Below are 109766 nucleotides of genomic sequence, written 5' to 3' on the forward strand. Positions count from 1 at the left end.
GACTAAGAGTACTAGAAATATGGTAAGATATGCATTATTGGCTGTTCTAACGGCCTTTTCTCTATTCTGCAATGCGCAGATTAATTTGCAACAAGGAAAATGGAAAGCAGTATTGCATCGGGCAGATGGAAACGAAATACCTTTTGAACTAGGAATTCAAAAGCAAGGTAATACTACAATTTGCTATGTGGTAAATGATACTGAACGACTTAAAACAGAAATGACATGGATCTCTAAAGATTCGCTTTTAATAAAAATGCCCGTATTCGAGTCGTCGTTTAGGGTTAAAATTATCAATAAGGACAGTTTAAATGGTGTATGGATAAAGGGCGGATCTGTTAAAGATCTGGTTATGCCGTTCTCTGCCACCTCAAAAGCCAGCCGTTTTCCAAAAGGAAGTGCCGGTAAGGTATCTGTTAAAGGGAAATGGAAGATTGAGTTTACCAGGGCTGATCAGTCTGAGCGACTGGCAATTGGAGAGTTCACGCAAAATGGTCAGAAAGTAGGTGGTTCAGTGCTAACTCCTTCTGGCGATTACCGTTATCTTGATGGCACCATAATCGGTGATTCCCTAATGATCTCAACTTTTGATGGTATACACGCGCTTGTTTTCTCTGCTAAAATTAAGGGAGATAGCATTAAGGGTACACTGTATAGCGGTGCTACGTCATTAGAAAAATGGACTGCCGTAAAAGACTCCAATGTTAAATTGGAAGCTCCGGTAACTGCGCTTAAGGAAGGAGAAAGTGGCCGACTGGATTTTAGTTTTAAAGACCTTGAAGGTAATGTGGTATCTATAAATGATAAAAGATTTAAAGATAAAGTGGTTGTTTTACAGCTAATGGGCTCCTGGTGCCCTAACTGTATGGACGAAATGGCTTTTTTAAGCGACTATTACCGCAAGAATAAAAACCGCGGTGTAGAGGTGATTGCACTAGCTTATGAATTAAGTACAGATGAGGCAAGGTCGAGAAAAAGCCTGCAAAAGTTTCAGCAACAGTTTAAGGTTGAATATCCAATGCTAATTACTGGCGTTACTGCCGGAGATCCTGAAAAAACAGAAAAGACTTTACCTCAGTTAACCGCCATTAAAGTTTTCCCTACAAGTATCATATTAGATAAAAAAGGCTTGGTGAATCATATTAACACTTCATTTTATGGCCCTGGTACCGGCGAGTATTTTGTGCAGTATAAAAAGGAATTTGAAGAGGTTATGAATACTTTGCTAAGTAAATAGACTAAGCTGTTTTTTGACAAAATCACTTAATGTTTTGACAAAAAATTACACTATTGATAATGAAAATCAAGCTTTCTTTGAAGTTGATCATTATTCAATTTAATCAGATTATGAAGAAGAGGTATTATTTTAACAGGCTAAACTGGATCCTATTAATAGGGCTTCAGTTGGTTGTTTGCGCGGGCTTACCAAACAGTAGTTCTGCTCAGATCTTTACCAATAAAAACTATGTTGAAATTAATCCTGGAGATACTGAAAAGGATATTGTAAAAAAAGCTGCTAATGTAGTCCCTGCCGCCCGGCAATTAAGGTGGCAGCAGTTAGAATTAACCGCTTTTATACACTTCGGGATAAATACCTTTACCAATAAAGAATGGGGGGATGGATCTGAAGACCCTAAAATATTTAATCCGAAAGATCTGGACGCGAGGCAGTGGGTTAAGGTTTGTAAGGAAGCCGGTTTTAAGCAAATTATTTTAACAGCAAAACACCACGATGGTTTTTGTTTGTGGCCAAGTAAATACACAGAACATTCTGTAAAAAATAGTCCCTGGAAAGAAGGGAAAGGAGATGTTGTAAAGGAAACCGCTGATGCATGTAAGGAATTCGGTATCGGATTTGGAATTTATCTGTCCCCATGGGATCGCAATTCGAAATATTTTGGTAGCATGGAATACAATAACTATTTCATTAACCAGCTTACGGAATTGTTAACTCAATATGGACAGATAGATGAAGTTTGGTTTGATGGTGCAAACGGCGAGGGCCCTTCCGGTAAAAAACAGGTTTATGAGTATAACAGATGGTATGAGTTGATTCGTAAACTGCAACCTAAGGCTACTATTGCGGTTTCAGGACCAGATGTAAGATGGGTAGGAACGGAAAGCGGCTATGGCAGGGAGACTGAATGGAGTGTTGTGCCTGGTGATGAACTAAAGACCGAAAAAATAGCTGAAAACTCGCAGCAGAAAGTTGAATTCGCACCGAGAGATATGATGGCAAATGACTTGGGCAGCAGATCAAAAATTGCAAAAGCAAAAAGTCTGGTATGGTACCCTGCAGAGATCGATGTTTCAATCCGTCCAGGATGGTTCTATCATACTACCGAAGACAAGGATGTTAAATCTCCGGAGAAATTAATGGATATCTATTACAGCTCGGTTGGAAGGAATGGCGTTTTGCTATTGAACATACCTCCAGATACCAGAGGCTTGATTAGTGATAGCGATATTAAGTCGTTGCAGGGTTTTAAGAAACAAAAGGACAATACATTTGCAGTAAACTTGCTGGCAGGTGCAGTAGTTAAAGGCAGCAATGCAAAAAAATCAAGTGTATTGTTTGATGGCAAAGATAATACAGTTTGGGCTACCAAACCTGGTGACAGTACGGTTGTTATTGATCTTAAATTATCAAAATCAAAGAAGTTTGATTTGTTGCTATTGCAGGAGAATTTGAGGATAGGACAGCGAGTAGAAAACTTTGTTTTAGAATATAAAGCAGGGGATGAGTGGAAGGAAGCTGCAAAAGGCACTACCATAGGTTATAAGCGCCTGTTGCGTTTTGCTCCTGTTACAGCTTCTGAAATAAGATTAAGGATTGTTTCATCGAGGTTAAATCCTGCTATTGCGGAAATAGGCCTTTATAAGCAGGCACCTAAAGAAGCAAGTAATTAAGATAATCTTAGAAAATGGTTTTCAAGATGATTGCGCATCGCATTTCTGAATAATTCAGGAGAACCGTTTTCCAGGATATCAACCAGCCCTTTGTGCGAAACAAACTTTCCATAAGTAGTTGGTTTCTTGAGCATGCCACTGTTGTTTACGTAGTCAAATATTGGGAGTAGCATTTTCTGAAATTTCTTCATGGTTTTGTTCCCCGTTATTTCATAAAGTTTGGAATGAAAGGCTATTTCATGATCAATTTCAAAAAGATAATCTTTGGCCATTGCCGGCTCATTTTCGACAATGGCTTTTAATTCTTTGATGTCCTTAGGTGTGATGTTTCGAAATAAGAAGTCGGCCATTCCAATTTCAAGTGTTAATCTTATCTCAAAGATTTCTTTTAAAGTTTCCTCGTCCAGAATATATGGGTTCATACTTTTGCTGAGTATGCCAAAAATATCAGGGCTTGTAATTACGGTGCCTTTTTTCTTTTTAGTGTCGATTAGGCCCATCATTCTTAATCGTAATAGCGCTTCTCTTACAACAGTTCTGCTTACACCCAAAGAAGAGCAAAGCTCGAGCTCGGTAGGAATACTATCTCCAATTTTAAGTTGTTTCGCCTGAAGAAGCTCAACAAGTTTTGTCTCCACGCGATCTACCAGGGAGCTTGTATCAATTTTCCGGATGGAGTTAAGTAAGTCCATTATTTTTCTAAATAGTTAAGTTCAAAGGACGAGAATTGGGCATTTGCTGTAGAGGCTCCTTTGAAATTTAGGCCAGGTCGCGGACTTCTATCCCATTGGGGAAGAAAATCTATTGAATATGCTTTATCATCTACGGATAATTCTTTCCAGTCTTTCGATTTTTGTCTCCAGTATACACGACAGGTGAAGTCAGGTTTTACCAGCATTTTTAATTGAATAGGGGTTTCAGGATTGTCAATTGTAGCTATATTTAAAACAGTTTCTTTATTATCCTTTACCATCCAGAACTGAACTTTATTGCCTACTACTCCAATGCCTGTTGCGGCATTTGCATCTCCATAAACTACCAGGCCTTTTAAAGCGTTGTTGCGATTCACAACGGTCGTGGTCATTTCGTAGTTCAAATGAGCGGGACGGATAGTTAGCGCAATACCAGCATTGTTTTCTTTTTTAATATTGCCTGATAAATAAAGGTTCCCTTTTTGTTGTGCTAATTTAGGTGTGGAGTTTCTGAAATCCCATTGCCACTCTACAGATGGATTTTGTGTAGAGAAATTAGCCTTGAAATTATTGGCTGACGGGTTACCTGGCGCAGGTGATAATTCTTTGAACTCTGGCCACTCATTTTTGCCTGACCAAGTTAGCTCTGCAAGCATACCTTGGCGTCCGGTGAAAACACTGCTGGCTTTATTATAAGCATGGTAAATGTAGTAGTATTTCCCATCAGGACTGTTTACAAAAGTGCCATGTCCGGAGCATTTCCACCATTCATTTTCATATAATAGTGGGTTTTTTGGATGGTTTTCATATGGTCCCCGAAAGGTTTTAGATCTGGCGACTCTAACATTATAATCGCATTTACTGCCACAGCAATTTCCAACAGAGTAGAACATGTAATAATAATCGTCTTTTTTAAGGAAGCTTTGTCCTTCAAGACCGATGCCCTTCTCGTCTTTCATCATTGTAAATGCATCGCCAATTAAGGATAGTCCATCGTTAGCCAGCTTACTGCCAAGTATTTCTATTGGCCTACCGTCTAAACCATAGGCTTTCCAGGTTATGTATAGCTGGCCTTTGTCGTTAAATACGAACGCATCTATAGCTTCTTTACCATACTCAATAATGATTCCGTGATCTTTGAAATCTTTATCAGGATATTTGGAAGTGGCCACTCCGATGCAAGAAACACCGTCTTTTTTACGTCGTGCCGTGTAATATATAAAATAGGTTTTATTGTGGTAATAATATTCTGGAGCCCAGAAAGAAGCATTTGCCCAATCAGGAGCTTGTTTGAAAACATAGCCTGTTTGTTTCCAGGTTTTTAAATTGGTGGATTTAAATATTGGAAAGTGTGGGCCCCACTCTGAGGAAGTACCGATGGAATAGTATTCATTGCCTTTTCGGATAATTGAGGGGTCGGCAAAATCTCCTGGGATAACTGCTGTTATTTCCTGGGCAAATAAAGGCTGTACAACTGCTGTAAATTGGATTACAGCTAAAAAAAGCAGGTATTTAAAAAGTAATCTCATAATGCAAGATAGAATTTTACCTTAATTTTTTAACGGTTTATTATGCGTACATTGTGAGTTAATTGAAAAATCATGGAAATTAAGGAGTTAACCGAGTCATTAGGGGCGGCAAAGACGAGTTTGGCAGATCAACAACGTAACTTGAAACAAGTTCAAAATCTCGTTAATGACCTGGGAAAGGAAACTCAGACATTTGAAATAAAACTCGAAATATCTGATCTGAAGAAAGATGTTAATAACCAAACAACTTTAATTGAAGAGAGAGAAAAAGAAATATCTGAACTTGAAGCAAGCATTGCGCTTCTAAAGTAAAACGATGGAGAAATTCATATTATCAGCCTATATCCATATCTGATATATAAATTTTTTGTCCTAAATTGTATAAAATATGTCCTTTGAGACAAATATATTACCCTGTATATTTGTTATATGAATGACGATGAATCTGCTCTCATTAGGAATCAGTTAAAGAAAAAAGTGGTAATCGTACCGATGTCTGGTCGTACCTTACTCCATTTTTCGGGTCCTGTAGATGTTTTTACCAATGCAGACAAGTGTTTATACTTATCTGGTTCTAAACATGGTTATGATGTTGTAATCGCATCTCCAACCTTAAAGAAGCACATACCGACTTTAGCTGGGGCGGAACTGGTTTGCCAGCAGAGTGCCCTGGAAATTACAACACCTATCGACATTGTTATCGTAGCTGGAAATGACTTTCAAACTTTAGGAAAATCAGAATACGCTACTTTTTGTAATTGGCTATCGACCATCAATGAAAAAAGTAACAGCAGGATTGGGTCAGTTTGCGGTGGTGCTTTTGTTTTAGCTGAAGCAGGATTGTTAAATGGAAAAAAAGCAACCACACATTGGCAGTTGAGTGATCGGTTAAAGAAAGAGTACCCACTTGTTGAGGTCAATACTAATCCATTTTATATGGGGGATGGGAGGATATATACTTCAGGAGGGGTCTCTTCAGGCATAGATCTCGCTCTTGCTTTAGTAGAGGAAGATCACGGCAAGGATATCGCTATTCAAGTAGCACGCAAATTGGTGTTTTACTTGTCGAGACCTGGTTTTCAGGCCCAGTTTGGCAACCTATTGCCAGCTTACGAAAGCACCAATATTGCACAGAAATTATACGGATGGCTTAATGAGAACCTGGCTCAGCCTTTGGATGTAACGCGGATGGCCGAACATTTAAATATGAGCCCAAGGAACTTTACGAGGGTTTTTCATAAGCAAACAGGTTTGCCACCTGCCAAGTTCATAGAAAAGCTAAGGGTGGAAATGGCCAGGAAATATTTGGAAGATACCGATGTTTCTATTGAAAGTATAGCTGAAAAATGCGGGCTTAATAATCTTGTCTCCATGAGGCGTACATTTCTGAGGCATTTAATGACTACACCATCCGATTATCGCCGCGCATTCAGGACATCACTTCAATCGCCTGGCATTAATGATAGTTCTCAATCGAATTTATATAGAACAAATTAATCACAACAACATGAAAATAGCAATTAACGGATTCGGCCGCATCGGCAGAATGACCCTTAGGGCATTACAAAATAGACCAGAAATAGAAGTTGTCGCAGTAAATGACCTTACAGACATCAAAACACTTACCCACTTACTTAAATATGATACGGCACATGGTCGGTTCCCCGGAGAGGTAACCAGTGATGGGGATATGATCATTGCAAATGGAAAACGCATACAGTTATTGAGTGAAAAAGATCCTGAAAAGCTTCCATGGAAAGACCTGGCGATAGATGTGGTAATAGAATCAACAGGCAGGTTTACCGATAAGGGTTCTGCACAATCACATATCCATGCAGGTGCAAAAAAAGTATTGATTACAGCACCTGCCACAGGAGGGGTGAAAACGATTGTACACGGGGTGAATAATGAGCTGATAGGGGACGACCTGATCTATTCTACAGCATCGTGTACCACAGGCAGCATTGCCCCAATATTAGCAATTCTTGATAAGGAATTTGGTGTCGAATCTGGGTATATGGTAACTGTTCATGCATTTACTGCTGATCAAAACTTGCAAGATGCACCTCATAAAGACCTAAGAAGAGCACGCGCAGCATCATATTCTATTATCCCTACCACTACGGGTGCCGCCAAAGCTATTGGTGATGTGCTTCCTAACTTAAAAGGTAAAATGGATGGATATTCTTATCGTGTTCCGGTAATTGATGCATCTATCGTGGATTTATCGGTAAATTTAAATAAGGAGGTGTCTGCCGATGAATTGAATAACTTATTTAAATCCTATGCAGGAAGCACTTTTAAAGGTATACTGGAATATACAGAAGAACCGATGGTATCTTCAGATATTTTAGGAAACACACATTCTTCGATTGTAGATGGTAGTTTGACCAAAACTAACGGTAAATTGGTTAAAGTGGTCGCCTGGTATGATAATGAAGTTGGAATTTCCAACAGGATTGCAGAGCTGGTTAGTTTGCTGTAAAAACACCAGAAAAAGGAAAGGCCAGCAAATGAGCGTACACTTGCTGGCTTTTTCTCTATTTTACTACAGTAGCTTCTAGTTCGACTGTTAGGGTTGCAAAAAGACCTTTGACTTCCAGTAAGGTTGTAGCTTGCCTTATGCCATACTTCTGCAAAAAATCCTTGTATACGTCTGTGCATGTACTAAAAAATTCTTGTACAGAAGTGGTGTAAAGATTCAAACGGACGATGCCGGCACAATCATATCCGGCGCTGTGAATAAGTTCTTCCAGGTTTTTAACAGTAAGGGCAGGTATGACAAGAATGGAGTTATGCTAGACTTCGAAGCAATTTATTAATTTACAATTGTCATCTCCTTTGGTTACCAAAGGAGATGACAATTGTAAATTGCCCAAAAAAGGGCCAATGAGTCTAAAAGTAACTTAAAATTTGAAAGAGAAGTTAGCTACAAAGTTTCTGGTAAATTGGGGGTTTCCTACCAAATCCCAGTATTCTACATTAGAGATGTTGTTTAATTTAAAACCAAATTTCCATTTCTCCTTTTGGTAAGAAACAGCGGCATTAATAATATGATACGCCGGAATGGTATAAGTATTGCTTGAATTAAGATACGAATCGCCAATATAATTTCCTCCAAAACCCACTCCAATACCTTTAATACTTTCAAAAGGCAGACGATAGTTCAGCCAATAGTTAACGATATGTTTGGGTGCTTGAGTCGCAAGCTTACCTTCGTATGCATCAGCCTTAGTATATTTATTTTCATTATATCCGTATCCGGCTACAATACTCAGGCCGGTTAGAGGGTTAGCAGTAAGCTCTACTTCTACTCCCTTGCTCACTTGCTTGCCATCCTGAAAACTATATAGTGCATCATCTGTACGCAAAGCATTGTCGATACCAATATGATAGTAGCTAATACTCCCACCAAGCACGCCGCCCGGTAATTCGGCTTTTACACCGCCTTCCATTTGGTTGGCAAAAACGGGTTTAGGTTTAAACAGACTGCCATCAGGCTGTTCAAGTGGACCCTGGTTTTGAAAACCATTCATAAAGTTCCCAAATAAAGATACTTTGTCTTTCACCAGCTGATACACAACTCCTAGCTTGGGAGAAAGTGATGGCTGAACAAAGCCCCCTTCGTAGGTTTGTTTAAAACGATCAAAACGCAAGCTTAACATGGTAGACAAACGGCCGGTCCAGTTGATCACGTCAGAAACGTATGCACCAAAAGAGTTTCCTCCGTATGCATCAGTAGATGAGGCTATTGAATTATCTGCCAAAAGACCGGTTACCCTGCTCAGGCCCGATTTTTCGAAAGGCTGGGTAATGTCTATTTCGTCGAGTTCAAGGGCTTTGTAAGTAAGTGTTTCATCGTTGAATTCATAACTGGCACCAATCAATATGTTATGATGAATTTTACCGGTATTAAAGCTTCCGTTAAAATTCTGTTGGATATTTGCGTAAGTTCTTTCTCTTGGACCAAAATGCCTGATACTGGTTTTGGCCGTGGTTGCATTAGTCCATTCTACATAAGGTTGATAGCTGTGGTTTAAAAATTCATTTACATGAGATACGCCTGTAGTTGATGTCCAGTTTTTACTAATCTGATACTTGGCCTGTCCAAAATATTTTGTGGCCTCTGCGTCGCTAAGCAGATCATTCTGGAAAAAAGATTTTTTAAAGCCAAGCGGAATATCTTTTGCAGATTTAAAAGGCACTTGATCTCCAAAAAGTAATGTATATGCCAGGCGGTTTGCATCACTGTTAAAATATTCAAAATCGAACAGGAATGAAAGGCGGTCGCTGGCCTGGTAAGATAGACTGGGGCTAATAACGTATCTTTTATTTTTGCCATATTCGTTTGAACTGTTTTGCTGATGCTTTACGGCATTGAATCTCAGTAATACTGTTTTTTCATTATTTAGTGGTGTATTCAGATCAATAGTAGCCCTGCTTAGATCAAAGCTTCCCATGCTATAATCTATCTCGCCTCCAAAGGCTGCATAAGGTTTTTTGGTGACCAGATTTATTGCACCACCAAATGTGGATATTTGCGAGCCAAACAGCGTACCTGATGGACCTTTAATTAATTCTACGCGTTCCAGATTTGCTATTTCTGTTCCAGATCTGTAAACTGATGTTGCCATTCCATTCCTTGCGTAATCGAAGTTGGTGAAGCCTCTGAATAAGACAGCAAAGCTTCCGGTAACATATTCAGTTGGCGCAACGCCGGGGGCAGCCCTGAAAACCTCCTTAACGTCGGTCATCAGCTGTTCTTTCATTAACTCCTTGCCGACAACGTTATATACTTGCGGATTCTCGAGATTTTTTAATGGCATCCGGGCAACATAATCGGTTTCCTTATTTGTTTGCCGGCTGTTGCTGTTTACAACAACCTCCTGTAATTGCCGGTTGTCTTCTGTCAAAGTAAAATTGACTACGCTGGTTTCTCCGGCTGTTACTGTTACTGTGCTTTTTTGTGTGAGAAGCCCGGTAAAACTTGCAGTTAACGTATAAGTTCCTGCAGGAACTTTGTTTATGGTATAATTGCCAGCTTCGTTTACTACGCTGGCCTTATTTGTTCCGGCCAGAACAACATTTACAAATTCAGCAGGTTTACCATCAGAAGTGGTTACTGTGCCTTTAATGGTACCAGTTTGGGCAAATGCCTGCACTGTAAGGATAGATAAAAATAGAGTTAGAGATTTAAGCATACATATTAAATTTTATTTAGACTTATTATAAATAGTTGCAAATATATAAACATTTGGATTTCTAACATTGTAATTCTAATTTTTAAATTTCTTTATCCTAAAGGATCCCTTCACTCGTTTAGTTATTGATGAACACTAAAATTGAATGGATAGGCAACAAGCAAAAGAATTAGTTGAAAGATATTTTGTGAATAAGAGCAAATTCAGGTTAGTACAAGCGCTTATTGAGTTAGGCATGGTTTAACCTACTTTGCAGATAAAGAAAAGCAGAAAAAAGATCCCGGTTATGGCTATAAAAATGCAAACACGACTTGTTAGATAAGTTTTCATGATGTTTGTAATTTAGGTTTTACTTAAGCTTTATATTCACAGATACGTTAGCGGCTTTTAAATAGTTGCCTGCTTTTGGAAGTTCCGTGGATTTAAAGTCATATAGTGATTAGAAAATGAAGTTTCGCTTAAATAGGGTGTAGTTTTGCAGCCTACTTTTAAGCAATATGAAAAAATTACTGAACACCATTCCTTTTTCTGTATTAGATCTTGCAACTGTTGTTGAGGGCAAGACCCCAGCCGATACCTTTAAGAAAAGTTTAGACCTTGCCCGCCATGCTGAAGATTGGGGGTATAACCGGTATTGGTTGGCCGAACATCATAATATGATTAGTGTTGCCAGTTCAGCAACATCGGTAGTAATAGGCCACATAGCCGGTGGAACAAAAAAAATAAGAGTAGGTGCTGGTGGTATAATGTTGCCGAATCACTCGCCTTTAATTATAGCTGAACAATTTGGTACTCTTGCTTCACTATATCCTGATAGAATAGATTTAGGATTGGGAAGAGCACCAGGCACAGATCAGGCAACGGCCGCGGCAATTAGAGGTGAGCGTATGCATGCTGCTCAGGATTTCCCGGGAGATGTACTGAGGTTACAAGCCTATTTATCGCCAGATAATCACAGAAGTAATGTAAGGGCAATTCCTGGTGAAGGACTTGATATTCCGATATGGATATTGGGATCGAGTACTGATAGTGCACATTTGGCTGCCGCATTGGGTTTGCCGTATGCCTTTGCAAGTCATTTTGCCCCGGCTCAGTTCCTTACGGCAATAAATATATACAGAAAGAACTTTAAACCTTCTGAGCATTTGGCTGCACCATATGTATTGGCTTGTGTAAACGTTGTTGCTGCAGATACTGATGCGGAGGCTAATAAACTTGCCACTTCGTTGTATCAATTGTTTAGAGGAATTGTAACCGGAAAGCGCAGACTTTTGCAACCTCCTGTTGATAGCATGGAGGGAATATGGACAGATTATGAGGAAGAGCAGGCAGGACAAATGCTGGCTTGTACTTTTACAGGAAGCAAGGAAACGATAAAAGCGGATTTGCAGCAATTTCTGGATCAGACAGAAGTTGATGAGATTATGGCTACGTCACATATTTTTGATCATAATGCCAGATTACGCTCTTATGAATTGTTGGCTGAAGCTTTTAGCCGATAAAAAGGAGCATTTCACCGCTTCCCGTTTGCAGATAATCTAATTTCTATTGATAAAAAGTGTAACAAAACCGATTTTGCGCAGACTAATTGAAGAAATAAAATTTTTATGAAACGAATTATACTACTATTTGCGGGATTGGGGTTAATGCTGAATGCTAATGCGCAGTTTTCTTTGGGTGGGGCACCACAAAAACCTAAAGTGACTGGACGTATTACAGCATTGATTTTAGACTCGCTTACCAAAAAACCTATTGACTATGCAACAGTATCATTAATAAAAACAGCTGATAATAAATCTGTAAATGGAGGAGTAACTGATGAGAAAGGTAAAATAGTTTTGCAAAATGTTGCGCCCGACCAATATAAGCTTTCTATTGGGTTTATGGGCTATAAAACAAAATCTATATCGGTTAAGACGAGCCCGGAAAAACCTGATTTAAACGCAGGAACTATTTATGTAAGCCCTACAGAAAGTAACCTGAAAGAGGTTGCAATTGTGGGAGAAAAATCTTTGATTGAGAATAAGGTTGATAAATTGGTTTACAATGCTGAGGCCGACATTACCAATGCCGGTGGAGATGCAACTGATGTAATGCGTAAAGTACCTATGCTTTCTGTTGACATAAACGGAAATGTGCAGTTGCGCGGAAGTGCAGTTCGTGTTTTGATAAATGGAAAACCCTCAGGAACAATGGCAAACAGTGTGGCTGATGCTTTGAAAATGATTCCTGCTGAGCAGATCAAAAGTGTGGAAGTAATTACAAGCCCTTCTGCAAAATACGATGCTGAAGGCTCGGGTGGTATCATCAATATCATCACAAAAAAGAAAACTGCTGAAGGTGTCAGTGGAAGTATAAATACATCGGCCGGTACACGTTCAAATAATGGCGCGTTTAATTTAAATGCTAAAACAGGCCGTTTATCGTTAACAGGTAATCTAGGTGTAAATCATGCTTATCCACAGAATTCGAAGGTTGTTGTGTTTAATAGTTCTGTTGTAGATGGGGTTACAAATACCGTTTCGCAGAATGGTTTTTCTAAATGGTCCAGAGTTGGATACAACGGGAGTGCTGGTTTGGATTATGATTTTAACAGTTACCACAACATTAGTTCTACGGTTAAATTTAACAGATTCTCTAATGGAGGGCCAGGCAGCTCTGATATATTGACCAATAATGTTTTTTCTCAGAATATTAGAGATATGGATATGGGGTTCAATAACATGGACTGGAACGTAGATTACAGGAAAACAAGTAAAAAGGAAGGTGAAGAATTGAGTGTTTCTGCACAGCTTTCGCGAGGAAGAAATACCAGTGATTTTACCAATAGATTTGTAAGCGAGGGTGTGCCAGATTTTACTTTAATTGGAGGCAATACGGGTAAAAATAATGAGTACACTTTGCAAACTGATTATACTTATCCTTTTAGTAAAACAACCACACTTGAAACCGGGTTGAAAGGTATTTTTAGGAACATTATAAGTGACTATGATCAGAATGCCCAGGATTTTGACTACGATCAGAATGTAGGTTCTGCTTATGGTGTGCTTGGTTTTAAACTAACTAAAAAAATTACTGCCAAAGCCGGTTTAAGAGCTGAGTATACTAAAATTGATGGATTGGCTGGTAACATTTTGCCCTTTAAAAATGACTATTTTAACCTGTTCCCGAGCTTAGTTTTATCGCAGACTTTAAAGGGGATGACCACTGTTAAGGTGAGTTATAACCGCAGGATACAGAGACCTAGTTTGTTTTATTTGAATCCTTTTAGAAATGAAAGTGATATTTATAATCCGATGCAGGGTAACCCTGAATTGTCGCCAGAGTTGAGTGATAACATTGAAGTGGGATACTCAACCTTTATTAAAGGTTCTGTAATTAATGCCTCAGTATTTTACCGCAATACAAAGAATGTGATTGAAAGTTTTATCAGTCCGATTGTAGAAGATGGGGTAAACAAAAACTTAACATCTTATACCAACGTAGGTACCAGTCAATCGTATGGTTTTAACGTTTTCGGTTCATACAACCCTAAACCGAAATGGACCTTAATGGCCAATTTTGGAATGAATACCTACGATGTAAGCAATGCAAATAATAATATAAATACCGGAACTTTTGTTAATTATACTGCTTTTGCCAGATCAGCATATGCTTTGACTGGAGGGTGGAGTACTGAACTTTGGGGGGTAATTAACTCGCCAAGAAGGACTTTTCAGGGAAAAACTGATGCAATGTATTTTTATGGTGGTGCCGTGAAAAAAGAGATTCTTAATAAAAAAGCAACTATTGGCTTAAATGTATTGAATCCGTTTAGCAGAGATTTGAATATTAAGACTGTAAATAATACTGCAACATCAACACAGAATACTGATATCCATTATCCGTTGCGCTCTTTTGGTTTAAACTTTAGCTATAACTTTGGTAAGCTTAAGTTTACTCAAAAGAAATCTATTAAAAATGACGACTTGAAGAAAGAAGAGCAAGGCGGAATGGGAGGTGGTGTGCAATAATTGATATTGCGAATTGCAAATTGTGTAAAGTTGCCGTCATCTCGACGATAGGAGAGATGACGGACTAACGAGGTAGCGAGATGATGGGGATCTTAATTCTTTTTTACCGTTTTAAGAATCATTAGGTTTTGCGGATTCATATTGTACCCACTAATGTTATTTTGCGTCATAATTACTGATTGATCATAATAAATGGGAACTATGTTTGCATAATCAATTACCATTTGATCCATTTTTTGATAAAGAAGATAGCGTTTTGCATTATCGCTAACATAGTAACTTTGTTCAAATAACCTGTCAAAATCGTTATTGTAGTAGGCTGTGTAATTTGGACCATTAGGGACTTTGTTTTTAGAATAAAACATGGCAAGATAATTCTCGCCATCCGGATAGTCTGCTATCCAGGAACCTCTGAAAAAATTCACTTCGTTTTTTGACATGAGGTCCCTTAAGCTTGCATTGGGGCTTACATCTACTTTTACCTTAATACCGATTGCGGCCAATTCACCTTGTATGAATTCTATAAGATCTTTATAAGTAGTAGAAGTGCTGAGGGTAACCTGTGGCATCCCTTTGCCATTTGGAAAGCCGGCTTCTGCTAACAGCACTGCAGCTTTTTCTGGTTCATAGTGATACCCCTTTACTGCTGTGCTGTCAAACCCGGGCATGCCTTGAGGAATGAAGCCAGAAGTTGCCGGTATGCCTATGCTGTTACGTAAATATTTGATTAGTTTAGGCTTATCAATGGCGTAATTTATGGCCTGCCTTACTTTTTTGTATTTTAATGGAGAGCGTTTGGCAATGGCTATATTGGTGTCGACAAGTATTCCTACATACTCTGTGCAAAGGTAAGGGCTCTTTCTGAGGTTGAATTTGCCTTTATATTTTGCAGTCATCTTTCCGCTTTTTGTTAAGATGTCATCGCGATAGCTGCCGTCTACCTTGTCAAAGAAGTCGAGATCCTTTTTAAGGAAGTTCATGAATGCGCTTTGCTTATCTGTGATAAAGGAGACCTTTACTGCGTCGAGATAAGGTAGTTTGGTATTGCCTGCTTTTTCCCAGTAATTTTCATTTTTGAGCAATACCAGTATTTCATCTTCTTTCCAATATTTAAACTTAAAAGGCCCTGTTCCAATTGGATGGCTTCGAAAATCTTTGCCATAATGATCTACAACTTCTTTTGGCACTACCGAACAATATTGAGTGGTAAGTAATTTCATAAAAGCAGGGAATGGCTTTATGAGTTTAACCTGAAAAGTGCTGTCATTTATTGCTACAAAATTATTGATGTCTTTTACTTTGTCGCTAAATATCCAGCCACCTGAAGACGCAACTTTAGGATCGATGAGACGGTAAAAGCTATAAACAAAATCAGCAGCTATGGCTTTTCTGCCTTTTCCGTTGGGGAAAATGGGGTCGTTGTGAAAATACACATCGTTGCGGAGGTTAAAAGTATATGTTAGTCCATCTGTAGATATTTGCCATGTTTTTGCGATACAAGGCATTATGTTAAGGTTACTGTCAACCTGTACCAATCCATTAAATACCTGATTAATCATCCATAAAGCATTTTGGTTGCGTGCAAAAGCGGGATCCAGAGAGGTTAAATTCTGGTCCAGGTTCATGCTGAATACCTTTTTTCCTTTATTGGAGGAAGAACTATTGCACGAAAAGACAATAGGTAGAAGCAGTATGCAAAAAATATTTATTATAATACGATGCATCAGTTTAGGAATACTAATTTTGCACAAAGTAATAAATAAATCGATATGTCTTTTTTAAATGCGGTTATAAATAGGGTTGGGGACGAACAATTACGTGAAAATTTTCAGGAACGAGTAGACATAATTCAGCATAAAATTAAGTTTATGGACAAAGTTGCCGTAGCTTGTCTTGATACCAGGAATAATCTTAAAAAAGATTTGGAAGCACTTATTGCCGAAGCTGGTGGGGTCTTACAAGATGATGTTCATACAGCCAGAGTAGTTATTTATTATGAAAAAAGCACCAGTATGTTGCAGTTGATGGGAGTTGTGCCCTCGTTGTTGGATAAGGGTTGGCCTGCTGTTGAGTACGACAGAATATATCTTTGGGATGATGAAGCTGCAATGGCAGATGAGGCAGACGTGGCTGTAAACGCATTAGAAGATTTAGCGGAAATGCTATATCCGGGATACTTTGTTTTTGGAAATGAAGGTAAAACCTGGATGAGTTTTAAAACGCAATAAACTTATTTATCTGCTGGTCGGTAAATTTAAGGGTATCCTCTTTAAAGAAATCGCCCTGTTCATTTAACTCGGCTTTAATGGTTGCAATGTGGAGCCTCAGGGGTAGCACATTTAAATGCAGGTAACTGCATACACCACCAAAATGATCAACACCACGTATGTTTCCGTATTTACCGGATGATATACCTACAAGGGCCGCTTTTTTATCGTAAAAGCTTTCTGGAAAGTTGCAGGCATCAATAAAGACTTTTAATACTCCGGGGAAACTTCCATTGTATTCTGGTATGATAAAAAGAAACTTGGTAGTTTGGGTTACCATTTCCTGAATAATCTGGAAATCAGGGCTTCGTTTTCCATACAAATCAGACGCGATAAGGTTATCGGGTAAATCTTCCAGATTGAAAATGGTAGATTCTAAGCCTTTTAATGCCAGAGTTTTCTGATAATATTTAGCGACTTTTAGCGTATTACTTTCAGGTCTGTTGGTTCCGGATATGATGGTTACCATGTATAAATTGTTAATAAGATGTTTAAAACACTTAAGGCTTTAATACTAATTTTGCCATTTAGTTTGTATCTTAGCTATTCGTTAAAATATGCCTAAATAAACACAAAAATAGCATTTTTTATAGATTTACGTCGAGTAAATACAAGCCGTTAGAGAATAATTGTAATTATTAATTAGATAGATGAGTAAAATTATTGCATTGGCAAATCAGAAGGGTGGCGTAGGGAAAACTACTTCATCAATTAACTTAGCCGCAAGTTTAGCCGTACTAGAATATAGAACATTATTAGTTGATGCTGATCCTCAGGCCAATTCTACCTCTGGTATTGGTTTTGACCCAAGAAGCATCAAAAATAGCATTTACGAGTGTATCATTAATGATATCGATGCGGTAGACGCCATTCAGAAAACTGAAACTCCTAATCTTGATCTGCTTCCGGCACATATCGATTTGGTAGGTGCAGAGATCGAAATGATAAACCTGAACAACAGGGAATATAAGATGAAGGCTGTTCTTGAAAAAGTTAAAGATCAGTATGATTTTATTATTGTTGACTGCTCACCATCTTTAGGTTTAATTACCATTAATGCACTTACAGCTGCTGATTCAGTAATTATCCCTGTACAATGTGAATATTTTGCACTTGAAGGACTAGGGAAACTTTTGAACACAATTAAAATTGTTCAAAACCGTTTAAATCCTGAATTGGAAATTGAGGGAATTCTACTTACGATGTATGATGTGCGTTTAAGACTGTCAAATCAGGTTGTAGAAGAGGTTAAGACCCATTTCCAGGAGTTGGTTTTTGACACAATTATTCAGCGTAATACGCGCTTAAGTGAGGCCCCAAGTTACGGTATTTCAGTAATTATGCATGATGCCACTTGTAAAGGCGCAATTAACTACCTGAACCTTGCCCGTGAAATTGTTCATAAAAACGGAATGGTTAAGGAAGTACAGAATACAACTACAGCAATTATTTAAAAATATTTTTAATGACATCTTTTCAGCGAAAAACAGGTTTAGGTAAAGGGTTAAGTGCGCTTTTGGATGACTCAGATGCTGTAAACCCGCCAAAGAACGGGGTGAACCCGGTAAGCGAAACAAAGCAAGAGGGCGGTAACAACAATAATATTGGGCATATTAATATTAATGATGTTGAAACTAACCCGTATCAACCTCGTACTGAATTTGATCAGGTTGCTTTAAATGAGCTTTCTGAATCTATCAGGGTTCAAGGTTTAATACAGCCAATTACGGTAAGAAAACAGCCTGGAGGTAAATATCAGTTGATCTCTGGAGAGAGAAGATTGCGCGCTTCTAAGTTAGCAGGCCTAACCGAAATTCCTGCATATATCCGCAGTGCCAATGATCAGCAAATGCTGGAGATGGCTCTTATTGAGAATATTCAGCGTGAAAATCTTAATGCAATTGAGATTGCACTGAGCTTTCAGCAGATGATAGATGAATGTAATTTGAAACAAGAGCAATTAGGTGAAAGAGTTGGTAAAAATCGTACTACGGTAACCAATTATCTTCGCCTACTGAAATTGCCACCAGCAATACAGGTTTCTATAAGAGATCAAAAGATTTCTATGGGACATGCACGTGCACTGATAAATGTAGAACAGGCAGAAAAACAGCTCTTTATTCATGATGAGATCATTGATAAGGGACTGTCGGTGCGCAAGGTTGAAGAGTTAGTAAGAAGCATAAATAGTGTTCAGGTAAAAGCAAAACCAAGCAGACAGCCTGTTAGTGTTTCATTTGAATATCAAAAACTACAGAGAGATCTAGCATCTAAATTTGCCACTAAAGTTAAGCTGAAAGTCGGTGAAAATGGGAAAGGGGCTATAGAGATCCCATTTATGTCTGAGGATGACCTAAGCCGTATTCTGGAATTATTAGATTGGTAATGTACAAAAGTCTGCTGCTATCGGTTTTGTTTCTTTTTGTGACAGCGTTAGCTCGTGCCCAGGAAACTCCTGTTGTTAAAAAGGATACCCTGGTGATTAAAGCAAAACCAGTAGTAGAACCTGTAAGGGCTCAAAAAGTAGATACAATTAAAAAACCAGCCTACGTAAATCTTGGTAAAATTGCAGGCAGAAGAGCTGCGCTAAGTTCACTTATGCTTCCCGGACTCGGACAAATCAGAAATGGGGTTACCGTTTATAGGCTGGCAAAAGTTGCCGGTCTTTATACAGGGATAACGCTTCTTACTATTTCGTTTATAGACAATAGTAAGAATTACAAGCTTTTTTATGATGAAATCATTTATCGTAGAGCGAATAATAATGAGAAAAGTGCCGATTTCCCATATAACAACATGGATGAGGCTGGATTAATTACTGCAAAGGATCTTTTCAGAAGAAATAAAGAGGTAATTATTTTCTCATACGTTGGGTTGTATCTACTTAATGTAGTCGAGGCCTATATAGATGCCCGCCTGAAATATTTTAATGTAGACGATATAGGGATGAAAATTTCTCCTGGTCTAATCAACACTGATACCATGTATGGTTTTAATAATGTAACGCCTGGGATAAAACTTACTATCAGATTATAGTATATTTTTACGCAAGTTTGAACTCGTATATGAGGGCTTTTAATACCTTTAGCAAAAAAATAAAAAATTAGATGATTCAGTCTTATGTTTAAGTCTGGTTTGTAACAATAAAAGAATAAAACCAATGAAAATAGCATTACTAGGCTATGGTAAAATGGGTCAGATTATTGAACGTTTTGCCTTAGAAAGAGGACATGAGGTAGTTTTGAAAATCAGCATTGATAATCTTGATGACTTAACGGTTGCTAATCTGCGAAAGGCCGATGTAGCTATCGATTTTAGTGCTCCTGATGCGGCAATAAATAATATTTATACCTGTTTTGATGCAAATGTTCCTGTTGTTGTAGGTACTACGGGATGGTATGGCCAATTGCAGGAAGTAAAAAATGAGTGCCTTACACGTAACAATGCACTTCTTTATGGGTCAAACTTTAGCATTGGGGTTAATATCTTCTTTCACATGAACAAGGTATTGGCGAAGTTAATGAACGACTTCCCTGCATACGAGGTCCAGGTAGAGGAAATACATCATACGCAGAAACTAGATTCACCAAGTGGTACAGCTATGACTATTGCCGAAGGCATTATCGAGAATGTTGACAGAAAACGTGAATGGGTAAATGAACTTGTAGGTACAGAGTTCGATGATGTATTAAAGAAAGAACAATTACTGATTGAATCGCATAGAATAGAAAATATACCAGGTACACATACAGTGGTTTATAGTTCTGAGGTAGATGAGATCGAATTTAAACACACTGCTCATAATCGTTCAGGGTTTGCATTAGGTGCAGTAGTAGCTGCCGAATGGCTTGAAAAAAAGCAGGGCTTTTATAATATTGCTGATATATTTAATTTTAAATAATAAAAAAATATGAATTGGAAATTCTGGCAAAAGGAGAATAAGGACACTAAGCCAAAAAAGAAAAAATCCAGAAGCCGAGAATGGGTTGATGCTATTTTGTTTGCAGTAATTGCTGCTACGATAATCAGGGTATTTTTTATAGAAGCATATACTATCCCAACAGGATCTATGGAAAGATCATTATTAATAGGTGATTTCTTATTTGTTAGTAAGGTTAATTATGGCCCTCGTGTGCCAATGACACCAGTTGCATTCCCTTTTGCTCATCATACAATGCCTTTAACCGGTACTAAAGCATATTGGGATGGCGTGCAATGGAAGTACCGCAGATTGCCAGGCTTATCTGAGATCAAAAGAAATGACGTAGTGGTATTTAACTACCCTCAGGGTGATACTGTAGCCCTGGAGATTCAGGACGTTGACTACTATAAAATGGTGAGATCAGAAGGCTGGGATGCAATTAATAAACACTACACTGTTGTAAGCAGACCTGTTGATAAAAGAGAGAATTATATTAAAAGGTGCATCGGTATTGCCGGTGACATAATTAGTATGAAAGATGGTCTTGTTTCTGTAAATGGTAAACCAGAGAAACTTAAAAGTACTGGGCAGATGACTTATGCAGTTACATTTAAAACAGCCGATATCAATTTCTCTGTTTTTGAGGATCTTGGATTTAATATATCAGAGGATATTAATCAATCATCTCCTAATACTTATAGTTTTACAGGCACAGAACCAATGATGGATAAGGTTAGTAAACTGGATTTTGTGCAATCTGTAAAAGAAGTGACTCAACCAGAAGGCTATCAGGAGAAAGATGTTTTTCCTTTTGATCCAAAAAGAAATTGGAATGCTGATAATTTTGGCCCCATTCTTATACCTAAAAAGGGGATGACAGTTCAATTGGATAGTGTATCAATGCCTCTTTACGAGAGAAGTATCAGGATTTATGAGGGTAACAAGTTAGAGAAAGCTGGCACTGGCTGGTTGATTAATGGTAAACCTGCAACCAGTTATACTTTTAAAATGGACTACTACTGGATGATGGGAGATAACAGACATAACTCATTAGATTCTCGCTATTGGGGATTTGTACCTGAAGATCATATTGTAGGAAAAGCATTATTTATTTGGATGAGCTATAATACCAATGGATCATTCTTTAATAAAATAAGATGGAATAGGCTACTGAGAGGAATAAACTAGAACCAAAGATTTATTTAAATAGTAAAAAGAGGGTGTCATTTAGGGAGGGCACTGAAAAAGTCCTTTACAAAAATGGGGCAGTTCATAAATCATGAATTGCCCCATTTTCATTAAGTTGTAAGAAGTTTTTCTAGTTAAAATTTTCTGTAGCCGACCCTGAGAGGGTCAAATTCAATTATTTCATAATTTTATTTCTCTCGGTTATTTTCGAGCCACTTTTTCAGTGCCCATCCATTTAGGGGCCCTCTTTTTTTATATAATTAATATTAAATCAAGGTTGGCAATCGATGGGGATTTCTTTACTTTTAGGGTGCATGAAAAAAAGTATTATAATAATAGGTTTAGTCGCACTTTTTGGCACATCCAAAGCCCAGGATAACGGTGTACATCAACAGTCAACTGTATACGAATGGCCTAAAGATCCTCTGGTTAGCCAAAAACTAGACAAATGGCAGGATCAAAAATTCGGAATGATTATTCATTGGGGGCTATATGCCGTTCCAGGCATTATTGAATCATGGTCTATTTGTTCAGAAGATTGGATCTCAAGAGATAGCACGAGTAACTACGAAGATTATAAAAAATGGTACTGGGGTTTAAGTAAGGATTTTAACCCTGTTAAATTTAATCCAGAACAATGGGCAAAGGCAGGTAAAGATGCAGGCATGCGTTACCTGGTATTTACAACCAAGCACCATGATGGCTTCAATATGTTTGATACTAAAGAGTCAGATTTTAAGATCTCTGCCGGACCATTTAAGGATAATCCTAAAGCTGATGTTGCAAAATATGTATTCGATGCTTTTCGCAAACAAGGCTTTATGATTGGGGCTTACTTTTCAAAACCCGATTGGCATTCTGAATACTATTGGTGGCCAAAATATGCAACCGCGGATAGAAACAATAACTACGATATCAGAAAAAATCCATGGAGATGGAGCATGTTTAAAAAACAGACATTTAACCAGATCAGTGAGTTGATGCATAATTATGGTTCAGTTGATATTCTATGGTTAGATGGTGGATGGGTTAGACCATTAGAAACCGTTAATGAAGAAGTACTTGCATGGGGAATGAAAATTCCTGAATGGAGTCAGGACATTGATATGCCTAAAATTGCCACTATGGCACGTAAAGCACAGCCAGGTTTATTAATGGTAGATAGAACCGTTCATGGGCCTTATGAGAACTATCAAACACCCGAACAAAGCGTGCCAAAAACACAGTTAGCAAACCCATGGGAAAGCTGTATGACCTTAGGCGGTGCATGGGGCTTTGTTCCTAACGATCAGTATAAGTCTGCCACCCAGGTAATTCATACTTTAATTGAGGTGGTGGCAAAAGGAGGCAGTCTGTTGCTGGGAATTGGTCCGAAAGCGGATGGAACTATTCCTCAGGATGCAATATCAAGACTTGAAAACATAGGTAAATGGCTAAATATAAATGGAAAGGCTATTTATGATACAAGAATCACTAAGGAATATCATGATGGTGACACCTGGTTTACCCAAAGTAAGGACGGAAAAACCAAGTATGCATTAACTTGCCTTAAAGATAAAACTCCTGAATATGTAGTTTGGAATGGAAACATACCTGCTAAAGGAACGGCAGTTCAACTAATTCAAACCGGTCAGAAACTTAAATGGGAAAACAAGGGAACTACTGTAAAAGTATGGTTGCCAAAAAATATCCAGAAAGATCTACCAGCATTAGCATTTTCTTTTAAAGGGGCTTTATAGCCCCTCTATTTCTAATTTTTTCGCGAGTTCGTTCAAATCATTAACAACCACGTCAATTAACGGGATACCATTAATTCTACGCTCTTGCTCATAAGCAAATTCCGGTTCTCCCGGAATAATTACCTTTTTATCCGGATCAACAGTTTTAGCACTTTTAAAGCGTTCAATCCAATTGTCAAGATGGTCTTTAAAATCCTGCGCCGGCCTAAAGCCATCAACTCTCATTGCACCAAGAAAATGTCCTATACCTTCTCCAACAGGGTCAGCAGGGGGCTCTAGAAAAGCAACAAATGGCGGTACCCAGGGGCCGTAATTTGCGCCAGACAATACTGCCGATAAAATATCCACAGTAGCACTTAAACCATAACCTTTGTGGCTTCCATGATCTTTGTCGCTACCAAGAGGCAGTAATGAACCACCTTCTTTTAATTGATGCGGGTTTGTTGAAGTATTGCCTGAGGCATCTTGTACCCATCCTTCGGGAATAGGTTGATTTGCTCTTTGAGCAATCTCCAGTTTTCCATTTGCAGCTGCGGCAGTTGCCATATCAACTATAACAGGAGGATATTTACCTGCCGGAAAAGCATAACACATAGGATTGGTGCCTAGCAACCGTTCATTGGCATAAGTAGGCGCAACAAGCGGACTCGCATTAGTCATGCTAATACCAATCATTTCCTCTTCAACTGCCATTAACGAATGATAACCGGCAATACCAAAATGATTTGAATTTTTGACAGCTACCCACCCGCTACCATAAATCCGCGCTTTTTCAATTGCAACTTTCATTGCAAAAGGAGCAACCACTAAACCTAAACCACCATCGCCATCAACCGTGGCGGTTGTAGGAGTTTCATGAACAATTTTTATTACCGGATTCGCATTTATCCGCTGCTTTTCCCACAAACGGACATAGCCGCTTAAACGTGCTACACCATGTGAATCAATACCTCTTAAATCAGATTTTAATAATACATCTGCCGCCAACTGAGCATCGGTTAACGGGCATCCCATTTTTAAAAATACATTCTCTGTAAACTGGCGTAATTTGGTTTCTGTAAAAGTGTAAAAGGTCATCTGATTTTTTAAGCAAAAAGAACTGTAAACTGATGGTCTAAGGGTTTGAAATGGGTGATCAATGAATCAATAAAATCATCACCGTAAAGCACAATCATTGGTGCAATATTAAGTACCCTCTCCTGTAGCACACCCGAAGGGAATAGTTTTTCTTTAAGATTATCTATTTGAGAGAATGAAGTAACATGCTTTCGCTTTTCGGCTCTTAACATCTTTTTCTCCAGTGTAGAGATTAGTTTTAAAGCCTTTGTTTTTGCTGCATCTGCAGATTGAGAAAGGCTTTTGTCTATTTTATAAGCATTAAGCTTTATTTGATCAAAAACAGCTCTTATAGATCGTTCTTCGTTATCAAGAGAGAACTGAAGGTTAACGTGAGATTTAACCCACTCGTTCTTTAGCGCTTCTGGTTCATTAAATAAATTCCTGTGACTAATCCCCAATACTTCCATTCTGGTTTCGCTTCTTTTGTCGATAAGCATAGCTGAATTACGCAATATCAATACAGGGAAATCTATTTTATAATGGTCAAAGTTTGCTTTTAATTGCAGCCAGTAAGTAACTTCCGCCCCACCGCCAATATAGGCTATATTAGGTAGAATCACTTCCTGGTAAACAGGTCTCATTATCACATTAGGGCTAAATCTTTCGGGGTATGAATTTATTTCTTCTTGCAATTCCTCTTTAGTAAAATCAATAGAAGAGTTCATCACTTTGTAACGACCTTTTTCTTCAATAATACGTTCCCTTAAACCATCAATCATATAAAAGAAATTGATCTCTCTTGGGTTAACCTGAGCTTTGTAACCGAGGGTTTCTAACTTAGCATTGGTTTTGCTGATATGCTTAAAGCTATTTTCTTCGGTAATATCTTTATAGATAATCTCAGCAAACTCGCTTTTAAGATTATGGTCATCGGCATCTACGCAAACCAGACCATACTTGCCAAAAAGAGCATCTACCAGTTCACGGGTAGCGTCACTTAACTTTTTGTTTTTAGTATAAGCATGATCAACTATCTTAGAAAACTTAATACCATTTTCGCTTATCCCAAGATATCCTTTATAAGCAGCAAGAGCTTCTGCGATGTCAGAGGTGTCTAGTCTTCCTGTAGCGCCGGCAGCTTTTTTATTCCAGGTAATCATTTTGTCCTCAACCTTAACATGATTGATCTCTTCAAAATCATGATCTTCTGTGGCCATCCAATAAACGGGAACAAAATTGTAATCAGGAAATTGTTGTTTTAAATCACTGGCAAGGTTTATTGCCGTTACTATCTTGTAGATAAAATATAGAGGTCCGGTAAATATATTTAGCTGATGGCCTGTCGTAACAGTAAAAGTTTTCTTATCGGCTAACAGCTCAATGTTGGCTTTTACTAATGACGAAACATGAATTGATGAATATTGTTTTTGTAAAGTGCTAACCAGAATAGCTCTGTCGGCACTAAAATTTCGTTCAGCAATAGCCTTGGTAAAGCCAGTAAAATCCGGTTCATACTTGTAAAAAGGGCTCAGCTTCTCATTTTTTCCGATGTAGTCTAGTACGGTAGAAGAGAACGCATTAGTTTCCTGATAAGAGATGTATTTAGCTTGCATTGCCACGAATTTAAGCTAATAAACTATAAATCTAAATATGAAGCCTTTATTTTACAATCTGTCCATATAGATCGAAATCCTCAGCACGATCAATCTTAACATTTACAAAGGTTCCATTGGCTGCATAACCTGTTGCAGCATCAATTAAAACTTCGTTGTCAACCTCCGGAGAGTCAAATTCAGTACGGCCAATAAAGAAATCACCTTCTTTTCTGTCAACCAAAACTTTATAGGTTTTACCTACTTTATCCTGGTTTATGTCAAAAGAAATACCTTGTTGTAATTCCATAATCGCATCCACACGTGCTTGTTTTACTTCTTCAGGAACATCATCAACTAGATTATGTGCATGGGTTTTTTCCTCATGCGAATAAGTGAAACATCCTAATCTGTCGAAACGGGTTTCTTCTACCCAGCTAAGCATTTCTTCAAAATCCTGCTCAGTTTCTCCTGGGTATCCACAAATTAAAGTAGTACGCATAGCGATGTTCGGTACTTTATCTCTAATCTGATTCACAATGTCGATGGTTTTTTGCTTGGTAATACCACGGCGCATAGATTTTAGCATGTTATCTGTGATGTGCTGCAGAGGCATGTCTAAATATTTGCAAATATTCTCGCGCTCATTCATGGCATCAAGAATTTCCATAGGGAAGCCAGAAGGGTAGGCGTATTGCAACCTGATCCACTCAATTCCTTTCACGTCAGATAGTCTGCGCAATAACTCATCAAGGTTACGTTTTCCATAAATGTCAAGGCCATAATAGGTAAGGTCTTGTGCAATTAGAATAAGTTCCTTGGTTCCGTTGGCAGCTAATATCTTAGCTTCATTCACCAATTCTTCCATATCACGGGATACGTGTTTACCACGCATCAGCGGAATGGCACAGAAAGAGCAAGGTCTGTTACAGCCTTCTGCAATCTTAAAATAAGCGTAATGAGAAGGAGTAGTTAACAGGCGTTCGCCTATTAGCTCATGCTTATAATTTGCACCTAAGGAGTGCAGTAAGTTATTTAAATCGTTGGTGCCAAAGTAGGCATCAACGTTAGTAATTTCCGCCTCTAATTCAGGTTTGTAACGCTCAGATAAGCATCCGGTTACAATTACTTTACCAACTTTTCCTTCATCTTTTAGCTGGCTGTATTGTAATATGGTGTCTATGGATTCTTGCTTTGCATTATCTATAAAACCACAGGTATTGATTACCACAATATCATTTTTGCCAATCTGATTAGACTCATGAACAACATCTAAACTGTTTCCGCGCAATTGACCCATTAGAACCTCAGAATCGTAAGTATTTTTGGAGCAGCCCAGTGTAATTACGTTGATCTTTGGTTTTTTAACGGGGATTATTTTTGTGGAAGTTTTTGTATTCATGTTTTGTAAGTCAGTATATTTTTTTATTTTATTTTATGCTTGTTTGTACGTCAGCCATCCAAGAATAGTAACTAATGATGTTTTTAAACGCTTCGTCATCTCGACGATAGGAGAGATGACGGAGTGTGCTATTTAAACAAGCTATCAACAAATGCTTTTTTATCAAACAATTGCAGGTCGTTCATGCTTTCGCCAACGCCTATGTATTTTACGGGTATTTTAAATTGATCTGAGATTCCGATAACAACGCCACCTTTAGCAGTGCCGTCAAGTTTAGTAATAGCTAAGGCATTTACATCGGTTGCTTCAGTAAATTGCTTGCACTGTTCAAAAGCATTTTGTCCTGTAGATCCGTCAAGTACCAATAATATTTCGTGCGGTGCTCCAGGGACTACCTTTTGCATCACATTTTTAATTTTACCAAGTTCGTTCATTAAACCAACCTTGTTGTGCAAACGTCCGGCAGTATCAATAATTACAACATCTTCGCCATTAGCAACGGCCGACTGCAATGTGTCGAAAGCTACAGAAGCAGGATCAGATCCCATTGCCTGTGCTACCACACGAACGCCCACACGCTCACCCCAAAGTTTAATCTGCTCAACCGCTGCGGCTCTAAAAGTATCGGCAGCACCTAAAACAACTTTAAGATTTTCTGCTTTAAGTTTATGTGCCAGTTTCCCTATTGTTGTGGTTTTGCCCACGCCATTTACACCAACTACCATAATAACGTATGGCTTGTGGTTACCGTATTCAAAACTTCTGAAATCGTTGCTGTTATTTTCTGCAAGTAACAGTTGAATTTCATCACGCAGCAGATTGTTTAGTTCGGAGGTAGATAAGTATTTGTCCTTTGCTACACGTTTCTGTATGCGATCGATAATCTTTAATGTGGTGGTTACACCAACATCAGAGGTTACCAGAACTTCTTCGAGGTTATCCAGTACATCATCATCCACTGTAGATTTACCAGCTACAGCTTTAGTGATCTTACTTAAAAAGCCCTCTTTAGTTTTCTCTAATCCCTTGTCGAGAGCTTCCTGCGCTTCAGGCGCGGTCTCTTTTTTCTTAAAAAAATCAAATAAACCCATAAGAATGTATAGAAAAACAAAAAAAAGCCCTCCCAGAATAAAGGGACGGCTTTAATATTATAAAATATTAAAATTATTTTTTAGATGCAGAAATAGCATCTTGAACGTGATCGTTGTGAACAATAACTTCTTTGAAAGAATAAGCACCAGATTTTGGCGACTTAGTCATTGTAATAACTTTCGAATATTCCTTTCCTTTACCCGTTTTCAGGGTTGCAACTACCTTTTTTGCCATGATCTAAATAGATTGTATTTAGTTAAATACTAAATGTATTACTTAATTTCTTTGTGTACAGTTACTTTTCTCAACACTGGATTGAATTTTTTCAACTCTAATCTCTCAGTAGTGTTTTTACGGTTTTTAGTAGTGATATATCTAGAAGCACCAGGCATGCCGCTTGCTCTATGTTCTGTACACTCTAGAATAACTTGTACTCTGTTACCTTTTTTTGCCATTTTATTAATATTAAGGTTGATTTCACATCAACCAATGTTTCTACAAATATCCTTTTTTCATGAAGCGGTTAATCGCTTCTGTAATACCAATTTTATTGATGGTTTTGATAGCTGAAGTAGATACTTTCAGTGTTATCCAACGATCCTCATCAGGAATATAAAATTTCTGAAGTTGTAAGTTGGGATAAAACTTACGCTTGGTTTTAACGTTTGAGTGAGAAACATTAAAACCTGTCATTGCCATTTTTCCGGTTAAATCACAAACTCTAGACATGCCTTTAAATATATTGTTAATTGTTCTTCGCTTAATTTTTTTAAGAGTGTGCAAATATCAGTAAAATATTTGTAATCATCAAGTAAGAGTCAAAAATAATTTCAATTATTATTTATTCATCACAACTACATATATAAAGTAATAACATCGCCAACGCCTCTAACGTACATCGAGCCAACCACCTTCGTAGTATGTTCCACAAAAAGTGCATTTTTACGAATCTGTTCCGAAGATACCTCGAACAAGTGTGGAACAAGCTCAACGCCAAATCCCTTTCCGAACATGCTTTTTAGCCACTATAATATTGATCAATAAAATTGTTTTTATAAAGCACAATTTTATCTAAGTTTGGGTTTTAGTTGTTGAAATAAACCAAATATGCAAATTAATTCATTTGAAGAATATCAAAAAACTTATCAGTTAAGCGTAGATCAACCTGAGCAATTCTGGGCAGGTATAGCCGATAATTTTCTTTGGAAAAAAAAGTGGGATAAAGTACTTTCCTGGAACTTTTCAGAGCCTAATATCAAATGGTTCGAAGGTGCCAAACTGAACATTACCGAAAACTGTCTTGATCGCCACCTGGCTGATAATGGCGATAAACCTGCCATTATCTGGGAGCCAAATGATCCACAAAAAGACAGCATTACTTTAAGTTATAGAATATTACACGAACAGGTTTGCCGCTTTGCCAATGTTCTGAAAAAGAACGGTGTACAAAAAGGCGATAGGGTTTGTATTTATATGCCAATGGTTCCGGAGCTAGCCGTGGCGGTACTTGCATGTGCACGTATTGGCGCTGTGCATTCTGTTGTATTTGGTGGTTTTTCTGCTAAATCTATAGCCGATCGTATTAATGACGCCCAGTGCAGGGTAGTAATTACCGCTGATGGTGCATTTAGAGGTAATAAGCAAATTCAATTAAAAGAAGTAATTGACGATGCACTGATTGGTTGCCCAAGTGTTGCAAAAGTTATTGTTTTAACACATACCAGAACTCCTGTTTCTATGTTAAAAGGACGCGATATCTGGTGGGAAGATGAGATAAAATTAGTTGATACCAATTGTCCGGCCGAAGAAATGGATGCCGAGGATTTGCTGTTTATATTATATACATCCGGCTCTACAGGTAAACCAAAAGGTGTGGTACATACTGTTGGTGGATATATGGTTTATGCCGGATACACATTTTCTAATGTATTTAACTATCAACCTGATGAAGTGTTCTTCTGCACGGCAGATATTGGTTGGATAACCGGACACTCTTATATTGTTTACGGACCCCTTTCGCAAGGCGCAACAACGGTAATATTTGAAGGTATTCCAACTTATCCAGATGCGTCAAGAATGTGGCAGGTGGTTGAAAAACATAAAGTAAATATTTTATATACTGCCCCAACAGCAATCAGATCTTTAATGAGTTTTGGTCTGCAGCCTATTGAAGGGGTCGACTTAAGCTCTTTAAGGGTTTTAGGATCGGTAGGAGAGCCTATAAACGAGGAAGCCTGGCATTGGTTTGACGAAAATATAGGCAAGAGCAATTGCCCTATTGTTGACACCTGGTGGCAAACTGAAACTGGTGGTATCATGATTTCACCAATCGCCTTTGTAACGCCAACTAAACCTAGTTTTGCAACACTTCCCTTACCTGGTATACAGCCGGTGTTGGTTGATGAGCAGGGCAACGAGATTGAAGGTAACGGTGTGAGCGGTAATTTATGTATTAAATTCCCTTGGCCTGGTATGTTGCGTACGACTTACGGAGATCATGAACGTTGTAAACTGACTTATTTCTCTACTTACGAGAACATGTATTTTACAGGGGATGGTTGTTTAAGAGACGAAGATGGTTACTATAGAATTACTGGTAGGGTAGATGATGTAATTAATGTATCTGGCCATAGAATTGGTACTGCCGAAGTTGAAAACGCAATTAATATGCACGCAGGTGTGGTAGAAAGCGCTGTAGTAGGTTTTCCACATGAGGTAAAAGGGCAAGGTATTTATGCTTTTGTAATTTTCCCAAATGCACATGGTGATGAAGATCTTACCCGTAAGGATATTCTTCAAACGGTTACCCGTGTTATCGGGGCTATTGCTAAGCCCGATAAAATACTCTTCGTTTCGGGATTGCCTAAAACAAGATCCGGTAAAATTATGCGCCGTATTTTAAGAAAAATTGCAGAGGGTGATACTACCAATTTAGGAGACATTACTACGCTTCTGGATCCTGCGGTTGTTGATGAAATTATAGAAAAAGCAAAAAAGTAACAAACAATTATTCCTTAAGCTTGTTTATGTAGTGTCTATTTATTGTTAAACAAAATAAGAAACTATCATGGATAAGTTAGAATTAAAAGGAAAATGGAATGAAATTAAGGGTAAAGTGAAACAAGCGTATGCTGACTTAACCGAGGATGATTTGAAGCATGAAGAGGGGAAAGATGATGAGTTGTTGGGTAAATTGCAGCAAAAAACAGGTAAAACCAGAGATGAACTGGTAACCTGGATAAAATCATTATAAGAAACATAAATAAAAGGGCCTGATCAATTATGGTCAGGCCCTTTTATTTATGAGGATTTTGGATTTTAATACCCAAATATTTGTTCCAATGTTAACTTGGTAACGGTTCCAAACTTCTGCATGTCTTCTAATCTCACTTTTTTCTCTGAAGCAACAATGCAATAATTGTAAGGCTTGTTAGCAACATTGTTGGTGTGAAATTCTTTGATGTCAGCAAATGTTAAAGGCTTTAAACCATTGTACTCGTCAATTCTCGAATCATGGTCAATCCCAAGTTTCTGATCTGCAAAGTAACTCTGTATAATATCATCTTTAGTAACACGGCTGGTTTCCAACGCATTTAATGCATTGTATTTTGAGGCTTCGAACGATTTATCTGCTTGTGGTAAAACATTAAGCAATTCGTTCATCCCTGCCACGGCGTCGTTCATTTTATCAGCCTGACTACCTACATAAGCTATCATAGCATAATTCTTGTCTTTTCTGTCGGGCGATGAATAAACGGCAAATGTTGAATAAGCCAAAGCTTTAGATTCACGTATAGTTTGGAAAACTATAGATCCCATACCCCCACCAAAATAGCTATTGAATAAGTTTACTTTGGCTGTAAGGTCTGGATTAAAAACGCCTCCATTTCTTATCCAGCGAATTTCTGACTGAACCATGTCGTAATCTGCAAAATAGACCTGATTGGTCGCATTGTTGGTGTACGTGAATTTTTTAGCCGGTGGTTCAGGGCTAAACGCTGCAGGTAATTTATGAAGTTTACCTATGCTTTCTGTAAAAGCTTCCAGGGTGTGTGGTCCATAATAGGTAATGGTGTGTTTAAAGTTGTCGATATTATGTAGGATGCTGATCAACTGGTCTGAAGTAATATTTTTTATTTCTTCGTTGCTTGAGGTAGAATTAAATGGATTGCTAGCTCCATATTGAGCATAGTTCATTAAACCGCCTAGTATTGCACTCTTATTAAGTTTGTTGTTCTCTCTTGCTTTAAGGATACGGCTTTTAAGTTCTACCAATGCCTGTTCATTCGGTTTGCAGTTGGCCAAAATATGCTCAACCAGCATTACAGCTTTCTCAAAGTTTTCTTGTAAGCCACTAATATTTATAGTAGTAACCTCGTTACCCACATTGATGCTATAGGTGCAGGCAATATTATAAAATTCTTTACTTATTTGTTCGGCAGAGTATTTATCCGTCGCTAAAAAAGTTAAGTATTGCGAAGCATATGGTTGCAGCATGTTGTTTAATGCGCCCATTTCGAAACGGTAAGATAAGCGGAAAATGCTGTTCTCTTTATTTTGAACTGTTATTACATCGGCAATGCCCACTTTGCCATAGTTTAAGTCTTTTTTATAATCGAGGAACTTAGGTGCTATAGGATTTGTTGGAGCTGCAAGCAGATCTTTGGTGAAAACAGATGTTTCTGCAGCATTTGTGTTTACGGGAGTGATGGCAGGTTTTTCGACCTTCGCAATGTTTTTGTCCTCACCTTTGTGTTTAAATGCAATAACATAGTTGTTGATGAAAAACTGTTTTGCAAATTCAGTAACCTGGCTCTTGGTAATCTTAGCCATCTCATCAGGATTGCTTAAAGATTTGTCCCATTTGGTTCCACGATTTAAAATAAATTCATTAGTTGCGGCATCAACACGGTATGCATTATTGTCGAAGGCTTGCAGTAATCCTAGTTTACTATTGGCTACAGTTGCTTTGATAAGGCTTTCATCAAAATCTCCTTTCTTTAAGATCTCAATTTGATCAAGTAATAGCTTTTGAACTTCTTCTAATGTTTGGCCTTGTTTAGGTTGGGCCGACATATTGAAAACGCCATAATCCTTCATCTGCTGATAGCCAGCGCTTGAGCGTAAAACTTTTTGCTGTTTGTTTAAGTTGATGTCGAACAAACCTGCTTTTCCGTTCGCTAAAATGCTTGATATTAAATCTAATAGCATGCTCTGTTTGGTGTTCTCAGCATATCCTCTATAAGATATTTCTACACTCTCTGCACTGGGGCCATATATATCGACCTTTTGAATTTTAGTTAACGGTTTTTCAGGAGCCGGATTGTAAAGTGTAACAGGTTTTGATTGCATAAAGGCAAATGACTTGTCAACTTTTTTAATCATTTCATCAGGGTTAAAATCTCCAGCCAATACTACTGCCATATTATTAGGTACATAATATTTATTGTAATACTTTCTGATTTCGACAAGAGATGGGTTTTTAAGGTGCTCTATTGTACCAATAGTGGTTTGCTGACCATAATTATGAGTAGGAAATAATAGTGCCGACATTTTCTCATCCATTTTCCAGGCATCATTATCAAGTCCACGGTTTTTCTCTTCATAAACAGCCTCCAGTTCAGTGTGGAAGATGCGGAAAACAGGATTGCGGAATCTTTCCGCCTGCAGAGCTAAAAACTTATCAGTGGCATTGGCCGGAAAATCTTCATTGTATACGGTTTCTTCATACCATGTATGGGCATTGCTAGACTGGYCGCCAATTGCTTTAATCATTTTATCGTATTCATTGGCAATTGAATAATTAGATGCCAGACCAGATGTTTTATCTATCTGCGCGTAAATCTCTTTCCGTTTAGCAGGATCAGTGGTTTTGTTGTATTGCTCGTATAATCCATCTATCTTATCTAACAAAGGTTTCTCTTTTGTATAGTCCATTGTTCCGAATTTGTCGGTTCCTTTAAATAGCAAATGCTCCAGGTAATGTGCTAAGCCAGTTGCTGTACGCGGATCTGTATTACTTCCCGCTCTAACAGCCATTCTGAACTCAATAGTCGGTTCTTTTACGTTTTGTGATAAAATAACCGTTAGCCCATTTTTTAGTGTGTAAAACCGCGACTTGGTTGGGTCGTTTGTTACGTATTTGTAAGTGTATCCATCAGTGGTGGCTGTTTTCCATTGATAGCCAGATTGAGCCATAACCCCAGACCCTATCAAAAGGAAAAAGGATAGCGCTAATAGTTTGTTCTTCATATATTTTATTTTTTTATGTATAGTAAGGTTGTCTTGGATCCTTATTAAAATAAATTTAAATCCCATATGGCCTCACAGCTTTTAAGTTATACATCAAATATATGTGGATTGTGTATTAAGTCCTGAACTTTAGATCGAATTCTTGTACTTTTACGGCAACAAGGGCTGTAGGCATACCAGTTTTGCTTAAATAGGTGATTCTGACATATCAACAGGCTTTTATGATTATAATAAAACAGATATATCTTAAATGAAAAAGCAGCAATCCAGACCTAATATTTTAGTGGTAAACGACGACGGTATAACCGCTCCGGGAATTAAGAATTTGATTGAAGTTGTTGAGGAAATCGGAAATGTAGTTGTAGTAGCACCAGATGGACCTCAGTCGGGGATGGGCCACGCAATTACTATTGGTAAGCCATTGCGTTTTGATCGGGTAGATTTGTATCCTGGTGTGGAAATGTATAAATGTTCCGGTACACCTGTTGATTGCGTTAAGCTTGCTGTAAATAAAATATTTAAAGGTAAAAAGCCTGATCTGTGTGTTTCTGGTGTAAATCATGGGTTAAATAATTCCATCAATGTGATCTATTCAGGAACCATGTCGGCCGCGGTTGAAGGGGCAATAGAAGGTATCCCTTCGATTGGTTTCTCACTTGATGATTTTTCGCAAGAGGCAGATTTTAGTCATTGTAAAAAGTTTATTAAAGCCATTTCTTTACAGGTACTTGAACATGGTTTACCGCCTGCAACATTGCTTAATGTTAATTTTCCAAAAGGCGACGGTTTAAAAGGCATTAAGATTTGCCGACAAGCGAATGCTAAATGGGCAGAAGAATTTGATGAAAGAAAAGACCCATATGAACGCCCTTATTACTGGTTAACAGGTGTTTTTCAAAATAATGATAAAGGTGAAGATACTGATGTTTGGGCGCTGGAGAATGGTTTTGTTTCAGTAGTTCCTGTTCAGTTTGATTTAACAGCGCATCATGCAATTCCTGTTTTAAATACCTGGACATTTGATGTTTAGAAATGTAAAGAATTCTGTATTAATAGGTTTGGGTATCGGTGCTTTGGTGCCTGGTGTATTGGTTGCCGGGGTATGGTACCTGATGCATAGGTTCGCTTTTTTAGCTAAAGCAGATCTTTTGTTGATTGGCTGTATTGCTGTAAATGCCTTATTAATGCATTATTTTTTTAAACAGAATAAGGATAATGTGGGCAGGGGTATTATCAGTGCAACATTTCTATGGGCATTTGCCTTCTTTTATTATAAAGTTACCCAATCATGAGATACTATTTAGTAGCCGGAGAAGCATCCGGAGATTTACATGGAGCCAACTTAATGAAGGCATTAAAAGTTCAGGATCTAAATGCGGAATTCAGATTTTATGGTGGTGATAAAATGAAAGCTGAGGGGGGTATTCTTAAAAAGCACTATGCTGAAATGGCATTTATGGGCTTTACCGAGGTTTTGTTAAATCTACGTACCATCCTTAAAAATATGAAGGCATGTAAGGCTGATGTATTGGAATATCATCCTGATACGCTGATTCTTATTGATTTTCCTGGCTTCAATTTAAAAATAGCAGAGTTTGCTAAAGAGAATGGAATTCGTGTTTGCTATTATATTTCTCCAAAGGTTTGGGCATGGAATCAAAAGCGTGTATTAAAAATCAAAAGGATAGTTGATAAGCTGTTTTGCATTTTGCCTTTCGAAGTAGATTTTTATAAAGAATGGGGCATGGAGGTCGATTATGTTGGCAATCCTTTATTAGATGCAATTGCTCAATTTACTCCTGACCCTTCTTTCAAAAAAACTTATGGGTTGAATGATAAGATTATAGCACTGCTTCCTGGTAGCAGAAAACAAGAAATTGAGCGCTTGCTGCCAGATATGCTAAGTGTAACAGGTCGTTTTCCCGATTACAAGTTTGTTGTTGCAGCGGCTCCTGATTTTGATGAGAATTATTACAAACAATTCATCTCGTCTGAAAATGTAACGCTGGTTTTTGAACGAACTTATGACCTATTGAATGTTGCCGCGGCCGCAATTGTAGCATCTGGTACGGCAACGCTTGAAACTGCTTTGTTTCATATACCGCAAGTTGTGGTTTATCGCGGAGGGGCAATCTCTGTTGCTATTGCCAGGATGCTTGTTAAAATAAGGTTCATTTCTTTGGTGAACTTGATTATGGATAGAAAGGTGGTTACAGAATTAATTCAGGAAGATTGTAATACACAAAATATTTCTGATGAGCTTGGCCTCATCTTAAGTGGAGAAGGTAGACAAAAAATGCTGGGCGATTACGAAGAATTATCTTCAAAAATGGGAACTGCCGGTGCATCAGAACGTACTGCAAAACTCATAATTTCGTATCTAAAGGGGATTTAGGAAGTCCCTCTGTTTCAGTTTTTTAAGCTAGATTTATTTTTTAAAAAATATTCTTTTGTGAATTATTTTCCTTATTATTGGTATAGATAAAACGTTTTTATAAAATATAGCTCCCATATATTATGAGAAACAGAACCAACCAACCAGTAGTACATCTACACCAGGAATTTCTCCTTTTGATTGTAAGAGAAATTAGATTTTTTTTACACCCCACCTTGTATGATCCTGTTGCTTTAAAAGCATCTTAATTATACCCTTTTCAAACTTTTCTTAAGCATTCCTTTTTAAGGTCATGTGCGTTGTTGCGTGCTTGTGATTTTACATTGGAATGGGGGTTTTTAGTACGCTTACTCTAACTAAATATAAACTAAAATTAAGCTAATGAAAATCAAACAAATTATCCTCGCAGGGATTCCAATGCTCTGTTTAACAGGGTTACAATCCTATGCGCATCCCGCTGATTACACCAAAATCAGTTCCGGTATGGGCAGTGTCGCCTTCTTTCAGGCACAGAAAATTGTGATTACAGGCACTGTGGTTGATGAAAAATCTCAACCTATACCTGGTGTAGGGATCAAATCTCTCAAAACAAACAAGTCTACCGTTACCAATGCCAGTGGTAAATTCAGCATTGAGGTAGATAATGCAAGTGAGCAACTCTCGTTCTCGTATATCGGGTATGCTACTCAAACCCGGGCCGCGGGGTCTGGTGCTTCACCACTTACCATTAAAATGGTTCCTGCCGAAGGAGTTGAATTGGCAGATGTAGTGGTGATTGGTTATGGTACCTCTAAAAAATCTGATTTAACCGGTGCGGTAGGTACGGTAAAAGCAGAGCAATTGCAGGAACGTCCGGCATCTTCTCTAAATCAGGCCTTAACAGGAAGGATATCCGGAGTCCAGGTCAATACAAACTCAGGTCGGCCTGGCGGAAGAGCCAATGTCAGGATTCGTGGTTTTAGTTCCATCAACTCATCTAATAATCCTTTATATGTAGTAGATGGGGTTCAGTTGCCAATGGGAAATCAAGCCCAGGCCAGCCAGGCTATTGACTACATCAATCCTAATGACATCGTTTCTGTAGAGGTGTTGAAAGACGCATCCTCTACCGCTATTTATGGTTCCAGGGGAGCCAATGGTGTTATTCTGGTTACAACCAAGCGCGGAAAGACCGGTGAAAGCAGGATAGATTATAATGTAGATGTGAGTGTGCCGTCAGTTGGTCCTAATTTTCCGAAAGTATTAAATGCGAAAGAATTCCTGGCTGTGGAAGATCTGGCATATAAAAACATGGAAAAATATGACCCGGCAGGATGGGCAGCAGGTAAATATGTTACAAGAAACCCAGCCCTGGCCAGAAAGGATCCAAGGTTGTTTGATAGTAGCGGCAACCCTTATTTTGATACCGACTGGCTTAAAGAGGCTACTCAGAACAAGCTATCTCAAAATCATGAGCTTGGTTTTAGTGGAGGTAATGAGCGCACTACCTATGCCTTTTCAATCGGACACAGAAATGATCAGGGACTCATCAAGACCTCATTCCTCAAGCGATATTCTGGCAGGTTCAGTATTGATGACCAGGTAAAACCATGGTTAAAGGTAGGGGGTACGCTAAGCTACACCAATCAAAACGAAAATCTGGTAGATCAAAGTGATCAGGTGGCGCGCAGTATTGTAGAAGATTTTCCGTTTTTACCTGTAAAATACAGTAACGGTTTTTATGCTGATAACAGAGACTATCCAAATGCCGAGGGCCGTTTCAATGTAGTGCACAGGTTGTATGATACCAAGTTTTTACTGGGAACCCAAACAACCCTTGGCAGTCTGTATTCAAATATCAAGTTTGCCGAAGGTTTAGAAATGAAAACCATAATAGGTGCAAATGTGATTTCACAGGAAAATAATGAATACAGCGGGCGTACGCTAAATATCTCTGATCAGGGCTATGCTGCCGGACGTACCCGGAAGGAAGCCTTCTGGTCTATAGAAAATTTCCTGACCTACAACAAGCGCTTTAACGAGAATCACTCCATCACTGGTTTATTGGGGATATCCTGGCAGAAAAGCACTTTCAACAACATCAGCTCTGAGGTAAGGGGCTTTGCAACTGATTATTTTGAATTTAACAATTTAGGAGCAGGCAGTCTGAATCCGCAGGTCGGATCCAATAGATCGCTGCAACAACTTAACTCTTACTTTGGTAGACTAAATTATAGTTTTAAGGATAGATATTTGTTCACTGTTACTGGTCGTGCGGACGGCTCCTCGAAGTTTGGCGAAAGTAACAAATATTCGTTCTTTCCCTCTGCAGCAATTGCATGGAGAGTTTCTGAAGAGAATTTCTTAAAAGACAACCGCGTTATTTCTAATTTAAAGCTTCGCAGTAGCATCGGAGTTACAGGTAATTCGGAAATACCACCATACTCATCACTTCCCCTGCTGGGCACCAATTATCCAGCAGTTATTAATGATGTAAGAGTAGTTGGAACAGGTCTAAACAGACTTGCTAATCCGGATCTTCGCTGGGAAAAGACCACACAAAGCGATGTTGGTGTTGAACTGGGAATGTTTGGCGGCAAAATATCACTGGAGTTGGATCTTTATTATAGGAAAACCACAGACATGTTGCTGGATGCGCCGGTTCCACGTACAAGTGGTTTTGTAAATATCCGAAAAAATATCGGATCTATGGAGAATAAAGGGTTGGAAGCTCAATTGAATACCACAAACTTTGATTCAGAAGATTTTTCATGGAAAACGTCTTTTAATATATCCTTTAATAAAAACAAAATACTTTCTCTGGCAACACCTGCTGATATCTTTGGTATAGGTGGTCCTAACTTTACCAATCCAACTAATATTATCCGTGTTGGAGAGGCTGCTGGTTCATTCTGGGGACTTACCCGTTTGGGTGTTTGGTCTGAAGCAGAGCGTGCAGAAGCAGCTAAATTTGTGAGTTATCGAAATGGAAATACAATTCTACCAGGTGATATTAAATATCTTGATGTGAATGGAGATTATGCTATAAATGATGCCGACAGATCAATTATTGGTAATGGTAGTCCAGACGCCTGGGGTGCATTATCCAATACTTTCCGCTATAAGAGTGTTGACCTAACTGTTGAACTTCAATATTCAGTTGGGGCAGACGTGATGGACATGACTACTCACTCTAGTGAAGACAGGGTTTCTCTGGCCAACAGCTATGCTACGGTATTGAACGCGTGGACTCCTCAAAACCAGAATACGCAGATTGCCGAAATCCGTGATACTCGTGCCGGCTATGTAACCAATGTGGATACCCATTGGATCAAAGACGGTTCGTTCATCCGTGGCCGGAATGTGTTGCTTGGATATAACTTCGCCAATTCAATTGTACAAAAAATGAGGTTGAACAGATTAAGGGTCTATGTATCTGCACAAAACCTCTTTTTGATTACCAGTAAAGAGCTTCAGGGAGACCCTGAAACAACACCAACAGGTGGGTATGCAAATGATGGCAATAACGTATTCTCGCAGGGAATGAATTGGCACAGCTACCCAAGACCAACAATCTTCATGTTGGGTTTAAATATAGGTTTGTAATGTTTTTATTAAATCATTTTAATGATGCGATTAACACTTAAAAAAGATATACTGATGAAAATTAACATATTAAAACATATTAGCAGTGCGGCCCTTTTTGGACTATTACTGCTTGGATCAGGTTGTTCAAAGTTTCTTGAAGAGCGCGATCCTTCAAATCTGGCACCTGATAATTTCTATACCATACCGGAACATGCTGAAGCAGCGATAGCCTCAGTATATGCAGGGACACGATTTATTGGCGATGGGGCCGGAATCTTCTCTTCAAACTGGCAATTGCTGGAAGCAGTGACAGGAACTTCTACCACAGAGACAGCTCAAAACTCCGACCTAAATAACTTATACGGACTGATTTACGATCCGAATACGGGACATGTAATCAATTATTGGAATGGTATATATCGAGTTATTGCTCAGGCAAACCTGGTTCTTGAAAAAGTTCCAGGTATTACGCCTATGGATGATGCACAAAAGAAACGTATTTTAGGCGAAGCAAAATTCCTCCGTGCATGGGCATATTTCTATGCAGTAAGGTTGTGGGGAGATGTACCATTAATTACAAAACCACAAACACTACAGTCTGAGGATTTTTTCCCTAAGCGGGCTACAGCTGAGAGTGTATATACTTTAATTGTAGAAGATTTGATTGCTGCTGAAGAGGCGGGATTACCCTGGATGAATAAGAATGGCAGGGTTTCGCTGGCAGCAGTTAAGTCGGAACTGGCGTTGGTTTACCTGACAATGGCTGGCTTCCCATTGAGCAAAGGAGCAACCCATTACAAACTGGCAGCGGATAAAGCCAATGAGGTGATCACTTACGCAAAAGCGAATCCGGCAGCGATTGATCTTTTTGCAACTTATGCAGAGGTACACAGAGAAACATTGAAAAATGAAAAAGAACACATTTTCATGATCCAATACAATTCTGTAGTTGCAGGTAACCCAATGGACAATATGTATCCAAACTTCAAACCGGTTACATTTAATGGTGCATCGGGTACAGGAAGTACCGTTCCTACCMGTCAGTTTTATAATTCCTACGAAGCAGGAGATGAACGTGCCAAAGACCGGGAGGGGTATTTTTATACCAGCTACTTTACTAATGGTAACGGAGCTTTATTTCAACTGGGAGCACCTTATATATTCAAACACTTTAATACCATCGCCAATGGTTCTTCGGGCGTAGCGGGTACACGCAATAACAATTTGAATGTACCGGTGATTCGCTACGCGGAAATTCTGCTTGTCTATGCCGAAGCTCAAAACGAGTTAGGTGCTCCAACGCAGGATGCTTATGATGCTTTTAAGCGCATTCGCGATCGCGCCAAACTGGTAACTCCTGCATTTGGCACTTACAGTCAAACAACATTCCGGGAAGCTGTGTGGAGAGAGCGCTGGCATGAACTGTGTTATGAGCAGATCACCTGGTTTGACATGGTCAGGCTTAGAAAAGTATATAACGAAACTACACAGGGATTTGATAATTTTGTGGGACATGTGAACCTGAGTTCCAATCAACCTTTACAGAATAAACATCTGCTTTTCCCTATTCCAAGACCTGAGTTGCAAAACAATCCTAACCTTGCCCCTCAAAATCCCGGATATCAATAATATCAAATAATTAATCAGGATAGAGCCTGCAGTTATATTTTATACTGCAGGCTTTTTTGTGATTTTTTTGCTACAAAGCCTAGATTTTTATCCATTATATAGCCTCTTTTTTTGCCTTAAATTCCAGTAGTAATTGCTTTATTTTAAGGGGACTTAACTTCTATTTTTCTTTCATATCATTTCAAATTGTAACAATATTGTTTGTAAAAAAAGCAAAAAAAAAATTCTGGTTTGAACAATTTTCTTTAATATTGGCGTTGATAAAACGTTTTACTGAAATCTACGTATACCAAATATTCATGAAAAACCAACGATTATTCTTAGCCGCTGCTCTCTCACAAAACATTCAGGTTGTTCCGTTAAAAAAATATTTTCTTTTTATCAATAACCGCTTCAGGGTATAATCTTAGACCCTCTCTCAACTAATCTAATTTTCTCTCTTTTTAGGCTACTCCAAAGTAGAACCATAGACTTTTTATGCCTACGGTTTTGATATCTGGAAATAGCTGATAAAACGTTTTATCTGCTTTTGCAACAGTATGAACTTGAAACATTTAATAACACTAACTATAATTTAAACTAAAAACCCATGAACATTAAACTACTAATTGGTACGGGGGTATGTCTACTCTGTTCCATGAGTTTTCGAAGCTACTCTGCAACGGAGGGTTATCTGGAAACGAATAATTTAAGCCGGGCCTTATCTCAGCCAGATAGACAGGCTGTTGCGCGCAAAGTAATCATAACAGGGGTAGTCCTGGATGAAAAATCTCAACCTATACCCGGTGTTGGAGTTAAAACAGCATCAAATAAAGCTACAGTAACTGATGCTAACGGTAAATTCAGCATCGAAGCCGAAAGTGAGACGGAATTAATTACTTTCTCTTATTTAGGCTATGCAACGCAAAGTAAAGCTGCTGGAAATGGTACTGCGCCATTAACTATTAAAATGGCGCTTGATGAAGGTGTGAACCTTGATGATGTTGTTGTAGTAGGAGTAGGTTATGGAACATTAAAGCAAAAAGAGGTTACTTCATCTGTAGCTCACGTAGGTAGAGAAGATTTCAGACAAAGTGGTTCAAGAAACCCACTAGATCTTATCCAAGGTAAAGTAGCCGGTCTTCAAATTTCCAGACCGGGCGGATCTAATCCGAATTCTGGTGTAAGCGTTCAGCTCAGGGGAGCAGTAACCTCTACGGGTAGCGGAACACCTTTATATGTAATTGATGGTATTCCTGGTGGTAATCCCGATCTATTGCAACAAGATGATATTGCTTCGGTAGACATCTTAAAAGACGGATCTGGTGCTGCAATATACGGTACCAGTGCCAATGCGGGTGTAATTCTAATTACCACCAAAAAAGGTAAATCAGGACCTGCCACATTTGATTACTCTTCATACTTTAGAAAAGAGTATATCCAAAACAGACCAGATTTCTTAACAGCTGATGAGTACAGACAGAAAATTGCTTCTGGAGAACTTAAACAACAAGATTTCGGCCATAGCACTGATTTTTTTGATGACTTGATCAATCACAACAATTTTTCTCAGAATCATAACCTGGCATTAACCGGTGGTTCGGATAAAACCAGCTATCGTGCCAGTGTAAATTACAGGAATCTTGATGGGATTGCCCGTGAAAACGGTCGCGAGGAATATGGACTGCGTTTAAATGTAAATCAAAAGGGACTAAACGACAAGTTAAATGTGCAGCTTAATTTAGCTACCAACATCAACAAAGCAAACATGTTAGGTGGTGGCGGTTGGGAAAGCGAGTCTACAAAAAACCCGACATTATCTAATTTTAATGACGATGGTAGTTACCGTTTTGACTTGACCAGTACCAATGAGTATGCGCGTTTAGCCCAGCAAACCTCGTACAGGAAACAACAAACGAGCTCTGCCGATGCAAAGGCAGATCTGGAAATTGTTAAGGGTTTGAAAGCTTCAATTTTCGGATCGGTGCAGCGCAACAGTTATACGGATGGGCAATACCGTTTAAAAGCCAGTGAAGATTCAATGGAAAACACAGATTTTCCAGGCGGCGGATATGCTTATAAAGGTGACTTTTTAGAGCAGAAATATGCCTTGGAGCCAACAATTCAATATGAAAATACTTTCGCTGATAAGCATAAAATAACTGCAATCGGTGGTTACAGCTATAGATATGAGATTCAGGAGGCATCTAGCCTTGAAAACAGAGGCTTTATTAATGATGCATTTCGGGAAGATAATATAGGTGCTGGTGCAGCTCTGGGGGTTGGAAAGGCAGGTATGTCCAGCTCAAAATCTGACAACACATTGATTGCTTTTTTTGGAAGAGTGAATTATGTATTCAATGACAAGTATATGGCGCAATTTATTTTACGTCATGAGGGTTCTTCGAAATTTGGTAGAAATAACAGATGGGGTAATTTCCCAGCAGTATCTCTTGGATGGAATATGTCTCAGGAAAATTTCATGAAGGATGTTAAGTTTATCAATTATCTGAAATTGAGAGCTGGTTATGGTATGACTGGTAATGCTCCTACAGAAAACAATGTTTCTAGAGTTATGCTTGGCGAAGGTGGCAAATATCTGTTCCCAGATGGTAGCTATTATGAAACCTATGGGCCGACCACCAACTATAATCCTGACTTGAAATGGGAATCAAAAAGAGAGTTAAATGTTGGTATTGATTTCACCATGTTCGACAATAAATTGACAGGATCATTGGATGTATTTAATCGCAAAACAAAAGACCTCCTTGACGTTTACAGATCTCCTCAGCCTCCATACGTAGTCAGAGAAATTTGGACTAACGTAGGGACATTTTCATCGAAAGGAATTGAGTTAGCATTAGGCTATAAAGCGATAACTACGGAAGATTTTTCTTGGAATACAAATATAACAGCAAGTACAACCAACAACGTAATGGACAGTTACTCCAACTCTCAATATGTTGTTAAGTTTATCCAAAAAGGAGATATACAGGGAGCAGGCGACTTAGGACAAGCTTTTACAACTTTTGAAGGTAAAGAAATCGGTGTATTCTATGGAAAAAGGTTCGCCGGTTTTACAGAAGATGGCAAGTGGTTATTTTATAATAGAAATGGTGAAAAGGTTAGAAATGATCAAATCAACAATTCAAGAAATGATTTAAATGCAACAGATCTTGCACCAATTGGAAATGCGGTACCAAAGTACTATGCCTCATGGGCGAACAATTTCAAATACAAAAACTTTGATTTAAGTATCTTCCTTAGAGGGAAATTCGACTTTGATATATTAAATACAACAGCTTTAAGCTATGGTAATAAATCAGCCTGGAGTGGAAACATCTTAAAAGATGCCTTTACCAAATACAGCCAGATCAACGATACGTACATGTATTCTGATTACTATGTAGAGAGCGGAAGCTTTGTGAAAGTTGACGAGATCACTTTAGGATACAACTTTAAGTTGAAATCTAAAGGCTTAAGGAACCTGAGGGTATACGTTACAGGCCAGAACTTGGCTACAATCACCGGTTATTCTGGTAATGATCCTGACTATGTATTGGATACAGGAATTGGTAATGAGGACAACGGTAGATTTTTAGGAATTGACACTAGGGGGCCTTATCCAAGTACACGTTCTTTCTTAGTAGGTCTAAATGTTGGATTTTAATTAATAAAAAAATGAAAAGTAAATCACTTATATATACTGCATTGGTCGGCGCATTGTGCTTAACAAACGCTTGTACCAAACTTGATGAAAATGCATATAACGTAATTGCTGCGGATGATTTCTATAACAATAAAACTGAAGTCATATCCGCTGTTTTAAGACCTTATACTCATGCCAACGCATGGGCTACCCCTTCCGGACAAGACGGCTGGTGGAGACTTGCAGAGCTATCCGGAGATCAGCTGGCATGGCCAACTAAAGGTCGCCATGGTGAAGATGGAGGCAAATGGAAAAGATTGCATTACCATACCTGGACAGTTGATGAAGGTGGAATTGACAATGCATGGGTATTGATGTATTGGGGTATGGGTCTTTGCAATAGCGCTATTACAAATATCGAGAATCGTGATATTGCAAAAATGGGTATCACACAAGCAGAGAAAGATGCTTATATTGCTGAATTGAAATTGCTTCGCGCATTCCACTATTTAAAACTAATGGACTTATTTGGTAACATCCCGATCTCGACAGTTATTCCAGAGGGTGCATCTGCAGATCTTCCAAATACTACAAACAGAGCAGAAGTATTTGCATTTATTGAAGGTGAGATTAAAGCAAATATAGAGAAAGCACCTAAGGCATCAAGAGCTACCCTCGGTCGTATGAATCAGGCAGCTGGTTATGCAATGTTGGCGGAGCTTTATTTGAATGCAGAGGCATGGATAGGCACTCCTAGATGGGATGATTGTATCGCAGCAACTGATAAAATAATCTCAGGAGAAGCGGGAGGACAAAATGGAACTATGGCTTTAGATCCAAACATTTCAGACCAGTTTAAAAGCACTAATGATCTGTCTAAAGAAGTGATCTTCTCAATTGCTTACGATTATAAAATTGCCAATTTTGCTACGGGCTTTCCATCGGAATTCTATCACTTTAAACAACAGGAAATCTATGGCGGTGGCCGTAATGGTAACGATGGTATTGTTGTAATTCCTGGCGTATACACCACCTACAAAGACGCTGACAAACGTAAATCTGATTGGTTGTTAATTGGTAAAATGGTTAAGTTTTCGGATGGAAAAACACCTGTTTTGGCTTCTGAAGAATACAAAGATCTGCAATTAGAATTTGTGGATAATATCCAGAAAAACAAAACTGGCTCTAAAGTCTCTAATATGAGTGAAGGTGAAGAGAACAGCGGTGTTCGTTTTAATAAATATAAATTAGGCAATCAATTTCCTGGACCAGGCGGAAAACCTGAAATTGATCCTAACTATAATAATACCGACTGGAACATCTACCGCTTAACCTGGATTTATTTTGCAAAAGCAGAAGCGATTATGCGTAAAAACGGAGGCGTTGCAACAGGGGAAGCTGTACAATTAGTCAACGATTGTAAAAAACGTGCATTCACTGAGGCTGACTGGGCTGCTAATGCATACACGACTTCAACACTTACAATGGATGAGTTATTAGCTGAACGCGGACGTGAGTTCATTTTTGAAGGTTTCAGAAGAGATGACTTAATCCGCTTTGGTAAATTTGCTTCAGGTTCATGGTGGGATCATACACCTAGTAATGCAAACAAGGCTTTGTATCCAATTCCACAGCAGCAGCGTAATTTAAATACTAAGCTTACTCAAAACCCAGGTTATAATTAAATAATAATTCCTTAGGATTTTCCTAAGTATCAAGAACGGGTGATTGTTAACAACAATCACCCGTTCTGTTTTTAAAAGTTATTTTATTTTCATATTATTGGGATACTAAATCGTTTTAAACCAAATATAAAACCCCCTTAGATAGGTAATAAGGGAGAACCACACAAACATGAAACTAAAAACTATTTTAATCGCATTTGTATTGCTGCTCAATGTTGCATTTGCGCAACAGCCAGATCTGGTGCAATACGTAAACACCCTGCAGGGTACCAATTCTAAACATGAACTTACAAGGGGTAATACATACCCTACAACAGCACTACCTTTTGGCATGCATACATGGACCCCACAAACGGGTAACAATGGAGACGGCTGGAAATACCAATATTTTAAGAAAACCATTCGCGGTTTTCAACAAGCCCATCAATGCAGTTCATGGACAAATGATTATTGCGTATTTTCTTTAATGCCGGTTACAGGAAAGCTAGTTGTAAATGAAAATGATCGCCAGACTGGTTTTGACCACAAGAATGAAATTGCTAAACCTAATTACTACAAGGTAAAACTCGATAATGATGTTGTAACTGAAATTGCCCCAACAGAAAGGGGAGCGCACCTGCGTTTTACTTTTCCTAAGAATGGTAAAAGTTACCTTGTTTTGGACGGATACACCGGTTTAAGTGAGGTAAAGATCTATCCTAAAGAAAAAAAGATCACAGGGTATGTTCATAACGGCCGTATAAGAGACAGCCTGAATAGCTATTTCGAAATCATTTTTGATAAACCGTTTGTAAAGTATGGTACCTGGGATAACACTAATAATGCAATATCAGAAGGTACATTAACAGCACAGGGTAAAGGGAAGGGTGCTTACATCGAGTTTAAACCTGGCGAAATGGTACAAGCGAAAACGGCGTCATCCTACATCAGTGAAGATCAKGCAAGCTTAACTTTAAAAAGAGAGTTAGGGAAGTTTAAAACCCTGGATCAAACAAAAGCTGCGGGCGCAAAAATATGGAATGACCATTTGGGTAAAATCCTTGTAGAAGGCGGATCGGAAGAGGATAAAGCTACATTCTATTCTTGCTATTTCAGAGCAAGCTTGTTTTCAAGACAATTCTTTGAATATGATAAAGATGGTAAACCTTATTATTTTAGTCCGTATGACGGTAAAGTGCACCAGGGATACATGTTTACTGACACTGGTTTCTGGGATACCTTCCGTGCCCAGTTTCCACTAAATACTATTATGCAGCCTACAATGCATGGCCGTTATATGCAGGCAATGTTGGATGCGCAGGAGCAATGCGGATGGCTTCCATCCTGGTCATTCCCTGGAGAGGGGGGAAGTATGATTGGTAATCACGCCATTTCTTTATTGGCTGATGCCTGGGCAAAAGGGATCAGAACATTTAATCCGGAACAAGCGCTAAAAGCATATCTTCATGAGGCAACCAATAAAGGTCCATGGGGCCCCGCCAATGGCCGCCATGGTTGGAAGGAATATTACGAACTGGGTTACGTCCCATATCCCGAATACAGAGAGGCCACAGCAAAAACGCTGGAATATGCTTACGATGATTTTTGTGGCTATAATCTGGCAAAAATGACCAATAACGATTTCTATGCTGATGTATTTAGCAGACAGATGTATAACTATAAAAATGTTTACGATCCAGGTACCCGCTTTATGCGCGGTAAACAAAAGGATGGCAAATGGGTGCCTAATTTTGACCCCATCGAATGGGGTGGTCCGTTTACAGAAGGCAACGCATGGCACTATCAGTGGTCGGTATTTCAAGACGTTCAAGGGCTAATCAATCTGATGAAAGGCGAACAGAATTTCACTGCTAAATTGGATTCTGTATTTACTGAACCCAATAAAGTTAAGGTAGGTACTTATGGTGGCTTAATCCACGAAATGACAGAGATGGTGATGGCCAATCTGGGCCAGTATGCACATGGTAATCAGCCAATACAGCATATGATTTACCTATATAATTATGCAGGTGAACCATGGAAAGCACAATTCCATGCACGAGATGTAATGTATAAACTTTATAATTCTACAGAAAATGGATATCCTGGCGATGAAGATCAGGGCCAAACTTCTTCATGGTATGTATTAAGTGCAATCGGTTTTTATAGCGTTTGTCCGGGTACAGATCAATATGTTATTGGCAGTCCAATGTTCAAAAAAATTACAATTAGTCTGGAAAATGGCAAGAAATTTATCATAGAGGGAAACAACAATAACAAAGAAAACTTTTACATTAGTGCAGCCGCGCTGAATGGAAAAATATATACCAAAAACTATATCACACATAGTGACATTACCAATGGGGGTATATTGAAATTTGAAATGAGTAATAAACCAAATCTGCAAAGAGGCCTTTCTGGTGATGATAAGCCTTTTTCTTTATCAAAATAAAACATGAAACGAAGAATCTTTTTACAAAACACCGGGTTATTGGCAGCCGGACTTATGGTAGACAAAGTATCATTTGCTGCAGCACCAGATTTTCCTGTTGTCAGAGTACCTGAATCAAAAAGACACTTTCAAAGTAAAGCTGTAGAAAGTGCAATAGCTGAATTCAAAAAGAATGTCAAAAACAAGGAATTAGGATGGTTATTTGAAAACTGCTTTCCTAATACTTTAGATACTACGGTAACTTATACAGAACAAAATGGTAAGCCTGATACTTATGTTATCACTGGTGATATTGATGCTATGTGGCTGCGCGATAGTACAGCTCAGGTAACACCTTACTTATCGCTTGTAAAGGATGATAAAAAACTGCACGATATGATTGCGGGTGTAATTAACCATCAGGTAAAATGTATTCATAAAGATCCCTATGCAAATGCATTTTATGGCGATGAAACGAAAGAAGGGGAGTGGAAAACCGATATTACCGACATGAAACCGGGTATTCATGAGCGCAAATGGGAAATTGATTCATTATGTTACCCAATCCGTTTAAGTTATCAATATTGGACGTTAACTAAAGATACAGCACCGTTTGATACAGCCTGGAGAGATGCAATTGCTTTAATTGTGAAGACTTTTAAAGAACAGCAAAGAAAAGACGGTCTGGGACCATATCATTTTCAACGCAAAACATCCTGGGCTACTGACGGCGTACCATTAAGTGGTTACGGATATCCAGTAAAACCAGTTGGGTTAATCTGTTCTTCTTTCCGTCCTAGTGACGATGCAACTATATATAACTTCCTTGTTCCTTCTAATTTCTTTGCGGTTATCAGTTTAAAACAAGCAGCAGAAATATTGAAGGCAGTAAATAAAGATACTGCTCTGGCAAATGAATGTATTGCCTTGGCAACTGAAGTTGAAAATGCATTGCAGAAATATGCGATTGTAACACACCCTGAATTTGGTAAGGTATATGCATTTGAGGTAAATGGATATGGCAGTTTCAATATTATGGACGATGCTAACGTACCTAGTTTACTGGCACTTCCTTATTTAGGTGCGGTAAAACCTAATGATCCCGTATACATCAATACACGCAAACTAATTCTTTCATTAGAAAACCCTTTCTATTTTGAGGGTAAGGCCGGAAAAGGAATTGGAAGCCCACATACGGGATTAGATAAGATCTGGCCAATCAGTGTTGTAATGAGAGGATTAACGAGCAACAATGATGCAGAAATTAAGCAATGTTTGCAAACATTGCAAAGCGGTCATGGTGGTACGGGATTTATGCACGAATCTTTTAATAAAAACGATGCTAAAGATTTTACCAGATCTTGGTTTGCATGGTCGAACACAATTTTTGGCGAGCTGCTTTGGAAAATTTACAAAGAAAAACCTCACCTTTTGGTGTAAATAATGGTCTAAGTAAAAGGGAGTTGTTTTTTCTTAAACAACTCCCTTTTCAATTATACCTAAAGCAGTAGTTTTGATTAGGCGAAATCGCAATTTTCCACTACAAGAGTTGCGGCACCTAAAAGTTCAGATTGTGATGCAAGATTCGAAACTTTTATTTCTGTATGGTCAGCTAATCTGGGGATGCAGAATTCATTTATAGCTTGTTGTATTGGAGCCATTAAAAATTTACCAGCTGCCGCACCCCGACCACTTAAAACTATAAGTTCCGGATTCATAATGTGAATAAGTGTAGCAATCCCCTTTCCTATTAAAAAAGCAGCATCAGAAAGTATAGAGAGTGCTAAAGGATCACCCGCTCTTGCCGCATCCAGAAAATGATCTCCTTGTAACCTCGATTCATCTTTAAATAAATTTTCCATACTGGAACTTATACCATTTGCCATTTCAGATCGTGCCCTTTCAACCAGAACCAATAAAGAGGTATCTACCTCTAAACAGCCTCTTTTGCCGCATGAGCATAATTTGTTACTTTGAGATAAAGGTATGTGGCTAAATTCACCCGCATAACCATTGTGTCCTTTAAAAAGATTTCCATTAATGATCATTCCAAGGCCTATTCCCCAGCCAATATTTATAACCATAATGTCATCGTAGCCTTTCCCAATCCCAAATTTCAATTCCGCGAAGGCAATCAAGCTAGAGTCATTTTCAATAAATACCGGTAAACCAATTGATTTCTTTAGATAATCCTTTAAGCTTTTTTCGTCTGTGGATTTAAGAAAAGTATGATTAACTCCCTGTTCTGCATTCACAAACCCAGGCATTCCAATCCCAACTCCAAGGAGCTGTTCTGAAGGAATTCCAGAAAGTGCTATGTTTGATTTGATGAACTGGACTAATTTGGTTAATGCATCAGTATCTTCCACCAAGTTGAGTGGGAGTGTATAAGTTATATTTTGAGGTTTGTTTAGCAAATCATAAATAACCATGCGTGTTACCAGCTGATCCATAGCCACAGCGATGATATACATTTGTTTTTGCGGATTCAATGAAAAAGTCAAGGGCCTGCGACCACCACTTGAGGGGGCAAGGCCGTGTTCTAGAACATAACCATCTCTTACCAAATCATTCACTGCGCTGGTAATTAGAGGTAAGCTCTTATGACTAAGAGAGCTTAGTTCAGTTAAGGTGAGCATCTTGCTGTAATACAGCTGTTTGATCACTTCTTTTCTTAAGATGTGGTATTTTCTAATTGTTGCAGTCATGATACATGTTTTCCAGAGGCCGGTAGAGCCAAGAGTATGCCAGTTAAAATATTAATGCGCATAAGACTAAGGATAGCCGTTTAATTTATTATTGGGTTATTATTGTTCATAAGTGAACACGCATCGTGCAATTTGGGACAGCTCAATCGTTCCAGCACTTTGCGTTGTCTAAAATAATGAAAATTATTATCTCCAAGGATAATTGTTAGTATATTTATCGCATCCACCAATTAGGGGGCCTAACCAGTTCAATTTACTGTATGATCCACTTTACAAGACGAGCCTTTTTTAACGGAGCTGCGGGCTTACATCGGGCCTCCTACTCACCACCGATACTCTACTCGGGCGGGGTGATATGGTTATTCCATTAAAATAGGTATCTTTAGAATCTTATTAGCGCCTAATAGTGAACGATTTATCTATATTTAACTGGTCCCTCAAAAGAACGTTGCTGAACGTCTCGGATCCTATTGAAAGAGCCAAAATAACGGTATTATTCATTGTTTTTCTGTTAAATTTCCCAAAACTTGCACTATCAGTTACCGATCATTTAATTAGTCATAGCTACGATAAACTTATTGGCGATTCAATTTCATTTCTCGTCTCAATTGTGGTAATTAAACTATTACTCTCCAGACCAGATATTGTAAAAATATTAATACACGTTGCGTTAATAGCAATTACCAGCTATGTCATGAGGCATTTATTTTTTCATAAAATAAGCATTCCAATAATGCAGCATATTTTTATGGCAATGACCTTTAGCTTTTATGGACTTGGTCGCCGGTGGGGTATCCTTTACTGTTCAATATTTACCGTATCGATGTGTTTAGCACTTATTAATCGTGGAAGCGACTTTACGGTTCTTAATAGTCAATATGATAATCATACCATTGCCATACTCATAATAGGAATTAATTTCATTGCCATAGCAGCATCTCACTACTACTTTTATACCGTCCTCTATGGTACACTAAATGAGAAAAAGATACTTAATGAAGAACTACAGCTTACTGTTAAGTCTAAAACAGATTTTCTTTCAACGATGTCACATGAGCTAAGAACGCCCCTGAATTCTGTGATTGGAATGTCAAACGTTTTACTAAATGATAAACCAAATAAAGAGCAAAAAGAAAATCTGGATGTGCTTAAGTTCTCTGCCGAGAGTTTGCTGTCGTTGATAAACAATATTTTAGATTTTAATAAAATAGACTCAGGGAAAATAGAATTGGAATCGATTCCTTTTGATATCTCAACTCTGATTCGAAATGCCTGCGCAGGGTTCGGAGCAAAGGCTGGAGAAAAGAGATTAAATTATCATGTTCAAATAGATACCCAAATTGGAAAGCAACAAGTAATTGGGGACCCAACAAGGCTTGTCCAGATTATCTTTAATCTAGTAAGTAATGCCATTAAGTTTACCCAAAAGGGGATGGTGGAGGTACGTGCCATAATAAGAAGGAAAAATCAGGATGGTATTGTTATTAGGTTTTCAGTTAAAGATACAGGTATGGGCATCAGTCCTGAAAAGCAAAAAATAATTTTCGAACCTTTCTTACAGGCATCAAAAAGTATTACCAGAAATTTTGGAGGTACAGGATTAGGCCTTTCCATTGTAAAGCATTTGTTAGAGCAAATGGGTAGTAAAATAATGATAGATAGTGAGGTGGGTAAAGGAACCCGCTTTTATTTTGATATTAAATATGCAACAACGGAGCTAACTACTACTACAGTTAAAGAAATTAAGCAAAAAGAGGTAAATATTGATCAGCTAAAAATCCTTCTCGCCGAGGATAATGCAATGAATATCTTGTTCATGAAAAAGCTGTTGTCCACCTGGAATGCTCAAATTGTAATCGCTGAAAATGGTGAAGAGGCATTTAGATTAGCTAATGAAAACTATTTCGATGTAATCCTAATGGATTTAAATATGCCTGTGATGGATGGGTATAATGCAACTAAAATGATTAGAGAAATTGCTGATTCCACTAAATCAAATGTTCATATCATTGCACTTACAGCCTCAGCCTCCGATGAGGTAAGAGAGAAAATAGAAGAGTGCAAAATGGATGATTACTTAAGCAAGCCATTTCAGCCCGAGGAATTAAAAGTGAAGTTGCAAATTGTTCAGGAACGTATAGCAAACTTTAATTCCTTATAATAGTCTAATTTCTGCCCTTTTATCTTCATTTCACTTTTTCAACTGTTTTTATCAGTTTTTCCAGAAGCTTAAATATTCCATCTAAAGCATTCTCAGTTGAAGAGTTGGCCATAATGATATAAGCTACATTTTTATCCTTGTTAATCAAAGTATAACAGTAAAATGTACCCGCAGAACCCGCGTGTTCAGATGAATGCTTGTCGGGTTTATTTACATTAAGCCATCCTATAGCATAATCCTTTAATCCATAATGCAGGTAATTATAAGTCTCTGACTTTAAAAGATTATTCTTACCCCTTAATCCCGACAAGTTTAGCTGAACAAATTTAATATAATCGCTGATAGGCATACTGATGTCTCCAGCTGGTTCAATAAGATTTAAATTGTAATCTGTATGAGGAGATAGGGGAGTTAACTTGTTGTTCTCAATCCAATGCCCCCAAGGCTGATTTACATCAGTTCTGTTAGGCCATCCCAATTTATAGTTTAAATGAAGTTTTTTTGAAAGGACTTCATCTAGTAGCCGTTCCCATGTTTTTCCGCTAGCTTTTTCAAGCATGGCAGTGGCAACACTGTAGCCAGCATTAGAATAATTATAGGTTTCATTATTTTTTTCCAGCGCGTCATTATTGATCAGGTATTTTACAAACATTTTACGCTGCTCATCTTTGGTGCCGGTAAATTTGGGTAACGATTGAAACTCTGTCCCGCTGTTATAGGGTTTAATGAACGCTCTGTGCGATAATAAGTCGAGCAACGTGATTTCATAAAATGCAGGGTTAGCATCTTTTTTCCATTCCGGGAATAAAGTGAAAAACTTTGTGGCCCAGCTAATCTTTTTGTTTTCTACCAGATAACCCGCAATAAAACCTGTTATTGCTTTTGTATTTGACCCCAAATGAAAATAATCATCAGTGTTGGCTTTTGTTTCATTATTTTGAACATCAGATCTTCTAAAGCCCAATACGTTTTTCACTAGTACGCTGTCGGCCGTAAAAGCAGCGTAACTTAGCTCGGGTATTTCATTTTTAACCCTTATACTATCAGCAAAATGAGCTAAATCCTGCCCCCTTGACGGGGAAAATAGAAAAAGAAGAATAAAAACTGATAAGATTTGCTTCATTACAGTTCGCTTACTCCGCCAGATCCAATCACGGTTTTTTCTATTGTAGGATTTCCACTGTAATAAACATTACCAGAACCACTAATAAATGCTTTAATGGTGCCATCCGTTTTAATGCTAACAGTACCTGATCCACTAATCCTTGTTGATAGTCTATTGGTTACTAGGGTTTTCCCATTTAAATTTCCTGATCCACTGATGGTAATTTGTGCTGCATCTGTTTTACCGCTTATGTTTAGGTTGCCAGAACCGCTGATGACGCCCGTTAGCTTATCTACATCAATATTGGCTTTTATGCTGCCAGAACCACTTAACGTGGATGTAAATTCTCCACTGGTTAATGCGCCTGATACAATTATGCTTCCATTTCCGCTCATGGTTAAACTTGTGATGTCTTTTGCCGTTACATATGCAGTAATTGTTTTACCTTCATATTTTTTTGCCCAGCTTGTCCAGCTGTTCTTTGGGCGAATTACCAGGATGTTGCCCTTAACTTCACTTATTAATGTAGAAATTGCCTCTGCATCCCCCTCAAATTTTAAGCTTTCGGTACTGCCCATTTTAATCACCACATTAATAGGCCCACCTGCGGCAACACCGGTAAAGTTTTTTACATTTCTTTCGTCAAAAGAAGAGGCATCTATCTTAGCAAAAGGAGGGAAGACTGAATTATTATTTTTAGAAATTGCATTGGACCCAATGGTACAAAATAAGGCGGCAAATAGAAATGTCTTCTTCATCTTTATCTTTTTAAATTTTATATGTCTAATAAACGAATTAATGTCTAAAACCTTGTGTAAAGAGCTAGTTGAATTACGTTGTTCATTGTAGAGGAGTTTAGCCCCTTAGAAGTTTGATTAAGATAGCCAGCTTCAATATCCACCTTTTTACTTAATCTATATCCCGCTGCGGCGTAGGCACGATTTTGATCAAATACATGGCCGTTTAGTTCGTCTTTATTTTGAAGGTTTAGAAACACCTCATTTTGTAAGGCTACAAATGGTCCTTTTTCAAAATCCTGTTGACCTTTTTTTAGTGGCACAATAAATCTTAAAAAATACCTGAAGCGTTGTGAAAAAAGATCATCTGTTCCGTTTCTTTCTATAAAACGTTGCTCTGTTCTAAACCTGTGACTGGTAAGAATTTTGCTGATTTTATGTTTATAAATATATTGCTGCCATATCCTATGCTCAGTCAACTTGTTATCATTGGTGCCGATTAACTGGGTGTGAGTTTCATTTAACAAATAACCTAATGTCACTTCATTTTTATTATTAATATAGTAGGTTAAGCCGGGCCTGAACATGAAATTTCTTAGCTGGTCCCAGTTGTCAGCCGTTCTTAGTTGAACATCAAGATGGGCACCCCATTTATTATTTATTTTAGTAGTGTTCATTAAGAATAACCAACCGCTGTTTTGTTGTATGGTTTGGGCAATACCGGCGGTGCAAAATAGGCTTAATGCAGCGAGTAGAAATAAGGAAAGGCGCATAAAAATATTGTTCTATTTGTGTGTGTTGCTAAAATAGGAACAAAATTTAATATTTATAAAAGCTTATTCTATTAGAGGCTGTTCTTTTAGTTTTCAAAACTATATCCAGACTCTGCTTATCTGATTTTAATTCATCTATTTCGTTATTTAATTTGTAAGGTTTCTAAAATTAATTACTTTTGCCCCACTCTGGTAGTTTTCGAACTATTATTAGCCAAGGGGGATTAGCTCAGCTGGCTAGAGCGCTTGCCTGGCAGGCAAGAGGTCAGCGGTTCGACTCCGCTATTCTCCACCCTTAGAAAGCCTTTCAGTTAATTCTGAGAGGCTTTTTTAATTTAAAGCGAAACCCGTATCAGACCAACTGTAAAGTTATAGACGGATAAGACCTAATGACAAGCTATAGCAGGACGAACTATGTTAAGGATTTTTTATGTGAGTAAGTCCAACCATAAATCCAGTCAAGCTGTATCACCTACTTTTCTGGTACTTTTATTACTTTTTTTCTACTCAGGGCTGGCGCTCTGACTGAAAAGCCTGAAACGCGGTACTGTAGTCTTTATGTAGTTTGAACAAACCGGCAACTACAACCGTGTCTTCCAATGCTAACGATGCTCACTGCCCAATATGCTGAGAAATGCCATGTGCAGCATCTCCTAAAACCCTGCCTTTATACCAATGGGAAAGTCTGGGCACGTCATAAATAGGGAAGGCAATAATCTCGTGACTGAACTTTTTTTACAAAACAGATTTTTGAGGTTTATTACTTGTTGCAGTCCTTTGCTACAATCTTTTATGAAAAATGTCTAATTTGCTTGGAGTGGTGTCCCGTGATCAGGTGGGAGAAAAACATAAAGATTGAAGAAATGTCATAGCACAATGCAAACATTTATAGCCTTAAATTCAACAAATGAGGCCACGTTCTTTTTTTTATTGAGCTAGTTTTGGCTTATTAATTTATCATATATGCAAAAAAAATACATTATCCTCTCTTATTTAATCGTACTGATAACATTGTTTTCGGATGCCAGGGCACAAATGACTTTAGAAAATCCAATTCTTCCAGGATTTTATCCAGATCCGGCAATATGTAAAGTCGGAACGGATTATTATATGGTCACCTCGACTTTTGTTTATTTTCCAGGGATTCCGGTATTTCATAGTAAGGATCTTAAAAGCTGGAAGCAAATTACCAGCGCAATCGATCGGCCGTCACAAATGGATTTTATGGGTCAGCAGGTTTCCAGAGGTTTGTTTGCACCAGCAATAAATTATTATAAAGGGATCTTTTATATTACCTGTACCAATATTGATAAGGGAGGCAATTTTATAATCACAGCTAAAAACCCAGCGGGGCCCTGGAGTGACCCAATTTACCTTAAAGAGGTGAGGGGGATTGACCCTTCTTTATATTTTGAAGATGACAAGGTCTTTATCATATACAACAGCGATCCCCCTGAATATAAGTCATTGTACAGCGGGCACAGAACGGTGAAGATCTACGAACTGGATCTTGCTACTTTGAAACCCCTGGGAAGTGAAAGAATCTTGGTAAATGGTGGCGTTGACATCAGTAAAAAACCAGTTTGGATCGAAGCCCCCCACATCTACAAAAGAAACGGATACTATTATTTAATGGCTGCGGAAGGCGGAACCAGTGTGAACCATTCAGAGGTAATTTTCAGGAGTAAAGATGTCCGGGGTCCTTTCATACCCTATGAAAAGAATCCTATTTTGACTCAAAGGCATCTGGATCCTAAGCGGAAAAATCCTATATCATCAGTTGGTCATGCAGATTTGGTAGAAGGACCAGATGGGAATACCTACGCTGTTTTTTTAGGCGTGCGTCCCTATGAAGGAGACTTTTATAATACTGGCCGGGAAACGTTTATAGCCCCTGTAAAATGGATAGCCGATTGGCCAATTATAAATCCAGACCATGAAGAAGTGCAATATGAATATAAAGTGAACTGGAAAGAAGATAAGCAAAACAATCAATTGCCGGTTACCGGAAACTTTAACTTTAGAGTTCCATTTAAAGATACCCTTAATACCGAGTTTTTATTTTTACGAACACACAATCCCTCATGGTATAATTTTAAAGAAAATAAAAATGCACTTACGATTAAGCTGCTTCCTCAGACAATTTTAGAAAAAGGAAATCCTGCTTTTATTGGAAGAAGACAGCAACACTTGTCAAGTTCGGCCTCAACCGAAATGAATTTTTCCACTAAACTGGCCAATGAAAAAGCTGGAATAGTGATTTTTCAAAATGAAAACCACTTCTACTTTATGTGCAAATCCCACGATAATGGTAAAGATGTAATTCAATTGTTCAAAGGTAATCCCACCACTGATAAAATGGATTTGTTAAAGCAGGTTGCCCTACCGTCTTTTCAAAAGACTGCATATTTTAAAGTGAATTCCGAACGCGATGTTTACTCGTTTTGGTATGCTTTGAAAGAAAATGAATGGAAACCCTTAGCCGATAAAATTGACGGTAAGTATTTAAGTACGGCCGTTGCAAAGGGCTTTGTTGGTGTATTATATGGTATGTATGCTACAGCTGATGGGCAAATCACCGACAATAAGGCCATCTATAAGTGGTTTGACTATAGCGGGAATGACAGTACCTTTAAAAAGTAGCTAATTGATTAGGAACCTTAAATATGGATTTATAAAAACAACTATGGCTTTATTTAAGCATCCATCGACAGAAAATGATTAGCCGTTTTCTGGTAGACTACAAAAACTCGCAGAGAGACCTCAATAGCCATTGGCACCTATTTTAAATCACATGAAAATATATAAATTAAAGACAGAGACACTGGCATTGGTCCTCCTTATTCTGGGAGTCTCGATAAGTTGCGGGACATTTGGTCAAAAGCCTTTGACTATTAAAGGACTTAGGGATTACTACAAAGATTACTTTCCTATCGGTGTTGCTGTGAGCCGCAAAACTCTATCGGGCGATGAAGCGAAACTTCTTTTACAAGAATTTAACAGCATCACCCCAGAGAATGCGATGAAAATGGAAGCCATACATCCTCATGAGGATTTTTATTTCTGGCGTGATGCAGATTCCATAGTCAACTTTGCTCAAAATCACGGGCTAAAGATTCGCGGACATAATTTATGCTGGCATGAGCAAGTTGCCGATTGGATGTTTAAGGACAAAGAGGGTCATCTTGTTACAAAGGATGTGCTCCTTAAGCGCCTTAAAGAGCACATCACTACAGTGGTGAAAAGATATAAGGGAAAGATTTACGCATGGGATGTTGTCAATGAAGCAATAGGCGATGCTGATGACGAGTTTATCAGAAATTCCCTGTGGTATAAGATATGTGGTGAAGAATATATAACAAAGGCATTTGAATATGCTCATGCTGCTGATCCGGATGCTTTACTTTTTTACAATGACTACAATACAGAGCGACCGGTTAAACGCGATAAAATTTATCGGCTGCTCAAAAAGCTGATTGCGCAAAAAGTTCCTATTCATGGGGTAGGGTTGCAAGCCCACTGGTCAATTTTTGAGCCATCTGAAAAAGAATTGCGTGAGGCAATTGAATTGTATTCATCTTTAGGTTTACAAATCCATTTTACAGAACTCGACATGTCAATTTATCCATGGGAAAAACATAAAAGACAAAAAAGGGAGGGAGAAACTGAGTATTTGACCCCAGAGCTGGAACAAAAACAAGCTGATCAGTACGCCAAAATTTTCCGAATCTTTAGGGAATACAAGAAGCACATTACCAGTGTGACGTTCTGGAATGTTTCAGACCGGTACAGTTGGCTTGACTATTATCCGGTACAGGGTAGGAAGAACTATCCCTTATTATTTGATCAGAAACTTCAACGAAAAAAAGCCTACGCTGAAGTTATAAACTTTAAATGATTCAATTTCCAGCGCACTATTTTAAACTTTTGTAGCCAAAAAAAAGACATTTGTTGCCATTGGATGTCTATATTGTTGTTACTTTCGTTAACGAAACCAAATATACCACTTGTAACCATTTCCGCTGAAGGATAAATATCAATCGGAATTATAGCGCTTAACAGTTATTTAATTTGGAGCGGATCCAAATTTATGCTGTCTGGTATACTTATTTAAATAAATTTAGGTAACCAAAGACCATGTTGAACCAGGCTATTTTTAAGAAATTTTGTTTTTGTTTCTTCTTTTTGCTTTTGACATTCTCAGCAGGATATGCACAACGGCAAAAAGTGAACTTTACTGCATTGAAAACAAAAGATGGACTCTCATCCAATATGGTCAATGCAATTTTAAAAGACCGATACGGATTGATGTGGTTTGCGACCGAGGACGGATTGAATAAATTTGATGGGACCAACTTCATTGTTTACAAATATAAGTCTGATGATTCCTCTGGAATACAAGCAAATGATGTCCGGGCATTGCATGAAGACAAATCAGGAAACCTATGGATCGGAAGTTCCGGAGGTTCCCTGAGTTTATATGACAGGAAGAAAAATTCCTTTATCACTTTTCCAGCAAATACACCTGAAGGCCTGAGTCACGACAATGTACGTGCAATTTATAGCGATTATAAGGGGAAAGTATGGGTCGCTAGTTATGGTGGTTTAGATGTTCTTGATCCAAAGACTAAAAAAGTTACGAAGTTAGCGATCAACCCCCGCCTCCGGCAACCAGTTCCTTCTATCGTGCTCAACTGTCTTTATGAAGACAGTAAACACAGAATGTGGATCGGATCTGACAATGGACTTTATTTATACGAAAGACAAAGTAACTCATTTAAATATTTTAAAAACGACACTTCGGATTCTTCAAGTCTAAGTGACAACTATGTGTCGTCGATTACAGAAGATCCCACCGGAAATTTATGGTTTGCCACAAAAAATGGCCTCAGCCGTCTACAACCAGACGGAAAAGGATTTAAAAACTTCAGACATAACAGCAAGGATGTAAATACATTAAGCAATAATATTGTGATGAGTCTAGCGGCGAACAGTACTGGTCAGCTTTGGGTTGGGACGGATGATGGTTTAAGTATTCTCGATATCAAAACTGGGATTTTTAAAAGGTACAATGCAGATTCCAGGGATATATACAGCCTTACCGGGAGGTCAATAAATTGCATTTATATAGACAATCAAGGTATTTACTGGCTGGGACCATACCGGGGAGGGGTCAATAAATACGATACCAATCTTAATCTTTTTCAATTAAAACAAAGTAATATTTTCAATTTGAAGGGATTAAATGCTTCTATCGTTACTTCATTTGCTGAATATAACAATGACGAGATTTTTGTTGGAACAGATGGTGGGGGACTTAATTTGTTCAATCGAAAAACCGAACTATTTAGAAGGTTTAATTTTCCTTTGTTAAACGGGGCTACCCTAAGCAATATTTCGATCATGAACATGGAAATAACCAGGTCTAAGCAATTGTATCTCGCAACCTATGCAAGTGGCCTGGTGATCATGGATTTAAAAACCGGAAAATTTCAGCAGATTACCCATCATGATCGTCCGGATGCACTGAATTCAAATGATATATTTTGTGTTAAGGAAGATCAGAAAGGCAAAATCTGGGTGGGCACGAACGGCGGGGGGGTTAATGTGATAGGTGCCGACCACGAAGTGCTGGTGAAATATTGTAATAATCCGAGAGCCATAAATGAGCACGATTATCCCGGAAATAACTTTATCAGGTTTATTGAAGAAGATAACAGTGGCCAGATCTGGATTGGCTCTTATGGCTCTGGAATTGCCGTATATAATCCTGACAGCAACAAATTTGTTGTTCATAATAAGGCAAATAGTAAGCTTCCCAATGACCTTACTTTGTCTGTAATGAAAGATCGCCTGGGGAATATCTGGGTTGGAACTTTTAGCGGTGGCCTGAGCTTATTTGATCGTAGTAAGAATCAATTTATCACTTTCTCTGAAAAGGATGGATTGAACAATGCAACTGTTTATGCAATAGTGGAGGATAAGCAGGGACGAATATGGGTCAGCACAAATAAAGGAATTAGCAGCTTTGACCGTAAAACGAATAAATTCACCAACTACACCATTTACAATGGTGTACAGAACAATAATTTTGTATTGGGAGCAGGCTTCATTTCTTCTGACGGGGATATTTATTTTGGAGGTGCCGATGGCTTTAATTATTTTAACCCCCAGTATTTTAAGAAAAATAAAAACGTGCCGTCAGTCCTTTTTACGGATCTGAAAGTAGCCAATGCCTCAGTTGTAGCCTCAGCAGATGGTCCGATTAGGGAGCATATTTCAGTTGTAAAGGATATTTATCTGGATTATAAGCAAAATTTTACCCTTAGCTATGTAAGTTTAAACTACACCGCGCCTGAGCAGAACAGATATTTGTACCGCTTAGAGGGTTTTGACAATGAATGGGTCGATGGGGGGACTTCTAAATCTGCTTCTTATACTAATCTTGATCCGGGTGAATATGTCTTTCATGTAAAAGCCAGTAATAACGATGGGCTTTGGAACGCTGGCGAAACCGCAATAAAAATACATGTACTGCCACCATTCTGGCGCACCGTGTATGCATATGTTTTGTACTTCTGCTTGGCTGTAGGCACTCTTCTTTATATCAGGCACAGGGGAATTCAAAAGCTCAAACTGAAATTTGCGGTGATTCAGGAAAAAATGAAAGCAGAGCAGCTAATTGAACAGGAACGCAAGGAGGCCGAACGCTTACGCGAATTAGATAAACTGAAGATCAAATTTCTCACCAACTTGAGTCATGAGTTCCGTACCCCGCTGTCGCTAATTATCGGGCCTATTGACAAACTGTTGACGGAAAAGAGAGCTGCTGAAATTGCCGACCCTTTAAATATGATCAAACGAAATACCCGACGCTTGCTCAATCTGGTTAATCAAATTCTGGATTTCCGGAAAATGGAAGACCAGGAATTAAGGTTAAACCTTTCTGATGGAGATATGGTTTCCTTTATCAAAGAAGTTTTGGAACCCTTTAATGACCTTAGTGAACGGAAGCAGATTCAGCTTTTATTTAAGAGCCGCTTCAATTGTATTTATACCTCTTTTGATCAGGATAAAATAGAACGTGTATTATTCAATCTCCTGTCTAATGCATTTAAATTTACTCCGGTTGGTGGTACAATATCCGTGGAATTAGAAAAAAACGATCCGCTCATCGGCACTGAATCTTGTCTTATGATCAGGGTTTCCGATACGGGTATTGGCATCTCTGGGGAAAATAAAGAAAGAATATTTGAACGGTTTTTTCAAATCGATACCACAGCCTCCATTTTGAATCAGGGAAGTGGCATTGGCTTGTCCATTGCCAAGGAATTTATTAAAATGCATGGCGGGAATATAGTTGTTGAAAGTGAACCTGGGCTTGGAAGCAGTTTTATCATTAACCTTCCTTTTTCAACAACGATGGCTGACGATGAACTGGAGTTGGATTTTTCGGGCCCAACGCGATCCGAAAACGGGCAGGAAGCCACCGGCGCTAAGCAAGAAATCCAAGTCAGTATCGAAATCCCTTCAATTTTATTGGTAGAGGACAACGAGGATTTTAGATTTTATCTTAAAGACGGTTTAAAGCCCTTTTATAGGATCTATGAGGCCAGTAACGGACAGGAAGGGTGGCAACAGGCTTTGGCACATCATCCTCAGGTTATCGTAAGTGACATCAATATGCCTTACATGAATGGAATTGAGTTGTGCTATAAAGTTAAGTCAGATAAAAGAACCAATCACATCCCGATCATATTGCTGACAGCCTTAACTGGCGAAGAAGAACAGATCAGAGGGCTGAAAACAGGTGCTAATGACTACTTGACCAAGCCATTTAATTTTGAAATTCTTAATGCTAAAATTAAGAATCTCCTGGCACTGAATAAGACACTCAAAGAAACTTATACCAAGCAGATCAAGGTTCAGGCACCCGAATTGATCATAGAATCGCATAGCGACAGGTTATTGAATAAGGTTGCCTTGTACATTGAAGAAAATCTGAATAATCCTAAACTTTCTGTTGAAGACCTTAGCAAACATGTTGGTATGAGCAGGGGATCCTTATACCACAAAATTTTGGAATTAACCGGACAATCTCCGGTGGAATACATCAGGTCTGTTAAGCTGGACAAGGCCACTGTGTTACTCGAAAAAAGTGATTTGAATGTTTCCCAAATTGCCTATATGGTGGGTTTTGCTACACCAAACTATTTTGCAAAGTCTTTTAAAGCCAAATTTAATATGCAGCCCTCTGAATATATCCATTTAAAGCGAAAAGCGGATGTTGGCTTGGTTGGAGAAGTTAAATCCTTGTAAACCTTAATTGTTTGATCCCGGTTTATTAACGCAGCCCGTATTTCTACCATAAATTTTATTGCTATAACATTTCTGCTACAATAATGTCCAAAACTTCCCTGTAAAAGAGCCTGCATGATATAGTTTTATGGTACGCTTAACCATGTGTCTTTGCTCATATGCACTGGGTAGCTGGTCTCTTTTTGATTATGTTTCTGCTAAGTTTAAATAAAAGCTACGCACAAGATAAGGATTTTCATATTTATCTGTGTTTTGGTCAATCTAATATGGAGGGGAATGCCAAATTCGAAGCTCAGGATACAATAAGCATAAGTAATCGTTTCAAAGTATTGCAAGCAGTGGACTGCCTTGATCTTAACAGAAGGAAGGGAAACTGGTATACCGCAATGCCCCCTTTAAGCAGGTGCAATACGGGTTTAACGCCAGCTGATTATTTTGGAAAAACGATGGTTTCTAATCTTCCCAAGAATATAAAAGTGGGAGTGATTAATGTTGCAGTTGGTGGGTGCAAAATTGAATTATTTGATAAGGAAGGGTACAAATCTTATAGCGCTACTGCTCCAGGGTGGATGATCGGAATGATCAATCAATATGGAGGGAATCCCTATGGGCGTTTAGTTGAGTTGGCAGAAATTGCCCAAAAACAAGGGGTAATAAAGGGGATTCTGTTACATCAGGGCGAGTCTAATACGGGTGACACATTATGGGTAGAGAAAGTTAAAGCTGTTTATGATAATTTGCTGAGAGATTTGAACCTCAAAGAAAACTCAATACCATTACTCGTCGGAGAAATGGTGCATGCTGATCAGGGGGGTATTTGTGCGGGTATGAATACCACGATTGGAAAATTGCCTCAGACCATTTTAAATTCATATGTCATCTCGTCAAAAGGATGTACGGCTGCTGCGGATAAATTACATTTTAACGCCGCTGGATATAGAGAGTTGGGTAAACGCTACGCTACCAAAATGCTGTCATTACTAGATGACAGTTCAAAAAATAGTAATTTAAAAATAGTTCATAGGAAATAAACCGCTAAAAAAAACAATTATGATTAAATGGAATAGACACTTAAGTATAAGGCAGATGTTACTTGCCGGGATGTTGTTCTTGTTCAGCATGCCTGTTTCTTCACAACAAATTGTCGAGCCAGCTTCTCCTGGTTTTGACGTTGTAAATGTGGACATACCACATGGTAAAATAGACACGATCAGTTATTACTCTGAAACTGTAGGCACCATTAGAAAGGCGATAGCCTACACCCCTCCGGGTTATACAAAGAACAAGAAGTATCCTGTTTTGTATTTACTCCACGGGATTGGTGGAGATGAAAGGGAATGGTTAAATGGAGGGAAGCCACAGGTCATACTAGATAACCTTTATGCAGCAGGGAAATTAGTGCCTATGATTGTTGTAATGCCTAACGGTCGCGCCATGAAAGATGACCGTGCAATTGGAAACGTCATGTCCAAAGATAAGATTGATGCATTTTCAACTTTCGAAAAAGATCTATTAAACGATCTGATTCCCTTTGTGGAAAAGAAGTTCCGAACACATAAAGACCCTGAGCACCGTGCAATTGCGGGACTATCCATGGGCGGAGGGCAATCGTTAAATTTTGGGTTAGGGAATCTTCAAAAATTTGCATGGGTTGGTGGTTTTTCCTCAGCACCAAATACCAGAGTCCCTCAGGACCTGGTGCCTGATCCTGCCAAAGCAAAAGAAATGCTTAAACTGTTATTTATATCCTGCGGAGCAAGTGATAATCTAATCATTTACAGTAAGCGTACCCACGATTATCTTATCCAAAATCAAGTACCTCACATCTATTTTATTGAACCGGGCTTTCATGATTTTAAGGTTTGGAAAAATGGATTGTATATGTTTTCTCAAATGCTTTTTAAACCGGTAGATACCGCTTCTTTCTAGTATAAAATTACCAAACACATAACCCTGACAAGATGAGAAATATAATTGCCTTTGTGATCTTAACTACATTAAATTGTTTATTTCACTCGGTATTTGCTCAACAGCTAAAGGCACAAAATCCCATTATTTTTGCAGATGTACCCGATATGTCTATGGTGCGTGTAGGAGATTTATACTACATGAGTAGCACCACAATGCACATGAGCCCCGGCGTTCCGATTATGAAGTCCAGCGATTTGATAAACTGGAGTATTGTAAATTATGTCTATGATACACTCGCGGACGTAGATGAACTCAACCTAAAAAACGGTAAGCAGGCTTACGGTCAGGGAACCTGGGCAAGCAGTATGCGTTATCATAATGGGGTTTTCTACGTAAGTACATTTGCCCAGACTACCGGAAAAACGTATATCTATAGTACAAAGGATGTAGAAAAAGGTCCCTGGAAAGTAAAGGCTTTTAAGCCAGGATTTCATGATCATTCCCTGTTTTTTGATGACGACGGCAAAGTTTATATGGTTTATGGCGGAGGAAAGATCAGGTTAGTTGAAATGAAGCCTGATTTATCAGGTCCTGATCCTGCTGTTCCTGAACGTATTATTATAGAAAATGCCAGTCTTCCTTCTGGGGAAAAGATTGGATTGCCGGCTGAAGGATCGCAATTGTTTAAGGTTAAGGGTAAATACTATCTGTTTAACATTACTTGGCCAAGAGGTGGTATGCGAACGGTAGTGATCCATAGAGCAGATAAGATAACCGGTCCTTATGAGGGGAAAATTGGCCTGCAGGATTTGGGTGTGGCTCAGGGTGGGCTTATTGATATGCCAAATGGCGATTGGTATGCTTACCTTTTTCGTGATTTCGGTGCGGTGGGCCGTATTCCTTATTTAGTTCCTGTTAAGTGGCAAAATGAATGGCCAATCCTGGGCATAGACGGAAAAGTTCCGGACACCCTGGATTTACCAGCGGATAAGGGTTTGATTCCGGGTATTGTCGCCTCTGATGAATTTAACCGAAAACCCAGTGAAGCTGATTTGCCCCTTGTCTGGCAATGGAACCATAACCCTGACGCGCGGCTTTGGTCGCTGAGAAAGAGAAAAGGCCATTTGAGATTGACCAATGGACGATTGGATCATGATTTTTTGTCAGCCAGAAATACATTAACGCAACGCACAACTGGCCCTTTTTCCACAGCAGTGACCTTGCTTGATGTATCTAAGCTGAAGGATGGTGATTTTGCTGGGTTGGGTTTGTTGCAAAAAAAGTACGGACTGATTGGTGTGAGGGTAGAAGGAGGTGATAAATATATTGTGATCATAGATGCTGGAACCGGCGAGCCTATCGAAAATGAACGGATTCCGCTCAAGCAAAACACCATCTATTTTAGCGTACATTGTGATTTTAGCCAAAGGAGAGACCTTGCCAGCTTTAGGTATAGCCTTGATGGAAAGCATTGGAAGAAAATCGGAAGCTCATTAAAAATGGCTTATACCATCCCGCACTTTATGGGATACCGGTTTGCGCTGTTTAATTATGCCGAAAAACAGACAGGTGGGTATGCCGACTTTGATTACTTTCATATTTCAGATCAACCAGCTCCGGCAAACTAATCTGGTAATCAATTCTTTTACTTTCCCAGACCTTTAGATGTCCGCCTAATCGAGGAGGGATGAATTTTAATGTGGTAAATATGTATTATGAGATTTATTCTTTCTAAATATTTACGCCGGATTATGGTTGATATCGCTGTTTTTGGTCGTTTAGACCGTGTTTTTGTCGTTTTGAACATCCTGCATATAAATTTAAACAATTGTACCAGCCTAAAAAATGATGCGCGCTTAATTTAGGTTAACTAAATATAAATCCATCCGCGCGTTCCAAAGAGCCGCGGGATTAAACCAACAAACCCATGAACAGGCATCTTTATTTTTCTTTAATTCTTTTCGATTGACGAAGGTTCTGAACCAGTGCCGCTGAACCTGATCGCTTATCATGAGATTTTCGTGGTAGGTGTGTTGCAGGAAATACAGCAGCGGTTTAGGTCTATTGAATCTTGTTGAGGAGCGGCGATGTCAATGAGTAAAAGTACATTGACTAACCAAGCCAATCCAGATGAAACCACCAACGCAGTTGACTGGAGTGGACATGCTATACCCAGACCAACCGCTTTAATTTTTTAAAGTAACCAATAAACAAACCAAATGTATGATGGAAAAAAAAATCTACTACTAAGACTCCATATGGCGTATGGAAGACGTAATTATCAAAATTAAATCCTCTTAAATGATTTTAAATAATGGAAAAATACACAAAAGTGTGTAATCATGGCTGTCTTATCAAATTTTTCAGACAAGCACTATTACAAAAAGTTTGCTTTTCAATATTTGTTTTTTTTCTGCTGACCAATGCCGTCAACGCACAACAAAGACGAATAATCAAAGGCACTGTTGTCGACTTACAAAAAACACCGCTTATTGGTGTAACAATTACGGTCAAAGGTACAAATACAAGAGCATTAACAAATTCGGATGGGCATTTTACGATCGAGCTGGGCGACGGAATGACAACCCTTATGGTGGCTTATGTTGGTATGGAGACTCAAGAGGTCAACGTTACAGGTAAGAATAATGTGACGATTTTATTAAGAGACGATAACAAGGCATTAAATGAGGTTATCGTTGTGGGCTATGGAAAACAGAAAAAAGAGAGTGTAGTTGGGGCAATTACACAGGTAAAAGGAGAAGTATTGGAGCGGGCAGGTGGGGTTTCGAGCCTTGGCGCAGCATTGACTGGGAACTTGCCTGGTGTCATTACAGTGGCAACGCAAGGAACGCCAGGTGCTGAAGATCCAAAGATTTTCATCCGCGGTCAGAGTACTTGGAATAACAGTGACCCACTGGTTTTAGTGGATGGAATTGAGCGGTCTATGAACAGCGTCGATGTGGGTTCTGTGGAAAGTATTTCAGTTTTGAAAGATGCATCTGCGACAGCGGTATTTGGGGTAAAGGGCGCAAATGGGGTAATCCTGATTACTACCAAACGCGGAAAAGAAGGCAGGGCAGATATCCGTTTTACTGGCAATGCCACAATGAAAATACCTTCTTTGCTGGCCAGCAAATATGATTCATATGATGCCATAAAGATCCGGAACCTGGCCATTGAGCATGAATTAGGTCTTTCCGCGTCTTCATGGAGTAAGTATGTACCCTCTGCTGAGTTAGCGAAATATCGTAACCCCAGCAACCAGGCAGAAGCAGAGCGCTACCCGAATGTGGATTGGGGAGAGGAACTGATCAAGAATTCTGTGATGTCTTACAATGGAAGTGCAAATGTGTCCGGCGGTACGGCTTTCGTGAAATATTTTACAGCGATAGATTTTTTGAAAGAAGGCGATATCATTAAAAAACTAGACAATGGAAAATCATATGAACCCGGATATGGATTTAACCGCATCAATGTCCGTAGTAACCTGGATTTTAATTTAACTAAGACTACTGTCCTGACCACGAATCTCGCAGGCTCCTATGGGGTGAAACAAGACGCCTGGGGACAAGACAGCTGGGAATACCGGATTTGGCAAAGTATATACAGCAATGCGCCAAATATTTATTATCCTAAGTATACCAACGGGGGCTGGGGATACTATCCGCAGGAACAGGTGTCTACGGTAAACTCACTGGCAACCATGGCAAATAATGGTGTCCGTAAAACCACCACTACACGGATTAATACGGACTTTACCTTAAAGCAGGATTTAGGTATGGTCTTAACAGGTCTGTCAGCGAAAGGGACTTTCTCTTTTGATAATTCATTTATATCCCAAGGAGGTATTTATGACAATGGTACCATTCAACAACAATACATTAACCCGGTCACAGGCGAAGTCACCCTAAGCCAATACTTAGGGACAAATCAATTCGATTGGATACCCTCTCGTTGGAGCGTTAATACCGACGCAGTTCAGAATGCTTCAACATTTCGTAAAGTATTCTACCAGGCAGTTGTGGATTATGACAGGACGTTCGGTAGCCACGCGGTCACTGCAATGGGGTTGTTTAGCAGGGACAAATATGCTGGTGGCAGTGAATTTGAACACTTTCGTGAAGACTGGGTGAGCAGGGTTACCTATAATTACGGGCTCAAGTATTTTGCCGAATTCAACGGCGCGTACAACGGTTCTGAGAAATTTGGCCCCAATTACCGATTTGCCTTCTTTCCCTCGGCAGCAGTGGGGTGGATGGTCAGCAAGGAAAATTTCATGAAAAACCTGACCTTCATTAATACCTTAAAACTTCGTGTTTCCCGTGGTCAGGTGGGTAATGACAACATTGCAAATCGTTGGCTCTATGCCACAACATGGACCTATGGAGGTAATACACCTTTGGGGTCATCGAGTGATCAATACAGCCCCTATACCTGGTGGCGCGAAGCACAAACGAGCGTTGGTAATCCGGATATTCATTGGGAGAAGGTAACAAAGACCAATTATGGGATCGAATATTCCTTATTTGATGATTTTTTATCCGGGAGTGTGGATGTCTTTAGCGACTATCGTACCGGTATTCTATTGGATGGTACAAGCCGTTCTGTACCTTCTTATTTTGGCGTCCGACCACCTACGGCTAATTTGGGCATTGTACGAAATAAAGGTTATGAGATCGAGGTACGCGCTAATAAAGTATTGAACAATGGGATACGTTTGTGGGGTAATTTTAGTATGACGCATGCTAAAGACAAGATTATTGAAGCGGATGATCCACAATTGAAGGATGATTATTTAAAAAGAGCAGATAAACAAATTGGCCAGACCTATTCCTATTTAAGTAATGGATATGCCAATACATGGGACCAGATTTATGGTACTGTCCAGCTCAATACCAACAACAACCAGAAACTGGTGGGCGACCTTAAGATGGTTGACTATAATGGGGACGGCATCATTGATAATGAGGATATTGTCCCTTACGGATATCCTCAGCGGCCTCAGAACAGTTATAATGCAACCTTAGGGTTTGAATGGAAGGGGTTTAGCACTTTCGTTCAGTTCTATGGCGTGAGCAATGCGAATCGTTCCCTGCAATTGGTAAGTTTCTCCGGACAGGATCATTACGACAATGTGTATAAACAAGGTTCCTACTGGAGTCCGGAGAATTTAAATGCCGATGTGACCATGCCCAGGTATGCTTCTCAAATGCCATATTATGGAACTACCTATTTGTATGATGGATCCTATGTCAGACTGAAAACTGCGGAAGTCGCTTACACCTTCAAATCTTCCCAGCTAAAAAGGATCGGCCTCAGTGCCTTGCGGGTTTATGTGAATGGCAATAACCTATGGTTATGGACTAAAATGCCTGATGATCGCGAAGTTGACAATGGGGCATCTACGGCTTACCCCACTGTTAGACGTATAAATTTTGGTTGTAACATAACTTTTTAACTACTGTAAATATGAAAAAGTACACAAATCTATTTTTTAAGTTTTTTGTCTTTCTTGCGATAGTAGGACTAGTTTCTTGTAAAAAATATCTGGATAAAGCACCTGATGCTGATATTTCGCCAACAGATGCTTTTATTAATTTTAATAATTTTCAGGGCTTCACTGAGGAGCTTTACAGCTGTGTGCCGGAGTTTACCAGTAAGACCTGGGCTGCCAACTGGATTCTGGGGGACGAAATCGTACATAAGACTGGCGTAACCTGGTTAAATGAACAGTTTGATAATGGAGATTCCTGGTCCTGGACAACTGCCGAATGGATTTCCTGGCTGGATGCAGGTAGTTACAACTCCGATCAGGGCAGTGGATTTGGAAAAGGCTTATGGCCAAACGCCTGGTACGGTATACATAAGGCCAATTTAGGACTGGCCAATCTCGATAAGCTCAACGGGACACAGGAAGAGAAGGACCTGATCAAAGGACAGTTGTTGTTTTTTCGTGGTTGGTTCCATTTTGAACTGATGACTTACTGGGGTGGGCTTCCCTATGTTAATGAAGTGTTGTCTGCCAGCTCAAAATTGGAATTGCCCCGCTTGAATTATCAGGAAACGGCTGAGCTTGCTGCAAAGGATTTTAAGGAAGCAGCTGAATTATTGCCAGTGAACTGGGATAAAACAGATGCGGGTAAGATTACCTTAGGGAAAAATCAGCTGCGGGTTACTAAAATAACTGCATTGGGTTATTTAGGCAAAAATTACTTATATGCAGGCAGCCCATTGATGAACAAAGCATCGACAGGTGCGGCATCGTTCAATGCTGACTATTGCAAGAAGGCAGCTGAGGCATTTGCAGAGCTGCTAAAAATGGTCGACAATCAGGAGACCTGGGTTAAGCTGGTCGATTTTTCTAAATACAGTACACTTTTCTATTCCAACGGTGGGAGTTTTATCCCCGGATTTCCTGAAGCGATCTTCCAAAACCCGGTTTATAGTGCCTGGTTTGCCGGATGTCCCTGGGGTCCGAGTTCTGTGTTTGTTGAGGGGAATATTGGCGGAGGATATTCATCGCCCAATGCCCGTTTTGTGGAAAATTATGGGATGGCCAACGGGCTTCCGATCGATGATCCTGAATCTGGTTTCAATCCTGCAGATCCATGGACCAACAGGGATCCGCGTTTCTACAATGATATCGTAATCGATGGCGATCAGATTATTAAGGGATCTGCTCCGGCAGATAAAGAAAAATACCGGTACGCCAACCTATCGAACACCGGACACAGCCGCAACAGTTCCTCAACCAGCCGGACGGGTTATTTACTGCGTAAATTGACCCCTATGACCGCAAATAGTGTAGATAATTTCCCTAACAATTATATGCACTTGTCATACATGCGCCTGGCCGATGTGTACCTTATGTATGCAGAAGCAGTTTTGCAGGGGTATGGCTCTGGCAAGAGCAATGGGCCAAATTACATCACTGCCGAGGAAGCCTTCAATAAAATAAGAAGGCGCAGCAATGCGGGAGATGTTGCCCAGAAATATGTTTCAGACAACTCGAAATTCATGAGTGAAATCATTCGGGAACGTGCAATGGAGCTTGGTTTTGAAGAGGAAATCCGTTACAATGATTTGCGCCGCTGGCTCCTTGCCGGAGAACTTAAATACAGAGAAAAGACTTCTATTGATTTTGATCGCGGTCCCAACGGGAAGCCAATTAATATAAAGGAGACGATACTGCTAACACGCAAGTTTGAAGATAAAAATTATTGGTTACCACTGAAAATAAACGATGTAACGCTTTACCCCTCATTCGGTCAGAATCCGGGTTATTAAAAGCATAGTTTTTAAAGCTTAAAAAGGAAAAATAATGAAATACATAAAAATAGTATTGGTTTCATGTGGGATGTGCTTTGGGGTTATATTCGGAGCTGTAGGTCAAACTATAGAGAGAGTACCAGACACCTCCGTCATCGATTCTTTAGTTCATGTAGCTTACGGAACCGTAAGTTTTAAAGATTTAGCCGGCGCGATTTCCGTATTGAACCCATCCTCTTACCTGGAAAAGCATTATGGGACTTATCCATTGGAGGGTACAGAGGCATTTATAGGTGGCAGTAATCTTTGGAATTTAGGAGCGGCCCTGGTATTAATAGACGGGGTGCCTCGTTCCCTGAACGATATCACGACCAACGAAATTGAGCAAATCTCTTTTCTAAAGGGAGCTAACGCCGTGGTCCTATATGGGAGTCGTGCAGCTAATGGCGTAATATTAATAACCAGTAAGCGCGGTAAGGCAAGACATCGTCAATCTAGCATACGTGTGAATGGCGGCATCAACGTGCCGAAATCCTATCCTGAATATTTAGGGTCGGCTGAATACATGACTTATTACAATCAGGCGTCTAAAAATGATGGTCTGGCACCCATGTATGACGATGCTACAATAAAAAATTATGCTGCTTCAGGTGCTAATCTGTACCGCTATCCTGATGTGGATTATTACTCCTCAGATTATCTGCGAAAAGTGTACAATACCTATTCCGGTAACGGGGAGTTTTCTGGGGGTAATGATCGGGCACGTTTTTATGCGCTCGCTGGTTTCCAAAGTCAAAATTCATTACTCAATTTTGGAGAAGGCAAGAATGAGCAAAATTCACGTTTTAACATACGTGGCAATATAGACCTGAAGTTGAACAATGCCATTAGCACCTATATAAATGTGTCTACGGTGTTTGCGAACAATAGAACTGCATTAGGAGATTATTGGGGACAGGCTGCTGTTGTTCAGCCTCAGCGTTTTGCTCCGTTGATCCCGATCAGCTTAATTGAAGGAAATGCTCAGGCTGCTCAAAACCTGGTAGCCGGCAGCCGCAACATTATAGATGGTAAATATCTGCTGGGCGGTACCCAGCAATACCTGACCAATCCAATAGCTGATGCTTACGCTGCAGGTTATAACATTTTTACAAGCCGGCAGTTTCAATACACCAGTGGGATAGATGTTGACCTCAAAAGTGTATTGAAAGGACTATCTTTTCATGGCCAGGTAAGTATTGATTATTCGAATACCTATAATCAATCCGTCAACAACACCTATGCCGTGTATGTTCCAACCTGGAGCAATATTGCCGATTCGATAACTCAACTGACCTTGTTTAACAAAGACAGTAAAACCGGAACGCAGAACTTAACCAATACATTGAGTGATCAGCTGATCGATTTCAATTTTCATGTGGATTATAAAAACACATTTAAAGAGAAGCATAACCTATCTGCTATTTTAGTTGCATCCGGTCTTCAGCGCYGTATGACAGGTGATTATCAATACCGGACAAACAGTAATCTTGGGATACAATTTTCTTATAACTATGATCATAAATACTATGCCGACTTCAGCGGAGCTGTTGTCAATTCGACCAAGTTAGCCACCAATAAACGTGTAGCTTTTTCCCCTACAGTGAACTTAGGATGGCTGTTAAGCGAAGAAGGTTTTCTGAAAAACTCAGAGGTGGTTGACCGGTTAAAGTTGACTGCATCTGCAGGTATCATCCATACTGATCTGGACTTCGATATTAGAAATTACTACTTATATAACGCTGTTTATTCTTCAACGGCTTTTTTCTCCTGGGCGGATGGAACCTATGTCAATCAGGCAACCACAATTTCACGTGGTGAGAATTTAAACCTGTCCTATGCCAGGAGAAAAGAGGTCAATCTGGGGATCGAAGGCATTTTATTCAACAACAAACTGGATTTCAGCGCGAGCATGTTTTTAATTAAAAAAGACGGAATCCCTGTACAGAGTTACTCGTTGTTTCCGAGCTACTTTTTAACGTCCTTTCCGGCGACCTCTTTTGTGCCCTATACAAATTTTGCTGCGAATAGCTATAAAGGAGCAGACATCCACCTCAATATTCATGAAAAATTAGGAGATCTTAAACTGACCCTGGGCATAGCGGGTACTTACGTAACGACAAAAGCCCTCAAGCGGGATGAGTTATACGCAGATCTGTACAGAAACAGGGCTGGTAAACCAACAGATGCCATATTTGGTTTAGTAAGTGAAGGTCTGTTTGCCAACCAGAACGATATTGCTGGCCATGCCTCACAAAAGTTTGGCGTAACCAGGCCCGGAGACATTAAATATAAAGATCAGAACCAGGACGACGTAATTGATGACAGAGACGAGGTGATGATTGGCAGGTGGAGCAATCCTTTCACAGGTGGCTTGAATGTTACTGCCCAATTTAAAGATTTTACACTTTTTGTTTTGGCAACAGGGTCTTTTGGTGGAACTGCAATTAAAAATAACAGCTACTATTGGGTTTCAGGTGCCACGAAGTATTCTGCAGTTGTTCGGGACAGTTGGACAGAGGAGACAAAAAACACAGCAACCTACCCACGGTTGTCGACCCTTGGGAGTGATAATAACTTTCGTACTTCTGATTTCTGGTCTTACAGCACTGACCGGATTAATCTTTCCAAAGTTCAGTTAAGCTATCGCTTCCCAGGAAGAGTACTTAGAAATTCTTTCGTAAAAGGGTTAAACATCTATGCCAGTGGCAGCAATTTGCTAACGATTGCCAAAGACAGAGCGGTAATGGAATTGAACATCGGTTCAACTCCACAAACACGCTTCTACAACCTTGGGATTAAAGCTGATTTTTAAAGTTGATTATCAAAAATTAAATTTATATGAAAAGGAAATTGGTTTTTATATTGATATCGGTTATATTTTTTTCAGGGTGTAAGAAAATTTTGTCCCCTGCCGATGAAAATATCCGTGATCTTAGCGAGATATACAATGACGCTGCTTTTGCAGAGGGTCTGCTGCTTAATGGTTATGTCAGGCTACCCGGAGGAAATTATGCTTTCACTGAGGTAGCAACCGATGATGCGGTCTCTAATGATCCCAGCAATACCTATCGGCTAATGGCTACGGGAAAATGGTCTTCATTAAGTAATCCGATGGAACAATGGACCTCGTCATTTGCCGCTATTCAATACCTCAATTTAATATTGTCGGAAACAGACAAGGTGACCTGGGCTACTACCGGCCAGTATACCAAAGAAATGTTTAATGACCGGACAAAAGGAGAGGCATATGGACTGCGGGCCTTATTTATGTACAATCTGTTACAGGCCCATACCGGCTGGGTGGGGGGGAGTTTATTAGGTGTGCCCATTCTTACCGCCCCGCAAGACAGTAAGTCTGATTTTAGGGTGCCCCGTAATACTTTTGAAGAATGCATACAACAGATTTATAAGGATCTTGACCTGGCGGAGCAATACTTGCCGCTTGATTTTGAGAACATTACCTCAGCCAGCCAGGTTCCTGCAAAATATGCGGGTAAAACTACCATTGCCGACTACAATCGTGTATTTGGTGCATACAACCGTCAGCGTATGACCGCGCGAATCGTAAAAGGTATTCGCACAAAAGCTTCCCTTCTGGCAGCCAGTCCGGCATTTAAAGGAGGCACAACAGTTACCTGGACAAAAGCTGCTGATGACGCCGCCGCTGTTCTCGACTTGAATGGCGGGTTATCGGGTATTGCAGGAAATGGTCATGTCTGGTATGCGGGCAGCAATGCAAGCGAAATAAACGGACTCTCTGCGGGCTTGAATCCCAGAGAGATGCTATGGCGGAGAAATGTGAGTGATGCAAACAGTCTGGAGAAGGACAATTATCCTCCAACCCTATATGGAAATGGTCGTGTCAATCCAACACAAAATCTGGTTGATGCTTTCCCCATGGCCAATGGGTACCCGATAAATGATCCGAATAGCGGTTACAATCCTGGTAATCCCAATGCGGGTCGCGATCCCCGACTGGGCTTGTATGTAGTGGTAAACGGTAGTAAGGAAGGATCTAAAGGCAGCATTATTTATACGAAAAAAGGGAGCACCGATGATGGTTTGAATGCCATTCCCACATCAACGCGTACTGGTTATTATATGCGGAAATTGCTCCGTGAAGATGTGAGTGTCGATCCGGCAAATTCAAATACGCAAAAGCATTATGTGCCATACATCCGATATACTGAGCTGTATTTAGCTTATGCCGAAGCGGCTAATGAAGCCTGGGGTCCTGATGGTAAAGGCTCACATAATTATTCCGCCAGGGAGGTTATAGAGGCCATTCGTAGCAGAGCAGGAATTACGCAACCTGACAATTTCCTCGCCTCTATATCGAGCACCGAGGATATGAGAAAACTCATCCATAATGAAAGACGCCTGGAACTTTGTTTTGAAGGATTCCGTTTTTGGGATTTGAGACGATGGAAGGAATCCCTGACCGAACCTGCAAAAGGTGTAACCATTAATCCTGATGGCAGCTCTGTGGTTAGCCCCGTTGAAACCAGACTGTACAATGATTACATGCTTTTTGGCCCATTACCTGATAGTGAAGTGCAGAAATGGGGTCTGATTCAAAATGCCGGTTGGTAATATTTAATGATAGCTAAATTATAAATCAATGAAAAAAATTATTTTTGTATTACTTATAGGATATTCACTATTGACTTCATGTCGAAACGGTGACGTAGAATTCCCGGATTATAAATTTACCACGGTTTATTTTGCAAATCAATACCCGGTAAGAACGATTGTACTGGGGACCAGTTATGTATCTGATAATACGCTCGATAACGCACATCAATGTATTATATATGCCACAATGGGTGGGGTGTACAGCAACAAGCAGGATCGCACCCTGGATGTAATCGTTGACAATTCACTTTGTAATAATCTGACACTGGAAAGTGCAACCGGTGATCAGGTGTTGCCTATGCCATCGAATTACTATTCGCTGCCTTCAGATATGACCGTTACGATTCCTTCGGGATCAATGATGGGAGAAATAAAGATACAGTTAACGGATGCTTTTTTTGCAGACCCGCTGGCTGCTAAAACAACCTACGTCATCCCCTTAAAAATTACGAAAGTCGCGAATGCAGATTCTATTTTAAGTGGGGTAGCTGCTAGTGGGTCTGGCCGAAACCGCCTGATCGGGACAGACTGGTCGACCCCACCGAAAGATTACATCCTGTTTGCAGTTAAATATAAAAACCCCTGGGATGCAATTTATTTGCGTAGAGGGATTGAAAAATCACCGGACACAACAGTAGTATATCATCAAAAATATGTTGAATATGATCAAATCGTATCAAGTGTCGCTACCAAATCGATGGATGAAGTTTTAATCTCTTTGAGAGGTAAGGCCAAAGGCAATCTGGATCTTCCTTTTCAGCTGGTGCTTAAATTTGATAACAATGGTAATAGTACCCTAACAAATCCGGCAGCAGTAAATTATACCGTTACCGGAAAGGGTAAGTATGTTAAAAACGGCGATATGTGGGGAGATAAAAAAAGGGACGTGCTTTATCTCGACTATCAGGTGAAATTAGGCGCATCTACCCATGTGTTTGCAGATACCTTGGTCATGCGAGACAGGGCTGAAAGCTTTCAGCTTTTTACGCCTTATTATAACAAATAGACACTATCTAAAATCTTGCCGGATTGTGTAACCCTGAGTCACCGATCCGGCATTTTCATTACCTGATAACTCATAACCCTATTTATGAGTTCAATGCTGTCAGTATCCGACGCACTAAGATCATCAAATTAAATAATTTCCTTTCCAATTCAGGTTTGGTAGAACTGGTCGAGAAGTTTTCTGTGGACACTTATTTATGCTCCAATATAGAATTGAATTCAAACCGGAAGTCTCTCTCTCTTTGCTGTTCATATAGACCGCGTAAAAACTTAAGTGATCTCTCTAATCACACCTGGAAGGTACTAATCATAAAAATGTGCTCCAATTGTAGTGCTTTATCGATTTATTGTCAAAATCGGCAGATCTAATACGTTTATTTTAGGTTAACATAAGTGCTCTTCTCTTTATCATTTGAAGCATTCCTGGGCATGGTTGCGGCCTATATTTGATTTTCACCTAACCAATAATAAACCGATCAAATCGCAGGGAGATTTGATAAAACCAACCTTTTCGCAAATGTTGAAATCATTTATTAATTATAAATCCGAGCAAAATATGTCTAAGTTTTTCTAGTTCTGCAATTTTCTTATCGGGGGCTAAATGCTCTGCCAGAAGGGAAAGGACCAAACATACTCTTTCCATAAAAAATATTCCAGTGGTTAGCAATAACCACAACCAAATAAACCAAAATAAATCAAATATGAATCAAACAATTTCTATCAGGAAATTACCAATTTTTTTATGGTTGGTAACTTCAATCGTGCTCCTGCATTTAACGGGGTATGCCCAGGAGCGGCAAATTATAGGGAAAATCGTATCGGCAGGTGATTCTGCCCCAATTCCGGGGGCTACAGTACAGGTTAAACATAAAAATACGGCCGTATCTACTAATGAAAGCGGAGGGTTTTTGATACGGGCAAATACTGGTGATGTCCTCATTTTTAAGATGATGGGTTTTACACAACAGGAGATCGTAGTTGGTAGTGGCAATGTCATTAATGTGGTATTAAGTGTCGACAATACAAATCTGAATGAAGTAGTTGTTGTTGGTTATGCTAAGGTAGCAAGAAAAGATGTTACAGGTTCAATAAGCTCAATCAAGGGAGACGACTTACGCCAAACCCAGCCAACTACTTTTGACCAGGCCCTGCAGGGCAAAGTTGCCGGGGTTGTGGTTCAACAGGTATCGGGCCAGCCCGGCGGTGGGGTGTCTATCCAAATACGTGGCGTGTCGTCAATAAGTGGCTCTAATTCGCCACTGTACGTAATAGATGGTATTATTATTCCACCGGTAAACAATCCCGGTAGTGGTTCTAATCCATTAAATGCCATCAATCCTGCCGAAATTGAATCCATAGATGTATTGAAAGATGCTTCGGCAACCGCCATATACGGTTCGCAGGCAACCAATGGAGTTGTTGTGATCACTACAAAAAGGGGGAAAGCCGGAGCACCGCAGATAACTTATGATTTCTATGCCGGTTACCAGGAAATACTTAAGCGACTCCCTACAGTTGATTTGCAACAATTTGCTACTCTCATTAATGCGCGGTCCGCTAGCTCGGGCTGGGAATTTGATCAAAGACCCCTATTTGTCAATCCTCAATATTTAGGTAAGGGCACCGACTGGCAAAAAGAATTATTCCGGAAAGCCCCGCAGATGAATCACACACTTACTGTAAGCGGTGGGGATGACAGAACCCAATATTTACTGTCAACCTCCTATTTTAACCAGGAAGGGATAGCCATTGGATCTGATTTTAGCAGATACTCGGTAAGGCTGAATTTAGACAATAAAACCACTAATTGGCTAAAAATAGGGACGAGCCTTCAGTTGTCGCATGTTGATGAAAAAGTAAACTCAACCTCCGGTAATGTAATTGCCACTGCACTAAGCCTTAGTCCTGATGTTCCGGTAAGCAACCCTGACGGCTCCTGGGGAGGGATTACCGATCCCAACGGTTGGGTAGCACCTGTTGCCAACCCGGTGGCATTGGCAAAAATTATCAAACACTTAAGAAAGCGAAATCAAGTATTCGGAAATGTGTATGCCGAAATACAATTGGCTAAAGGGTTATCGCTGCGAAATGAGCTATCCGGTAATTTCGATTTTAATACAGAAGATAGGTATTCGCCAATTTATAGTTTTGGCAAGGGTAATGAAAGCCCTAACTTTGGTTCCTCTAGCGCCGGTCAAAATTTTTATGCAGTAATACGCAATTTTCTAACTTACAACTATAATTTCAAAAAATTTCATTTTGATGCTTTAGCGGGTCATGAATCGCAAGAGAGTACTTTTCAAAATCTTGGCGGTGCACGAAGGAATTTCCCTTCAGATAATGTGCAGGCGATTAGTGGTGGCGATGCTACCACGGCCACAAACTTCGGCTACAATTCATTATCAGACCCTACGGGAGGCTCTGCACAGGAATCTTATTTCGGCCGTATCAATTTTTCATGGAATGATAAATATCTGCTCACCGGAAATATACGTGGCGATGGTTCTTCAAATTTTCCGTCATACAACCGTTGGGTGACTACCTATTCAGGTGGATTTGCCTGGAAAATTAAAAACGAGGCGTTTTTAAAAGATATAAAAGCTATAGATGAATTGAAGCTGAGACTCGGTTACGGGATTACTAACAACCAGGGCATACCGGGCAATACATTTGTGACCCAGCTTCAAACAATAGCCAATGGTCTATCAGGTATAGCTCAGTTTCAAAGCAATTTGGAAAACGCGGAGGTGACGTGGGAAAAAACTAATTATTACAGTGCCGGGCTTGACGGAACGCTTTTAAAGGGGCGCTTAAGTTTTACATTAGAAGCTTACAGCCGCTTAACAAATGGTCTTTTATTACAGGTGCCGCTTCCAGGATACTCTGGTGCTATAGCGGGCTATGGGCCTGGAGCCATGCAAGCGCCTTTTGCCAATGTCGGCTCGATAACCAACAAAGGGTTTGATATCCAAATCAATTCTACCAATATTAATGGTAAAAATTTCAGTTGGAAAACTGGTTTTACCGTATCGCGGAATAACAATAAAGTGACCTACTTAGGTGCAGGTGGAGCTGATGCTAACTTAAGTAAGAAATCTTATTTGATTAACGATATTATTCAAAAAACGACGGTGGGGCGGCCCATCGGCGAATTTTATGGCTATGTATTTGATGGTATTTTCTCAACTCCAGAAGATTTTAAAAACCATGCCCGGCCTGCTGACCCAAGCGGCAACCCTTATCCGATCTCTCTAGCAGGAGGTGGTATCTGGTACGGTGACCGTATGTTCAAGGATTTGAATGGCGACGGTATTATCGACTCAAAAGATCAAACCTTTTTGGGTTCCCCGATCCCCAAATTCCAATATGGTATCAATAATACATTTAACTACAAAAATTTAGATCTGAATATTTTCTTCAGTGGCAGTTATGGTGCCAAGATATTCAATCAAACGGCTATACAGCAAACCAATCCGCAAAATCACGCTGCCTTTTTTACATCGGTGTTAGATTATGCAAACTTGGCTATGGTAGATCCTAACGGCTCTCCATCCGATGTTAACAACGTATATGTTACCAACCCTAATACAACTATTGCTGGGTTGAGAAACGACAATACCAATGGTAATCTTCGTCCTAACAGTTTGATGATCGAGGATGGCTCATTCCTGAGGTGTAAAAATATCACTTTAGGTTACCGCTTGCCAAAAAGTCTTTTATCAAAAATATCGGTGGGTTCAATTAGGGTGTATGCCAATGTATCCAACGTATTTGTAATTACAAAATATAAAGGCATGGATCCTGAAATTGGTTCATGGGATCCACTTCAGGCAGGTTGGGACGACGGTTATTATCCGCAACCAAGGGTATTTACTTTTGGTGCAAACATAGCCTTGAAATAATAAAACGATCACCGATTAAAAACATATATTTATGAAATTAATTAACAAAATTTTCATCATCCTGCTATGTGTAGCAGCACTTGTCGGATGTAAAAAGAGTTTTTTGGACCGTCCGTCCAATTCGCAGATAAGTTCTACCAATTTTTATAAAACCACTTCCGATGTGCGATTGGCTACGGCAAGCCTTTATGGCGGTTCGCACTGGTGGGCATGGAGCAATGAGTGCTGGATACCACTTGGCGACGTATTGAGTGGTACCGCTAGCTTCCCATATAATGGCGATTTGGTACAGCTTTTTACACGTACCATTACCGCCCAAAATGGTCTTGTGACGAGGGGTTGGATTGGGTTATATAATACTGTAGCACAATGTAATACGGTTATTAAAGCCATACAAGAGAAGGCTGATCCGTCTATTTCGGAAGTAGACAAAAATGCTGCCATCGCTGAGGCAAAATTTATTCGTGCCATGGCTTATTATCATTTGGGGATATATTGGGGTGCAGTGCCAATTATTGAAGATAACAGTAAGCTGATAAAAGATCCGCTGCGTAATCGCAACATTGTTTCGGATGTCTATAAATTCGTTGCTAATGACCTGACTTACGCAGCTCAACACCTTCCTAAGACAGATGAAAAAGGCCGGGTAACTACCTGGTCGGCGCAGGGAATGCTGGGCAAGGCATATTTGACGATGGCGGGTGTAGGCAAAAATGGTAGCCGCGACCAGGCCTTGCTTGACAGTGCTAAAAAGTATGCTGGCAATGTGTGTAAAAATAGCGGCTTGAAATTGTTTCCTAGTTATTATGATCTTTTTAAGGTACAAAACAACGATAACCCAGAAGCATTATTTTCCCTTCAATGGGCCGGTGGTGTGGGTTATGGAACTGGCAACGCCCTACAGCAATTATTTGCGCCAGATAACATCATTACTCCTCAAAAACAAGGGGGATGGATGGCCTTGGCGCCAAGCTACGATTTATACCGGATGTATTCTTCTAGGGATACGGTAAGGCGTAAAGCCACTATCATGCTCAACGGAGATTTTTATCCCGAATTGATTGCCGCCGATGGTGGTTATACGGCAAAAGGTACGGGCATGAAAAAACACATGGTTGGCAACGAAAAAGATAATAACTTGCCAACAATGGATTCTTGGTCATCCCCCGAACACAATGCAATGCTTAGATTGGCCGATGTGTATTTGGTATATGCCGAAGCCATTTTGGGTAACAATAGCACTACGAGCGATGCGGATGCGTTACACTATTTCAATGAGGTGCGGGAAAGGGCCGGCCTKAATAAGGTGACTGTGCTGACACCTGCAGCACTGCGTACTGAAAGAAGAGTTGAACTTGCTTTTGAAGGACAATACTGGATAGACCTGGTTAGGTATTCTTATTACGATCCGGCTAATGCTGTGAAGCTTCTTAATGATCAGGATGCTACCCACGGTCGGATTTCGTTTACTTATGATCCTGTAACGAAAATAGCAACAAGGGATACTATTGCTCCACCGGCTGCGCTACCGGCAACTATCGCTTCATTTACGTTGCCAATTCCGTCATCTGAGCTAACCACCGCCCCTAAATTGGCAGAACCACCGGTACCATATTATTAATTAAAAAAAATAAAAGATATTGTTATGAAAATAAAATCATATCTGACCTTGTACTCTTTGCTGCTTTTCTTAATGATAGCGGCTGTATTACCTGCGTGTAAAAAAGAGACTGAAAGCAGTTCTGCTCCAGTCATTTCGAGTATTAAGAGTTATGCCGCCTCACCTAATGATACCGTTTTGCACAGTGCTACGCCAAACTGGCAATATGTTGTAATAACCGGAAATAATTTGCAGAATGCTACACAAATAAGTTTCAATGGTGTTCCTGCTTCTTTTAACAGCGCTTTATTTGCGCCTAATAGTGCCGTGGTGCAAATACCCGCCATGCAGTTTTCAAAAATTGATACTGCTAAACTCTATATTGTAGAGTATACGACAAAAGCAGGTTCCACAAGGTTTTCTTTTAAATTAGGTCCGGCAGCACCTACCTTTTCGGGAATTTCCAATTTATATGCCAATCCAGGCGATTCTGTTTATGTTTATGGCTCAGGCCTATTTTTCGTTCAACGCTTTTCGTATAGGGGTACCGCAATCCAATCTTTTAACTTAGACACCAGCGGGAATTCTATTGGATTTTTGATGCCGGCTGCAACGACCGATGATCAGATATCAATAATCACCAAAAGCGGTACGTTGAATCATAAAATAATTGCGACCCCGGTCATAGCAGGTATTTCAAATGAAAATGCCAACCCGGGTGATTCGGTTTATGTTTATGGTAATTATCTTAAAGGTATTCAAAAGCTAACGTTTGCAGGCACCACGATTACTTCATTTGCATCATCCAGTAATGGAAGTCATGTTGGTTTCGTTTTGCCAACGCTAACGCAAAGGGGACCGGTATCAGTTACTACACAGTTTGGCACAGCTACTACTGTGTACCATGTAAATGATGTAGTAACAGGCTCCATCTCAAATTGGGATAGTAATTTTAATTGGCAAGGCTGGGGTGCTGGTAAAGAAACTAAAGATAATTCTAATTTCCATGGCAATCGAAGCACCTATTTTGTGTTGGATGTCGATGTGAACAGCGAGGACGGATGGCCCTGGACTACTAACATACCCATGAATGCAATACAATGGGTGCCAAAAGCCAATATTGCCGACACGGTTAGCCATTGGGCATTTAAATTTGAAGTAAATATCCCGAAAACCTGGAAAGGTACTACGGTTAATATTGTAAGTGGAGTAGACGGCTATGTGGCCCGATGGGAGCCATGGCGAATAAACGCTACGACCACGGTACCGTACAGTACAAAAGGGTGGGTAACAGTAACTATTCCTTTAACATCGTTCCGTGCATCACATCCTGAGCTTGGCCAAGGTATGGGGGATTCACTAACCAAAATTGCGGATTTAACTGGTGAATCCGGAAATACATCGTGCATCATGTATATACATAACTATGGTCTTTCGGCAGGCAGCTTTTATGGCGCTGTTGATAATTTGAGAGTTGTAAAAATTAAATAAACTAAATCCCCACGGCAACATAACGCCGTGGGGATTTCTTACTAATTAGATAATTAAGAAAAAAATGAAGATTAAGTATCCTTTTAAAATATTTATATTTCTTATTACAATTGTATCTTTATTATCATGTAAAAAAGCGAATAATCCGGATCCGCAATTAACAGTTAGTGCATCCACCATAACTTTTACGGCTGAAGGGGGAACAGAGGACATATCCGTTTCAGGTAATACCGATTGGAGCATCAGCAATCCTGCTTATTCGTGGTTGCAATTAAGTACAACATCAGGCAACAGCGGCAGCACTGTTATTCATTTAACAACATTATCGCTAAATACTACAGCGGTATCCCGCTCTGCTGTTTTATTAATAAGTTCTTCCAACGGCCAGGCAAGAAGGGTGGTCGTTTCTCAGATCCCCTTCATATACCCAAATTATAACACATCATCCATAGCGCCAAACATGACTGGAATGAGCAGTACGGCCGTGGAACTGGCAGCAAAAATGCATGTAGGAATAAATTTTGGCAATACCATGGAGTCCCCAGGCGAAGGTGACTGGGTGTCGGGTAATAAAATTACCGAATCGTATGTGAAATTTGTAAAACAAATAGGTTTCAATGCTGTACGGATTCCTTGTAACTGGAATTGGACTCATTTAAGCGATCCGGATAAAGCGAAAATTGACCCTGCCTGGCTTAACCGGGTGAAAGAAGTAGTTGGATGGTGTGTGGATAATGATATTTATGTGATGCTGAATATTCACTGGGATAATGGCTGGCTGGAAAATAATATTAATAAGCTAAAGAAAGATTCGGTTGACGCTAAGCAAAAGGCGCTTTGGGAACAGATTGCTACCACTATGCGCGATTTTGATGAGCACCTTATGTTTGCCAGCGCGAATGAACCTGCGGCGGATAATGCCGAGCAGATGGACATACTCAATAGTTACCACCAGACATTTATTAATGCAGTGCGTGCTACCGGAGGCAGAAATAGTTACAGGGTGCTGATTGTGCAGGGGCCTCACACAGATCCTAATAAAACTTATGATCTGATGAATACGCTACCAACAGATAAGATTCCTAACAAGTTGATGGTCGAGGTGCATAACTACACGCCTGCTACATTTACGATACTAACGGATGGAGATGTAAGTTGGGGCAAAATGGCTTACTATTGGGGGAAAGGGAATCATTCTACTATTGAACCAGAACGTAACGCCACCTTTGGAGAAGAGGAAGTGGTTGATTCTGAATTCAAAAAGATGAAACAGAAGTTTGTTGATAAAGGTATCCCTGTAGTGCTGGGCGAATATGCATCCTGGAGGCGGACTGCCAGCAACGGCAATTTTGTTCCTAAGGATCTGGAGATGCATAACAAGTCTGTGGAGTACTGGGCAACCTATATGACCAAACAGGCTAAAGCAAATGGTCTTCTGCCATTCTGGTGGGAGACAGGTTTTATGTTAGACAGAGCTAATAATGCGATAAAGGACCAGGGTATGTATGATGCCCTTATTGCAGGGTCTAAGTAATAGTATAGTGTCAATTATAGTATGTCAATTCAAATTAATCCTTAACGAGTATCCATTTTTTGGGTAAAATAAAAAAAAATGTTTAGAAAAAAAATGTTGTTCACTGCGGTCCTTGCCATCTCTTTTCTGGGAAGTAAAGAAGATGCAGTAGCTCAGACGAATGCTGATAAGCCGAAATTGATTAGTGAAAAACTGGAAGAAAAATTCGCAAATGTTTCGCCGAAACTTACCTCCAATAATGCCAATCCTTTATTAGATTTTATGTTTACGGCCGACCCAACAGCTGTAGAATACAATGGAAGAATTTATGTGTATGCTACGAATGATCATCAACAGTATGAGAAGGTAGGAAAGGATGGGAAAAATAGTTACGAGCATATCCGTTCGCTGGTCATGATGTCTTCCGATGACATGGTCAACTGGACTTATCATGGCCTCATAAATACAGCAAAGCTGGCACCATGGAGTACAAATTCCTGGGCACCTTCCATTACATCCAGATTGGAAGCAGATGGTAAAACACACTTTTATTTGTATTACTCCAATGGCGGTGGTGGCTCAGCTGTGCTTACTTCCACCTCTCCTGTTGGCCCATGGAGCGACCCGTTAGGAAAGAACATAGTTGACCGTTCTGTTCCCGGTGTGGATGTAGATGCTCCATTCGATCCCGGAGTTCTTATTGACGACCAAGGTACAGGCTGGCTGACTTTTGGAGCCGGAACGCCTAAAACGAAATATATGCCGGATAATGCCAGAATTGTCAAATTAGGGGCAGATATGATCAGTTTGGCTAGTGATGTTGCTAAGATACCCGCTCCTTATTTTAATGAGGCCAGCGACCTTAACTTTATCAATGGAACCTGGGTTTATAGCTATTGTACGAGTTGGGATGAACGTACTGAATGGCCTTATAGCAATATTAATAAACCAACCGCATGCAACATATCTTATATGACGAGTAAAACACCCTTAAATCAGGATAGTTGGAAGTATCGCGATAATTACTTTAAGAATACCGGCGAGGTTAACGTGGGGCCTTTTACAAACAATCACACCCACTTGTTCAGGTTTAAAGAGAAATATTATATTACTTACCATGCCATGTATTTACAGGATTATTTTGGCACTAAGGGTGGTTTTCGTAATGTGGGTTTCGAACCAATACAGGTGGATGAAAAGAATGTGAATATCCCCATGGTCAACGCAACTTTTAAAGGTCCGTCACAACTTAACCCCTTAAATCCATTCGTTCTTCAGCAAGCAGAGACCACTGCAGGTACTTCGGGGCAGGTTCAGTTCGAAGCGGATGGTAATCCGGGCAATATGGTTGCCAAAGGAAAAGCAGATAAACAATGTCTCATGGTTCGTGGAGCCGATTTTAGCAAACAGATTCCTGCCAAATTCGAAGCCAGGGTGAAAGGAAAAGGTAAAATTGATGTTTATGTAAATAATCTTAAAGGTAAGCCTCTTGTTTCCCTTATATGTGATGTAAAGGAATGGACTACGCGCTCAAAGAAAATAGAACTGAAAATAGATAAAGGAGTAGGGAATATCTATTTTGTATTTAATGGAGAGGGTTTTTTGTTTGATGAATGGAAATTCATTTATTAATTCCGGTTGCTGGTTTATTGATGCTAATTATAATCAGATAAGAATGAAAAAAATAAATGTGAATATGAAAAATACGATTTATAGGTTATGGATGACGGCCTTAATTATCACACTTAAAGTACCGTGTTTATACGCACAAAAAGCCACTAATCCGATTATTTATGCAGATGTACCCGACATATCAATGGTACGTGTAGGCGATAGCTATTACATGAGTAGCACAACGATGCATATGAACCCGGGCGTGCCCATTATGAAATCGACAGATCTTGTCAATTGGAAAATTATCAACTATGCCTATGATACTTTGGCAGATCTGCCGGCGCTAAATTTGACAGACGGTCAAAACGCATACAGCAAGGGTTCCTGGGCAAGTAGTTTGCGCTATCACAAGGGGATATATTATGTAACCACTTTTGCATACACCACCGGTGAAACCTATATTTTTAAAACAAAAGATATAGAAAAAGGAAATTGGGAACGAATTTCTTTTAAGCCAGCGTATCATGACAATTCCTTGTTTTTTGATGATGATGGCAAGGTATATTTAATTTATGACGCGGAAAGACTAAAAATTGTTGAATTAAATGAGGATCTAAAAGGAGTTAAACCAGGCGTTACGGAGAGGGTTCTCATCGAGAGCGCCAGCGCACCAACAGGAAAAGAAGTAGGCCTTAGCGCAGAAGGATCTCAATTATTTAAAGTAAAAGGCAAATATTATTTATTTAATATTTGCGCGCCGCGCGGTGGAATGCGAACTGTAATTATCCATAGGGCAGATAATATCAACGGACCTTGGGAAGGGAAAGTTGGTTTACAGGATAGAGGAATTGCTCAAGGCGGACTTGTCGACACTCCCGATGGACGTTGGTTCTCTTATCTTTTCCGCGATTTTGCTGCTGTTGGCCGCGTTCCTTATCTCGTTCCTGTCAAGTGGGAAGAAGGCTGGCCTGTATTAGCAGAAAATGGTAAAGTCCCGGAACATCTAGACCTGCCGGCCGGTAAAGGTTTGATTCCGAATTTGGTCGCTTCTGATGAATTCAACCGAAAGAAAGGAGAAGCAGCACTTCCTTTAGTATGGCAATGGAATCATAATCCGGATAATGCGCTGTGGTCTGTAACTGAAAGAAAAGGATTCCTGCGCCTCAAAACAGGAAGAATCGACACTGGTTTTCTTCAGGCCAGAAACACACTTACACAACGCACTATTGGTCCAACCAGCTCGGCTTCTGTTGCCCTTGATGTTTCCAAAATGAAAGACGGCGATTTTGCCGGATTCTCAGCTTTCCAAAAAGAGTATGGATCAGTGGGCGTTAAAATTGACGCTGGTCAAAAGTCGATAATAATGATCACTACTGATAATGATAAGCCTGTCGAAGTAAAGCGAATTCCATTGGATCAAGACCAAATTTACTTCAGGATCGATTGCGATTTTACCGGCATGAACGATGAAGCTAATAACCTTTACGCTCTTAATGGGAAAGATGAAGCTAGTTTCTTTTACAGTCTTGATGGAAAAGTTTGGAAACCAATAGGGCGACCTTTGAAGATGAAATATAGCATCCCACATTTCATGGGCTATCGTTTTGCTTTGTTTAATTATGCGACTAAAAACATTGGAGGTTATGCAGACTTTGATTACTTCCATATCAATTACAAGTAGTAATAATCACAGCAGTGCTGCTGTACTGCGAAAATGCATTTAGGGTGGAATATCGGTAATACAATGGAGGCTGAAGGTGGTGAAACGGGCTGCGGTAATCCTCAAATTAACTACTTAATTCAAATCAATATTTTTATAAACTTAAAAAACAAATTAACATGAAAAAAATCACACTATTATTTTTTGCTCTACTAACAGGGATGTTAGCCAATGCACAGGAAACTCTGTATGCCGAAAATTTCGAATCAAATGTTGCCATCCTTGGTGATGGTCAAATGCATACATTTAAACCATCTACAAAGGCAGGAACATGGAGTGGTGGGATAGATCTAAAAACTGCTGGCGATGCCAATGTAAATTTGCGTCAGGGGTGGGGTGAGCAATATAATTTGAAAATAGAATCTAAAGGTGCTGCTGTTACCATACCTAATATCAATGTGGTTGGTTTTACAAATTTAAACCTGTCTTATGAATTTGTTGTTGAAGATGCAGGAGATGCTGTAGCACCAAAAATTGAAGCAAGTGTTGATGGCGGTGCTTCTTGGGTAACTCTACCTACAGTTGCTAGTGGTGGAGGGTGGTCTAAAGAAGCAAAATTGCTTGCTTTGCCTTCAGGAAATTATAAAACAATAAGCCTTAGAATAAACCCTAATACGGTGAGTTCTAATGCTATAATGTTTGATAATTTTATAATTACTGGAAAGAAGCTGTAAGCCTGGCGACTGAATCGAACCAATCATGTGACAATTCAATTATGATTTATCCAAATCCTATTTGTTAACGAATTTAAAGGGGGGAGCTGTAAATTCAGATCAACCATTTCGTGTTTCCATTTTTGATATACTTGGAAGAAAAGTAGAGACAATAAAATCATTGTCTTCAAGCCAATTGTCAATGGAATCTTCATTGAAATCAAGATTGTATAAATTACTCAAAATCATTTAAAATGGTTAAAAAAAATAATTGAATTTTTTTTATGGAGCCAGCGTAAAAATGCTGCTGGCTCCATTTCATATAAGGTTTAATATTTAAATAGTTCTGATAACAAGAATCAGAAAGCAACGAACAAATACTATTTTTTAATCAATAGAATAACAATTGTATAAAAAATGCAAATTTCATTTAAACGTTACTGCAAAATTATGGAGTTACTTAACGACCCTATTCTAATCGAAGCTTATAAAAAAGCCCATGCCAAAGGGGCTGTATGGACTGAAATAACGCAAGGCAATGACAGAATTAGCGCTAAAGCCACGTCAAAGCGAATGAGAAGCGCACATGTCGCAATTTCAGGACAGCTCTGCCGAGGTATTACCTAGAAATAAATAAATTATAAGGCCTATAACTCACAGGTTAAGCGTACTTTCTACAACCTATCAAATCATATGAATAAAATTATAGTAACATTTTTTTTGATCCAGTTGAGTTTTTTTGCAAGAGCTCAATATCAAGTAAGTCCGAATTCGAAAGGTCCGGGCTTTTATTTGAATCCTATTTTTGCAGGAGATTATCCTGATCCGAGTATATTACGTGATGGCGATAATTTTTATATGGTCCATTCCTCGTTTGAGTACTATCCAGGTTTATTGATCTGGCATTCAAAAGACCTGATTAACTGGAAACCATTGACCCACGCCCTGCATAAATACGTAGGCTCGGTGTATGCTCCCGATTTGGTGAAGTATAAAAATAAGTTCTATATCTATTTTCCGGCAAACGGGACTAACTATGTGGTAACAGCGGACTCGATCGATGGGAAATGGAGTGATCCGATTGACCTGAAAATTGGCAACATTGACCCTGGTCATATAACAGATGAACATGGCAAAAGGTACTTGTTTTTCAGTAACGGGGGATTTGTACCCTTGTCAGATGACGGTCTTTCTATTACAGGGAATCAAAAGAGTTCTTACAACGGTTGGCCTATACCTAAAGACTGGACTATTGAGTGCTTTTGCCTGGAAGGCCCCAAGTTGATAAAAAGAGGAGAATACTACTATCTTACTGTAGCTGAAGGAGGAACGGCAGGTCCTGCTACTGGCCATATGGTCATTTCTGCACGATCAAAATCGTTATCGGGCCCGTGGGAAAATTCCCCTTATAATCCGATTGTCAGAACAACTAAACAAGATGAAAAATGGAAATCGAAAGGGCATGGTACCATCTTCGACGATGCAAAAGGAAACTGGTGGATGATTTTTCATGCTTACGAAGATGGTTTTTACAATAAAGGTCGTCAGACTTTATTGTTGCCGGTAGAATGGACAAAAGATGGCTGGTATAAAGTGCCGGATGATATAGTAGATAGTAAACCTATCAGGAGACCAAATTTAGCTCCCTTTAAAACCGACTTTACATTGAACGATAATTTTAAAGGCAATAAATTACAGCCTCAATGGGAATTCTTCGAAGGATTGGATACCAGCAGGTTTAACTTATCTGACAATGGTTTATCCATTAAGGGAAAAGGAAATAATGTAGCCGGTAGCTCGCCCTTATTGTGCATTCCATCAGGCCATTCGTATACGGCAGACGTGGAATTATTAATAGAAGGAAAAGCAACAGGTGGTTTAGTTCTTTTTTACAACAACAATGCCTATTCAGGGATTCTGGCCGACGATAAGAACATATTTGTCAATTTACGTGGCTGGCAGTTTCAAACTGAAAAGAGCGTTATAAAAAATCATGTATTCCTTCGTCTTAAAAACATTAATAATACGGTAAATATGTATTTTAGTACAGACGGTATTAAATGGAATAAAATTGAAACTTCGCTTGAGGTTTCTGCCATACATCATAACGTGCTGAGTGGGTTTTTAAGCTTAAGAATTGGCTTGTGTTCCATAGGCGAGGGGAATGTAACATTTAAGAATTTTAAATTTACCCCAATAGATTAAATTACTAGGCAATTTATGAGAATACTGAAAAATATTACCCTTTTAATTGTAGTAACTGTATTCACGGTTTTTGCAGGCCATGCTCAGCTACCCGTTCATCTTAAGGTCGAGGGAGGAAGGATTCAGGGGGCCGTGGAAAATGACTTAACTGTATTCCGTGGAATTCCCTTTGCGGCCCCTCCTGTCGGTTCCTTGAGGTGGAAAGCTCCCCAGCCGGTTGAAAAGTGGGATGGGGTAAAGCAGGCTGCTCATTTTGCAGCCTCACCTATGCAAGAGGGAACTCCTGCGGCCGGTAAACTCGGTTTTTTGGCGCATCCGGAATTAAGCGGAGAGGGGACTGAGCATGTGTCGGGAAACTATGGTTTGCTAGACCAGATTGCGGGGCTAAAATGGGTGCAGAAGAATATAGCTGCGTTTGGTGGCGACCCCAAAAAAGTAACCATTTTTGGGGAGTCGGCAGGAGGAATCTCTGTTAGCATGTTGTGCGCTTCGCCGCTGGCTAAAGGTCTTTTTCGGAGTGCCATCTCTCAAAGTGGCGGGTCTTTTGGCCCTGCCGGTATCAAAACATACCCGGGCGAAAACATGAAAGCATTGAGGCAAGCCGAAACTGATGGGCAAGCTTACGCAGCCAAAGCAGGTGCTGCTTCCATAGAAGAACTTAGAAAGATGGAAGCCGACAAACTCCCTATGGGTTGGGGTGTTGGCAGTTCATGGCCTATTATAGATGGACATGTGATCCCTGATGTTCAATATAAACTATACGAAGCAAACAAGTACAATGATGTGCCGGTACTTATTGGTTACAATTCTGATGAAGGGCTAAGCTTTTCGCCTGGAGCGAACCCTAAGGAATATATTGATGGGGTAAAAGCACGTTACGGGGAATTTGCTGACAATTTGATTAAAGCCTACCCGGTAGGCGAGAAGTTCGTTACCCGGTCTGCAAGAAATCTGTCAAGGGATGCTGCTTTTGGATGGCACAACTGGACATGGGCCAGACTCCAGTCAAAAACGGGGACATCGAAAGTGTTTTATTATTTTTTTGATCAGCATCCAAACTATCCCGAAGGTACTCCTGAATATGGGCACGGCTCTCCTCATGCACAGGATGTTTCGTATGTTTTTCAACATATAGATCCTTTGAACCCGAAAACTTCTAAAYCAGATCTGGAAATTTCAACCGCGATGGGGAGTTACTGGATCAACTTTGTGAAATACGGAAACCCTAACGGTAAGGAGCTTCCGCTATGGCCTGCGTTTACCGGCGATAAGCCGGCAGTGATGTATTTCGCCGAGACACCCCATGTGGGACCAGTTCCCGACGAAAAGTCACTTGTTGTACTGGATCAGTATTTTAGGTGGAGAATGGATTTAAATGGAAAAGACCGGGAATAGGATTTTTATCGAATTTGCAATATGCACGCTTTGAAATGTCGGTTATAGCCTTTTGCTATAGCTGGCGTTTAAACTTTAGTAACAGTCCCTAAAAACTACCAGCCCATCAACTGATGATTAAGGAGGAAGGTTATTAAAAAAAAACCAGATTTAAGTGTAGCTTAGCTATACCAATATTACGCAACCAATTATAACCTGTTTGGGTTTTTAGCTTTAATTGTTCCTGGCATCCGGAGAATGACTAAAGCATTTAATAGAAAAATATATGTTTCGGTTTTTAGCCCTGATCAGCGCATTCCTGCTGTATAATTCTCTTTTTGCGCAGGAAAATGTATACCAGTTTTCTCATTTAGATATTTCAAATGGTTTATCAGACAATCAGGTAAATGCGATATACAAAGATCAAAAAGGATTTATGTGGTTTGGTACCACCGCCGGGCTCAGTCGTTATGACGGACATGAATTCAAGATATTTCAACATAATTCAAAGGATAGCACCAGCTTACCCGATGGTTATATTGTCAATATATTTGGGGGACCCGAGAAAGAATTGTGGATTAAATCTAATCGTGGCTTCAGTATATACTATCCCTTAACCGAAAAGTTTGAGCGGTTTCAGAATAAACACTTTCAAAAATATAAAATTCCTGGTGGATACCTTAGAGAGATAAAAACCAACAATAGGGGTAGTTTCTATTTTTATATAGAAAATCAAGGTATTTTTTGTTATGATTCTAAAAGCGAAACCACTACGAGTTATACCCCTAAAAGTGACGTATTAAATTCCCTGTCTTCTGGTATAATAAGTGATTTTATCGAGGATTTAAAAGGTAATTTATGGGTAATTCACGCCAATGGTGTACTGGAGAAGTTTAACTTAAAACAACAAAAGGTAACAAGCAGATATTTTGATGTTAAAAACCGTCTAGGAACACAGGAAAATTATTTCAATCTCAAACTCAGCCTTGATGCTGAAGGCAATGTTTTTATTTATAGTCCGGGTGATCTTTTTGGGTTATATTACCTCAATGTGGCGAGCGACAAATTCCACTATTTTGGGAAAAAACAAGACCATTCGGGGCTAAGCTCTAAAAATGTCGGCTCTGTTCTGGAAGGAGAGGATGGTAAAATCTGGATAGGCACTGATCATGGAGGAGTTAATATATTAGACAAGCGGACCAATACATTCACTTATATTTTAAGTAGAGAAGATGACCAGAGGGCTTTAAGTGACAACAGCATAGGTTCTTTGTATAAAGACAGTAGCGGTATTATCTGGATGGGTACTTCTAAGAAAGGAATTTATTACTATCATAAAAGCATCTATAAATTTCCCAGAAATCAGTATTTAACCGGAAATAACTCCCTACAGAAGGATGTGAATGCCTTCGTAGCAGATAATAAGGGCAATTTATGGATTGGAACAAATGGCTCGGGTTTAATACATTTGAACAGGAGTACGGGTGAGATTAAAACCTACCGTAATAATCCCGAAAATGACAACTCTTTAAGCAGTGATATTGTGGTAAGCCTATGTGTCGATCCTTCGGGTGTTTTGTGGATTGGAACTTTTTTAGGTGGGCTTAATTCATTTGACGGACAGAAGTTTACACATTTCAAACGTACCTCAGAACCTTCCAGCCTTTCAGATAACCGAATTTTTGCCTTATTAGAAGATTCTTCCAACAGGCTTTGGGTGGGCACCTTAAATGGTGGATTAGATCTGTTTGACCGAAGCACCGGGAAATTTAAACATTTTAATCCATCAGTGAAAAATACCTTGAATGCATATGGCATTTCCTATTTATATGAAGATAAAAATAAAAATATTTGGATTGGTACGACAGCGGGGGTTAATATCCTGGATGGTAAAACTTTTAAAGTCAAACAATTGGTAAATGATCCTAAGAATACGAATAGCCTGGTACAAAATGATATTAATTGTATAGTAGAAGATGGAAGGGGGTGGATTTGGATAGGTACAAGGGAAGGTATAAGCATATATAATCCCACAACGGGGAGTTTCAATAACCTAAGTGAGGATACTGGTTTGCCAGAGAATACTGTCTTTGCTCTTCTTGAAGATCCAGATCATCATATCTGGTATAGCTCCAGAAAAGGACTTTACAAGATTTCTGTAATTGCACAAGGTAAAAGCTATAAATTCCAATACAGCAAATACAATAAATCGGATGGGCTGCAAAATACCCAGTTTAATTTTAATGCCGCATACAAAACAAAAGCCGGCGAATTGATTTTTGGAGGACCAAATGGCTTTAATATTTTCAGAGCAAGCCAAATCCAAAACATCCAGTCGCCTTCTGCCCTGGCCATGACCGAATTAGAGGTGTTTTATCATAAAGTGCATGTTGGCGAGAATCTAAATGGGCGAATCATTCTGCCCGAATCCATCACAGCTCTTAAGAATTTAACCCTTACCTATAAAGAAAATATTTTTTCCCTTCAATTTGCGTTGCTCAACTATTTTGCTCCGCACAAGATTACCTATAAATATAATTTGGAAGGATTTGATGATCGCTGGCTTACCGTTCCTTCAGAAATACGCAAGGCCACTTTTACAAACCTTGACCCAGGAGAGTATACCTTTCACGTAAAGGCTTTTAATGAAAGTGATACTATACCTATAGCGGAGTCGCAACTGAAAATTACAATTTTGCCCCCTTTCTGGCGCACCACATGGGCATATTTATTGTACGCTTTCGCCATCGGCTTTTTATTGTTATTTATCCGAAACCGGGGGATCAATAAGCTACGACGGGAATTTGCTTTAGTACAAGAAAGAATTCAGGCCAGGCAATTGCGTGAACAGGACCGTAAGGAAGCAGAAAGGCTGCGGGAACTGGATTTGTTAAAAATTAAATTTTTAACAAATCTGAGCCATGAGTTCAGGACGCCTATTTCCTTAATTCTGGCCCCTGTAGATAAACTTTTAATTGAAGCCAGAGAGAAGGAGCGTCATGGTCAGCTATCTATGATAAAAAGAAATGCAAGGCGTTTGTTAAACCTGGTAAACCAGTTGCTCGACTTCCGTAAAATGGAAGAACAGGAATTGCAGCTGAACAGGAGTGATGGCGAAATTGTCTCCTTTATCAAGGAGGCAACAGAGTCTTTTTATGACCTGGCAGAACGGAAGCAAATCAAATTAACTTTCAAAAGTGCTATTGACAATTTATATGTCTCTTATGATCACGATAAGGTCGAGCGGATACTGTTCAACTTACTTTCGAATGCTTTTAAATTTACGCCTTCGGGAGGAAATGTGAGTGTGGAATTACAAACACTGCCGAACCCGACAGCGGATGGAAAGGTTTTATTGGAGTTAAAAGTGATAGACTCAGGAATTGGCATTCCAAAAGATAAACAGGAAATTATTTTTGAGCGGTTTTTTCAAAATGAAACTTCCGCTGCTATTCTTAACCAGGGTTCCGGAATTGGCCTTTCCATCACAAAAGAATTTGTGAAGATGCACGGCGGTGAAATCACGGTAGAAAGCGAGCCAGGCTTGGGTAGTTGCTTTACCGCACACCTTCGTGTTGCACTCGCATCACTTGCTGTGCTGGAGGAAAAAGATGCGGAATGTGCTGATTGGCCGGGGGAGGGGAAATCGGATAAAAAAAATGAAGTAAAAGAGTCCACTGGTGAGCGTCTGCGCACGAAAAATGCACCCGTTATATTGTTGGTTGAAGACAACGAGGACTTCAGGTTTTATCTCAAAGATAATTTACGCGTTTTTTATAAAATAGAAGAGGCTTCAAATGGCAAAGAAGGCTGGCAAAAAGCCCTCGCACTGCATCCAGATCTAATCGTTTCCGATATCAGTATGCCGGAAATGAATGGTAATGAATTGTGCGAAAAAATAAAATCAGATGTAAGGACAAAGCATATTCCCATCATCTTGCTAACGGCATTGACGACCGAAGAAGAACAAATTAAGGGATTGGAAACAGGGGCGAACGATTATATGACAAAGCCTTTTAATTTTGAGATTTTACATTCCAAGATCAAAAACCTGCTCACCCTTCATCAGACATTTAAAAGAACTTATACCAGGCAAATTAACATTGCATCTCCGGAAATGGAAATTGAATCGGACGATGCTAAATTTTTGAACGCTGCGTTGCTTTACATTGAAGAGAATCTTCACAACCCCCAGTTGTCTGTAGAAGACCTGAGTAGGCATATTGCCATGAGCAGGGTATCACTGTACAAAAAATGTCTAAAGGTAACGGGTAAAACTCCAGTAGACTTTATCAGATCAGTTAAGTTGGAGAAAGCAGCAGTACTATTGGAAAAAAGCAATAAAACCATTGCCGAAATATGCTATATGGTAGGTTTTAGCACCCCTAATTATTTTGCGAAATCCTTTAAAGCAAAATACAATGTGCTTCCTTCTGAGTATATAGTAGAAAAAAGGAATAAAACATCCGAATTAGGTTAACATTTCTTCTTACTTATTTAACATTACTACTCTGTGGTCTACATCCGGTATTGTAGTTTCGAGCCACAAAGATCAGGCGATCCATGCGCCAACTTTTAAACTCAAATTACATACAACCGAATATAAAATTAATGAAATCAATATTTTTAGCTGTAGTAGCAATAGGTGCCTCGTTATTGGTAAATGCGCAACAGAAACAGCCAATTTACCTTGATCTAAGCAAACCCATAGAAGAGCGGGTTGAAAATGCACTTTCGCTGATGACTACTGAAGAAAAAGTGTCCCTTTGCTATGCCCAGTCTAAATTCAGTTCAAAAGGTGTGCCTCGTTTGGGAATCCCTGAAGTTTGGACCGATGACGGCCCGCACGGAATCCGTGAGGAAGTTTTGTGGGATGAATGGGGTGGGGCAAATTGGACAAACGATTCTTGTACCGCTTTTCCGGCACTCACCTGCCTGTCGGCTACGTTCAATCCCGAATTATCCTTGCTTTATGGTAAATCGATCGGAGAAGAGGCGCGGTACCGCAATAAAACCGTATTATTAGGGCCGGGTGTAAACATTTACCGTACACCACTAAACGGTCGGAATTTTGAATATCTGGGTGAAGATCCCTACCTCAGTTCCCGCATGGTGGTGCCTTATATACAGGGAGTTCAATCCATTGGCGTGGCAGCATGCGTAAAACATTTTGCATTGAACAATCAGGAAGAGTGGCGTGGTCATATCAATGTTGATCTAAGCGACCGTGCGCTAAACGAAATTTATCTGCCTGCTTTCAAAGCAGCAGTGCGGGAAGCAAAAGTATGGTCGATCATGGGAGCATACAATCAATTCAGAGGCCAGCATTGCTGCCATAATGATTTACTTTTGAATAAGATACTAAAGAGTGATTGGAAATTTGATGGTGTCGTGATTAGTGACTGGGGCGGTGTTCATGATACTGACCAGGCTGTTAAGAACGGGCTGGATCTGGAAATGGGTACTTATACCGATGGGTTAACAACCAAGGGCAAGTTCCCCTATTCAGATTACTATCTGGCTAATCCCTTCCTTAAAGGAATTAAAGAGGGAAAGTATGATATCGCTTTGCTCAATGACAAGGCCCGTCGCATACTGCGTTTAATTTTCCGGACCACCATGAGCGCCAACAGGCCTTTTGGCCGTTTCGTTTCTCCCCAGCACAGCGAAGCTGCGCGCAAGATTGCTCAGGAAGGAATCGTGCTCTTGAAGAATGAGCAGCAATTTTTTCCTGTTCCTGTAGGTAAATACAAAAAGATTGCCGTGATCGGAGAAAATGCTAATCGCAGTCTGGTAGTCGGTGGCGGGTCATCATCACTCAAGGTAGCCTATGAGCAATCACCATTAGAGGGATTGATTGCCAAATACGGAAAAGATCATATTGTTTACAGTCTTGGTTATGCATCTGGACCGGCACTTTACGGACGTGAAGAGCCTTCAAAGTTAAATGCAGATTCGCTGATTGCTGCTGCTTCCGAGGTTGCAAAGCAAGCCGATATCGTATTTTTTATTGGGGGGCTGAACAAAAATCACTTTCAGGATTGTGAAGGTGGAGATCGCCAGTCGTTAAGCCTTCCTTTTGGTCAGGATAAGCTGATTGATACTTTGCTCAAAGCTAACAAAAACACGGCTGTTGTACTGCTTAGCGGAAACGCAGTGTCTATGCCATGGATAAATAAAGTACCCGCCGTTATGCAGGGATGGTATCTCGGCTCTGAAGCCGGAAATGCATTGGCCGATGTAATCTCGGGTGAGGTAAATCCTTCGGGTAAGTTGCCTTTCTCTTTTCCAAAAAAGCTGGAGGATAATGCTGCACATTTTTATGGTAAAATCTCTTATCCTGGCGACAGCGTTAACCAATATTATAAAGAAGACATTCTGGTAGGGTATCGGTGGTTTGACACTAAAAAAATAACACCTCAATTTTCCTTTGGGTTCGGGCTTTCTTATACCAGCTTTGACTTAGGACCTCTTTCTGCTGATAAATTAACTTATAGCAAAGACGACGTAATCAGGGTAAAATTCACCGTCAAGAACACAGGTTCACGCTATGGTGCCGAAGTTGCTCAATTGTATGTAAATGATCCGGTATGTACGTTGCCGCGACCAGTTAAAGAACTGAAAGCCTTTAAGAAAGTGCTCCTGCAAGCCGGAGAAACGAAAACCGTTGAATTGGACGTGAAAGTTGCAGATTTTGCTTTCTATGATGAAGGAAAAAAGGATTGGAACATTGAGGCAGGAGACTTTATACTGCAACTGGGAAATTCCTCAGGTAATATTTCTCAAAAGCTGAAGATAGCTGTTAAATAAAATGGCACTTAACAAATACGCTTACTTAACCAAACATTATACATGAATTTATATTCTTATTTTTTCGTTGCCTGTGTATCGGCCTTTTGTTTCCTAATGGGGACGGAGGCTGTTGCACAGGAGACTCACGTCGACCCTATAATCATTAAGGCAGAACGCAATATCCTGCTCCGGAGTTTTATCGATCTTGATGGAGGTAAACGCGTTACCCATGCCATCAGTATAGGTAGTCCGCTGAAGGTTCATTACACTTATGATGCCGACAATGGTCAATTGGTGCTATTATGGAAAGGTGAATTTCTGGATGCAACACCAATGTGGCACGACAGGGGCGATGGTTCTTCGCGGCCAATTGGAAAAGCGATCCAGACTGGAGACGCGACACCACAGATTCAGCGTTTAGCAACACAACAAAGTGAATTTAAAAAAGACACCACTGGGTCAGGCTTCAAACCGAAGGGTTATACGCTTGATGCGTCAGGTTTGCCAAAGTTTAAGTACCAGACATATGGATTGAATATTAAGGATGCAACCAAGGTGATTGATGGCGGCCAGGGCATTCGACGTGAAATTGAGCCGGAGGGAAGTGCCGATGACTTATACCTGTGTCTTGCCAGAGCAAATGCTATCGAACAGAAAGATGGTAAATATGTTATTGCAGATAAAGCTTATTCCATTACTGTAGCGGATGAAGCCACATTGAAGCCTATCATCAGAACAATACAAAGCGCTCAGGAACTCCTGGTTCCATTCAAAAGTAAGATCATTTATTCCATTCTCTTTAACCAGTAACCTGATGAATATTTATTCCAATTATAAAAACGGTATGTCGTGCTTATTGACAATGACATTTATACTGATGTCAATAACATGTTTTGCCCAGGCAGAATCTCCAAAGGAAGATGATTATTTTAAGATCATGAAAGTATCTGCTCCCGAAGGAGCAATACTTGAAGTGGGTGGACTCTGTACGTTACCTAACGGCGATTTGGGTGTCACTACCAGAAGGGGGGATGTTTTTATCGTGAAAAATCCTTCTTCACTCAAACCAACATTTCAAAAATTTGCTTCGGGTCTTCACGAGGTGCTCGGACTTGCCTATAAAAACGGATCATTTTATTGTGTTCAACGAGGGGAACTTACCAAAATGACAGATACCGATAACGATGGCGTGGCTGATGATTTTGAAACCATATATGCCTGGCCATTGTCGGGAAATTACCATGAGTACAGTTTTGGCCCTAAGCTTGCTGCCGACGGATCTTTTTTTGTGACCCTGAATCTTGGATTTCCGCCTACCTGGTGGAATCCAAAAAGTCTGGTTCCATGGAGGGGCTGGGCACTCCGTATTTTTGAAGATGGAAGGGTTGAGCCATGGGCTGCGGGTATGCGCTCGCCCTGCGGGATTAGTATGATTGATGATCAACTGTTCTATACTGATAATCAGGGCGACTGGGTTGGCTCAGGAAGTATCATGCAAGTAAAAAAAGGTGCGTTTATGGGACACCCATCCAGCCTGGTGTGGACTAATCTGCCGCAATCTCCGCTCAAACTTACCACAGAGCAGTTTTTTGCCAAGAATCAAACAAAGATGATTTACGACAGCAACGGGAATAGTGTAAAGCCAGAAAACGATGTGAACGAGAAAGCGGTAACCGAGTTCGATATGAAGAAGAATTTTCCAGAACTCCAACTACCTGCGGTTTGGTTGCCTCACGGAATTCTTGGTATTTCAAATTCTGAGATCGTAAAAATTCCTCCGGGCTCCTTTGGTCCTTTCGCTGGCCAGCTTTTGGTAGGCGATCAGGGGCAGAGTATGATTAGCCGTGTGTTTATGGAAAAGGTAAACGGTGAGTATCAGGGGGCGGCATGGCCTTTTAGAAGTGGGTTTCAATCGGGTATTGTGCGTTTGGCCTGGGGCAAAGACGGATCGTTGTTCGCCGGCGAGACCAACCGTGGGTGGGGCTCGGCCGGTGAGGCTACAGAGGGGATCCAGCGTCTGGTTTGGAACAACAAAATCCCTTTTGAAATGCTCAGTATAAAGGCCATGCCAGATGGGTTTGAAATAGAGTTTACCCAACCTGTTGATAAAAAATACGCCTTAGATCTTGCTTCTTATTCAGTGGAGAGCTTTATTTATAAATACCACAGCGTGTACGGAAGTCCGCCGGTAAATGGCCAAAAGTGCAATGTAAAGGGCGTTCGCGTTTCAGCTGATGGCCGCACTGCCCGAATTATCGTAGCCAACCTGCGCAAAGGATATATTCACAACATTACATTAGATGGTATTCGCTCACAAGAGAACTACTATAGCCTGGTACATCCTACATCATATTATACTTTAAATAATATCCCGGAAGGGAAGATACTTAGCCTTGCAGAGGTAAGCACCAGGAATTCATCTTCTATTAAAACACTGCCTCGGGGACAAAGTGGAAGTTCCTTGTCAGGTAAAAAAACGTTAGCGGCGAAAATTCCAACCTATGACCAAGTGAAAGGGCTTCTAGCTAAAAATACCTGCCTGGCCTGCCACAATGCAGAGAAGCGACAAGTAGGCCCTTCTTTTAAGGAGATTTCCACCAAAAAGTATACGGTCGAGGAACTAATAAGCCTGATTTATACGCCTAAACCGGAGCATTGGCCGGATTATTCCACGCCGATGCCACCTATGTCCAATGTTCCAAAAGATGAGGTTACCAAAATTGCGGCCTGGATCAAATCATTAAATAAGTAATACATCAATAACTAAAGAAAATCAACGAACTATATGAAAAGATCAATATTAATTGTTGCGATGCTTGCGGCCAACGTGATGATAGTCCAGGCACAGCAACCAGGGAAACCGGAAGATACCGAGGTATGGACTCCTGTGCCTGCAAAAGTAAGTCCGGCTAAGGTGCCAGGAGCAGCGCCTTCTGATGCCATAGTTCTTTTTGACGGGAAGGACCTGGATCAGTGGGAGAATTCCGCTGATGCTGCTTCAGCAGAAAAATGGAAGTTATCTGATGGGATCATGACGGTAGATAAGTCCGTGGGCGATATCCAGACAAAAGAGAAATTTATGGATTTTCAGCTTCATATTGAATACAGGATTCCGGAAAATATAACTGGAAGTGGCCAGGGCCGAGGTAACAGCGGTATTTTTCTGGCTGCGCTTCCCTGGGGTGCTGGTGGGTATGAGTTGCAAGTGCTAGATAATTATGAGAATAAAACCTATGTAAATGGGCAGGCTGGTAGTTTTTACAAACAATCGCCACCGATGGTAAATGCCTGTTTAAAACCAGGAGAGTGGCAGACCTATGACGTCGCCTGGACGGCTCCCCGTTTTAACGAGGATGGGTCTGTAAAGTCACCGGCTGTTGCAACAGTTTTACACAATGGCATTCTCGTACAGAATGCGACCATACTCAAAGGGGATACACCTTATATTGGTCAGCCAGCCTACAGAAAGCATGGCGCCTCACCAATTAAATTACAGAGCCATGGAGATAAAAGTGAACCGATCAGCTATCGCAATATTTGGTTAAGGAAATTATAGCAAATCACAAGCGAATACCGCCGCTGGCAGATCCAGCACAACATACAATTAGAAGACCAGGCAACTAAATTGCCCTTCTGCCAATCGATTTTTTAATAGAAACCAATTATAATCCCTATATGAGAACACTAAATTATCTTTTCGGCATCGTAGTCATCCTTATGTTTGCGAGGTGCCACAAGCAAGAACTCGGAAGTCCTGCTGAGAAACAGGCTCTTGCAAAAGCAATGAATGCTTTAACCATTACCAGCTACCCCAGTTACAATACCTCGCCCCTTCCGCCGGACCAATCTGGAGTGGCCAGCACAGCAGCGCAGCTCGCTGCAAAAATTCGATTGGGATTGAACATAGGAAACACCCTCGAAGCAATAGGTGGTGAAACCGCCTGGGGTAATCCTCTGGTTACCCAGGCATATGTCGATCTGGCAAAAAAAAGCGGTTTCAACGCCATTCGGATTCCTTGCGCCTGGGATCAATATATGGCCAACAGCAATACAGCAGAGCTTCAGCAAGTATGGCTCGACAGGGTTAAACAGGTTATTCAGTACTGCATTAACAAAGACATGTATGTGATATTAAATATACATTGGGATGGTGGATGGTTGGAGAACAATTGTACGCCCGCTCAGCAAGCCGCGGTTAATGCCAAGCAAAAAGCTTTTTGGGAGCAAATTGCGACACATATGCGTGGTTTTGATGAACACTTAATTTTTGCCAGCGCAAACGAACCTTCAGTAGAGGATGCCACGCAGATGAGCGTCCTGCTTTCTTATCATCAAACGTTTATCAATGCGGTTAGATCAACCGGAGGGCGCAACAGTTACAGAGTGCTTGTTGTCCAGGGACCCTCAACAGATATTGACAAAACTAACAGTTTGATGAACACGCTTCCTACAGACCAGGTAACCAATCGCCTAATGGTTGAAGTTCATTACTATACTCCTTTCCAATTTTGTCTGATGTCGTCAGACCAATCATGGGGTAATATGTTTTATTATTGGGGATCGGGATATCATTCCACCACCGATCCTTCACGAAATTCCACCTGGGGAGAGGAGGCCGACCTAAGCGCGTATTTCCAATCGATGAAAACAAAGTTTGTTGACCAAGGCATTCCTGTGGTTTTAGGAGAATATGGAGCATATACCCGGTCGTCACTCACAGGTGATGCGCTAACGCTCAATCAGGTTTCCAGAGCATATTTTTTAAATCAGGTTACACGCCAGGCTTTGTCACGCGGTATTCTTCCATTTTATTGGGACACTGGGGCAATCCTGAACAGGCAAACAAACACTGTGGGCGATCAACAAGGTTTAGCCGCTCTTGTGCAAGGGGAACAAAACGGTACCTCACCTGGCATTCAGGTAGGAAGTATCTATCAGATTATGAATAGAAATAGTTTTAAAGCACTAGAGTTCGCCGGATGGGGCACCGCTAACCATACATTGGCCGATCAATGGGAATATTTAGCCGGAGCAAATCAACAATTCAAAGTTGAAGATGCAGGTAGTGGCTATTACAGGTTAACACCAATGCATGCTTCAGGAAAGTGCTTGGAGATCGATAGCTGGTCAATAGCCAACGGTGGTCAGGCAGATTTGTGGGATTATTCAGGCGGAAATAATCAAAAATGGTCAATTCAGGCAACTGACAACGGATACTATAAATTGATCAATGTAAATAGTGGAAAGGCGCTGGAAATTTCAGGATATTCCCTGAACAACGGCGGCAGTGCTAATCAATGGGACTATTATGGAGGACGTAACCAGCAATGGGCGTTTCTAAAAATGTAGGTTAAAGGCGTTAAAAAAATTAAGCAATTTTTGACTATATCCTTGTTCAATATAAACACTTACTCACAGACAAGAATACCGGCAAGACTTACACTTCATAAATACAGCAAAGCTGGCACCATGGAGTACAAATTCCTGGGCGCCTTTCCATTATATCCAGACTGGAAGCAGATGGTAAGACGCACTTCTATTTGTATTACTCCAATGGCGGTGTTGGCTCTGCCGTACTTACTTCCGCCTCTCCCGTTGGCTAGTGGAGCGACCCATTAGGGAAGAAAGTACAGAATGGCCTTATAACTGAGCCATGGAGATAAAAATGAACCGATCAGCTATTGTAATATCTGGTTGAGGAAATTACAGCTAAATATTTTTAAGCAATCGATTGCCTAGATTAAATATTTTACTAATTTCGTTTAACCAAATACTAATATTTTAATTCAACCCAAATAAATAAAGAAAATATGCAGCTATTCAGGTGGTAATATCAGGTGAATAGCTTATAAGCCAATGATATAACTTTTGATGCGTCCAATGGCCGTGCTAACAAGGATGCTGTTAGAACTAACTAAATAACCATTATATTATGAACGAAAACATTAACAAGAGTGCCTTATTCAACGGGAGTTGCTTTGCCGTGATTACCACAGCTTTTACCTTCTCTATTCGGGCGGGTATTTTACCCCAGCTCGGAGCGCAATTTAACCTGACTGCAGAAC

Annotated in this window: 72 protein-coding genes and 1 tRNA gene; 54 read left to right on the plus strand and 19 right to left on the minus strand. The window is 39.7% G+C overall.

The features are described from left to right. On the plus strand, positions 1-1237 hold a 1237-nt coding region (locus AC1DDX_RS00380; protein WP_477621701.1), incomplete at its 5' end, for a peroxiredoxin family protein. Between the two features lie 110 nt (positions 1238-1347). Beyond that, positions 1348-2910: an alpha-L-fucosidase gene (locus AC1DDX_RS00385; protein ID WP_337717456.1), complete on the plus strand. Its 1563-nt coding sequence runs from the start codon at positions 1348-1350 to the stop codon at positions 2908-2910. Here the strand turns inward: AC1DDX_RS00385 and AC1DDX_RS00390 are convergent. Continuing rightward, a complete protein-coding gene (locus tag AC1DDX_RS00390; RefSeq protein WP_172659039.1) occupies positions 2907-3602 on the minus strand; it encodes a FadR/GntR family transcriptional regulator in 696 nt (231 codons plus the stop codon). The two genes, AC1DDX_RS00385 and AC1DDX_RS00390, sit on opposite strands and share 4 nt — an antisense overlap. Then, on the minus strand, positions 3602-5131 hold the full coding sequence (locus AC1DDX_RS00395; protein ID WP_337717458.1) for a glycoside hydrolase family 43 protein: 1530 nt from the start codon (positions 5129-5131) through the stop codon (positions 3602-3604). The genes AC1DDX_RS00390 and AC1DDX_RS00395 overlap by 1 nt, the downstream gene beginning before the upstream one ends. Positions 5132-5203: 72 nt before the next feature. Here AC1DDX_RS00395 and AC1DDX_RS00400 point away from each other — a divergent pair, with 72 nt between their 5' ends. From AC1DDX_RS00400 to gap, 3 genes are all read left to right on the plus strand, one after another. Then, positions 5204-5443, plus strand: coding sequence for a hypothetical protein (locus tag AC1DDX_RS00400; RefSeq protein WP_172659041.1), 240 nt, complete (start codon positions 5204-5206; stop codon positions 5441-5443). Positions 5444-5560: 117 nt separating this feature from the next. After that, on the plus strand, positions 5561-6628 hold the full coding sequence (locus AC1DDX_RS00405) for a GlxA family transcriptional regulator (protein WP_337717461.1): 1068 nt from the start codon (positions 5561-5563) through the stop codon (positions 6626-6628). A 10-nt stretch (positions 6629-6638) separates the two neighbouring features. After that, positions 6639-7616 carry a type I glyceraldehyde-3-phosphate dehydrogenase gene (gap, locus tag AC1DDX_RS00410; RefSeq protein WP_337717463.1) on the plus strand — a complete coding sequence of 326 codons (978 nt, stop codon included), beginning with the start codon at positions 6639-6641 and terminating at the stop codon, positions 7614-7616. A gap of 55 nt (positions 7617-7671) precedes the next feature. On the opposite strand, the gene AC1DDX_RS00415 is transcribed toward gap, so the two are convergent. Together AC1DDX_RS00415 and AC1DDX_RS00420 are read right to left on the minus strand one after the other, a co-directional pair. Beyond that, entirely contained in the window at positions 7672-7920 is a 249-nt protein-coding gene (locus AC1DDX_RS00415) for a RidA family protein (protein ID WP_172659109.1), read from the minus strand. 117 nt (positions 7921-8037) lie between these two features. After that, a complete protein-coding gene (locus AC1DDX_RS00420) occupies positions 8038-10332 on the minus strand; it encodes a TonB-dependent receptor (protein ID WP_337717465.1) in 2295 nt (764 codons plus the stop codon). A 497-nt stretch (positions 10333-10829) separates the two neighbouring features. Between AC1DDX_RS00420 and AC1DDX_RS00425 the strand changes: the two genes are divergently transcribed. Together AC1DDX_RS00425 and AC1DDX_RS00430 are read left to right on the plus strand one after the other, a co-directional pair. Continuing rightward, positions 10830-11834, plus strand: coding sequence for an LLM class flavin-dependent oxidoreductase (locus tag AC1DDX_RS00425; protein ID WP_337717467.1), 1005 nt, complete (start codon positions 10830-10832; stop codon positions 11832-11834). A 105-nt stretch (positions 11835-11939) separates the two neighbouring features. Beyond that, a complete protein-coding gene (locus tag AC1DDX_RS00430; RefSeq protein ID WP_172659046.1) occupies positions 11940-14345 on the plus strand; it encodes a TonB-dependent receptor in 2406 nt (801 codons plus the stop codon). 92 nt (positions 14346-14437) lie between these two features. Here the strand turns inward: AC1DDX_RS00430 and AC1DDX_RS00435 are convergent, their stop codons facing one another. Further along, positions 14438-15970, minus strand: coding sequence for an ABC transporter substrate-binding protein (locus AC1DDX_RS00435; RefSeq protein WP_317171619.1), 1533 nt, complete (start codon positions 15968-15970; stop codon positions 14438-14440). A gap of 144 nt (positions 15971-16114) precedes the next feature. On the opposite strand from AC1DDX_RS00435, the gene AC1DDX_RS00440 reads away from it, so the two are divergent. Continuing rightward, a complete protein-coding gene (locus AC1DDX_RS00440) occupies positions 16115-16573 on the plus strand; it encodes a hypothetical protein (protein ID WP_172659048.1) in 459 nt (152 codons plus the stop codon). Here AC1DDX_RS00440 and AC1DDX_RS00445 read toward each other — a convergent pair. Then, positions 16560-17081, minus strand: a complete 522-nt coding sequence (locus AC1DDX_RS00445) for an NADPH-dependent FMN reductase (RefSeq protein WP_288883198.1) — start codon at positions 17079-17081, stop codon at positions 16560-16562. The genes AC1DDX_RS00440 and AC1DDX_RS00445 overlap by 14 nt on opposite strands. A 181-nt stretch (positions 17082-17262) precedes the next feature. Here AC1DDX_RS00445 and AC1DDX_RS00450 point away from each other — a divergent pair, with 181 nt between their 5' ends. The 6 genes from AC1DDX_RS00450 (at position 17263) to AC1DDX_RS00475 (ending at position 23461) form a co-directional block, all read left to right on the plus strand. After that, on the plus strand, positions 17263-18066 hold the full coding sequence (locus tag AC1DDX_RS00450; RefSeq protein WP_048906375.1) for a ParA family protein: 804 nt from the start codon (positions 17263-17265) through the stop codon (positions 18064-18066). A gap of 11 nt (positions 18067-18077) precedes the next feature. Further along, positions 18078-18998 (plus strand): ParB/RepB/Spo0J family partition protein, encoded by a 921-nt coding sequence (locus AC1DDX_RS00455; protein WP_172659050.1) that lies wholly within the window; start codon positions 18078-18080, stop codon positions 18996-18998. Further along, the gene (locus tag AC1DDX_RS00460; RefSeq protein ID WP_172659051.1) at positions 18998-19648 is read left to right on the plus strand and encodes a DUF5683 domain-containing protein; all 651 of its coding nucleotides are present in this window, start codon (positions 18998-19000) and stop codon (positions 19646-19648) included. The genes AC1DDX_RS00455 and AC1DDX_RS00460 overlap by 1 nt, the downstream gene beginning before the upstream one ends. A 124-nt stretch (positions 19649-19772) precedes the next feature. After that, the gene (gene dapB, locus AC1DDX_RS00465; protein WP_048906372.1) at positions 19773-20513 is read left to right on the plus strand and encodes a 4-hydroxy-tetrahydrodipicolinate reductase; all 741 of its coding nucleotides are present in this window, start codon (positions 19773-19775) and stop codon (positions 20511-20513) included. 9 nt (positions 20514-20522) lie between these two features. Continuing rightward, positions 20523-21722, plus strand: a complete 1200-nt coding sequence (gene lepB, locus AC1DDX_RS00470) for a signal peptidase I (RefSeq protein ID WP_337717470.1) — start codon at positions 20523-20525, stop codon at positions 21720-21722. A 314-nt stretch (positions 21723-22036) separates the two neighbouring features. Next, positions 22037-23461, plus strand: a complete 1425-nt coding sequence (locus AC1DDX_RS00475; RefSeq protein ID WP_337717472.1) for an alpha-L-fucosidase — start codon at positions 22037-22039, stop codon at positions 23459-23461. On the opposite strand, the gene AC1DDX_RS00480 is transcribed toward AC1DDX_RS00475, so the two are convergent. The 8 genes from AC1DDX_RS00480 to AC1DDX_RS00515 form a co-directional block, all read right to left on the minus strand. Further along, the gene (locus AC1DDX_RS00480; protein WP_172659054.1) at positions 23456-24538 is read right to left on the minus strand and encodes an Ldh family oxidoreductase; all 1083 of its coding nucleotides are present in this window, start codon (positions 24536-24538) and stop codon (positions 23456-23458) included. The genes AC1DDX_RS00475 and AC1DDX_RS00480 overlap by 6 nt on opposite strands. Before the next feature lie 8 nt (positions 24539-24546). Further along, positions 24547-26133 (minus strand): bacillithiol biosynthesis cysteine-adding enzyme BshC, encoded by a 1587-nt coding sequence (gene bshC, locus AC1DDX_RS00485; protein ID WP_337717474.1) that lies wholly within the window; start codon positions 26131-26133, stop codon positions 24547-24549. A 46-nt stretch (positions 26134-26179) separates the two neighbouring features. Then, complete coding sequence (gene rimO, locus AC1DDX_RS00490) at positions 26180-27514, minus strand: 30S ribosomal protein S12 methylthiotransferase RimO (RefSeq protein ID WP_048903765.1); 1335 nt, start codon at positions 27512-27514, stop codon at positions 26180-26182. 128 nt (positions 27515-27642) lie between these two features. Beyond that, on the minus strand, positions 27643-28605 hold the full coding sequence (gene ftsY / locus AC1DDX_RS00495) for a signal recognition particle-docking protein FtsY (protein WP_172659056.1): 963 nt from the start codon (positions 28603-28605) through the stop codon (positions 27643-27645). A gap of 73 nt (positions 28606-28678) precedes the next feature. Further along, the gene (locus AC1DDX_RS00500; RefSeq protein ID WP_069378912.1) at positions 28679-28840 is read right to left on the minus strand and encodes a DUF4295 domain-containing protein; all 162 of its coding nucleotides are present in this window, start codon (positions 28838-28840) and stop codon (positions 28679-28681) included. 38 nt (positions 28841-28878) lie between these two features. Further along, positions 28879-29061, minus strand: a complete 183-nt coding sequence (gene rpmG, locus AC1DDX_RS00505) for a 50S ribosomal protein L33 (protein WP_048903767.1) — start codon at positions 29059-29061, stop codon at positions 28879-28881. A gap of 40 nt (positions 29062-29101) precedes the next feature. Further along, positions 29102-29335 (minus strand): 50S ribosomal protein L28, encoded by a 234-nt coding sequence (rpmB, locus tag AC1DDX_RS00510; RefSeq protein ID WP_039866682.1) that lies wholly within the window; start codon positions 29333-29335, stop codon positions 29102-29104. Between the two features lie 125 nt (positions 29336-29460). Continuing rightward, positions 29461-29619, minus strand: coding sequence for a hypothetical protein (locus AC1DDX_RS00515; protein WP_337717476.1), 159 nt, complete (start codon positions 29617-29619; stop codon positions 29461-29463). 94 nt (positions 29620-29713) lie between these two features. Here AC1DDX_RS00515 and acs point away from each other — a divergent pair, with 94 nt between their 5' ends. Both acs and AC1DDX_RS00525 read left to right on the plus strand, forming a co-directional pair. Further along, on the plus strand, positions 29714-31606 hold the full coding sequence (acs, locus tag AC1DDX_RS00520) for an acetate--CoA ligase (protein ID WP_337717477.1): 1893 nt from the start codon (positions 29714-29716) through the stop codon (positions 31604-31606). Between the two features lie 67 nt (positions 31607-31673). Further along, the gene (locus AC1DDX_RS00525) at positions 31674-31859 is read left to right on the plus strand and encodes a CsbD family protein (protein ID WP_048903769.1); all 186 of its coding nucleotides are present in this window, start codon (positions 31674-31676) and stop codon (positions 31857-31859) included. Between the two features lie 65 nt (positions 31860-31924). Here the strand turns inward: AC1DDX_RS00525 and AC1DDX_RS00530 are convergent, their stop codons facing one another. Continuing rightward, positions 31925-34858: a M16 family metallopeptidase gene (locus AC1DDX_RS00530; protein ID WP_477621702.1), complete on the minus strand. Its 2934-nt coding sequence runs from the start codon at positions 34856-34858 to the stop codon at positions 31925-31927. Between the two features lie 250 nt (positions 34859-35108). On the opposite strand from AC1DDX_RS00530, the gene surE reads away from it, so the two are divergent. The 9 genes from surE to AC1DDX_RS00575 all read left to right on the plus strand — a co-directional run bounded on the left by surE (position 35109) and on the right by AC1DDX_RS00575 (position 51612). Continuing rightward, on the plus strand, positions 35109-35888 hold the full coding sequence (gene surE, locus AC1DDX_RS00535; RefSeq protein WP_172659059.1) for a 5'/3'-nucleotidase SurE: 780 nt from the start codon (positions 35109-35111) through the stop codon (positions 35886-35888). After that, positions 35881-36150 (plus strand): stationary phase survival protein SurE, encoded by a 270-nt coding sequence (locus AC1DDX_RS00540; RefSeq protein ID WP_288883184.1) that lies wholly within the window; start codon positions 35881-35883, stop codon positions 36148-36150. Before surE ends, AC1DDX_RS00540 begins: the two co-directional genes overlap by 8 nt. Further along, the gene (gene lpxB, locus AC1DDX_RS00545; protein ID WP_288883183.1) at positions 36147-37253 is read left to right on the plus strand and encodes a lipid-A-disaccharide synthase; all 1107 of its coding nucleotides are present in this window, start codon (positions 36147-36149) and stop codon (positions 37251-37253) included. Before AC1DDX_RS00540 ends, lpxB begins: the two co-directional genes overlap by 4 nt. Before the next feature lie 381 nt (positions 37254-37634). Beyond that, the gene (locus AC1DDX_RS00550; RefSeq protein ID WP_216854295.1) at positions 37635-40838 is read left to right on the plus strand and encodes a SusC/RagA family TonB-linked outer membrane protein; all 3204 of its coding nucleotides are present in this window, start codon (positions 37635-37637) and stop codon (positions 40836-40838) included. A gap of 54 nt (positions 40839-40892) precedes the next feature. Continuing rightward, positions 40893-42449 carry a RagB/SusD family nutrient uptake outer membrane protein gene (locus tag AC1DDX_RS00555; protein WP_477621703.1) on the plus strand — a complete coding sequence of 519 codons (1557 nt, stop codon included), beginning with the start codon at positions 40893-40895 and terminating at the stop codon, positions 42447-42449. Positions 42450-43038: 589 nt separating this feature from the next. After that, the gene (locus AC1DDX_RS00560) at positions 43039-46098 is read left to right on the plus strand and encodes a SusC/RagA family TonB-linked outer membrane protein (RefSeq protein WP_337717481.1); all 3060 of its coding nucleotides are present in this window, start codon (positions 43039-43041) and stop codon (positions 46096-46098) included. An 11-nt stretch (positions 46099-46109) separates the two neighbouring features. Continuing rightward, positions 46110-47762, plus strand: coding sequence for a RagB/SusD family nutrient uptake outer membrane protein (locus tag AC1DDX_RS00565; protein WP_337717483.1), 1653 nt, complete (start codon positions 46110-46112; stop codon positions 47760-47762). A gap of 169 nt (positions 47763-47931) precedes the next feature. After that, the gene (locus AC1DDX_RS00570; RefSeq protein WP_477621704.1) at positions 47932-50193 is read left to right on the plus strand and encodes a GH92 family glycosyl hydrolase; all 2262 of its coding nucleotides are present in this window, start codon (positions 47932-47934) and stop codon (positions 50191-50193) included. A 3-nt stretch (positions 50194-50196) separates the two neighbouring features. Beyond that, positions 50197-51612, plus strand: a complete 1416-nt coding sequence (locus AC1DDX_RS00575) for a glycoside hydrolase family 125 protein (RefSeq protein ID WP_337717487.1) — start codon at positions 50197-50199, stop codon at positions 51610-51612. 77 nt (positions 51613-51689) lie between these two features. Here the strand turns inward: AC1DDX_RS00575 and AC1DDX_RS00580 are convergent, their stop codons facing one another. Continuing rightward, entirely contained in the window at positions 51690-52880 is a 1191-nt protein-coding gene (locus AC1DDX_RS00580) for an ROK family protein (protein WP_246269352.1), read from the minus strand. A 406-nt stretch (positions 52881-53286) separates the two neighbouring features. Between AC1DDX_RS00580 and AC1DDX_RS00585 the strand changes: the two genes are divergently transcribed. Continuing rightward, entirely contained in the window at positions 53287-55041 is a 1755-nt protein-coding gene (locus AC1DDX_RS00585; RefSeq protein ID WP_337717489.1) for an ATP-binding protein, read from the plus strand. Between the two features lie 25 nt (positions 55042-55066). Here AC1DDX_RS00585 and AC1DDX_RS00590 read toward each other — a convergent pair whose 3' ends face one another. From AC1DDX_RS00590 to AC1DDX_RS00600, 3 genes are read right to left on the minus strand one after another with little or no spacing between them, the layout of a single operon-like run. Next, positions 55067-56164, minus strand: coding sequence for a serine hydrolase domain-containing protein (locus tag AC1DDX_RS00590; RefSeq protein ID WP_172659067.1), 1098 nt, complete (start codon positions 56162-56164; stop codon positions 55067-55069). Continuing rightward, positions 56164-56904 (minus strand): head GIN domain-containing protein, encoded by a 741-nt coding sequence (locus AC1DDX_RS00595; RefSeq protein ID WP_172659068.1) that lies wholly within the window; start codon positions 56902-56904, stop codon positions 56164-56166. Before AC1DDX_RS00595 ends, AC1DDX_RS00590 begins: the two co-directional genes overlap by 1 nt. A 44-nt stretch (positions 56905-56948) precedes the next feature. After that, the gene (locus tag AC1DDX_RS00600; protein WP_172659069.1) at positions 56949-57656 is read right to left on the minus strand and encodes a DUF2490 domain-containing protein; all 708 of its coding nucleotides are present in this window, start codon (positions 57654-57656) and stop codon (positions 56949-56951) included. Between the two features lie 218 nt (positions 57657-57874). Between AC1DDX_RS00600 and AC1DDX_RS00605 the strand changes: the two genes are divergently transcribed. From AC1DDX_RS00605 to AC1DDX_RS00740, 28 genes are all read left to right on the plus strand, one after another. Continuing rightward, a tRNA-Ala gene (locus AC1DDX_RS00605) sits at positions 57875-57948 on the plus strand. 671 nt (positions 57949-58619) lie between these two features. Then, complete coding sequence (locus AC1DDX_RS00610; protein WP_337717635.1) at positions 58620-60299, plus strand: glycoside hydrolase family 43 protein; 1680 nt, start codon at positions 58620-58622, stop codon at positions 60297-60299. Positions 60300-60450: 151 nt separating this feature from the next. Continuing rightward, positions 60451-61554 carry an endo-1,4-beta-xylanase gene (locus tag AC1DDX_RS00615; RefSeq protein WP_172659103.1) on the plus strand — a complete coding sequence of 368 codons (1104 nt, stop codon included), beginning with the start codon at positions 60451-60453 and terminating at the stop codon, positions 61552-61554. Between the two features lie 344 nt (positions 61555-61898). Further along, positions 61899-65975 (plus strand): hybrid sensor histidine kinase/response regulator transcription factor, encoded by a 4077-nt coding sequence (locus AC1DDX_RS00620; RefSeq protein ID WP_448103326.1) that lies wholly within the window; start codon positions 61899-61901, stop codon positions 65973-65975. A 188-nt stretch (positions 65976-66163) separates the two neighbouring features. Then, positions 66164-67006, plus strand: a complete 843-nt coding sequence (locus AC1DDX_RS00625) for a sialate O-acetylesterase (RefSeq protein WP_477621705.1) — start codon at positions 66164-66166, stop codon at positions 67004-67006. 19 nt (positions 67007-67025) lie between these two features. Then, a complete protein-coding gene (locus AC1DDX_RS00630; RefSeq protein WP_337717641.1) occupies positions 67026-67904 on the plus strand; it encodes an alpha/beta hydrolase in 879 nt (292 codons plus the stop codon). A 32-nt stretch (positions 67905-67936) separates the two neighbouring features. Continuing rightward, positions 67937-69514 carry a glycoside hydrolase family 43 protein gene (locus AC1DDX_RS00635; RefSeq protein WP_288882461.1) on the plus strand — a complete coding sequence of 526 codons (1578 nt, stop codon included), beginning with the start codon at positions 67937-67939 and terminating at the stop codon, positions 69512-69514. A 686-nt stretch (positions 69515-70200) separates the two neighbouring features. After that, positions 70201-73344, plus strand: coding sequence for a SusC/RagA family TonB-linked outer membrane protein (locus AC1DDX_RS00640; RefSeq protein ID WP_337717644.1), 3144 nt, complete (start codon positions 70201-70203; stop codon positions 73342-73344). An 11-nt stretch (positions 73345-73355) separates the two neighbouring features. Continuing rightward, positions 73356-75173 (plus strand): RagB/SusD family nutrient uptake outer membrane protein, encoded by a 1818-nt coding sequence (locus tag AC1DDX_RS00645; RefSeq protein WP_288882464.1) that lies wholly within the window; start codon positions 73356-73358, stop codon positions 75171-75173. A gap of 34 nt (positions 75174-75207) precedes the next feature. Beyond that, positions 75208-78009, plus strand: coding sequence for a SusC/RagA family TonB-linked outer membrane protein (locus AC1DDX_RS00650; RefSeq protein WP_477621706.1), 2802 nt, complete (start codon positions 75208-75210; stop codon positions 78007-78009). A 26-nt stretch (positions 78010-78035) separates the two neighbouring features. Continuing rightward, the gene (locus AC1DDX_RS00655; RefSeq protein WP_337717649.1) at positions 78036-79790 is read left to right on the plus strand and encodes a RagB/SusD family nutrient uptake outer membrane protein; all 1755 of its coding nucleotides are present in this window, start codon (positions 78036-78038) and stop codon (positions 79788-79790) included. Between the two features lie 28 nt (positions 79791-79818). Further along, positions 79819-80838 (plus strand): DUF5627 domain-containing protein, encoded by a 1020-nt coding sequence (locus AC1DDX_RS00660; RefSeq protein ID WP_337717651.1) that lies wholly within the window; start codon positions 79819-79821, stop codon positions 80836-80838. 700 nt (positions 80839-81538) lie between these two features. Next, positions 81539-84739 carry a SusC/RagA family TonB-linked outer membrane protein gene (locus AC1DDX_RS00665; RefSeq protein ID WP_337717652.1) on the plus strand — a complete coding sequence of 1067 codons (3201 nt, stop codon included), beginning with the start codon at positions 81539-81541 and terminating at the stop codon, positions 84737-84739. A 31-nt stretch (positions 84740-84770) separates the two neighbouring features. Next, positions 84771-86360 carry a RagB/SusD family nutrient uptake outer membrane protein gene (locus AC1DDX_RS00670; protein ID WP_477612219.1) on the plus strand — a complete coding sequence of 530 codons (1590 nt, stop codon included), beginning with the start codon at positions 84771-84773 and terminating at the stop codon, positions 86358-86360. Between the two features lie 24 nt (positions 86361-86384). Then, entirely contained in the window at positions 86385-87830 is a 1446-nt protein-coding gene (locus AC1DDX_RS00675) for a glycan-binding surface protein (RefSeq protein WP_337717656.1), read from the plus strand. 64 nt (positions 87831-87894) lie between these two features. Next, positions 87895-89364: a cellulase family glycosylhydrolase gene (locus AC1DDX_RS00680; protein WP_288882474.1), complete on the plus strand. Its 1470-nt coding sequence runs from the start codon at positions 87895-87897 to the stop codon at positions 89362-89364. 78 nt (positions 89365-89442) lie between these two features. Next, the gene (locus AC1DDX_RS00685) at positions 89443-90975 is read left to right on the plus strand and encodes a glycoside hydrolase family 43 protein (RefSeq protein WP_337717658.1); all 1533 of its coding nucleotides are present in this window, start codon (positions 89443-89445) and stop codon (positions 90973-90975) included. Between the two features lie 43 nt (positions 90976-91018). Beyond that, positions 91019-92638, plus strand: a complete 1620-nt coding sequence (locus tag AC1DDX_RS00690; protein ID WP_288882478.1) for a glycoside hydrolase family 43 protein — start codon at positions 91019-91021, stop codon at positions 92636-92638. 158 nt (positions 92639-92796) lie between these two features. Further along, positions 92797-93351: a hypothetical protein gene (locus tag AC1DDX_RS00695; protein WP_337717660.1), complete on the plus strand. Its 555-nt coding sequence runs from the start codon at positions 92797-92799 to the stop codon at positions 93349-93351. A 429-nt stretch (positions 93352-93780) separates the two neighbouring features. After that, entirely contained in the window at positions 93781-93957 is a 177-nt protein-coding gene (locus AC1DDX_RS00700; protein ID WP_337717662.1) for a hypothetical protein, read from the plus strand. A 66-nt stretch (positions 93958-94023) separates the two neighbouring features. After that, positions 94024-95535: a family 43 glycosylhydrolase gene (locus AC1DDX_RS00705; RefSeq protein WP_337717664.1), complete on the plus strand. Its 1512-nt coding sequence runs from the start codon at positions 94024-94026 to the stop codon at positions 95533-95535. 15 nt (positions 95536-95550) lie between these two features. Then, positions 95551-96930 (plus strand): carboxylesterase/lipase family protein, encoded by a 1380-nt coding sequence (locus AC1DDX_RS00710; RefSeq protein ID WP_477621707.1) that lies wholly within the window; start codon positions 95551-95553, stop codon positions 96928-96930. A gap of 265 nt (positions 96931-97195) precedes the next feature. Next, positions 97196-101389 carry a hybrid sensor histidine kinase/response regulator transcription factor gene (locus AC1DDX_RS00715; RefSeq protein WP_337717668.1) on the plus strand — a complete coding sequence of 1398 codons (4194 nt, stop codon included), beginning with the start codon at positions 97196-97198 and terminating at the stop codon, positions 101387-101389. 131 nt (positions 101390-101520) lie between these two features. After that, positions 101521-103719, plus strand: a complete 2199-nt coding sequence (locus AC1DDX_RS00720; RefSeq protein WP_337717671.1) for a beta-glucosidase family protein — start codon at positions 101521-101523, stop codon at positions 103717-103719. A 42-nt stretch (positions 103720-103761) separates the two neighbouring features. Continuing rightward, entirely contained in the window at positions 103762-104511 is a 750-nt protein-coding gene (locus tag AC1DDX_RS00725; protein ID WP_337717673.1) for a hypothetical protein, read from the plus strand. 4 nt (positions 104512-104515) lie between these two features. Next, complete coding sequence (locus AC1DDX_RS00730) at positions 104516-106453, plus strand: c-type cytochrome (protein ID WP_337717675.1); 1938 nt, start codon at positions 104516-104518, stop codon at positions 106451-106453. A 33-nt stretch (positions 106454-106486) separates the two neighbouring features. Next, positions 106487-107257 (plus strand): 3-keto-disaccharide hydrolase, encoded by a 771-nt coding sequence (locus tag AC1DDX_RS00735; protein WP_288882492.1) that lies wholly within the window; start codon positions 106487-106489, stop codon positions 107255-107257. 119 nt (positions 107258-107376) lie between these two features. Next, complete coding sequence (locus AC1DDX_RS00740; RefSeq protein ID WP_288882494.1) at positions 107377-109050, plus strand: cellulase family glycosylhydrolase; 1674 nt, start codon at positions 107377-107379, stop codon at positions 109048-109050. The last annotated feature ends 716 nt before the right edge of the window (positions 109051-109766 follow it).

The organism is Pedobacter sp. 10L46_2 (genome assembly GCF_056395165.1).

Coding starts and splice junctions, on each gene's coding strand:
- AC1DDX_RS00565 (WP_337717483.1), top strand. CDS start 46,110: ATGAAAAGTAAATCACTTATATATACTGCATTGGTCGGCGCATTGTGC.
- bshC (WP_337717474.1), bottom strand. CDS start 26,133: ATGCAAGCTAAATACATCTCTTATCAGGAAACTAATGCGTTCTCTTCT.
- acs (WP_337717477.1), top strand. CDS start 29,714: ATGCAAATTAATTCATTTGAAGAATATCAAAAAACTTATCAGTTAAGC.
- AC1DDX_RS00735 (WP_288882492.1), top strand. CDS start 106,487: ATGAAAAGATCAATATTAATTGTTGCGATGCTTGCGGCCAACGTGATG.
- AC1DDX_RS00560 (WP_337717481.1), top strand. CDS start 43,039: ATGAACATTAAACTACTAATTGGTACGGGGGTATGTCTACTCTGTTCC.
- AC1DDX_RS00630 (WP_337717641.1), top strand. CDS start 67,026: ATGATTAAATGGAATAGACACTTAAGTATAAGGCAGATGTTACTTGCC.
- AC1DDX_RS00615 (WP_172659103.1), top strand. CDS start 60,451: ATGAAAATATATAAATTAAAGACAGAGACACTGGCATTGGTCCTCCTT.
- AC1DDX_RS00430 (WP_172659046.1), top strand. CDS start 11,940: ATGAAACGAATTATACTACTATTTGCGGGATTGGGGTTAATGCTGAAT.
- AC1DDX_RS00590 (WP_172659067.1), bottom strand. CDS start 56,164: ATGAAGCAAATCTTATCAGTTTTTATTCTTCTTTTTCTATTTTCCCCG.
- AC1DDX_RS00500 (WP_069378912.1), bottom strand. CDS start 28,840: ATGGCAAAAAAGGTAGTTGCAACCCTGAAAACGGGTAAAGGAAAGGAA.
- AC1DDX_RS00695 (WP_337717660.1), top strand. CDS start 92,797: ATGAAAAAAATCACACTATTATTTTTTGCTCTACTAACAGGGATGTTA.
- AC1DDX_RS00720 (WP_337717671.1), top strand. CDS start 101,521: ATGAAATCAATATTTTTAGCTGTAGTAGCAATAGGTGCCTCGTTATTG.
- AC1DDX_RS00660 (WP_337717651.1), top strand. CDS start 79,819: ATGAAAAAAATTATTTTTGTATTACTTATAGGATATTCACTATTGACT.
- AC1DDX_RS00725 (WP_337717673.1), top strand. CDS start 103,762: ATGAATTTATATTCTTATTTTTTCGTTGCCTGTGTATCGGCCTTTTGT.
- AC1DDX_RS00455 (WP_172659050.1), top strand. CDS start 18,078: ATGACATCTTTTCAGCGAAAAACAGGTTTAGGTAAAGGGTTAAGTGCG.
- AC1DDX_RS00475 (WP_337717472.1), top strand. CDS start 22,037: ATGAAAAAAAGTATTATAATAATAGGTTTAGTCGCACTTTTTGGCACA.
- rpmB (WP_039866682.1), bottom strand. CDS start 29,335: ATGTCTAGAGTTTGTGATTTAACCGGAAAAATGGCAATGACAGGTTTT.
- AC1DDX_RS00730 (WP_337717675.1), top strand. CDS start 104,516: ATGAATATTTATTCCAATTATAAAAACGGTATGTCGTGCTTATTGACA.
- AC1DDX_RS00665 (WP_337717652.1), top strand. CDS start 81,539: ATGAATCAAACAATTTCTATCAGGAAATTACCAATTTTTTTATGGTTG.
- AC1DDX_RS00405 (WP_337717461.1), top strand. CDS start 5,561: ATGAATGACGATGAATCTGCTCTCATTAGGAATCAGTTAAAGAAAAAA.
- AC1DDX_RS00460 (WP_172659051.1), top strand. CDS start 18,998: ATGTACAAAAGTCTGCTGCTATCGGTTTTGTTTCTTTTTGTGACAGCG.
- AC1DDX_RS00690 (WP_288882478.1), top strand. CDS start 91,019: ATGAAAAAAATAAATGTGAATATGAAAAATACGATTTATAGGTTATGG.
- AC1DDX_RS00635 (WP_288882461.1), top strand. CDS start 67,937: ATGAGAAATATAATTGCCTTTGTGATCTTAACTACATTAAATTGTTTA.
- lpxB (WP_288883183.1), top strand. CDS start 36,147: ATGAGATACTATTTAGTAGCCGGAGAAGCATCCGGAGATTTACATGGA.
- dapB (WP_048906372.1), top strand. CDS start 19,773: ATGAAAATAGCATTACTAGGCTATGGTAAAATGGGTCAGATTATTGAA.
- AC1DDX_RS00445 (WP_288883198.1), bottom strand. CDS start 17,081: ATGGTAACCATCATATCCGGAACCAACAGACCTGAAAGTAATACGCTA.
- AC1DDX_RS00395 (WP_337717458.1), bottom strand. CDS start 5,131: ATGAGATTACTTTTTAAATACCTGCTTTTTTTAGCTGTAATCCAATTT.
- ftsY (WP_172659056.1), bottom strand. CDS start 28,605: ATGGGTTTATTTGATTTTTTTAAGAAAAAAGAGACCGCGCCTGAAGCG.
- surE (WP_172659059.1), top strand. CDS start 35,109: ATGAAAAAGCAGCAATCCAGACCTAATATTTTAGTGGTAAACGACGAC.
- AC1DDX_RS00740 (WP_288882494.1), top strand. CDS start 107,377: ATGAGAACACTAAATTATCTTTTCGGCATCGTAGTCATCCTTATGTTT.
- AC1DDX_RS00700 (WP_337717662.1), top strand. CDS start 93,781: ATGGAGTTACTTAACGACCCTATTCTAATCGAAGCTTATAAAAAAGCC.
- AC1DDX_RS00580 (WP_246269352.1), bottom strand. CDS start 52,880: ATGACTGCAACAATTAGAAAATACCACATCTTAAGAAAAGAAGTGATC.
- AC1DDX_RS00420 (WP_337717465.1), bottom strand. CDS start 10,332: ATGCTTAAATCTCTAACTCTATTTTTATCTATCCTTACAGTGCAGGCA.
- rimO (WP_048903765.1), bottom strand. CDS start 27,514: ATGAATACAAAAACTTCCACAAAAATAATCCCCGTTAAAAAACCAAAG.
- AC1DDX_RS00675 (WP_337717656.1), top strand. CDS start 86,385: ATGAAAATAAAATCATATCTGACCTTGTACTCTTTGCTGCTTTTCTTA.
- AC1DDX_RS00385 (WP_337717456.1), top strand. CDS start 1,348: ATGAAGAAGAGGTATTATTTTAACAGGCTAAACTGGATCCTATTAATA.
- AC1DDX_RS00640 (WP_337717644.1), top strand. CDS start 70,201: ATGGAAAAATACACAAAAGTGTGTAATCATGGCTGTCTTATCAAATTT.
- AC1DDX_RS00575 (WP_337717487.1), top strand. CDS start 50,197: ATGAAACGAAGAATCTTTTTACAAAACACCGGGTTATTGGCAGCCGGA.
- AC1DDX_RS00655 (WP_337717649.1), top strand. CDS start 78,036: ATGAAAAGGAAATTGGTTTTTATATTGATATCGGTTATATTTTTTTCA.
- AC1DDX_RS00595 (WP_172659068.1), bottom strand. CDS start 56,904: ATGAAGAAGACATTTCTATTTGCCGCCTTATTTTGTACCATTGGGTCC.
- AC1DDX_RS00390 (WP_172659039.1), bottom strand. CDS start 3,602: ATGGACTTACTTAACTCCATCCGGAAAATTGATACAAGCTCCCTGGTA.
- AC1DDX_RS00600 (WP_172659069.1), bottom strand. CDS start 57,656: ATGCGCCTTTCCTTATTTCTACTCGCTGCATTAAGCCTATTTTGCACC.
- AC1DDX_RS00610 (WP_337717635.1), top strand. CDS start 58,620: ATGCAAAAAAAATACATTATCCTCTCTTATTTAATCGTACTGATAACA.
- AC1DDX_RS00440 (WP_172659048.1), top strand. CDS start 16,115: ATGTCTTTTTTAAATGCGGTTATAAATAGGGTTGGGGACGAACAATTA.
- AC1DDX_RS00435 (WP_317171619.1), bottom strand. CDS start 15,970: ATGAACCTGGACCAGAATTTAACCTCTCTGGATCCCGCTTTTGCACGC.
- lepB (WP_337717470.1), top strand. CDS start 20,523: ATGAATTGGAAATTCTGGCAAAAGGAGAATAAGGACACTAAGCCAAAA.
- AC1DDX_RS00715 (WP_337717668.1), top strand. CDS start 97,196: ATGTTTCGGTTTTTAGCCCTGATCAGCGCATTCCTGCTGTATAATTCT.
- AC1DDX_RS00705 (WP_337717664.1), top strand. CDS start 94,024: ATGAATAAAATTATAGTAACATTTTTTTTGATCCAGTTGAGTTTTTTT.
- AC1DDX_RS00425 (WP_337717467.1), top strand. CDS start 10,830: ATGAAAAAATTACTGAACACCATTCCTTTTTCTGTATTAGATCTTGCA.
- AC1DDX_RS00450 (WP_048906375.1), top strand. CDS start 17,263: ATGAGTAAAATTATTGCATTGGCAAATCAGAAGGGTGGCGTAGGGAAA.
- AC1DDX_RS00480 (WP_172659054.1), bottom strand. CDS start 24,538: ATGACCTTTTACACTTTTACAGAAACCAAATTACGCCAGTTTACAGAG.
- gap (WP_337717463.1), top strand. CDS start 6,639: ATGAAAATAGCAATTAACGGATTCGGCCGCATCGGCAGAATGACCCTT.
- AC1DDX_RS00625 (WP_477621705.1), top strand. CDS start 66,164: ATGTTTCTGCTAAGTTTAAATAAAAGCTACGCACAAGATAAGGATTTT.
- rpmG (WP_048903767.1), bottom strand. CDS start 29,061: ATGGCAAAAAAAGGTAACAGAGTACAAGTTATTCTAGAGTGTACAGAA.
- AC1DDX_RS00525 (WP_048903769.1), top strand. CDS start 31,674: ATGGATAAGTTAGAATTAAAAGGAAAATGGAATGAAATTAAGGGTAAA.
- AC1DDX_RS00515 (WP_337717476.1), bottom strand. CDS start 29,619: ATGTTCGGAAAGGGATTTGGCGTTGAGCTTGTTCCACACTTGTTCGAG.
- AC1DDX_RS00685 (WP_337717658.1), top strand. CDS start 89,443: ATGTTTAGAAAAAAAATGTTGTTCACTGCGGTCCTTGCCATCTCTTTT.
- AC1DDX_RS00540 (WP_288883184.1), top strand. CDS start 35,881: ATGTTTAGAAATGTAAAGAATTCTGTATTAATAGGTTTGGGTATCGGT.
- AC1DDX_RS00400 (WP_172659041.1), top strand. CDS start 5,204: ATGGAAATTAAGGAGTTAACCGAGTCATTAGGGGCGGCAAAGACGAGT.
- AC1DDX_RS00680 (WP_288882474.1), top strand. CDS start 87,895: ATGAAGATTAAGTATCCTTTTAAAATATTTATATTTCTTATTACAATT.
- AC1DDX_RS00645 (WP_288882464.1), top strand. CDS start 73,356: ATGAAAAAGTACACAAATCTATTTTTTAAGTTTTTTGTCTTTCTTGCG.
- AC1DDX_RS00550 (WP_216854295.1), top strand. CDS start 37,635: ATGAAAATCAAACAAATTATCCTCGCAGGGATTCCAATGCTCTGTTTA.